Origin of the sequence: Shewanella canadensis, assembly GCF_003966225.1 — a bacterium.
Taxonomy (GTDB): domain Bacteria; phylum Pseudomonadota; class Gammaproteobacteria; order Enterobacterales; family Shewanellaceae; genus Shewanella; species Shewanella canadensis.
Genome location: NZ_RXNU01000002.1, coordinates 519,044 through 622,870, shown reverse-complemented (window position 1 = coordinate 622,870; position 103,827 = coordinate 519,044). Strand labels below are relative to the sequence as shown.

Sequence of the window (103,827 nt, the reverse complement as noted above, 5' to 3'; positions counted from 1 at the left end):
ATCTAAGAAGTGGACGATGCCGATTAGAAACTGGAAACCAGCACTAAATCGCTTTATTATCGAGTTTGAAGATCGAATAGCAGACTACATATAAATTAGGTAGTTACACAGAATCTGCTACAGGGTCATCATCACTGGGTCTTCAGTATCACCCCATAAGGCTTCTTCTTCATCAATATCGAATAAGGCTTCTAAGTCTGTAAGGTTCTCTGATTCGCCTACCGCATCATGATTACCTGAGCATATAAAGATTGGTTTGTAGATGCTGGTTACCCACTCAGTTATCCATTCAACCTGACTCTCTAATTTAATCTTCTGGGTATTACTGTCGCAAAGCAAATCACCCGTTAGGCAAATAACATCAAAATCATCCTGTACTTGAGTAACCCAATCAAAATGCTTTTTAACAAAGTGAAGGTCACTGATATGTAAGATTTTCATACCTATACCTTTTATGTGTAGTACTAGGCCTATATATAGGCCTAGTGGGAAAAGGTTTTGCTTTAATTAACGTTGAGGAAGCATTGCTTTGATTTCGGCATATGAAAACTCTTCAGAAAGGTTATCGTCATTGAATACTTCCTTTCCCGTATATGGTTTGTGATGTTCACTTCTGCTTTGAAACACTTCGATCTTTACACCAATTAAAGCACCAAGATCTTTTTTAACTTGATAATTGGGTGAGTCACCCGTTCCCAGTGTGCCGAATCGTACAGTGGGCTGAAACTTTTCACTTCCCATATTGGCTAATACACTTTGTAAAAAATCATAGCCTTTTTCATTAACACTTTCAGTCGTCCAAATTAATTTTGTCATATCTCTTAGTCCTTTATTGAGTCGTTTGACGGTGCTTTCATCATTGAGAGGTAAGCATTTAAACTGATAGGGGGAGTGGGCCTCTACCAGTTCAGCTATGTTCGTAATGTACCTATTTGAACATTTGGTGACTTTTTATCAACGTACAAGATGGGTTCTCTTCTCGCCCATCAAAATCTTCAAGTTGATATATTGCTTTGATTTCTTTTCCTATCGCTGTATTTACCGATTCAACAGAACCAGTTTCAATTGCCTTTAAATACGCCTGCATTAGTTCACGATTATCTTGAATGATTAGAAAAATTTCGTTTGTAAGCTTTTGGTTTAATTCTGAGATTGCCGCCTGAGCGATTTCTTTTGGTAACATAATAACTCCCCTGTTAAGTGTTAAATTCAGATTTAGATAAAGCAACTTCTGCTTTTACAATACCTTTTTTCTTCCAGCCTCTTAAGTACCCAGATCTCAAATTACCACTAACACTTGAGCTTTCGATAAAATTAGGAGAAACCCAGTCTTTGATTTCTGTAGATCCATTTGAAAAAGTAAGCTTCACAAACGCGCGCTTAGCTACTAAAAACTTTTCTTTAAATTCTTTTTCTGATCCTAGATAGAAATTTATATCCAGTTTGCTAGAGATAACGACTTCATTATCATTGTTTTCCTTAGCTTCTTTCCCTTCATAGGCATCTAATATTTTTTCAATAACACTTGAAGGGGTTTCGAAACCATCTGCGTGACTTGCAAGCCTTTGATATAAACCTTCCGGAAGATCGATTACTTTGCTCATTGTTTCACTCCTACATTTGTAACTTATGCTTGTAATATAATATATAGTGAACGCGTTGTCAAATAATGCAAATAGTACAAATGATACAAATAATGCAAGCAATCCAAATGGTGTAAGCGATTCAAGTAATACAAGTGGTGTAAGTTTTTTAGCCGTCTCAATCAGTGATAGCAGCCTAAAAGTTCTGACTTCACGGTAACGTACACTAACCAGAAGTGGACTAGGTTTTGTCTGATTACGTTGAAAGTTGCAGCCTGTAAGGTTTTCAGTATCACTACACACGACGAAAAAACAGGCTGCCAAAGGCAGCTTAAAACGTACCCTAGAGTATGAATTAAGTGTCTTCAGAGCCTTATGTTCGATGAGTTTTTCTTATAGCGGTAATGGTGTACTGTCAGCCTGATAACTATACCTGCTCTGTTATGGAGTTATCTTCAAAGCGAAACAGTCTATTGGGGGTATCGTCAATTATGAAGTTATCAGATTTCTTGGCATCACTATATGCAACCTGCCTTGAAGTAGAGCTACATATGACCAGCTCTTTCTTGGCTCTGGTGATTGCAACGTACCACAGACAGTTTTCTGTTTGCTTATTGTTCAAATATGCTCCCCAGTGGCTAGCAACCAGTCTGGGATCAATAAGGTAACAGGTATCCCACTCTTGTCCTTTGGCTTTGTGAACAGTGATGATCCTAACTCCATTCTTAACCCCCTTCTTCCTGATTGGGATTTTTGCTTCCTCAAAAGCCTTTTTTATTACATCTCCCTGTTTGGCGACCCGGATAAGAACTGCTATATGACTAAGCTTAGCTCCGTCGAGCTGCTTTATTTTAAGTTTATTGGTAAGCCATATCGATGCCTTTTGTAAGCTATCAAAGTCAGTTATTGCTGGCTGAGAGTGAGGGGCTCGGGTGGTGATAACACAGTTCAACTGGTTGTTGACTCGCTTTCTGTACCAGTTACTAAACTCAACTACCTCTGGCGAGGATCGGTAATTTTTAGATAAGTGGTGTACCTGAGTTCCTACGTACCTAGAATCAAAAGCAATAAACTTTTCAACAACAGCCCCACCAAACTCAAATATTGCTTGGGCTGGATCACCAACACAAAAAACTTTACTACCACTGGCGATTAACCTGTTAACGATAGACCATTGAGGAGCATTTAAGTCCTGTGCTTCATCTATCAACAAGTAACGACAATAATCTACTACCCATTTTGCAGCATTTTTATTGTTCAGTAGGTTATCGGCTTCCAACAGCATATCGCAGTAATCAAATTTCAGTTTCTTCCGTTTCGCTGTGGCATATAGTTTTACTAGTTGCTCTGCTTGTTTAGAGTCGAAGCGGTAGCGATCTTTAAGCGCTTGCACAGGGCACATTTGGTTTAAGCGTGCCTTACTCATCACTTCAACAGCACCAGTAGCTTTGTTACTTGATTTAGGGTCAATCTTTCTTAAGCAGCTCTTGATGAGTGACAATTGCTCTTTATCATTGATAATTGTAAATTTAACGAATTTAGACTGCGGGCAATTCTTAAGTATCCGCATGCAAAATGAATGGAATGTTGTGGCTACCCTAGAAGAACCTAGGCCTAAAGCTTTTTCAATTCTCTTGTTCATCACTTTGGAGGCCGCTTTAGTGAACGCGACTAAACGGATTTCTCTGAGGTGAACCTTATGGAATGTTGCTAGGCGGACTGCACGCGCTACTAGCACGCGAGTTTTACCTGTTCCTGCCCCAGCCACAACCTTTACATGTTTTGCGATATCGCAATTAGCTGCCTTTTTCTGCTCAGGGTTAAGCTTCATCACTGAGCTCCTTAAACATGGACTTTGGAGCTGTCAATATGCACTTCAACTCAGTGAGAGCCTTCGCTTGTTCTTGTGCTGTCCAGCGACTGTTCAAAGCTAAGAGATTGAACCCATTATGCTTGTTTAGTTTTTTCTTAATAGGACTGAGTCTTTTGCGAATATTAGAAATAGACTTGTTTACCAGAAGCTCTCTGTGCCACTTTTCAGGTATATGGTGGAAGTCGAGTGGGTCAATAATTTGTAAGCAATCAAGCTTAACCAATGCATCGTTTAAGTTCGTTAGCATTAAACCCCGTTGGTTATCCCAACAGTTAAGTTCGTACTCTAATCGGGCGGCTACGGTATGCTCACTGATATTAAGCTCGCAACCACTCTTGAGCTTATTCAGCAACCAGCAGTATATTCTGTACTTACTTTTGCGAGTACGGTCGAAGTCGTCATCTTTAGGGAAAGGGCCTATATATAACGTTTCACAAATAGCGCCTTCAGTTTCAGGGTAACAAGTACTGTGTTGAGAGTTACCATGAGGTGGCATGAATAGTAAAAACACTGATGATATACCGGGTAGGTTAACTGCCACATCAACCCTTGTTACTCTGGCTTTAGCCATCACATTATTGTACTCAACAGCCCCAAGCACTTTGTAGATATGACTGAAGACAGCAGCTAATTCTAACGCACTAAAGTGACGAGGATTAAAGCTAAACCGCAGTCCTTTGTAGTCACTCTTACTACCGTCAGCTAGGTGAATCGATAGGACGGCTTCAGGCTTTCCTTTAACCCTCACCTCAAACTTCAATATGTAATGAGGCCTGTTCTTTTGATCTTTATGGCATGCCTTGTTTATGGCATCTAGGCGCACGGCTTCTACTGTGATAAATGGCTGTAGACTGGGACTGACCTGTAACAATCCTTTAGATTTACAAGTGATAGCCTTAATAAATTTGGTCGCCTTTCTGTTGTAGGAGACTGTGAAGTCAAGTTTATCTATTTCTAGGGTTAGGTACTTTTTAGGATGCTTAAGGTACTTTTTCAGCAATTTACTCTGATAGCTGCAAATGCGCTTATTGCGCAACGCTTTGATGAACTTTGCTTTACCTGTACCGTTACCGGACATATAGGAGACAAGGCTAACTAAAGTTTTATTTATAGGCTTATCTATTAGTTTTTGTACTACTTTCTCTAAATCAACGATTTTCATAGTGTTTTTAACCTTTGAATATGCAGATAAATTACTTAAATAGAGGTGCAATGGGTGTCTATCTGCATCTATGACGATTAATCAAATTTAACGTGATGTAATTAAGTGGGTGAACAGCGAATGAAGTGGAAAACTGGCACATGTGTGTAGATGCCGATTAACCATCACTTACGAGTTCGCATGTTGATTACAAAACAATTAGGTTTTTAATTTCGTCAATAAACTCTGCTCTTAGGCATGACGCAGTTTCTAAATATATAGTTAACTCAGTTGCTTGCTTGGTGGTTTTGCGAGCATTGGGTTGAAACTTTTTTAGTAAGTAAGCAAAGCGATTGCAGGTAAGTAAGGCATCTGCGCGGTTGATTAATAGATCCGCAAGCAGTTGTTCGGTTTTATGTAAGTTTCCTTTGGCATCAGCGAACTTCTGTTCGATTAGAAAAGTTTGTTCACCAATCTGGTTAGTTATCTGTTCATAATCAAGTTTGTTGATCGAGTTAAATGGTGTTCGTTTCGTATGTAAGGCACTTATAGCTTTCTTTTTTGACTTTTTATTTTGTGCTTTTTTGCGAAACGAAGGCAGTTTAGGAGTACGGGGTTGTATTGGTGTGGCTATCTTCTCCTGTTCTTTTTGAAGTGCAGATTTGAGTCCTATTGACTGGCTGGATTCGGGTTGGTCTTGCTTTTCTTGATTGGAGCAAGAGGTTGTTTCAGACTGGCTGGATTCGGGTTGGTCTTGCTTTTCTTGATTGGAGCAAGAGGTTGTTTCAGACTGGCTGGATTCGGGTTGGTCTTGCTTTTCTTGATTGGAGCAAGAGGTTGTTTCAGACTGGCTGGATTCGGGTTGGTCTTGCTTTTCTTGATTGGAGCAAGAGGTTGTTTCAGACTGGCTGGATTCGGGTTGGTCTTGCTTTTCTTGATTGGAGCAAGAGGTTGTTTCAGACTGGCTGGATTCTGCTGTTGAGGTCTCTGGTTGCACTGAATTTTGATGATCTTTGCTTGAGGTTACAGTTGATAGCTTAAGAGCAGTTTGAAGTATTGTTTGAATTAATTTCTTAGTTAAACGTAGATCATTTTCATTTTCATTTGAAATGCGTAAGCAGCATTTCTTGTAAATGTCGCACATCAACTCTTTACCGAATTCTTTGTTGATTTTGCCTAACTCGTCTAAACAGGAATCATTGAGAGCAGGAGCTGATGTTAAAGGAGTAAGTAGCGATTGCACTTTCGCTCGGGTTATTTCCTTCGTCGCTTGGTAGGCTTCCAGTCCAAAATATTTTGAGAAGTACTCTCCTTGGCTCAAACCTGACTTTTTGGGTTGTTCAGTACGAGCGGCTGCCCATATAGCATTACGCATCAACCCACCGGCTTCAACAGCCAGTTTTCCTGCATGTATTAGTTCTTCATTTTCAGCGCCATCAGTACTAAAAACTTTGGTGACTGTTGTGCTTAACTCTGATAGTGTGAAGTTCTCTGCTCCATGAAGTATTGATTTTCCAATGTAGTTTTGCGTTACTTGGTTGTTGGTACTGGCTTGCTGTGACATGGCTACTTACCCTTTTTTTTAAATGAACCCCATGTTGCTCTCCTTTTTCATCGATCGCTTCCGCCCATTTTTCATGTATGTGTTTTTTCAAGTTTTATACTAGGAACCCTTTATACATAAGGGCTACAGAGCATTTCAGTACCAACTTCTTTTCGTGTTTGGCGTAAGTTTTTTGTCGGCAATACATATTTTTTGTAGCATTGTTTGCTTAACAAATTAAAAGTGTGATGACTACTGGGCTGTGGGGCATTATTCTTGGTTAAGAAGGGAACTAAATTGTGAACAAAAGGGCGGTATCGAAATGGCTAAGGAAGAAGTAGGTACAGAGAACAACCCTATAAGGTTTGTACAGGAGAATGTCAAAAGGCCAAAGCTAGAGCTTAATTCGACGTTAACTCCAAATGGTTTGGGGGTATTTGACTTTGGTAAATATAAGGACGTTGAGGATGAATATAACGTATTTTTCAGTAACTTAATTTTCAATCCGAATTTTTCGTTGGAAGAAATAAGATTTGCCAGTTTAGTCTTAAAGAGTATGGGGCTATCTAACGAGCAGCTTTTTTGGGTTCGCAATAATGAACAATTTAGGGCTCGTGAATTTGGTCAGTCCGGCTTGCTGTATTTTACACCCGATGAAGCCCAAATTATCGAGCCGATAAACTTACCAGCCATCATCAACAAACATAAGTTGAGTTTTACTCAGCAAGAAATTATAGCAATGTTGAATACCCTCCATGATTACTACTACATTACCTGTACTGAGATTTTTGAGGGTAATCTTGCTAAGAACACTAAAGGCTTTGATTACATAAATAACGCTGTATCCCTTAGTGATAATGCAAAATTCGTTCATATCAGAATTAATCATGGTATGGATGAGAAGTACATTGTTGATAAGTGGATCAAGCCAACAAAGCACAAATAATATGCCAACCTTGGAACGTGATATCTAAAAAAGAGATCACTTCTGACCATAGAGTAGAGTCTTAACGGTAATCGTTATTATCATGGTATTGAGCAAGGCCAATCATAGAAATGCTTGGTAGCATCATTAATCTAGTTCAAATTGAGATCATTGGAGGAAGAACATTTTGATTAAAAGTGCTGTATTGTCTGACTGTCGAGATTATAGGTACTCTCTATGGAGAACCTGGGACGAAGATAAGCCATATGCTTTATTCATTGGCCTTAACCCTTCTACTGCTGATGAAGTTGAGGATGACCCAACTATTAGAAGGTGTGTCAATTTTGCTCGTGATTGGGGCTATGGTGGGTTATGTATGGCTAATCTATTTGCCTTTAGAGCAACTGAGCCCAATGTAATGAAATCTGCTCCAGATCCTATTGGTGAAGCTAATGACACATGGCTTGTACAATTAGCTGATGGTGCAGGTGTTGTGATTGCTGCTTGGGGAAATGATGGTACTTTTTTAGGGCGGTCTAGAACAGTACTTGAATTAATCGATGGTGTTAAGTGTTTAAAATTGAACAAGTCTGGTGAACCTGCACACCCACTGTATCAGCCAAAAAACTCAAAGCCGATTGAACTCGTGAGATCATAAGAGGGGGGGGGCATGGATAACTTTAAATCGTCAGTGATGACGGGAGAGATAGCCTCAGCGATGAAGCTATGCTCATACGTGAAATGGTTTAAGGTCATACTGGCTGTAGTCGTTTCCATTGCGTATCTGGTAGGGAGTGCTTGGCTTGCGGAGATCCTGATAGTAGCGGTTGTTACCTCATTAATTTTACCACTAGGTTTCTTTGATGTTTTTATTCAAAAACTGCTGGAATACAACACGCAACTCCTTGAGGAGCGCATACATTTGAATACCAATGAGCCGAATGTTCACTTAAATAGCAAAATTCGCTGACAGAGGTTTTTGAACGCTCTCGATTTCGGCTGAAAGGTGAAGTCTGAGGAAGAGAGCGAAAACTTGACTGCTCTTGTTGTTGCTCAGTCGCCTGATGATATGTAATACAGAATCGAACCCGCGATACATAATAATCCGATAATAATTGCCAAAATCAGGCCGAGATCTATGTGCTCCATGCTATCCCTTAACGATCCTTGTTAATGATGCGGAAAGTATAGCAGTGGCAGTAACTTAATGGTAACGACAATTATCATGGTGTCGTCGAAGTTTGTAACTAGACCTTCTAGGCATATTTATAAATACATCCTAATTTTTTTTAAATGAAAAGAGTCAGGATGGTTAACAAGTGGAAGACCAATTAACCTTGGAACAGTGTGTGAGCTTTCATTGCTCCAATCGAGAAATATTAAAGCATTATATGCTAGGGAGTAGCAGTCATGAGTATTCAAATAGTAACTGACATCATCAACGCCGCATCATATCAAGCGAGGCATGTTTGTGGATCAGAAGGTCTATATCAGTGCATTATTTATGACACTGCAAAAAGGAACCCTGAGGTTGAGAGTATAGAGCGTGAGGTTTCTGTCATATTGCCAGATGGAAAGACTGGTTACCTTGACTTCGTCATTGAGGCCAATGGAATAAGTGTAGCTATTGAGCTAAAAGCAGGAGCGAATAGTTATCGCAATTCATTAGACAAGGCGAAAGAGGTCGATAGGCGATTTGGCGCAGAAAAAAGTGGTGGCCTACTTAAAGACTTTGAAAAGCTCAGTGCATTCCTAAAAGGTGGTGTCAAAAGCTCAAGGCATGCCATTTCTGTTTGTCTGGAGACTGCTTATATTAAAAAAGGCTTCACACCACATGATGTTGACAGATACTCCACCCTTGCCAATCGAAAATCTATTGATTTTGTCTATGGAACACCAGGTAGTAGCCCTACAAACCTTTGGGTAACTAGCGATACGCAGTATGAATTAGCACTGGGTGTGGAGGATGGTAATGGGGTGGAGGTTTCAAATGCTTTTGATATTGACAACTTGGACTGGGCTACATATTTTGCGTTTGTCGGTATGCTTGAGCCGAAAGATGAAACTTTTGCGCAAGGAATCCTTTATCACTATATAAGAAATATGGGGCTAAGCGAGAGACAGTGCGCCAGTGAGGTCTACTTTTTCTTTGCAAGAAAACCAGACTCACGTGCATCCTATTGGGTGCCAGATCTTGCTGTTTTTGATACTAGTTTCAATGGAAAGTTTAATCTTGGGGTAAATAATCAAGAGAAACTTCGAAATGATTATGAGAAGCTTTGCAGTCTAAATACAATTATTGAAATTAAAGGCAGCAAGCTGTTTGAAAGACTTAGCACAAATCAAAAAATCAAAATGATCCGTCAAGATCTTGAAAAGCTAAATTCACATCTACGTCCAGTGATAGAAGCTCAAATTTTGAAAGGTGAGATCAGTCGCAAGAGACCTGTAAATTACGCTATGGTTATAGCTAGCTCAGATGTCGGGCTGAAACCGTTCATTAGTGAAGCGATGAAAGAATACGGTGAATCAATTCAAATATATTGGTCAGGTTTCTACTAATGAGTGAGGTATAGTCTAGTTAAAGCCAACTTAACGGTAACAGTAATTATCATGGTATTGATCTACCTCACTTAAATTTAGTGCCGACATATTTAGCGGTGTGGTATTGTTGATGACATGAGTAGTCGTCAGGTTGTAAAGCAAGGAATGCGAATGAAAGATAAGGAAAAAATTGCTCTTTTTATCGATGCCGATAATGCACCAGCAGCGAAGATTGATGTGATTCTGTCAGAGCTGGCAAAGTACGGTGTAGTGAACATACGCAAGGCTTATGGTAACTGGAAAAGTCCTAACATAAAGCCTTGGGAAGATGTATTGCATGAGTATGCCATACAGCCGATCCAGCAGTTCGATCTCACCAAAGGTAAGAATGCCACAGATATAGCATTAGTCATTGATGCTATGGATATCCTCTACACTAAAGACGTTGATATCATATGTCTGGTGTCATCTGATTGCGATTTCACCCCCCTAGTAACTAGAGCACTTGCAGACGGTAAATTCTTAATTGGGTTTGGTGAGCGTAAGGCACCAAGTGCTTTCGTAAACAGCTGTTCCCGCTTCCTATACCTAGACGAATACGAACAAGAACAAGGTATCGAAGGGCTACCTAAGTTTGATAAAAGCCTGAACAAGGACAATAAGCTTATTAGTCTTTTAAGGCAGGCAATAGAGGCTGTTGAGGAAGATGATGGATGGGCTAGGCTTGGTCCTATTGGTTCACATATATCCAATCAAGCATCTTTTGATCAGCGAAACTACGGCTTTAAAAAATTAAGCGATCTTTTTGCTGCTATCGATCTGTTTGAATCGAAGATGACTCAAGGAACAGTGATTTGGATACGCGATATCAAGAGGGCGAAGCAGCAAGCTAAGAGACTATCATCGTGAGACTTCATGATAATCATTATGCTCGTACTTGACCGCTCTAGAATGACATTAGCCTAATCGCTCCAAGTTCACTCGGTTGAGCCGAATTACAGCCTGTTGTGAAGTGGTTGTAACTTACGGTTACCGTGAAGTTAAGCCAGATTAAGTCGAAAAATGTACGGTTTACCAATGGCTTGCCAACTTAACGATAATAATCATTATCGTTAAGTTGATTCATATATTTACTAGCTTCAAATGAGTTCATATCTCAGTGTACAGGTACTATTCATGTAGATGACTATTTAAGGGGGAGCAGCCAGGTTGAGTATCAACAAAAATGGCTTACTATGTGCTTCCCTTAGTTTTCTTCATAGATACTTCTCCAATGATATATAGGGTGGGATTACCCTATACCTTGGCAGAAGTTTATCTCACGGCCCGCGTTAACAATGAATATCTTTACTCTTATAAAGCTCTCAAGCCAGACACGCTTACGTAAAAATCGCTTCCCCCTTCGATGTTCTCTACTGTGTATTCGATAGGTGTTTGATTTGTAAAGTTATCATTGCTTCTTGTTAATTCGAGTTGTGCTGCACATTCGTGTGCACCAGTATTCTCGTTAGTATCTACAGTTCGAATCATCAAAACAGAAAAAGAGAAAAGCTTTGCATTGTCAGTTCCGTATCGATTAATCATTGTATTGTTTACAATATTTACAACGGTGTCTTTGACTTCTCCGTTAGAGCAGCTAGGAGCACCTGATGTTGAGCCTGTAAACATGAATCCAAATAATACAATAGTCGAACATAATATAAGCCCCAAAGGAGATGCTAGAAGACCTTTTATTCCTTTTTTGTCAGTCAGGATTTTTATCTCATTTGATATATCACTTCCTTTACCCTTTAACTTGCTCTTAATCGCATTAGCATCAATGTTGCCAAGTTTATCAGCTACAGAATTTAATGAATCATTCTCTGACTTGGTTTCTTGGTCAAGATTACTGCCGCAGTGTTTACAGCATTTCTTTCCACCGACTAAAATTTCAAAATCTGTATTTTTTGTACCTGTTTTGATGCCTTCTTGAAATGATACGTCTTCTGAAATTGATACTTCTTTTACAATCTCTGTAATGATTCCAATAGATGACAATTTACTCTTTACTTGTTTGGCCTTTTCATGATCTAGTTTTTTTTTCAGTGCATAGGATTTACCATTAAAAAGTTGGCTTGCTTTAGATTCTGGCAATTTGAGGAATTTAGCCAAAAGAATTCCTATCTTAACCGTGTCTTTTCCTTCAACAGTGCGCCCTTTAAAAATGATTTTGTAAGTTTCCATATGTTGTTTCCTATTCATCACTGTTCAACTGCATAAGAAATCTCAGTACATACCAAAATAACAAAGCGATTGCTGCAAATAGATGTAATGAAGCGGCAACGTATTGGTCCGTCCTATATTCATTCTGTATGGAGTGTGTTGTATATAATATTGAAGCTGAGGCAAACACAATCATTGTGCCAGAAAAGATAATCCCTAATGAAAAACCAAATATGATGCTGGCTAAAATTACGCCAACTGCAACAAAACTACCAATCATTAGAGCCGGTCTTAATATTGAAAAATCAGTCTTAGTTGTGTAAACAGTAAATGAAAGCCCGAATACCAATAAGAGAGTGATAAGTCCGGCCGGAGCTATTAAATCAGGGGCAAATGTCATAGCCTGATACATTAAGGGGACAAAAACTACAGCCTCTGCAACTACGTACAGCACTAGTCCTGCATATTGAGTTTCTTTTGATACCTCCGAACGAGCCCAGTTATCCGCTACCCATGATACTCCCATGAATAACCCAAGAACTAACGGCCAACTCCACTTTTTTCCTGTCATGGCAGATACTAAATTTGTTACACTGTCCATGCTTAACAGTAGTCCTTCAAGGACTATGAAAGCTAGGATTGCATATCCTAAATGAACATAGGTATTTTTGATAAACTCAAGACGTTCGCTGGCTGGCGCTTCATTGACACAGTCCATTGTATGATGTTCAGCTTCCATTCTTTACTCAACTCCTTCTAATGTATAAATTTAGTATATATAACGCTTTGACATAAACAGTGACTAATATCAAAGAGATATTAAATATAGTGGCATTTATATACAGCTTCCATTGTTTAGTTTAATTGGTTATATTTTCCGTTGTTAGTTGTTCTTCCTGTTAATCGGAGAGTCACCACTAGCTAGGCTAACTAGATACAGCCACGCTTTTTATACTCAAGTCCCCACTCATTAAACTGCTTTGCTAACCTTGCATGGCTTTTCGCTAAAGCAGCTGGCGAACGAGTGGCCTTTTTAGGTTTGGACTTTCTAATCTCTACACCGGATAGCTCACGAGAGAACATCTTTGGTATGACATGACTGTAGTGTTGCTCAATCATTTGCAGACTTGTACCGCATTGTTTAGCCAGTACTTCCATACTTACGTCACCAGACATCAGTTGCCATGTAATATAGGTATGGCGTAATGAATAAAGTGTTCGGACACCATGTGCTGATTGTTTTAATCCTACATCAACTAATGCCTTATCAAACGCCTTTCCAAGCTCTTTAGTCGTTGAGTCATCGGCAAGCCTAAATAACTTATCTGATGGTTTCCTATCTGGAAATCGTTCACGCAGCTCTTCAATACAAGAGAAGATTTCATCACGACAAACTATCTCTCTGGTGCCTGTGTGTTTGGTTGTTTTACCCTTCGTTACGGTCACATAGAAAACGACATGGTGCTCGTCAGTTTCCATGTGAATATCACCCCAAGTTAAGCTCTCCATCTCGGTGCCGGGTCTAATACCTGTGTGTACGGCAAATTCCATATAATCTAAAAGCAGTTCTCTGATTTGGCGTGTTTTCTCTTTGCGGCTATTTTCTTCGAGCAGAATGATCGCATCGTAAGTTTTCTCGTATTCTTCTTTGGAAAATGCAGCGCGACGTTGGCTAGTTAAGCCTTCGCTGTTGAGTACCGGGACTTGCATTGGGATCATCCACTTCCTTACTATGGCTTCCTTGAAGACCATTTGAAGAGCAGCGTTATGTGTTTGGATTGTGGACTTAGCAGGTATACGTTTGAACTCTTCAATCCGCCATTTATCAAACTCACGGATCTTCTCTTGATCAATGGAAGTAATGAAGATGCGATCGAAGTAGGGGATATGGTACTTACGCAGGGCACCTATGTAATCTTTGTAGATGACCTTACCACCGCCATGCATTAATTCACTCTGCATCTGGTCGATGGCTTTCTCAGCCACATCTTTAAAGCGTTTGCTGTCGATTAATGTATTGGTTTCGGCTCGTATTTCATAATCCATATAAATACGGTGAGCCATTGCTATGGCTTCATTCAGATCTGTCTTCTTTGTGGCCTTGACGTACCATTTACCGTACAGCACGAAGCGGCAGTACCAGTATTTACTGTTACTCTGAAGGTAGACATAGAGTTTGTCTGAGATGTTGTGACGTTCGATTTGTTTGCTCATTCATCCATCATAATGAGAAACGCTTGTTCTTGCAAAGAATTTGCAAAGGTGTTTTATTTGATTTTTATCTATTGATATTGTTAAGTATTTTTAGAGGTGTTCTTTTCAAAATCCGTTGCTTTCGAGCGTGACGGTTCAAGTCCGTCCTCCGGTACCAATCCCTTTTATTAGGGAAAGGAAGAACCTGCTTTTTAGCAGGTTTTTTTATGTCTGAAATTTGTCTTTTTTTTCCAATCAAAAAGCAATGGAGCCTCTATTAAACAGCTCCATTACTCCAATCTCTATATCTCTTTCAATATTAATGCTGGTGATAGCTTCCCTTTGAACTGCTTACTTAATGCAGAAAATTAGAAGTTATACGCTAATCCAACCATATAGTGGTCATCGTTAAACTCGTGGTAACTGGCTTCCAGCATCAGATCCAGCTGTGACAGTAACGGATAGCTGTAACGTAGTGCGACATCGTAGGCTGTGTCAGCCACTTTGCCATTGTCATCAAACTCATAGGCTTCGGCATCGGTAAACAGACCCGCATGTGCAACCAGGCTGCTGTCGTTAAATAGCGGGAATGAGTAATTTATTTCGGTATACCAAGCTTCTACATCCTGATCGTAATTAACCGCCAGATTCATCGCCTGATAATCTACCGATAGAGCGTATTCCACAGTGTCGCCGCCATCGCCATAGGTATACTTCATGGCATTGAAGCCAAAGCCAAGATCGTCAGTGGCCATCAGGTAATAACCGCCGTAGTAGTCGATTTCGTAATCCTTGACCACAGTATCCGCGTCCTCATAACGATAGGTCTCAAAGGAGGTTCCTAAATAAAAGCCGCTATCGTGTTCGACCATAAGATCGGCTTGGAGCGATGGCTTATCATCACTGATTGTCTGTCCACGCCAGAGGTAGTTGCTCAACCCCATCATCACTCCTGATGTCGTAAATTGGCTCTCTTCGGCAGCAACAGTCTGACTGGCACTCATAGCCATTGCCATGATGCACGATGATAATAGTAATTTTTTCATCATTAACCCTTATATTAAATAGTTTTTATAATTGATAGTTAGTATATTTGTTATTGTTCGATTGTTTGTCGTCATTTACTTTACAAGATTTTAATTTGTTTTAATAAGTTGGGTTGTAAAAATATCGAAATGCTTGCAGTTTTATATTTGTTTGTGATTTTAGTTTTTATTTTTACTTTTTGATAAATGCTTTTCCTGTTTTGCTGGATATGGTTTCAAGTCTAAATTGTTGTTTAAATAAAAGCGCCTTATTTTGTGTTGGTGGTTATCTTGTTGTTATGTAGGGTTTTTATCTTGCGGGTGGTTTTCTTGTATTTCGGGAAATGTATTTTTCGAAATGCATAAAACATGGTTTGAGTCTAATAAAATAAATTGAATTTATATTTAATAACGTTGTGTGACTTAGTGCTGTTTTCGTTTTTATTAATGTTATGTATTATTTTGTCAACGGTCGGTTTATTTTTTACAGTTTTAAATTGGTCTAGATTAATTATGCTTCCTTTGGTCGTCGGTTTAGTGAAAGTAATAAATCGTCAATAAAGGTATAAATATTATAATAAGGGATATTTATGAATGAAGTTCATTGGGGGCTGTTAGTCGCAGCCTATCTGTTTTTAGCCGGTGCGGGAGCCGGAGCTCTGTTTATCAGTGGTAGTCTCGTGCTGTCAAATAAAATAGAAGATAAACATCACTTAGATACGGCAAAGATAAGTGCCATTCTGGGGACACTGTTATTGATTATTGGTACGGGAATGATCGTATTCGATCTAACCTCATTCCAATACGGGATTGCTCATGGTGATATGAGTAAATTCTTCCGTTTCTACCGCCTGTTTATGACGTTCGAGCCAAGCTCCATGATGAGCATAGGGACCTGGCTGCTGACTTTGGCGATTATCTTTGCATTGCTCTTTTGTTTCTCATTCAGAGGAAAAGCGAATCAACCTGGCTATAGCAGATCCTTTGCAATGATTAATGTGATCTTGGCTATCTGCGTCGCTTCATATACGGCGTTACTTATCGGTGATATCAGTCATAATCTGGTTTGGTCAAACAGTATTCTGGTCGTGATCTTTCTACTGTCGGCCCTCTCTTGTGGCGCCGCGGTGGTGCTAATGGTCAAAACCCGTCTCAAGATAACAGATACCAATCATTCCTTCGCTAAATCAGATTCTGCACTGTTGGCGCTCGAGTTACTTACTGTGTGTGTGTTTGCCTACTCGATTCGCAACATCAGTATATTCAATGGAGTAGACAACCTGCTTTCTATTTCGAGTGATGCCGGTGCTATCTGGTGGATAGGTGCCGTTTTAATCGGATTAATTATGCCGTTATTGCTGAACGTAACGTCAATCATCGGCAAGACAATCGCATCTCATAGCAAAGAGTACCTGTTAGCTGTGTTGATATTAATCGGTGCATTTTGCTTGCGCTATTCGGTTTTACTCGCAGGTCAGTATTATTAGGAGTCTACGATGCTAGATAGAAGAAGAGCCCTCAAACTATTGGCTGGCGGTGCAATTGCTACAACTGGGGTAATGTTTATGCCAGCGGGCAACGCGATTGCAGCCATTCGTCAACAGGGCAAAAAGCGACTGGCCATGGTGATCGATCTTAGCCGATGCAATGGTTGTAAAGCCTGTGTTGTCTCCTGTGGCATGGAAAATGGCACCAAACCCGATGAACATCGCACTCAGGTTATTCAAACCAGTGCGGAAATTGGCGATAAACAGTACGCATTCAATCTGCCAATCATGTGTAACAACTGTGAGACCCCCTCATGCGTGTCTGTTTGTCCGACGGGCGCGACATTCAAGCGTGAAGAGGACGGCATAGTCGTAGTGGATTCTACGCTGTGTATAGGGTGTAACTACTGCATCCAGGCGTGCCCATATGGCGGGGTTCGTTTCACTAACTCGACAACGGGTACCGTAGATAAGTGTAATTTCTGCATTCAACGTACCTCCAGAGGCTTGCTGCCTGCGTGTGTCGAGACCTGTACCGGTGGTGCACGTGTCTTCGGTGATATTAACGATGTGAATAGTGAAATATCCAATCTGCTCAGCCAGAGTAACCCTATGGTGCTGCAGGCGAGCAAACAGACTTCACCGAATGTTTTTTATATTGGCTTGACGCAAGAAGAGAGCAACACCGCGTTCAGTATACATTCTCCTCAATTGTGGCAGAGGTAGCATCATGGATCGTAGAAATTTTTTAAAGGCGGGCTCGGTCGCCGCAGTGATGACAGCGGGTACAGCAAGTACCCAAGTGTTGAGTTCGGCTAGTAGTAAAACAAGTGATGCAGATATTAACAGATATGCGCCCACTTCATTAACGCCAGAGTATCGCTTCGATGCGGACAATAAGATGATTGAAAACCAGGATCAGCGCTTCGCTTTTTCCAAGTGTTACGGTTGCTTCAATGTCTGTGGTGCGCGACTGAGTATCGATAACAAGACCGACAAGGTGTTACGCGCCGTGGGTAACCCTTACACCTTGACCAATAATGCCGGTCAACCGATGACAATGGAAACATCGCCTAAAGATGCCATGTTCCAGCTCTCTGCGGCCAGTGGTCTGAGTCAAAGCAATCGGGCCACACTGTGTGGTCGTGGTAACGCGGTTCCCGATGCCTTTGATGATAAACACCGCATTACCTCTTGTATGAAACGAGTCGGTAATCGTGGTGAAAACAAGTGGCAAACGATTTCGTATGAACAATTGCTGCAAGAGGTCGTTGATGGCGGAGATCTCTTCGGTGAGGGTCATGTCGAAGGTTTGAAGGCGATTCACGCTAACCCTGCATTGGCTAATCCGGCTTACCCTGATTTTGGTCCGGTAAAAAACCAGTTGCTGGTTTCAACCTCATCAGAACAAGGTGCGCGGGCCGATTTTATGCACCGTTTCGTTGCTGAATCATGGGGAACACCCAATATCGGTACCAAGGATTCTTACTGTGGTCACCAGCAGGTTGCGGGCTGTGCCTTGGGTTGCTTCGACGCCGTCGATGAGATGGCGCTGCCTCAAGCCGATTATGAAGAGTCAAAGTTTGCTATCTTCATCGGCACGAACCCTGGCACCAGTGGTAATGGTTTGAATGTAGGCTCTCGTCGTTTATCTAAGGCGCGTAGCGATCGTGATGACTTTAAATATGTGGTCATCGATCCTATTCTGCGCTCATTAACCTCGGAAACTGATACCACAAATGGTGAGTGGCTACCGATCAAATCCGGTGGTGACACCGCGTTAATGTTCGCTATGCTGCAGTACATCATTAATCATGATCGCTACCGCAGGCATTATCTGGAGGCGCCCAGTCAGGCAAGTGCCGATGCCGTCGGTGAGATGAATTACACCAACGCAACGTACCTAGTGGTAAAAGATAAAAAACACCCTCTGTATAACCAGTTCCTGACTGCTGAGGCCTGTGGATTAGGCGACGCGGAAGTGAAGATGGTGATAGATAAGCAAACCGGCAAACTGGTCACTGGTGATAGTGAGCAGGCGGCAGCATTATTCTATAATGAGAGCGTGACACTGGGAGATGGTTCACAGGTACTGGTTGAAACAGCGTTTTCGCTGCTTAAGCAGCGCGTCAACAGTCACTCCATGCAAGATCTGTCGAAGCGCTGTGAGATCCCGGTCGCCAAGATAGAGGAGTTGGCCAAAGAGTTTACCTCCCATGGTCGCAGTGTCTCTATTGAAACCAATACAGGCTGTAATGCCACCGATGGCGGTCAGTTTGCCTTTGCGATGATCATGCTGGCGACTATGGTCGGCGCGCACAATGCTAAGGGTGGCATGATGCATATGGGCGGTGTGGGCTATGCCACCATGTATGATATCTATGATGGTCCCTTGTATAACTTGATGGACTTCGAACACACTGAGGTGGTCGGATTTAATGCCGAGCGTTCCGGTGATTATGAACAGAGCCATGAGTATCAGCAGAAAGTGGCGCAAGGGCTGAACCCATATCCGGCAAATGAGGCATGGAACAACACTTTTGTGCAAGATAACAGTGGTGAGTTGCTCGTCGCCCATGCCAATAAAAACCCGTTCAACTTCAAGGCCTGGATCACCTGGTCTACCAACCCTATTTACGGTTGTTCAGGTCTGCAAGATCAGGTTGAAGACTCCATCAAAGATCCTAAGCAGCTGGGCTTGATCATTGCGCTCGACCCTTATATCAACGAAACCAATGTTTTCGCAGATTATATTGTCCCGGATACGCTTCAATATGAAGCATGGGCAAGTTCACGTATGTGGGGCAGCGAATATATTGGTGATGTGGCTTGTGTTCCGGTTGTCGAAGCGCAAACCGCTAAAACTGCCAAGGGTGAGCATGCCAATATGGAGCAGTTCATCATTGACGTCAGTAAAGCAATCGGCTTAAAGGGGTTTGGCGATAACGCATTTACCGATGTTGCAGGTAGATCATACCCGCTAAATACGCCGGCTGATTTCTATGTACCGCTGTTTGCAAACATCGCTCATACAGGCACGGTATTACCTACGCCAACGGCAGAAGACATTAAGTTCACCAGTGTCGATCGCGCTTTGCCGATGTTCGAGGCACGCTTAAAGCCGCAAGAGATAGGGCCAACAGCATTCATGCTGACTCGTGGTGGACGTTATGAGCGTGTCGATGAGCGTTATGAAGGCGACTTTTTCAACGCGGCGATGCGTATGGATACTCAGTTCCAGATCTATAACGAATCATTAGCCAGAGTAAAAGACTCCTATACCGGAGAGTACAATGATGGTCTGCCTGTTTATGATGTTGACCGTTTCTGGGATGGCAGCGCGGTTCGAGAGCACTGGAATGAGAAAGACTATCCGTTTAACTTCTCCACCTTTAAGTTGCACCTGCGTAGCCCCTATTCAGTCTCCCTGCCTCGCATCACAGCATTAGGAGATACAAACTATATTCAGTTACATCAGGATGATGCAGCTAAATATAACCTGAAATCCGGCGATAAGGCTCAGGTTCTTTCACCTAAGGGCAAATACTTAGAGGGAATAGTTCAGGCGGATAAAACGGTTGCCCGGAGCACTATCGTCGTCGGCATGGGTTATGGCCATACCGCATTCGGTGCCAGTGCCGTCGAGGTGGATGGTAAGGTGCGTCCGGGGATTAAAGAGCGTGGTACGGGGATCTGCCCCAATGCGTTCAACGTCGTCGACCCAACCCGTAAAGGCGCCAGTCTTTATCGCGATAGAACCTTCGGTTCGACGGCGAGGCACGGTGTGCCTGTAGGGATAAGGAAGGTGTAAAAGTGAGTCATTAAACGATAGGGCCTCCTCGTTATCGGTAATGAGGTTGGCCCGAATTGTGTTTAGCTAGTGAATATTCATCTTTTTATACATTGAGGAGTGAGTTGTTGTGCGCTTAGCTGGCGGATAAGTCGTTCCCCCCCATCCTGTCGGCTCTACAACACCTTTTACCCTATATCCTCTATTTATCTGATTAACGGATAAATAGAGGATTTTTTATGAAGCCAGCATTTAACGCTTTAAGAATTTAGCGCCAGATACCATTCATCTCTGATGGTGTTAAACAACTGCTGCTTGAGCCAGTGGTGAGTCGCCGATTGATTAATTTCGGAGTAAATCAGATAATTTCCTACTCTGCGTCCTACGTTGATCACATCAAGTAGTTGTTCGGTAAGCTCATGGGGGAGGGGACAAGTTTGTATATCCGGAATTAAGTCAAAGTACTCCCGGGTAAATACATTGCAGCTCATCGAAATTGAACCCGTATCGATAATATGACGACTCAGTGCGGCTATATTATCTGTGGCCCCTGTGATATTAAGATTCTTTCCCTGTTTGTTAGCTATCTGCTTCAGTAGTGGTGAGCAGAGGTCGTTAAAATTATCCAGCGCAAAATAACCATACTTGCATAGATTGTCGACAGTAAGTTCATCATCGAAAACCGGATGATCGGTCTTGGCGATTAAAAACAGCTCTTCAGTCGGGGAGAGCATCTCGCTGATGATTTTATGGTCTTTAAAATTTTCATACACCACGGCAAAGTCTATTTCACCTTGCTCGATGGCCCTGCTGCAGTCGCTGGACAGGGTTCTGACCTCAAATGTTAAATTAGGCGCCTGTGGCAAAACGAATTCATTGACGACTTTATTTATCGCATAGGTAAATTCGTTGTAGGCATAGATCTTAAAATGCCCCTTGGCGGTCAGCGGGTTAAATTGGGTGTGGTTGTGCTTGAGAACCTGATAACCGTGTAGAAGCTGTTTCACGCAGGGTAAAACCTGTATCGCCTTATCGGTTAATACAAAACCCTGAGCCCGGCGAATAAACAGTACGTCTTTAAAGATGTCCCGTAATATACCTAGATGCCGGCTTACCGACGAAATACTCATGCCTAATTCGTTGGCGACTAAGCCGGCGTTCAGGTGACGACTCACGGATTCAAATACAATTAAAGAGTGATAATCTAGCCGTTCAATATTCATGTTTGATACAAAGCAATTCCTTTGTTATTTATTATCATATGATACGTGTTGCGGCAAACATGGAGTGTCAAATTTGAGCTGTGGCTTGGACTTTAGTGGCGTGGTTTTTAGCGAGTAGGGCGTGATGATTCACGCCCGTAAGTATACCTTTAACTTTGTAATATTTTCAGTGGTAAGCCCAGCATGTCGTCACCCGAACCAGCCAGATACCAGATGATTGCTATCAAGGCCCCTACCGTCAGGAAGTACCATAGGGTTGAGAATACCTGACCATATCTGTCTAAAGGCAAGAGGTGGCTCTGGTGACGGGTTTTCCACTCAAAAACGATCTCTAAACTCCCAATCAGCAATAAGAAACCTAATAGAGCTAAGCCCAGAGTATAACTAAGGTATACACCGATCGCGGCTCCCGCGATACAGGCTCCGAGTCCCAGGATACTGTTCATGGAGAAGCTGATACTCTTGAGTATATGGCCGCCATCGAGAGGGAGAATGGGCAACAGGTTAAATAGGTTTAATAGTGCATTGAATGCGGCGAGTCCGGCAAAGAATACATTTCCGGTTAACCAGTATGCCACCAATGAGAGTATTGACATCAGTAAGCCAAAGCTGGGCCCCATTATCGAGATCACCACATCTTGCCATCGGGTATTTATCTTCTCATCACTGAGAGCTAAGCCTCCCATGAAGGGGATGAGGTAGATCCCTTTCGTTTTCATTCCAAAATACTTCATCGCACGAATATGACCATATTCATGAAATACCAGGCAAGCGATAAGTGCGAGTGCAAACTGGAAAGAAAATAGCCAGGAGTAGGCAGCGATGCTGGCGCCGGCGAGTACCACCTTGATGACTTTAGCACTCTTGAGTAACTTAAAGCCAAGGGACGCCAGTCCGACTAAGCTGAACTGTTTTTTCGTTTGAACTGGCTTTACCGGAACCTGACGCTCGATATCTTTACTGTTTCGGCTCCCTGTTGCGATAACGGCCTCATCTTTAATGAGTCGATAGTCGATATTAAAAGGTTGCCACATCAGGTCGATCTCTAAGCTTACCTTAATGCTGGTTGGAGTCACATCGTCTTCATCCTGAGGCGTTGCTTCAGGCTCAGGTCGTGTTTTGTGTTGTTGAACTTGGCTGGTAAGCTCAAAATTGTGGATTCTAAGTCCTTCATTATCGGCACTGGCCTGTTTGACCGATACTAAGGTGTCTCCCCAAAAAAGCTGTTGCCAGCCAGCCATAGAGCCTTCCAGTCTCAGCTCCTTTCCTAAACAATCAATTTTTAGTAGTTCCACAAATAATCTCTTAACTTCAAACGGCATGTATATTTCTGGAGGAGATTATGCATGGAAAGGTTAGGGGAAGCGAGAGGTGTGATGGTTCGTTAGCGACTATATCTTAATCAGTGGGAAAAGAATGTATTTTTGCTTTGATAAAGAGTGTCACAAAGGCCGAACGGTTGGTGCAAGGTGATCAACCGCTCGGGATCTTTGTTAATTTCGGTTACTGTAATCGAATTTAATCTCTTGATTCTCATTGAATACGATACAGGTTCCATGTTCACGTTGGGTTCGATTAAAGGCTTGGCCGATATGCAACTCGACGTTGGCAAAGATATGTTTATGGGCCTCTATGCGGTTATCTTGATAATAGCTCTCGACCTCTTGCTTGGTAAGCTCATATTCAACCTCCTCCTTGGCCCACTCCTCTGTGATGCGCTTCTTCTCCTCAACCATCATCTTCACTTGTTCGACCATCATCTCGTCATTTTGCCATTCACTCTTTGGTGGCAACTTTTTAAGGCGAGCTTCAATATCTAACTTAGCAACGACCATGCTTTTAACCGCTTGATCCAGCTCCTTCATGCTGTTTTTCAAGTTACTCTGCTCCATGGCGCAGAATACTTCGGTCTTAGTTCCCGCAGTTGCTCCAATGATCACCGCCTTTAATCCTTTCGCGGCCTCTACTACACCGCCGACGAGATCTCCTCTGCGATTATTCGCATCGCTTACCGTTAGTCTTTGTTTAGTTCGTGTATGGCTGTGTAGCAACTGCTTAGTCACCAGGATTTCGCCCTCGGCATCCAAATCTGAGTATTGAATGAATTGAGCACATATTTGCCCCTTGGCTTTAATCTTAGTGGATAGCTCTCTCTCTTTGAGCTGTCTCCCTATGATCCCTTTACTGACAATAACATCGCCGTCGGCAAACAGGGACGCGGAATCGACAAAGCCGATGACGGTGATATCACCACTACACTTTACAACCATGCCTTCGTGAACATCACCTGTGATTAAGATACTGCCTTTAAACTCGACGTTACCATAACCGACATCGACATCTTTGATATTGAGTACATCGTCAACCTGCATTCCCGTTTTGGTTTCAACAGGTTGTCCCGGAACCGCGGCGAGTAACAGGTTAGGGTTTGATTCTGATAATTCGGTACCTTCCCCGGCTGTAAGGGAGGTATCTTTACCGGGTAGTGGGGAGAGTATTTGACCATGGATGTTATAACCTTCGATACCCAGCGTGGCCGGTTTTTTCTCCATGAGTAGATCGCCGGGCTTTACCATGATGACAGCGCCTAAATTACGCATATCAACAGTGCCGTCTTCATTCTCCTGAGGTTGGAGCAGGCGTTCTCTGGCAAGTGGAACTTTTCTTTCAATGAGTGCGTTGTCACCGTTTAAAGAGGGCTTTCCCGATGCAATAACGCTACGACAGGTTTTTCCCGGTCCGAGTTGAGTTAGCTGCTTGAGAAGTGTCTGAATTTTAACTTTGCTGAGTCCCATGCAGACATTGTTCGCCTTCAATGCCTTCAAGATATCCTGAATGCTTACTTCCTCGCCGCCCCAGGCTGCGGTAAGTTGCATCTCTGACTCCATCTTATCTTCGCTGACTTCTATCTCTATTGTTCCATTGCGACGCTCTGCAATTTTAAAAAACAGTTCGAATTGTCCATCGTCCTGACCACAAAGTTGGTTTATTTCGATAACAGCCTTCAGGATAATGTTTTCTAAAGGGAAAAGCTGCTCAAATTCGGGGAGTGATAGCAGCGCAAGAATAGCTTCCTCGGTTACTGGACCATGGGTATTAGGAGTAATTCTTAATTCGACAAAAACATTGTCAGCACTTAGTTCAACGAGTTCTGGATCCAACATAGTTAATTCCAATGCAATGAATAGTTATTATTCTTCTTCTTCTCTAGTACTCGAGTATAACAGCATAAAGTTTGACCTATGAAGTCCTAACTGTCTGAAAATTGAATGGAGTTTGTAAGGTTTGAAGTAGAGCATTATTTTGAGATATTTGAGGTAGAGCGGCATCGAAATTTAATACCGCTATGTTTGTTCATGTTTATTTGTATTAATTATTGATTTTGTTTGAATAAACCTTGTACCGGTTGTTTTCTGCAGAGACATGGACTTGCTTAAAATGAGTCGAAATTGAATCACTATATGGAAGATGTCTATTAGCAACAATATGCCAAACGCCCCCCTTTTTTAGCTTCTGCACACTATCTTTTACAAAATTTTTGGCAATGTCGGTGGTACTTCTCAAGCCATCGTGAAATGGAGGGTTAGATATGATGCCATTAAAAAGCCCCTTGGTTTGAGTCAGTCCATCTGAAGGATAGGTGTCGGCTGTAAAGTTATTGGCTGCTAAGGTGAGCTTGCAAGATTCAATCGCCATTGCATTGATATCGACGCATTCAACTTTTAGCTCAGGTTGTGCCTTGAGTAAGGCTGCCGCTATAACGCCGGCCCCACAACCAAAATCTAATACTCGGCCAGACATCTTAGGCAGGTGAGACAGGAGCAGTTTTGTTCCTTCATCTAAACGTTTTTCACTGAAAACTCCAACAAGATTACAAATTGTAATTTCTCCTTGAGGGGTCTCAAGTTGATAATTACGTACCCAGTCCGAGAGATTAATCTGAGGAGCTTTCTCTATGAGTTGACTCACATAGAGTAAACAGTGCCTTGCACTGTCTTGTTTGAAAGGGCTATCGAAGTAATCTGGTACCTGTTTGACGATTGAGCGAATACCCCCTTTATTTTCGCCGACAACCAGAAGTTGGCCATTTTGATTCAGATGAACGCCAGCTAAGTTTAGCAGGTAGGAAGCAAGTGCCTTCGCCTTGGGGTAATAGATAATCACCGTATCGAATTGCTCTTCATCAGGCAACATGTGACCAAAGTGAAGTGCTAGATTTTGCTCGGCATATGGGCTCATTATCAGGTGATGATGATAATCGAGCGATAGTGCAGTGACTTTTTTAGCGTTTTCCAACAATTGTTTGGGTAGCAAGTCGCCTTCATAGTTAAGCACTAATACATTTTGATCGGTAAATAGACCGCTATTTCTAAGAATGAGTTGAGATGGATTAGTTAACACAACTGGCCAGAGTCTGAAAATTTGGCCGCCATTATAGCTTAAAAACAACTGGATTTATTCGTCTATTATTCCTGAATGGCTTACCCGGTGAGGTGAGCTCCTCCCAATTTTCTGGACTCATATTTATCTCAATGAATCTTGTCAATTTTTTGGGAACCCAAGGGTATGCAAATGTTGTAACTAGTTGTTTTACACTGGATCTAACGCTTAAGTTTTGATGTGGTAATTCTAAGCTTTGCACTTTTAACCTTCCGTTGACTTAATAGTAGCTGTAAATATTCGTCCATAATCGAGCGACATAAGAAATTTTTGCCTAAGCTGTAGATGAGTGAAGTTTAAGAGTCACTTTGATGTCTACAGGCATTATATGAGTTCTATACCTTAAGGTTCCGAACTGGATTAGTGTTAAGCGTTTTAGGGATAGTAAGGAGACTGGAGAATGCGCCTGTTGGCTACATGGATGTTAGTATTTTATCTTTTCTGTGCTCATTCGAGTGCGGCTCAGGTCATCGTGAATGATTCGGCCACCGATTTTCCGTTACCTGCACAGGAACTTCGTCTGATTTTTTCTATGCAGAAAGTCTATTGGCCGGACGGACAAAAAATAAAAGTATTTATCCTCGCTCCAAGTTCAGATCTACACAAAGAATTTTGTTATCAAAAACTCGATATGATGCCATATATGCTTCAGCGCAGATGGGACCGGCTGGTCTTTTCCGGTACCGGTGAAAGACCTGTTATTTTAAAGTCTGAAGTTGAAATGAGAGAACTGATATCGAGCACTCCCGGGGCAATTGGTTATGTCGGTGACTCAGCTTCTGTGGCGGGAGGTTTCTATGTTTACAACCGTTAAGCACTACTCATTGTCGTTGTGCTCCCTGCTATTACTTAGCTCATCAGTTGTTACCGCTTCAGAATGGCAATTAAGCGGATTTATTGGCCAAGGTTTTGTTGCTGCAGAAGATACTCAATTTATCGTTGGAGAGGACAGTAGCACATTTGATATTACTGAGGCCGCATTTGCCGTGTCGTGGAAACCTATAGAGCATGTTCGATTTGCAAGTGCACTGACCTTTAGGCAGTGGGGGACGCTTTCCGAGCCTGATGTCATGTTTGATTATCTGTTTGCAGAGTATAGCCATCAGTTTGGAGAAGGAATGCTGGGCATTCGTGCCGGACGATTTAAAAATGAAACGGGTTTCTACTCCAGCACCCGTGATGTCCCGTTTACGCGTCCGAGCATCATGCTTCCCCAGTCTATCTACAGCGATTATTTTCGTGATGCGCAGCTGCATATCGAGGGGGGAGATCTCTTTGGTATGCATCAGGTGCTCGATGGTGTTGTCGATTGGCACATCTCGGTCGGTCAGGTCAATGTGACCGAAGATTTAGATCGTAATGTGATGGGCAGTACAGATTTTGGTGAGTTTAGCGCAGAGGATTATTACTCCGGGGATATTGAGTTTCAAAATGATTATATACGTTTAGGTGTTAGTTATTACGATGCCGAGATTAGCTTTGAACCTTCCGCGCCTGGTTTCTACTATCCTGGTGATATCCGATTAAAAAACTGGGTGTTTTCAGGGCAGTTCAGATATGAAAATTTCGAAGTGACAGGCGAGTATCTTAATGGAGACAGAGTGACGAATGGGCTTGTAGCCCCAACAGAAGCTGAAGACCTATACGACCCCAGTGTTGGTTACTATATTGACCTTAGAGCATACCTCCCGAATGAGGTGGAGTTATTCGTTCGATATGATAAGCATATCGATAACACCGACGATCCTGATGGGACAAATTACGAGGCTGTATACGGTTCACCCGCTTACTTTGGTTATACGAAAGACTGGACTTTCGGTGCTCGCTGGTTTCCAAGCAACGATTGGTTACTCGCGGTCGAATATCATGAGGTTGAAGGTGCTTCCTGGGTAACGCCTATTGTCACTCCGGACCCTCTGACTCAGGCGAAGCATTGGTCTCTGTTTGCCCTGCAACTCTCATATCGCTTCCAGTGGTAACCCCATGACGGCCCCCGATACCAAAAGTATCTTTATCAGCTTGAAGTGGAAGCTGCTTATTGCTGTCATGGTTATGTTGACCATTTTAGGGGGGATCTTAGGTGGCTTTACCTTTCGTCAATTGATTAATCAACAAAGTTACCAACTCGCTTCACAGCAAAATAAATTGGCTCAAAACCTTCAAAGTTCGATCTCATTAACGGTTGATCAGTCTCTGCTGGCGGCTCAACAGATAGCCTTAATGGTTAACGACGGAGACCGTGATGGTGCAAAGTTTGATGTGGGCAAGTATCAGGAGATGCTGGATAAGCGTTGGCCGGATATTCAACTGTACTGGGAGTTGAGAACTATTCACCTGATGTCGCTATCCGGGGAGGTGCTGGCACATGCCGGCAATCGGGTCGATGTCGAAGATAGGCAGTGGTTTGAGAGCAGTTCGGTGAGTATCGAGCCACATTGGCGCATCGTGTGCCATCGTGAATGTGTGATTCAAGTCTTGGTCCCCAATTTACTACAGGGAGAGCCCCACCTTCTGTTTTTAGAGTCAGGGCTGACCGATATATTGGCTCGATTTAGGGTTAACGGCTCGTTTGAACTGGCTGTGCTGGGTCCCAGAATCGTGCACCCGGTAGGGCGTAACTATTGGGCCAGAGAGCTATATAGCATAAGCAATAAACGTACTAGTTTGCCTAGCTTGCAAAAAATTGCCGATAATTTTAGTTGGGAGCAGATTGCCACTAAGGGCGGAATATATGAAGTTAATGGTGAATATTCCGCTATCTGGATTTTCCCCCTGGCTAAAGAGGCTAACTCTCCGGCAATCTTAGTTATCAACAATATCAGTGATTGGCAGACAATACTCAATGAGTTTCAGGAGAGCATGCTGGGAACGCTTCTGTTTGCCCTTGTGTTATCCGGCGGTCTCGTCATTCTCGTCGCTTGGGCTCCCGTGGTGAGTTTGAGCCGGCATGCCAACCTACTCCCTCTACTTGCAGAGCATGATTTTGAAACCTTAAAAAAGTTATCGCCGAAATCATCATCGCTAATCGTCGATGAAGTAGATCTTATCAATACGGCGACTCATCAACTTGCGGAAAGGCTGCAAAACTTGGAGTTGGAGGTCGATGAGTATACCTGCGAACTCAAGCGGTTAGCCATGCTCGACACGCTGACGGGGCTACCGAATAAAGCGATGTTGATGCATGAGCTCAAAAAGACCATAGCTTGTGTGGGACGTATTCATGATCAAGTTGCCTTGATGTATCTGGATCTCGATGAGTTCAAGCGTATCAATGATACCTTAGGACATACACAAGGTGATGAGCTGTTGAAGATAGTGGCAACCCGGTTAAATAATAGTGTCCGGGCTATGGATACGGTATTTAGACAAGGTGGAGACGAGTTTCTTATTTTACTGCGAGGGATCCGTTCTGATCAGGATGTACGTAAAGTGATCCATAAAATTTTTGCCTCGCTACAGCAGCCTGTCGTTCTCGGGAATCATAAGTTGATCGTGACTACCAGTATTGGTGTTGCCTATTGTAAAAGCATGAATGTCAGGGCCGAAGAGCTAATTAAATATGCCGATTTAGCCATGTACCAGGCGAAGGACGCGGGCCGGAGTAATTATCGGGTATTTACCGAAGAGATGTTGCATAAAGCCAATAACCGCTTAATGATCGAGCAAGATATCGGTGCCGCCATAGCAGAGAAGCAGCTATCCCTGTTCTTGCAACCTATCGTCGCCTTACCCGATAGTAAACTAAAAGGCTTCGAGGCATTGATACGATGGTTTCACCCTGAACTGGGGCTCATCATGCCGGGAGATTTTATTCCCGATATCGAACACAGTGAGGCGATCATTCGGGTTGGAAATTATGTACTGGAAGAGGCGGGGGCAATCTTATCTCGATTAAGGAAGCAGGGGTGGGAAGACCTGTATATGGCGGTCAACTTATCTGCCAAACACTACATGGATCCCGGATTGATTCCTCTCGTTCAGCATATTTTGTCTAAGTATGATCTTCCTCCTGAAAGCCTGCTATTAGAGGTGACCGAGGAAAGCGTGATTGAACAGGTAGATTTAGCGCTGTCTGCAATGCAGTCTCTCAAGCGTCTGGGAGTCAGGATTGCGATTGATGATTTTGGTACAGGATACTCCTCATTAAGCTATCTTAAACAGTTGCCTTTCGACGTCCTCAAGATAGACAGATGTTTCACTGCCGGAGTACTCGAGGGGGGCGCCGATACACATATTGTGACTACGGTTATCGATTTAGCCCATAACTTAGGACGAACGGTGGTCGCAGAAGGAATAGAGACCCCTCAGCAATGTGACTTCTTAGCCGATGCCAAGTGTGAGCTCGCTCAAGGGTACCTTTTTTCGAAGCCCTTAGAGGAGGAAAAAGTGTTTGGAATACTAAATCAGATAGAGCGGGATCGAGTCTGGCCGATAGAGACCGCTCCCCAACTGGGTAAGTTGGGGAGCTAATCTAGCTCCAGACTAGTTGAAGCCAGGGCGCTTTGAGATAGCTTATTTGTTGCTTTCCACCTGCGTCGTTGCAGCTGAACTCTTGGCTTTCTTAGGAAGCAAACTCATAATCTTTAGCGCAATATCTGTATTGTCCTGATAGCCGCTAAAGAGTTTAGATGCCGGACCCGATGCAAATACCTGTACATCCATTCCGGTATGTCCACCCGTTGTCCAGCCGGTATTTGAGCGGTTATCGACAAGCTTCTTAATAGCCGTTTCCATCACATCCTGACCCTGCATGCGAGCACGAGACAGTTGTGTGAGCTCATTGTCACTTAGCTCAAATATCAGCTTAGAGATCACCTCATCTTGCCAGTGTTCACTGCTAATGGCGTTAGCGGCAATCTTCGCCGGGCTCGACTTTACTGCTCTGATAATGTCTGTTTTCCAGCTGTACTCACCATTGGCACCGATGCTCAGGCCTCCGGTATTGTGATCGGCAGTAGCGACCATCAAGGTATCATTGTTTTGTCGAACGTACTGTTCAACGACCTCTAACGTATTGGCGAATTCGTCCATCTCAGCCATTGCGGTTGCGATATCATTATTGTGTCCGGCCCAGTCGATTAAGCTGCCCTCGACCAATAATACGAACCCCTTTTCATTCTGGGAAAGCAACTCGAGCGCCTTAGTCGTCATCTTACTGAGCTTGTGGGCACCAACCTCATCGATAGCCCAAGGCAGTTGAACTTCGGCAAACAGACCAATGACTTTGGGCTCAGTGACCGTGTCCAACTGAGAAAAGTCGGACAGGTACCGGTAGCCTTTAGCTTCAAACTGTTGAATCAGCTCGTGTGGGAAGAACTTTTGCCCCCCGCCTAACATGACATCAGCATCGGTATTTAAGTAGCTGCTGGCTATCTCATCATAATTTTTTCGGCTCTCATTATGGGTAAGAAACGCAGCGGGAGTGGCATGATTTATCTGAGAAGTCACGGCGACCCCTGTTGAAAGCCCCTGTTTTTTCGCCATCTCCATGATAGTGGGTAAAGTTTGTTTGTCGGTATCGACCGATATCGCCCCATTGTAAGATTTTACTCCGGTCGCTAAGGCCGTCGCCGATGCCGCAGAGTCTGTGACGTAACCGCTGACGCGGGCCGGATAGGTGCTGGCCGTTCCGACTAAGAGTCGGTCGAATACCGTCTGCTCAATCTCTTGTGTTTCAGGGTTGTCTTTATAGTATCGATACGCACTGGTGTATGCCGGCCCCATGCCATCACCAATTAAGATCACGATATTTTTAGGGACGCTGGGAGCGTCGCCCATCATGGTGTGAGTGGGGGTGTCGGCATACACAAAAGCCGAGGCCGTGGTGGTAAATAATACCGCCACGGTGAGTAGAGAACGTTTTAAACTGAGTAAAGTAGGTCTCATTAATCTGGTCCTAGCTGGCCTTTAATCTTGCTTCGATCGAGTCCATCAACATACCTGTGATATCGACATCGAAGGCGGCTTCGATCTCTTTGATACAGGTTGGGCTGGTCACATTTATTTCGGTGAGCTTGTCACCAATAACATCTAATCCTACGAAGATGAGGCCACGTTTTTTCAATTCAGGTCCAATCGCACGTGCTATGGCCCAATCGCTTTCAGATAGTGGTTGAGCAACGCCTCTGCCGCCTGCGGCTAGGTTGCCTCGGGTTTCGCCTTTTTGAGGGATGCGTGCAAGAGAGTAGGGAACCGGTTCGCCGTCGACGACCAAAATACGCTTATCGCCTGAGGTGATATCCGGAATAAATGCCTGAGCCATCGCATAGCGCTGGCCGTACTCGGTTAAGGTTTCGATGATCACGCCCACATTGGGATCGCCAGCCTTAATCCTGAAAATCAGTGTGCCGCCCATTCCATCCAGTGGTTTGAGGATGATATCGCCTTTTTGCTTATAGAATTTACGGATGCGCTTTGCATCGCGGGTGACCATAGTCTCAGGAGTGAATTCAGAGAACCAAGCGGTGAAAAGTTTCTCGTTGGCATCACGCAGACTCTGAGGCTTATTGACAATAAGCACACCCTCTTCTTCGGCTCTTTCAAGCATATAGGTCGCGTAGATAAACTCGGTGTCGAACGGAGGATCCTTACGCATCAAGACGACATCAAGATCTGACAGTGGAGTATCTACCGGCTCACCTAACTCGAACCAATTATCGGGATCTTGCTTTACCGACAGTTCACGCATGTTGGCCATAGCCTTACCATTGACCATGGCAAGATCTTGCATCTCCATGTAGAAGAGTTGATAACCACGGCTTTGAGCGGCCAATAACATGGCGAAACTTGAATCTTTCTTGATGTTGATATCGCTGATGGGATCCATCACTATGCCGAGCTTAATCATGACGTCGCTTCCTTGTACCACCCATTTTTGATGGTCTTAAATTAGGTTCATATTGGATATGGGGGCGTTAGCCCAGATCACCAAATCTTAATTGCAGTGAACTTATTGCCGTTAAGGCCGCGGTTTCGGTTCTCAAAACCCGGGGGCCTAATAATACATCGGTAAAGGCATATTGTTCTGTCATCGATATTTCGGTTTCAGACAAGCCACCTTCTGGCCCTATCAACAGCCTGACTCTTGGCGTTGGAAGGGTTAATCCGCCAATACCGTGCGCCGCCCTTGGGTGTAGGTTCAATTTAAGAGAGTCAGTTTGTTCGGCACTCCAAGCCTCTAAAGACATGGCTGGCCTCACCTGAGGAATAACACTACGACCCGACTGTTCACATGCACCGATGACAATCTTTTGCCATTGTTGAATTTTTTTTTCCAATCGCTCGCCCGACAGCTTTACGCCGCAGCGTTCAGAGAAAAGAGGGGTAATGGTATTCACTCCCAGCTCAACAGACTTTTGAATGGTAAAGTCCATACGATCGCCACGTGAGATCACCTGGCCTAAATGCAGGTGTAGCCGAGATTCGCTTTCATTAGCGACAGATGAAAGGATGGTGACTTGAACATTTTTCTTACTGGCCGACTCTATTTGTGCAAGATATTCGTTACCGTCACCATTAAATAAACTGACCTGTTCACCGCTGGACATGCGCAGTACACGACCAACATGAGAGGCCGCTTCATCATCGAGCGCAACTGACATACCTACCGTAAAGGTGGATGCTTGGTATATTCTTGGGATTCTCATCTATTTCCTACTCCGCAACCCGCTGGTTTTTGGCTATTGCGTCACATTGGTTTTTAACAAAAGGGTTATGATTTCCCTGAGTTATGGCTATGGCCTTGTCTCTTTTGCATTCGATAGTATCAACTGGATAAGTTTTATCCCACGCTTTGAACAATTTTAATTGGCTTTTCGCTATTCTAAAATTATATGTTTTCTGCATATAGAGGTAAGTGCGGGCAATTTTCCCCCGCGTATAGCTGGGTGGTTCAGCCTTTCTCGACTTGAAGTCGATAACCATATCACATTGACCATATTGATCTGACCGGCCATTCCATTGGCTAAATCGATAGTTGCTTCGGTCGCCATTGACTTCGCCGATAGCGGGCACCAGATTATGTAGATCGGATTCCATTTTCCTGAACAGTTTATCATTCTTACCACAGTTTTTACGACCACCTTGCTGCCAACATTGTCGTTGATGTCCAAGCTCCCACGCCGGCACTATGTGTTCCCATTCGATCCGCGCCGCGCGCTTTTGCTGTTTTCTCACTTGATAGCCACAACGGGAGAAATCGGTCTGCCACTTCTTGCCCGAGATCTTGATATCGCAGCCACAATAAAAGCTGGTGGCAGGGAGGGAGTCTGCATAGATCTCTTTTGCCAGTCTCTTGGCTTGACTGAAACTGCTAGGATGAGACGGAGAAGCTATCGAGGAGGTAGAAAATAGTAGAGTTAACCCAAGGCCCAGTAGAAAGGCCGAGTTCAATTTATCAAACAATTTCAATTATCTTTCCCTAAATGGCGCCATATTATACCGATAGGTATTATTAAGCGCTGTATGATGTTGATGGCAGTGTTCTGCTCTTGGGCGGGATTTTACGGGATGAAAGGGAGTCGAATCAAGGTGACAGTGGAAGAATATTGTGATGTTGTCAGCTGCACCGGCAGTCGGTGTTCAAATCAGCTCTATTTGTTAGCTGTACAGCTAAGCTGCCCTGGTTAACTCTCTCTTGCATCGCCTACATCTATATTGAGTCTCGCCTCGCACAACCTTGTTGTGCCGTCTGATACTGAGTTTTACGGGTCCACATCCACAGTGATACTCGAATTTTTTTCCGTCAACTGATTGAGTATCCAAGCTATGGGTCGTACTTGGCTGAACTCCAAAGACACTTATCATCAGGGACTGCCACTCTTTGCCATGGGGTTTTACCTTGCCATAGAGCCGATAAGCGAGCAGGTGGCAGATCTCGTGTGGGATCACCTCTTTAAGAAAGATATCACTGTTTTCAGCGAGCAGTACCGGGTTAAACCTGAGTTTATTGAGTTGCAGGTGAGCCGTTCCGGCGCTTCTTCCTCTTAGTTTGAAGTTGATCTGCGGACGTGGAAAATGAAGATTCAGATGCTTTTCGGCTATTTGATAGCACTCCAGCACCTGCTGAGCGACACGAGTGTGAAGTTCTGCATCAAATTTATAGCAAGCAGGTGTTTGCGGCTTGGGAGTAGAAACGCTATCGGGAGACGGACTGGTATTCGTTACAGATTTTAAGAAATTAAACATCTATTCGCTTCATTGATTTCGTTTCGTAGGCTCTATATTAATACCGATAGGTATAGTCGGTGCTCGGTGGACGACCGAGCACCACAAGTGTATGACTAATTATAGAGCCGTTGCACCTGCTATGACCATAGCTTTAACCTGCGCCATGATCTCGGCTTCAACTTTCGGGTCGTGGCCTGAAACTCTGGGGGTATGTATGTGTCCGACTGCAATACTGCTATTAAACTGTTGTCCCAGCAGTACTGCACGATAAGATATTTCATTGGAAAGGTAGCCTCCACCCGAGCCTTCAACCGAAGTTTCGCTCTGAAGTTCAGATAGCGTTGAAGCGGTAAACTCACCTTTAGCAACCGAAGTAACCTTATGGTTATCGTTGACTTTCCAATTACCACTTACCGATTGCATCGCCGCCACAGGGAGAGAAAACTCGACAAATTCCGGGCCGTTTAATGTTTTACGATTAAACAAAGGTGCCATTGGCTTTTGCTTATTTGCACCGGTAAGCACATTCAAATTATCGGGCGCGGCAGCACTTCGGTTCCGGCCGGGGAAATGCTCCAGATCGAAATCATCACGGCCCATGCTGACAGTAATAATCATATCGACACTGTTTTCACGGTAAATAGGGGTGAGCAGCGACTCTATGATTCCCTCATCAAAATCGGCAAAACGAACCGGTATCATCACAGTTTCAACCTGTGCTTTCTTGCCGTTAGCGGAAAATTCAAAACCATCTAAGGACAAGGCGACTAAGCCCGAGGGGTTACTCTGGCCGACATTACGATCGAGGAAGAAGGGATCGAAACCTGTTAGCAGTATTTTTACTTCGGTGTCATTCGAGAATTGCACATTGCTAAATCCTCTGGAAGATTTTTCAACGGCGTTCAGTAAAATCTCTTGCTGCCAGGGGGCCATGTTAAATGCGGGGCGACTGCGCTTCAATTGACGCTGCATGGCGAGGCGACTCCAGTAGAGCGGCCTGTCATCGACACTGCCTGATTGCACGTCTCTAACGGCTTGTTGCCATAATCTTTCACCCTGACGAGCGACCATCTTGGTCATTTCAAGTTCGTCCGTTTGCTGTTGGTACTTGCTGTCCAGACTCTCAACTAAGGCCTGATAGCGAGTGACAACATCTGGTATCGTCTGGTTCGCCGCTTCGAGTCTCAGCTCTTCAATATTCAGGGGGGTCATAATATTTGAGGCGGCTGAACAGGCGATGCTAAAGGCCAGAGCGCCTAAAGCTGCAATCGCCATCACGGATTTAGTCATGACTTCATTCCTTTCTACGGAGCGTAATTATTGTTAGTGGAGATGTCTGGTTTCGGTACTGAGTATTAGCGCCATCGATTTGGCGCGTAATAGGTTCGCTACCAGCTGTTATTACATGAGTTTATTATAGCAGTATGCACGACAGCTATATGCAAATAAAGCATTGGAAAATGGGGGGGAATTTGTTCATGTAAATAGAGGGGGAGTAAGCTGGATAATTATCTTAACTAAGAGAAAAGAGGTGATGTTCGACATCACCTGACTTCGCTCATCAGTGAAACCTTAGTTCGACTCACTCTTTTCAGGTGTATGCTGCTGTACAGCTGATGTTTCCTCTTGCTTAGACTCTTCAGCTTTTTTCTCTGTATCTTGACCGCCACAGGCGCCGCAACAACTCATAATTCTATCCTCAATCAACAAATGAACAATTTCGAGGGGTGATAGTACCTGAGTAAATTACTCGGGTATATGATCGAGGTCAGGTTTTATCGACATGGATCACAAATCATGGGTACACCCCAATGATAAGAGGTCACACCATTAAAGATTGCAGTGATTCATGGCTGCTGAAACGTTTGGTAAAGAAGTCTAAGAAGACGCTGATATTGGTGGCGAGTTGTCGTCTGCTTGAATAGACACCATAGACCTTAAAGGCTTCTATCGGCCACTCCTGCAGAATTGGCACGAGCGCGCCGCTGGCAAGCTCATTCTTACATACCGAATTAGATAACATGGCGATGCCGAAGTCATCCTGAGCCAATTGCTTGACCATGACGGCGCTATTCACTCGGACTTTACGCTTAAAGTTAACCATGGTTTTTCTGGCTCCTTTTCCCAGTGGCCAGATAGGGGCCGAGCGGGAAGTGCCGAGTAATATGCCACTATGATTCATAAGATCTTGCGGAGTTGCGGGGGTCCCGTTAACTTTCAGATAGCCGGGGCTGGCAACTAAGATTGGTTGACGTTCGAAGAGTAAACGCGCAACCAGGTCGGATGATTGCAACGGCCCATACTTGATGGCGATATCATAGCCTTCGCCGACAAGGCCAACCTCACTATCGGTAAATTGCACATCGAGCTCAACATTAGGATAGAGGCGCATGAAACTGCTGCACAGATTGGCGATAATCTCCTGACTAAAAGAGACTGGGATGGCGATGCGAAGTAAGCCAGATACATCATTATTGGTGTTTTCGATTGTTGCCTTGGCCGCTTCAATTTCATCCCTGATACTGGTGCAGTGCTGATAAAAAAGCGCACCGACCTGAGTGAGGCTCAAATTTCGAGTATCACGTTGTAATAGCCGTACTCCGAGTTGCTCTTCGAGCTGAGCGACTTTACGACTTATGGTTGATTTTGGCATGCCTATTTCGCGGGCTGCTTGTGAGAACCCTTTGGCTCTAACTACCGCTGCAAACAGCATCATACCATTCAGATCAGGCATGTTTTTATCACTGTCTCAAAAATGGAACAAAGCGTCTAGTGCAGTTTAATGGTATTTGACACTATAACAAAGTTATATTTACTGGCTAAAAAATTCTAGAGGCTAAGCAGAGGATCAATTGATGACCAGCAACAATAAGCCCACAAACATGACTCAAGCTCAATCTGCCGATCCGCTTTTTCTAAAAGCAGAGCACTTGGCACAAGATTTTTCACTGTTTCCTGAGCACAGTAAACAGAGCCTGGCCGAAGAGATTAAAGGTCTCTTAGACGACGATACCATCCAGTCAAACTTGAAAGAGTTAGAGCTGTTAGATGTCGATGGTTACGTGACTAAGGTTATTCAGCCTACATTAGATAAAAACCGTCCTGGCGCAAAGCGCGTCATCGCGGATCTTAAAGGTAAGTTAATTGCCGAAACCCATATGGGCTCTTTTTATAGTGCGGAGATCGAACTTAATTTCGGTACCCGTACTCGCCGCCTGGGTTTTATCGCGCAAGAGCGTACAACGGGTAATGGTGCCTGGATGCCAGAGCATCACCTCGAGGCGTGTAAAGCTATTCGTAAGTTCGCCGAGCTGGCGATGCCTATCATCTATCTTATCGACACCCCTGGTGCCGACGCCGGTGAAATTGCGAACAGCCAAAACCAAGCGCACACCATCTCTAAGGCTATTGCCGAGAGTGCCAATGTTGACGTACCTACAGTTGGTATCGTGATTGGTGCCGGTTATTCGGGGGGAGCGATCCCATTAGCCGCGGCCAACATCTTGTTGTCACTTCGTGATGGTATTTTTAATACGATTCAGCCGCAGGGTCTGCAAAGCATCGCTCGTAAGTACAATCTTTCTTGGCAGGAATGTGCCAAATCTGTTGGTGTATCGCCGGAAGAGCTATACACCTCAGGTTGTATCGACGGCATCATCGATTTCTCTCCATCTGATAAAGATGAGCGCCAGCATAACTTGCGCCGCGCTATCATCAGTAGTGTAGAGGCGGTAGAGCAAGCAGCTGTCCAGTTTGTTCGTGAATCTGGTGATCTGCGTGAGCACTATGATCGTAGTTTGACACGTTTCCTTAATCCGTCTAAGAATTTGGCTGCGCTTGAACATCATGCGGAGCTTGCGGTTGCAAACAATCCAACGATGCACCTGAACCTGTTTGGTAGTGCCTATCGTTATTTGCGTTATTTGACGCTTCGCAGTCGTATTCACTCCATCTCTCAAGAGCAATATGGTCGCCTCTCTAAGGTCAGCGTACCTGAAGGTGATCTACTTGCTCGTATTCAGCAAGAGCAAGACAGAGTATTCCAGTCTTGGTTATCAAGCCCGGATAAGCTGGTCTATGATGAAGAGCTCAATAAACTTTGGGGTAACTTCGTCTCTAAGCGTGATGATGTTTCTACCGAACGTAACATGCTGACTCGTTTGATCTTAGGTGAGCCAAAAGAGAATTATAAGAAAGCGCGTAAGGCGCTGTTATTTAATATCGGTTGGTCCCTGTATCATCGCTGGAAAGGTAATGCTGAAAACAACTTTAAGGGATTGATCCGCTATCTTGAGACGCTCCCATCAGAAGTGACTCAAGCGGATTGGCCTGAGCTGAACAAGTTAACCGTTCTCGATGTTGTGATTCACGATGAACTTCGTGAAGACTTCATCTGGCAGTGCTATAACATTCTTATCTTCAATGCGCTTTATGACAATGTGGTGGGTAACTTAGCCTCTATTGCTAAAGAAGCCATGATGTCTAAGAGTCTGTCTCGTGCATCGGTTGATAACCTGTTGCATGACTCTATCGATCGCGCCATTTCGACCCAAGATACCGCGAATGATAAGAGCAAGTTCTATAAGTGGCTGAAGTTTTTTATGTCTCAGTCAAACCGCGCCGAACTGCTGACTAAAACAGAGCAGTGGAAGAGTGTCGGCTTCCCTCAGTTGAACGACAGTCTTTTCGTTATCCTGACCTACTTCTTCGAGCGCCTGCTGCCAGAGTATTTCGACAGCGAGAAAGAGAGTAGCGAATATACGGGTGCTATCAACCCAGTACGCATCGGTCGTCGTAAAGATTTCTGGAACCGTCTCACCATGGGTTATCAGGATCTCTTGATCCAGAAAGTACTTCGTGATGAGAAGCGTACCGGTAAGATGACATGGGAAAATATTACCGAGAAGTTCTTTACCGATTTCGAGGAAGTGAATGGCGATAAGATGTCTGCCAACTTACTTAACTTCCCGGGTTTCCGTCTGTCTATCGAAGATGCACTGGATAAAGGGATCCGTCCTTGTGGCTTGATCACAGGTATGGCGGATTTTGAGCACAGCGGCAAGCAGATGCGAGTCGGTGTTGCCGTCTCTAACACCGCATTCCAGGCCGGTGCCTTCGATATGGCGAGTGCCGAGAAGTTCAGCGCGCTATTGATTGAGTGTGCTAAGCGTAAACTTCCCGTTATCTGCTTCATCAGTTCCGGTGGTATGCAGACAAAAGAAGGGGCGGCGGCGCTATTCTCAATGGCCGTAGTGAACGACCGTATCACGCGTTTCATCCGTGATAACGAGCTGCCTGTATTGATGTTTGGTTTTGGTGATTGTACCGGTGGAGCTCAGGCGAGTTTCGTGACTCATCCTCTGGTTCAAACCTACTACCTGTCAGGTACAAATATGCCGTTTGCCGGTCAAATGGTTGTGCCTGCATATCTACCATCGACGGCGACACTGTCTAACTATCTGTCGAAAGTACCGGGTGCGATGGACGCCTTGGTAACGAATCCATTCAGTAACACCATCGACGATCAGCTAAGCAGTATCGATCCTCTGATGCCTAAGCCAACGGCTCAGGTTGAAGATGTTATTGCAAATGCACTGTCTACCTTGGTACCTGAGATGATGGTCGCGGACGAAGAGATTGTTCAGGACGATCCTCGTGAGTTGATGAAACCTATCAACAAGGTCTTGGTTCACGCTCGTGGTTGTACCGCGGTTAAGTTGATCCGCAAGGCCCATGACAATGATATCGATGTGGTATTGGTGGCATCCGATCCGGATATGACCTCTGTGCCAGCGGAGATGTTGAAAGGCAACGACAAGTTAGTCTGTATCGGTGGTAATACCTCCGATGAAAGTTACCTCAATGCCTACTCGGTATTGAAAGTTGCCGAGTATGAAAACGTCGATGCGCTTCACCCGGGGATTGGTTTCCTATCCGAGAGCCCGCAGTTTGCTGCACTTTGTGTCAACAACGGTGTTAACTTCGTTGGACCAAGCGTGCATAGCATGACGACTATGGGTAACAAGTCGAACGCGATTAAGACCTCTCAAGCTCATGGTGTCCCAGTTGTTCCCGGCAGCCACGGTATCTTGACCAATGCAGAGCAAGCGGTAAACGTTGCTAATGAAATTGGTTACCCTGTGCTGCTTAAAGCGGTTCAAGGCGGTGGCGGTAAGGGTATTCAGGTTGTCGAACGTTCTGCTGATATGATCGGCTTTTTCCAGCAGACTTCTACAGAAGCGGCGGCCGCATTTGGTAATGGCGATCTCTATCTTGAGAAATATGTGACTTCACTGCGTCACATCGAAGTACAGTTACTTCGTGATAAATTCGGTAACACTAAGGTTCTGGGTATTCGAGACTGTTCGGTGCAGCGTAACAATCAGAAAGTTGTTGAAGAGTCTGGTTCGACTATGTTGCCAGCTGAGCTTAAAGAAAAAGTACTTCAATATACGCTTGATCTTGGTAATGCTACCGATTACATGGGCGCGGGTACGGTTGAGTTCATCTATAACTTAGATGCTAACGAAGTGTACTTTATGGAGATGAACACACGTCTTCAGGTAGAGCATCCGGTAACGGAAGCCACATCGGGTATCGATATCGTTAGTGCAGGTTTCGATATCGCAGCGGGCCGCTCAATTGAAAAGCTTGAGCCTCAGTCAATCGGTTATGCTATCGAAGTGCGTGTTACTGCGGAGAAAGCCGCATTAGATAACAATGGCGTTCTACAGTTGTTGCCTCATCCTGGCATGATCACTGAGTATATGATGCCAGAGCGTGATGATATCGAGATCATCTCTATTGCCGGTGAAGGTAAAGAGGTCTCGCCATACTATGACAGCTTAATCGCTCAGATTATCTGCCGTGGTGAAAGTCGTGAAGATGTGATCAACAAGCTACATGATTACTTGGCTAATAGTGTCGTGATCAAAGGGATCGCGACCAACATTCCACTGCTGACTCGTATCCTGAAAGACGGCACCTTCAATGAAGGGGTTTACGATACTAACTATCTACCGCGCTTCATGGCAGAGCTTGATGTACCTGAGCTGATCGCCGAGATGGAAGCCGCTGCAGAAACCGTAGGTGTCGATACCGCGTCACTGCGCGTTGGTGAGAGTAATGAGCTTAAGGTGATGGCACAAGGTGCAGGTATCTTCTATACCTCTCCAGCGCCTGGTGAAGCCGACTTTGTTAAAGAAGGCGACATAGTTACTGCAGATCAGACTTTAGCGCTTACAGAGGCTATGAAGATGTTCTCTCAGCTAACTTTAGCCGGGTATAACCGTCAAGATGCAATCTTGTACCCTGAAGATAAGAAGTATCGCATCGAGCGAGTGCTTAACAGTAATGGCCAGCAGGTCTCTCAAGGTGACTTACTGTTTGTTGTTTCGCCTGTTGAGTGATGCGCCGTCAAGGAGAGTGAGCAAAATAGGCTGTTAATGAGCTGTTAACTCTCTTTACGTTAATTGTAAAAATACCCGTCCCTGTGACGGGTATTTTTTTATCTGATTTTTTTGGTAAGGAATTTGCAATACGAAAAGTAATGAATTTTCTTGGTGGTAGCTAATGTATTTCCAATTAAACTGCTGATTTGAATCATTATTTTGCCATTAGTTTTTATATCTTTGTGAAATAAAAAAAGAGGTGTATTTTTGCGCTTTAATTAACCTATTTATGTAGTAAAAAAATGAGCAATAAAATCATTGTCGGTAGTGAAGAGTGGTGCGCTTTACCTGGTTTGGGCATTAAGGCTGTCAAGGCTCGTGTTGATTCAGGCGCAAAGACATCATCGCTTCACGCAATCAATATCTCTACGTTTAAACGTGAAGATGGCACTTGGGTCTGCTATGAAGTCCATCCGCTGCAAGGCAGTCGAAAAGTGACTCTACAGTGTGAATCTAAGCTTATCGACAGACGAGTGGTCAAGAGTTCTAACGGTGAAACCGAGAAGCGTTTCGTCGTACGTGAACAGCTTCATTTGGGTGAGCAATCCTGGGAGATTGAGCTGACACTGACTAACCGCGCCAATATGGGTTATCGCATGCTGTTGGGCCGCGAGGCTATGGGGCAAAAGATCTTAGTGGATCCTTCAGCCACTTGTTGTTTAGGCGAAATGTCTGCCGAGCAAGTGGATGAATTCTATGGCAAGCTTGTTGTTCCCAGTAGTGGTTTGAAGATAGGCTTACTGGCGAGTAACCCGGATTTATATAGTAATAAACGCATTATGGAAGCGGGTCAGCAACGCGGCCATGAAATGTACTTTCTCAATGTTAAACAGTGTTATATGAAGTTGGATGCTTCTGAGCCTGAGGTACACTATCGCGGTGGACGTATTCTGAATGATCTCGATGCCGTGATCCCCAGAATTCGTCCCAGTATGACTTTTTATGGTTGTGCCCTGACTCGCCACTTTGAAAGTCTTGGTGTGATGGCGCTCAATAACTCGGAAGCGATCACTCAATCCCGGGATAAGTTGTTTTCTCTTCAGTTACTGCAGAAGAACAACCTGGATATTCCGACGAGCGGTTTTGCTAATTCGCCGGCCGATACAACCGATCTTATCGATATGGTTGGTGGTGCGCCTCTGATTGTTAAGTTGCTTGAAGGGACGCAGGGAAAAGGGGTTGTGCTGGCTGAAACCAGAAAGGCCGCCGAGAGTGTGATCAATGCGTTTAAGTCGCTAAAAGCGAACTTATTGGTGCAGGAGTTTATCAAGGAAGCACAAGGGAAAGATCTACGCTGTTTTGTGATTGACGGTAAGATTGTTGCTTCGATAGAGCGTACGGCGGCTCCGGGTGAGTTCAGAGCGAATATTCATCAGGGGGGAACGGCTTCTATTGTGCAGGTGACTCCGGAAGAGAAAAAGTTGGCCATTAAGGCGGCTAAAACCATGGGTCTTCAGGTTGCGGGTGTCGATATTATTCGTTCCAGTAAGGGACCATTACTATTAGAGATTAACTCGTCACCAGGGTTGGAAGGTATTGAAGCTGCAACAGGAATTGATGTCGCCGCATCTATGATTGACTCTATCGAGAAGAAGTTAGGTTGGAAAAAATAACTTAAGTCATCTGATTCCGGTTGTAATTGGTGAACTTTATTTAGCAGCTAACCCTCAAGTTGAGGCTTAGCTGCTTTTATTAAGAGACTGTAATCAAACTCTTATTTATACCGATTGGTATTAGTTTAGTAGTTCATGGTCTTCAGGAAGTTGGCGGCTAATCCACAGTATGAGTTTGTGCTTCATATTGGGTCCATCTTCCTTATCTTTTGCCAGCGGTTGGATCAGTTTATCGGTAACCAGTAAGCGGTAGATGCACTCAACTTTATCTTTGGGTGAGATCCCTTTATCAAAATCGGCAAAGCCACGCTTCTTTGCGTAACCAACGCCGATCTCCATAGCTAACTTTAATAACTGTGCTTCATGTTTTTGGTGTTTCATCGGTCACTCTCTTTGAGCCTGGGATCAGCTGCCTATACTCTTTTCTATGCTCAGTCGCCGACCCCGGCTTGAATAAAAACGTTAAACAACTTCAGCTGCATAAACAAAAAAATGTCTTATAACTGAGAAACTATGTACTGTGATTGTTTGCCAATCCATCATAGATTAAAACGGTGATAGCTTCTTGAGTTTTTATAAAAATATTGCGCTTGTGATTGGGAGCTATCTGTGTGTAATCACGGCTTTTTGTGTAATACCGTTTGTCCCTTGAGTGCCCACTTGAGGAGTATGGGGCCGACTATGCTCGATATGGCAATAATCAATACCAGCTCAGTAAATAGCTTAGGTTGAATGATATTCAGCTGTAGTCCCATTTCGGCAAATACCAGGCCGACCTCTCCCCGTGGGATCATCGCACAGCCGATGATAATTTTTCTCCGCAAGGGACCCTTTGCTGCCATCCCCGAGGCCAGCTTAGTGACGATGGCAATAAGTGCAAGCCAAAGAAGCACTAGCAGGCCCGATAGAGTCAGGTCCAACTGGCTAAGGTCGACACTGATCCCCACGTAGACAAAAAATATGGGGGAGAAGAGATCCACGAGTGGTTTGGCCGATACTTCTAACTTTTGGGTAAAGGGAAAGGGGTTAGGTAAATATCGGTTTGTTGGGAACACAAATTGGCGGGATAGTGCCATTCCGGCAGCGAAGCCACCGAGCAATGCCGGCGCACCGAACCAGTGCGCCAGCCAAGCGAACAGGCAGATTAGAGTGATCACCACGAAAACCTCATAGCCGTTACTCTTAGTGTGAGGATACCCGCTTCTGAATAGGTAGATAAGTGCTCTGGCCATAGGTGGGGCCAGGAAAACGAAGCCAACGACCTTCAAGACCAGTATCAACACTGATACCAGACTCAGAGTTCCTGAAGCGTTAAAGTTTAACAGTATGCTCAGCAATACCACACCAACAATATCATCGACCACCGCGGCACCGAGAATAACCTGGCCGGCAAGCGTTTGACCTTGATTAGCCTGAGTCATCACCCTTATCGAGATGCCGATACTTGTTGCAGTTAAGGCGCAGCCAAAGAACAGAGCCGTAAATGTAGGCAAGTTAAGCCAGTAGACGGCCGAAGCCCCGCCTACGACCACGGGGAATACTATTCCGCCCAGTGCAACCCAGATCGATCTGCCACTGGCGTGGTAGAGGCGCTTTACTGAGGTCTCACAGCCAATATCGAAAAGCAGCAAGATAACACCAAGCTCAGCCAGAACAGAGAGGGTGTTGTGGGGATGAACCCACCCAAGAATCGAGGGACCGATAATGAGTCCAGCCAACATCTCGCCAACCACCCCTGGGACACCCACACGGCAGCAGAGCTCACTCAGTAAACGCCCGAAGATGAGCATGAAAAATATTGAGATGACAAAGCTGTCTATTGGCAATATTTCCTCCTCATTTTCAATGGGAAGTCAGTTTGATCTCGATCATTTTTTGCGACCATTCTAAGGCGTAAGTGCAGTTGTTTGTCTAAGCTAAAACTAGGTAATAATGGCTGGAGAAAACAATGGATAAGGTGTTTATTATTTCGCAAAGAGAGGAAGCGCACACGGATGCAGTTGCTACGGGGGTCGAGTTGGCCAGAGCGATGGATAAACGCGCCGAAGTTTTTGCATATAGCTTCGAATATTTTAGTGGTGCGGAATACTATAATCCACGCCTCGGCGCCGCCGCCCAACAGAAAATAATGAAAGAGCGCGCGGCTAAAATCGAGGACGAGCTGAAAACATTGAAGGCAGAAGATATGCCCGTACACACAGTATGGAGTAAAGATCTGCACGAACATGCCTGTCATCACTCGATTCGTCATGGCTTCGATCTCATGGTTAAAGCGGTACACCATGCGGATCACTATCTTCCTGTCGATTGGAATTTGATCCGCCACGTAAAAATTCCTCTTATGCTACTGACTGATAATCCCCTTCATAGAGGAAATGCCGTATTGATGGCTGTCGATCTCGGTAGTGATAATGTGCTTAAACAGCAGCTCAATCAGGCCGTTATCAGTCACGGCAAGGCATTAGCCAAAGCGACCGGTAGTAAGTTGCACCTTGCTTTTGTGATCAGAGTACCCAGGGTGTTGCGGGATATGGACCTGATCAATACCACTACATTAGTTAAAGATGCCTACCAGGAACATAAGCAACAGTTGGCCAAGCTGAATATGGATCCTGAATGTATTCACATCATCGCCGGCGATCCCGATATCTGTCTTTATGAACTCTCTTGTCGTTTGAATATCCGTTACCTAGTGCTTGGAGCCCGTCAGCGCCAAGGCATCTTGGGCTATGTTATTGGTAATATGGCTGAGTCCATTCTCTGCCGGATCCGCAGCAATGTTCTGGTTATTCCGGCCGATGATCAGTTACTGGCACCGCTAAGTTCAGACTAGCCCTCATCCGCCACCGCTTCTTGTGCACCTCATCCACGATGAAAAGCACTGAGGCGGTGGCCAGTAAAATCAACCAATGGGAAAAACTGATGGGACTGAGCTGTAGCGCATCGCTCAGGCCTGGTGTATACATGGCGCCAATATGGATCCCCTGAGCCACAATAATACCCACCAGTAATATTGGATTGCTGAAGAAGGGGACGACCAGTAGTGACCTATGTTCGGAGCGGCTGTTGAGCGCATGTACATTTTCAAATAGCACCATCAACATTAAGGTCAGGTTTCGGGCGGCCTCCTCGCTAACCCCCATCTGGAGTGATATTGCAAACAGGCCGAAGGCGATTAACCCCATGACCAGAGCGCTGATACAGACCCTTTCCAGCATGAGTCGATCGAAGATGGGTTCCTTAGGGGCTCGCGGCGGTTGAGAAAACTCATTACCCTCTGCGGGTTCGAAAGCCAATGCAACATCCTGAACCCCATTTGTCACTAAATTCAGCCAGAGGATCTGCAGTGGAAACAAGGGGATGGGTAAGGCAAAGAGTACGCTTAGGATGAAGAGAAATATTTCCGCAGCGCCGGTACTGACCAGCAAGAAAATAACCTTTCGGATATTGTTGTACACGATCCGACCTTCGATGACCCCCTTAACGATGGAGCTGAAGTTATCATCGGTTAACACTAATGAGGAGCTTTCCCTGGCAACGTCGGTGCCCCTCAGTCCCATCGAAATACCGACATGAGCGTGTTTCAATGCAGGGGCATCATTGACGCCATCTCCGGTCATGGCGACAAACTCTCCCTGTCTGATAAGTGATTGAGTAATTTCCATTTTTTGTTCGGGTTTGACCCTGGCAAACACTCTGTGACTTGCCACTAGTCTATCGAATTCACTTTCACTAAGAGCCATCGCCTGGCTGAGTTCACTGCCCGTTACCGCCTTATCATGCTCGCTGACTATTTTAAGTTGCTGAGATAAGGTCAGCGCGGTGACGGGATGATCGCCAGTTATCATCGCGACCTTTATTTGTGCTTGGTGACACGATGCCACGGCTTCTATGGCATCGTGTCTGAGAGGATCGCTCATGGCGACCAGGCCAAGAAATTCGAGCCCGGTGAACTCGTCACTTTCCGCAGTCCCGGCCCCATGAGCCAATGCGAGTACCCGGTACCCATGTCTGGCCATCCAGTGTGTCTGATCCAGGATCTTCTGATTCATCTCTTCGGTCAGGTTACACATGGGCATGACCTTCTCCACCGCCCCTTTCACGGCAATCAGTGTACCTTGTTTACTTTCATTGACGCTGGCACTGAATCCTTTTTCGGACTCGTAGGGGAAGAGGGCTAACTGTGTATGATTTTCAACTTCGGCCGTTAGCCTGAGCTTGTGTCCTAATACAAGGAAGGCCAGATCGACGCCGTCTCCATCGGCATGGATCTTGTCCTCTTCGTAAACCAGGTGTGCCTCATTCGCGAGTTGCCCAACCAGGGCTAATTGCTTTAGTCCTATCTCCTCCTCCACCGTGACGGGAACTCCATGTCCGTGACGATGCACTAAGCCATTTTGGGCTAACCCCTCTCCTGCAACGTGGTATTTATGTTCGTTGGCAAGCCAGATCTGACCTATGGTCATCTCGTTGACCGTCAAGGTGCCGGTTTTATCTGAGGCGATAAAGGTGCAGGAACCCAGAGACTCAACGGCAACCAACTTACGTACGATCACGTTGGCTTTCGCCATGCGTTTCATTCCTATAGCCAGGGCTACAGTAATCGCCGCAGGTAAACCTTCGGGAATGGCTGAGACGGCTAATGCGACCCCTAACAAGAACACATCGGACAGATCGGCGCCTCGTATGAGTGTCAGACTAAATATCAGCGCTATGATGATCACTATGGCAATGGCTATACGCAGGGTAAACTGATCGATTCTCTGCATTAATGGCGGCTTGGTATCGACGCCCTGATGGACTAATTTGGCTATCTGTCCTATCTGAGTGTTGACTCCGGTAGCGATCACTTCACCCTCCGCACGGCCGTGGGTCACCAGCGTGCCGGCAAAGGCTTGTTCCTTATTGCTGACAGAAGTGGACTCACCCGTGAGGGCTGACTCATCGACTTGAAACTGGCTGGATTGCCTCAGATCAATGTCGGCCCCTATACGGTCTCCACTACTGAGCATGACCCAATCGCCCGGCACCAGAGAGTGGCTATCGACGACAACCGGATGGCCATCGCGAATAACCCGACTCTGTTGGGGCACCATATCGGCGAGGGCATCGGCAGCCTGCTGGGCAGAATACTCCTGAATGGTGCCAATCAGCGCATTGAGCAGTAGCACCACAGAGATAAAAAAGGCATTGATAAGCTGGCCGAGTATCAGGCACACGACAACGGCCACCAGCAGGACATAGATAAATGCGCTACGAAACTGGATGATAAAGAGTCGGGCAAAGCTATTTCTTGACGGTTTTGGCAGACAATTTTCGCCATACTCTGTCAATAGAGCTTGTGCCTGTTCACTGCTGAGTCCCTGCGATGCCACATCCTCTCCCTTTGAACTGGATTTATACCCATCGGTATAAGAAAGACATCTTTATACCAGTTGGTATTAGCCTTTATCTCTTGATCTATAGTCAATAATTATAGATAAAGATATCAAGTTTGAATAATAATTGACCGGCGTCAAAGGTTAGCTTCGCTTTCTTGTTCCTGGCGAGTGAGTACTCAGGTAAGTAATTATTAGATAGATATTTTTATCGGCCGATGTACCTTAAGGGATACCATTCTGCTAGAGTTATTAAATTCGTGAATTAAAGGTGTATGGAAGTGTTAAAATTGTGGTCTGAGGAGCTCGAATATCGACGTTCCGCATTTCGGGTTACCCTTATCGTTATTGCCGCTGCCGCAAGTATTTTCACTCTCTTCAATTGGTTAATAGGACTGAAATCCTATGCCCTGACCGAGTTAATACTTGCGCTACTTTCATTGGGGATATTAAGTGTCGTTCGCACGACTCAGTATCTTCATCGCTGGACTCTGCTGTTCCTCTTTGCCTTCTATGGCGTCATCTTACTCGGTATTTCGTTCGCCAGTTTCCGCTCGGGTCTGTTTGCCTGGATTTTTGTTTTTCCCATCCTCTCCTATCTATTGCTTGGTCGTCGCAGCGGTCAAGCTGTCACCCTTTGTTATGTGTCATTAGGACTGAGTATATTAGGCTGGCGTCTGTGGCTAAATGACCCCAACATACATCTGGTGGCAATGGCAAACTATGGCCTGTGTGCCGCAGCTATATGGGGCGTGGCACACGTATATGAATCTAAACGGGAAGAGGTGGTGGAGCGGCTGCAGAATATGGCCGCAAGAGATCCCCTGACCGGGCTCTATAACCGGTTGCATTTAGAGTCTGTGTTTGAGCAGATAACCCAGAATGAGAGTAGCTCCGACTCCTCTCTGTTTATGTTGCTCATCGATCTGGATCATTTTAAGAGTGTCAACGACAGCTATGGCCATGAGGTCGGTGATAAGGTGCTGGTGCGGGTGGCCGAACTGATAAAGCAGACAATTGGAGAGAATGACTGGGGCTTTCGGGTCGGAGGGGAGGAGTTTTGCTTGCTCCTGCCCGATACCAATCACGCATCAGTCCAAGAGATCGCGCAAAGATTACAGCAAGTAATTGAAGGATCTGCTGTGAGTGTGGGTGAGCATAAGGTATCGACGACGGCGAGTATAGGTATTGCGCAGTGGCCCGAGTCCGGCAGCTTGATGCAGTCACTCTATCGAACTGCCGATCGCCGCCTGTATCGGGCGAAAGAGCTGGGACGAAACCGTGTCGTTTGTGACTAGTTCCGGGTTGAGCTAGCAATAAAAAACCACCTCAATCGAGGTGGTTTTTTTGTTTATATCTTTTTGTTCGTAACTCGCAACTCAGCATTTACTGATTCGAGAAGTCGTTCTCTACTAGCTGCTGTTTGTTCTCGGCCTGTGGTACGTGACACTGAGAGCAGTTGTAATAGATGTTATTTAGCTTACCCGTAGCCAACAGGTGCGACTTATCGATAGGGGTCGCTTTCATTTTGGCCGGGAAGTGGCAGCTTAAACACTTATTTTTCTTGGTTGTGATGGCGTATTCAGCCTTATGTGGGATCAGAGGTGGCTGGTGGACAAAGCCACGCTCGATCGATGCGCCACGCCTTGGATACGTAGGCATTGCATCGGCAACACGAACATCGGTGATCTCAGACTTGCCAAGTGAGCTGACATTTACCGGCTCCGCTTGAGTGTTTGCTTGCTGGCCAGAGCAGGCACTAAGCGCCATGACGAGCGCGGCTATAGTGAGTACTTTCTTCATTGGTTGTTCTCCGCCTTTAGGGCAATTCTATTTTGATACTGGAAAACGCGTTGGGCGCAGACATCGATACAGCGGCCACATTGAGTGCAATCACTGTCGGTTATCATCATCTGTTTCCCTTTAAGCGCAGGTTTTAGCACCTGTCTCTCGGGGCAAACATCGAAACAATCCATACAGTTATCACAGGCCTTGGCGTTAACGGCCGATACTTTCACCGGGCTGAGCTTGCCAAATAGGGCAAACATAGCACCAGTGGGGCACAGGTGCCCACACCATCCACGCTCGCTGATAAACAGGTCGAGCTGGAAGATAGCCAACAAGATCCACAGCCCGCTACCGGCACCGAATAACACGGCGCGGTAGAGTATCGGAACCGGATTGACCCATTCCCAAACGGTGATGCCTGTTAGCAGAGGTAACACAATAACCAGACCCAGCAGGTAGTAACGTAAATTTCTTGGCATCTCGCCTAAACGAGGCAAATTCAGTTTACGTCTTAACCAGCTTGCGCTGTCGGTGACCAGATTGACAGGGCACACCCAGCTGCAGAACACCCGGCCACCCGCTATCACATAAAATACTGTGATAAAGAGGGCACCTAAAAGCAGGGTTAACTCGGGAATATGGCCCGTCATCAAGACTTGCAGTGTCACAAGTGGATCCGACAATGGCACAGTTCCGAGCAACTCGCTGGAGGAGAGGTTTCCTTTGAGGAGCCATAAGCCGAACCAGGGGCCAATGGCAAACAAGGTTAATACACTTAGCTGGCTGGCACGTCTGAGAAACAGGAATTTGTGAGCACGCCACCATCCCAGCTCGTCGATCGCCGCCTGAGCGAATCCTGTATTAGAGGATTCGTTCATTGCATCGGTTATAGCCTCTTTTTTCACTGTGCTTTTGGTCATAGTGATAGGCCCTTGTTTAACATCTCGAGTGTGGTCTCTTCTGTGTTGATATAAGTATCGTGTTCAGCCGTTTTTCCTAGGGCGATATGTGCCGGCAATATCCTAATCGCAGACTCTTCGAGTACACACACATGTTCACACTTACCACAGCCGGTACAGGTGTCGCTGTTGACTGTAGGCAGGAACATGGCGTGATGGTCGCTGCGTTGGTTATGTTGCCGCTCCAGGGTGATGGCATCGTCGATTAACGGACAAACTCGATAACAGACGTCGCATCTAAGCCCTTTGAAGTTAAGGCAGTTTTTCTCATCGATTAATACGGCGATACCCATTTTTGCCTCTTCAATATCTTCGAGACCATGATCGAGTGAACCCGATGGGCACACCTTTACACAGGGAATATCTTCGCACATCTCACAAGGGATGCTACGCGCCGTAAAATAGGGTGTGCCCGTTGCTGCGCCATCGAACCAGCGCGCCAGTTTAAGGGTGTCGTAGGGACAAGCCTCGACACATAAACCACAACGAACACAAGCCGAGAGAAAATCATCCTCGCCTAAGGCGCCAGGAGGTCGGATCGCTAAAGGATCCAGCTGTCGCGATTGTGTCGCCGTTGCTGTGATCCCCAGCCCCACTAAACCCATCACACAACCCGCCTTAGCCGTAGAGGCTAAAAACTGGCGACGGTTAACGTCCCGTGGATTTGATTTAGTGTGTTTCACCTTACTCATGACCTTTTACAACCTTCTTATCAATGTCTTAGCTCAAGCAATTTTGCTTAAAATCTTCAGTTAAAAGAGTTAAGCCTTCATTACTTTGACTGGGCACTTCTTGAAATCTGTCTCTTTCGAGAGAGGATCGGTGGCGTCCAGTAACAACTTGTTGACCAGTTGGCGTGCGTCGAAGAATGGCATAAATGCCACGCCTCTTGGCGGCTTGTTCCGGCCTTTAGTTTCAACACGAGTCTTCACTTCACCGCGAGGTGAGGCGACAACGACTTCATCACCACGCTTAAGGCCACGGGCCTTCGCATCTTCAGGATGAAGGAATATCTGTGCATCAGGGTAGGCGCGATAGAGCTCAGGTACACGAGCCGTCATCGAACCTGTATGCCAGTGCTCGAGTACACGACCGGTCGATAACCAAAGATCAAACTCTTCGTTTGGCTCTTCGGCTGCTGGCTCATATGGCAGTGCGAAGATAACCGCTTTACCATCAGGCTTACCATAGAAGTTAAACTCTTCACCCGCCTTCAGGTAGGGATCACCCTTCGAGAAGCGACGTAGAGTTTCTTTACCATCGACAACCGGCCAGCGAAGGCCACGAGTCTCATGGTAAGTATCGAAGTCGGCCAGATCGTGAGCGTGTCCACGACCGAACTGAGCATACTCTTCGAACAGTCCTTTTTGCAGGTAGAAACCAAAGGCTTCAGACTCATCATTAAGATCGGCTTTACAGTCAGACGTAGGGAACTTATCGACGACGCCGTTAGCATAAAGCACATCATAGAGTGTCTTATCGGCGTATTCAGGCTTCTTAGCGATAAGTTCGGCAGGCCAGACTTCAGAGACTTTGAAGCGCTTAGAGAACTCAACTAATTGCCATAGATCAGACTTAGCCCCTTCAGGTGGTTTAACCTGTTGATGCCACATGTGCGTACGACGCTCGGCGTTACCGTAAGCCCCCTCTTTCTCGACCCACATTGCTGTAGGAAGAATAAGGTCGGCAGCCATAGCTGAAACCGTTGGATATGGATCCGACACAACGATGAAGTTTTCTGGATTACGGAAGCCAGGTAAGATCTCTTCGTTAATGTTTGGACCTGCCTGGACGTTGTTAGTACACATGGTCCAGTAGCAGTTTAGCTTGCCATCTTTAAGCATGCGGCTCTGCAGGACTGCGTGGTAACCAGGTTTAGGTGGAATCGCCCCTTCCGGGAGTTGCCATAGTTTTTCAGATATTGCTCTGTGCTTAGGATTCTTCACTACCATATCGGCAGGCAGACGGTGAGCAAAAGTACCCACTTCACGTGCGGTACCACAAGCCGATGGTTGACCCGTTAATGAGAATGGGCTGTTACCCGGAGTGGCAATCTTACCGGTGAGCAAGTGGATGTTATAGAGCATGTTGTTTGCCCAGACACCACGAGTGTGCTGGTTAATACCCATGGTCCATAGGCTCATTACTTTGATCGATGGATCGGCATAGGCCTTTGCCATCAGCTCAAGTTTTTCAGGCTCTACACCACTCATCTCTGCGGCGTATTCGAGGGTATAGGTGCTAACGAACTTAGCGTATTCATCGAAGCTGATAGGCGTGGATGAGCCTTTGCCCGGGTTCTTTGCCTTCTGCTCTAATGGATGCTCTGGACGCAGGCCATAACCGATATCTGTCGTACCCAGTACAAACTTAGTGTGCTTATTAACGAACTCTTTGTTAACCGCATCGTTTTGAATGATGTAGTTAGCAATGTAGTTAAGGAGCACCAGATCGGTCTGTGGGCGGAAAACCATTGGGTTATCGGCTAAGTCAAAGCTACGGTTTTCAAATGTCGAAAGTACATGTACACGACTATCCGGGCTGCTTAAACGGCGATCAGATAAACGTGCCCATAGGATTGGGTGCATCTCTGCCATGTTAGCGCCCCAAAGGACGAAATGGTCAGCAGCTTCTAAGTCGTCGTAACAACCCATTGGCTCATCGATACCGAAGGTACGCATGAAGCCACCCACGGCAGATGCCATACAATGACGGGCATTCGGATCTAAGTTGTTAGTGAGGAAACCAGCCTTGTGCAGTTTAGAGGCCGCGTAGCCTTCCCACACTGTCCACTGACCCGAACCAAACATACCGACAGCGGTCGGTCCTTTAGTCTTGAGTGTGTGTTTCCACTTCTCGGCCATGGTATCGAACGCGGTATCCCAACTAACTGGGGTAAACTCACCTTCTTTATCGTACTTACCATCTGTCATGCGTAGAAGCGGTGTCGTCAGACGATCCTTTCCGTACATGATTTTCGACAGGAAGTAGCCTTTAATACAGTTCAGGCCTTTATTGACAGGGCTTTCCGGGTCACCTTTAGTGGCAACGACTTTGCCATTATTGGTACCAACCAGAACGCTACACCCTACGCCACAAAAACGGCAAGGTGCTTTATCCCACTTAATGTTGTCCTTCTGCTCAGCGGCTTCGACTATCTTCACTGGCAGAGTGACACCAACTGTGGTTGCAGCGGCAACTGCAGCGTTGGCTTTCAGAAACTCGCGACGGCTAATGCTCATGGTGTTCCTCACTCTTTTTTATATTGTTGCAAATTATTGATAAATCAATTTTATTTTAGGTACTCGGTACGTATTTTAACTTTCTTCTGTTGGATCGACTTGATGGTAAATCAGACTCGTGTTTAATACCCCTTCGAGAGCATTAATAGCTTCGACGTTATCCAGTATAGCGCCTTGTGTTTCACCTTCGAGGGTGACAACAAACTTGCCTTCATCGGTAACTGCATGGATATCGGCACCGGCCAGCGCTCGAATATTGGTTTCAACCTGTGACACCGATTTCGGTACGGCATGCACGACTAAGCTGGTGATATGGTATTCCTGACTCATCTCTTGCTTTACCCTTAATCGAAGAAGTGGCAGGTAGCGCTATGGGGGGGGAAAGCTTTAGGAGAGCTACCTGCCAAAGTTAGTATCGAGTCTAGACCTCATAAAAAATGTGGGTATACCTAACAAGAGGTATTAGGGGTATTAGTAGATCGAGATCATCTTTTTATGTGTGATCGATGTCGCAGATTTAAGAATCGATATTTGTTTCAGAAAGGCCTTATTTAGGCTGGGATATATAACCTTGATCGACTATTAACCCACTGGCGAGAAAGAATAAATCGTATTGAGAATTATTATCAACTTCGGACGAGACTCACTACCACTACTGTGGTATACCTTTGGGGAAGAGATTAAGGTGAGTTTCCAATTTTCTCTTCAATCTGGCTCTATTTTATCATTCGATTAATAGCCGGTGAGCTCCATGTAGCCCTCGCCGCCGTGGCTACCCTGAATCTTAATGGGTCCCTCCCAGTAACTGACGCTGAGGGGCATATTGGCATTGGGATTTAACGAGTGGGTCGTGATCTCAATCTGCTCGGATGGGATCGCTATCTTCCAGCTAACAGGATAATGATTATCGCCTATCCGGTGCCAGTCGATGGCGGTCATCTGTATCATCCCTGACTCAATATTATGGCCACTACCGTTTGCGAACATACGTCTGCCACTGTAGAAGTTCTGCTCACCTCTGAGCTGGAATAACATCAACGCCGAGCCATCATCCAGCCTGAGGGAGAACCAATCCCAGCCTTGTTGAGAACGATTGAGAAACTGCGAACTCCACTCCCTGTCTAACCACGCCTTGCCACTGACCTTTTGTCTCTCACTATCTCCTTCACCCTTACTATTTTTCTTGGGAGTAACCCAGCCTTCAACTTCAATAAACGGCTGGCTGTAGTAGTAAGATGCCACCGAACCATCAAGGCTCTTGATGCTAAAACCTTTCTCTCCCTGAAGCTGATAGGGGGAGTGGCTGGAAAGTGTGAGTCGATAGGCAAACTTGTTATCACTCACCGTCAGGCTGGCAGGGAAAAGATCTGCTCCCTGAGACTGCCACTGCCAGTTATCAAGCTTAACCGTAAGGGGATAACTGTCCACACCCGCAAGTTGCGGATGCGCTCTGGACCAGCGCTCGCTGGCGAGATGGCTGGTTTCGGTAGTGACGGCGCTGTGAGCCATATAGAGCTGTTCTGTCGCCCAGCCTCTGTTGTCGTCATTAGCTTCAGATCCATTTTTGGGAGGACTCAGCGCTATTCTAAATTGGGTCCATTGCAGCCCCAATGGCTTTCCTTGCTCAGTCTTCAGGTTGGCGGTCAGATACCACCACTCCTGCCGAAATCCTTCATGGGCCAGATGATCGGCGGGGAAAGTCATGCTCCTGCCAGGTAACACAGGCGTAAAGCCTTCACTCTTATTGCCCAGCAGGTCCCCCATCGATTGTGTATCTATCCCTTCACTGTTCGATGATTTCGGCTCTGAGCATGCCGCCAGCAGGAGTGCGGAGGTGAAGATAGCTAACACTAAGAGCCTTGGGTTGAAGATCGCCAATACGCTTGATATAGGTCGCGTGGGTAGAGATATCATAACAGGTCACTCTGTAGACTCGAGATCAGAGGTTTACGGATCAGTTTAAAGAGGGGGAGAGCGATGGCGATGGTCGTTGCCAATAGTGCAAGCAATACCACTTGGCCGTAGGCATGCCAATCCCACACCATATGGATCGTCCAACCAAATGCCTGCAGGGTGATCTTATTAATAAGCAGGTAACCGAGTATCGCTCCCGTCGGTAGGGCGACCAGACAAGTTAACAGCACGATGAGCCACATCTGGCTAAAGACCATAAAACCTAATTGGCGTCTGGATACACCCAGACAGTAGAGTCTCGCCATCGGAGCCATACGTGCCTGGGTAAGTAAAAAGCTGGCACTGAACAGACCTACGGCAGCGACAAGTAGGGTGAGACTATTGAGCACTTGAGTGATGGAGAAGGTGCGTTTAAACATGGCGATCGCCTGCCGCTTTATTCTCTCCTGACTGTAGATCTGGCTATCACTGAGGGAGAACCTCTGCTGTAGCTCGAGTTTCAGAGTGTCGATATCTTCACTGGTAGCCAATCCCAGGCTGGTCGGCGTGTCGCTAAAACCTGAATTTTGCCATATCACAGGCGCCAGGATTATCTCGCCATAGGGATTACCGTAATCAAAATAGATCCCTCCCAGAGTAAAGCTCGCATCATCCAGTGCCGCAATGGTGACCCAATCCCCTAACTCCAGTCCAAGTTTGAGTGCCAAAGGCTCGCTCATCAGCAAGTGTTTACCGGCAAAAAAGTCCGGCCACAGATCATCGATTGCGCTTTTTAGCACTGTGGTGCGTTTAATCGATACCGGATCTCGAGTCAGCAGATAGGTGGGGTGGTTTGAGACCTTACTTAACAGGTTCCACTGTTTATAGACTGAGTCGATTTTAGGGTTGTCTTCGAGGTCGGCGATCACCTCCTGCATCTGTGTATCACCGGGCCTGAGGTAAAGTTCGGCATGGAGTCTCGCATCCAACCAGTTCTTGAGGGTAAGCTCGAAACTGCCGACTAAGGTGTTCATCGATATATTGGCGGTTAGGGCCAGTAACATGGCCATCATGGCGAGGGAGAGTGGCGGGAGTAACTCTTTTGTTTCGGCAATCTGATAGCCGATAAGCCCCTTGGGTGCTATCAGGTTAAGCCAGGAGACCAGCCGAGCAAGACACCATGGCAGCGACAGAGGAATAGCGATAACCACTAACCCCAACAGTGACATGGTCACACGATAATCCTGGCTAAGTGGCATCAATATCGCCGCAAAGAGAGCCAATAATGACGCTGTGATAATTTGAATCTTCTGCGTCTTTGCGGCGCTTCTTACCCGGCAGAACGCGTTACTGTTACGCCCTAAAGGTTGCCTGATGAGATCGATAAGCAATGAAGCACAGGCGAGCAGGGCGGCGATAAAAGTCAGCAGCATAGCTTGCAGTAGCCAGCTCCACTGCCATCTGCCCGGTAAGATATTGGCGCCATATAGCTGCTCGAGGGTGACAGACACCATAGGTTGTAACCAGTGGCTGAGCTGTAAGCCTAAAACAAACCCCAGCACCGAGCCCACTATCACCAGTAGCATCAGCTCGAAGCAAAGTGCCTGCATCAAGGGGGCCTTGGCGATGCCCTGTTGTTGCAACTGAGTGAGCAACCTCTGTCTTTTTAACAGGCTATAACGTACACCGTTATAGGCGATAAATAGGCCCACAACGAAGGCCAGCAGGCTCATGGCACTGAGATTAAGATGAAAGCTGTCGGTCAGGGCCGTCATGCTCTCTCCGCCATCGCGCTCGTTCAGCTCCCCATGGCCTTCGATGAGTGCTTCTATCAGCCCTCTCTGTTTTGTGATATCGCCAAAAAGTGCAATGTAACTCAGACTTCCCTGGCGACCCAATATCGTCTGAGCCAGAGATATATCCATCAGCAGGCGGTTGCCCAGGTTCATCGTATCATCTACGCCAATCACCTCAAGCATCACGCCGTTTAGCGTAAATGGGTTTTCTGTGGTGAACTGCTTAGCCTGATCTTGACTCATCAGCACCATGGGGGCGCCGCCTATCAGGGCTGCAAGTGGGAGTTCGTTTTTCAGTAGAGTCGGCCGGGAAGCTTGAAGGTCCGCTTCGGTGTGATTCGATTTACTGCTATTGGTTTTACTATTAGTTTTATTTTCGTGTTTAACATTGCTTGATAGCGCGGTGAGCGCCGCAATAAGATCGCTCCCCTGCACCAACCAGCGGCGATTGTCCTGGTCGGTCAATATCCCCTGAACTACCGCAAGGGCGTTACTGAACCCCTGAGTTCTGAGATCAAAATAGAGCGATTCATCGAGCCGTTTGCTGCCAACGATTGGGACTATTGAGTAATGGGCCTGCTGACTCAACAGTTCTGTGACATCGCTATAACTGGCGATGGCACTTTCGTTAGTGGCACGAACACCGATGAGCAGCGTGACCGCGAGTATTATGCCAATTAATATCGAGCCCGCCTGCAGCGGGGATTGGCGATAGTGTGCACTGAAGGTCGATAAGCATAGCCTGCAACTCAATAGCAGTTGCCTATTCATGGATACGTCCCAACTCCAGATGCCAGCGTCTCTCCATGAAACTGGCGCACTCGAGAGAGTGGGTGACCATAAGCACTGTGGTTTGCTGTTCGCTCGCTAAGGTTTTTAGCAGTGACATCACCTCCAGGCTGGCGCTCTGATCCAGATTTCCCGTGGGCTCATCGGCTAGCAGTAGTGCGGGTTGGTGGGCCAGGGCTCTGGCGATAGCAACACGTTGCTGTTGACCACCGGATAGGGCATCGACGTGTCGATTCAGTAGAGAAGTTAACCCCAAACAATCGACGAGGTTATCGCACCAAGGGCTCCAGGGTTTACGGTTCATTCTTAAGGGGAAGGCGATGTTATCTCTGACGTTAAGCGGTGTTAGCAGGTTAAATTGCTGGAACACGACACCCAGTTGTTGATGACGAAATTGACTCCAGCGATGGTCTTTCCATGCTGCCGTATTGTCATCGAGTAAAATCACTTCACCCGAGTTGGGATATTCGAAACCTGCTATCAGGTTGAGTAGGGTACTCTTGCCGCTACCACTGGCACCTGTGAGGGCTATGGTATCGCCCTTTCTCAGCGTCAGGTCGAGGTTATCGAGCACCCGGTGGTGTTGCCCGCCATCGATAAACTCTTTGCTAACCCCTTTGAGTTGAACAATCTGCTCGGTCATTCTGCTTCCCTTGTGCTAAGGCTGGTTTAGCATAACTCAGTTTTTTGGCGATTGGTCCTATCTAGACTGATTTATTTACAGTTTGGAACAACTGCTATGAAGGGCGGAGTTCTACGTTGTTCTGAAGTTAGCGACCATTCTTTACATGGCCCAGCTTCCTTCGTCGAACCATGGGCAAGAGTCTAATATGGACCCGGCGAAATGGTATCTTATTGAGTCGTCCAGCATTCTTTACAGATATAAGAGGGTAATTAATTAAAAGCTAATAATTCAACCTCTAATGCACGAATTTAGAGAAGGATGGTCTTAGTCCTAAATGTGGTTGATTATCATTTACTCTGCTACATTTAAGTATGGGGCCTGTTTAAGTTGCTTGTTTACTCAGGCTCCTTAAATCAGAGGTAAATATTATGTTCACTATTACTAAAGGGCTTATGGCGAGCTTGCTGGCCATAGCATTGTCGTCGGCTTCAGCTGTAGCTGTGGCAAAAATGGATACTGTCACAGGAAAAATAAATGGCCATACTTGTGCACATTCGGGGCATACCTGTCCGCTCAGCAAGTTGGATCCCCACCTTCAATTAGAATCTGCATTTGTACTGCAACAACAGGATGGAAGTTATTACTTCTTATCTAATGTCCCTCGCATTACCGCCGCACGTTATGCCCTGCAAATGGCGACTGTGAAGGGCAATATCAATAAAAAGTTAAGAGTCATTTTGGTGGATGAGCTGTTGATCGATGGTAAGGTAATTTGGTCTCCAGCTATGGTTGATGAGGCTATTAAGGAATGGGAGTCGATGCATAACGCCGACGGGTAAAATTAGACCAAGGTAAATCAGCTACACGCCCCACTCTGAAGATGAGATAGGCGCGTGTAGATTTGTTGATATTCTCGATGTCGGCGGTAGCTGAATAAGGTGTGTTGATGAGACGACGTATTAATAAGTTTATCAAAAACAGGCCATTTATCGCTTCCGCAGCCTTTATGATGATGTCTCTGGGTCACGCCAACCCCGCGCTGGCATCGGCAAAAAAGATCAAGCTCTATGAGCCCAAGTCCAGGCAGATGGCGCCGAAACTGCATCTCAATGATCTTCAGGGGGAAACCTACTCTCTGAATAGTCATGAGGGGGAGGTGCGTATCGTTAACTTTTGGTCCAGTTGGTGTGGACCCTGTATCAAGGAGATGCCATCTTTATCTGGTCTGCACAGGGAATTTAAGGGAGATGGACTGCAGGTCGTGGCTGTTGCTGTAGGGGAGTCACTGCATGACATTAGAGCGTTTCAGCAGACTTCCGGCATCAACTTGCCTATGTTGGTCGATGAAGATAAAACTGTCAGTGATGATTGGGGGGTATTTGCAGTCCCTATCAGCTATATCATAGATCAGAAGGGATATATCGCCGCCAGAGTCGTGGGGGAGTACGACTGGGAAAGTGATGAAATGAAGCAACTGCTGAACAAGGTAAGTCAGGAATCCGGTAGTGGGTAGGGGGCTTCGCTTCTTGTAATCAAGAGTTGATAAGGAGGAGCTCCTTTCAAACTCAGTTTGAACTCGGCCTCCCGGCCGAGGTAAGTCGTGGAATTCCATTCCATTCTTGTAATGAAAGAGTGGGCAGGGAGGACTGCTCGTTGATGTGCATGGACTCCCACATCCCTATGGGTTTATGGATTAATTGAGTCTCTTTAAGTTCTTTGCGACCATCATTGTGCTCATGCCAAAGTGTTCTCTCAACGCTATCTTGCGCCATGTTTGGCTCATATCCTGTGTAAACTGAATTCATCATAACGTATTGACCAATCTAGCAATATTTATTCATTTACGACATATGTTCTTCGTCCAAATCTCAATGAGTGACATAGCTCTTTGAGAAGCTAACTATTCACCTGCCGAAACAGTGATTCCCGTAGGAAGTTGCCGAAGTACATAGATGAAAATACCGTGTAGCCATCACGGATGATGGCTAAGGCTCGGGGGGACATGGATGTCCCATCTGAGCCGTTAGGTGATTTTTATTGGAGTATGAGGCCTGTGCTCAATGCATGTAACTTCGCGGGGGCGGTACGGGGAGATCCAAGAGGGGCGAGACCGTACAGCCCTTCTTGGCCTAGTGTGGAATGGAATTCCACGACGTTAATCCAAACGAAGTTTGGAAAGCTAAGCCGCCGTAGAAGATAAATAATAGATCCAAGTAACTCCAAAGTTACCGAATACTGATTCAATAGGGCTGAGATTAAACCACAACTTATTATGGTTCACTCCTCTCCTGCCAGCGGATCAGAAAGGCTAATATCAGCGGTGTCACGATACTGGTCACTATTGCCATGATGACGATAGCGGAAAATAGCCCGGTGATGATCGATGGGGTCGGGTCTGGATGGTTGAAGAGTCCGGCTTTCAAAGCAACGCCGGCCAAGACTATTTCGACCGCTCCACGGCCACTCATAGCCACTCCGATACGCAGCGACTCCTGAGTATCATGACCGGTGGCCCGTGCACATAGTCCGGCTCCGATTAGCTTACTAAGCAAGGCGACAACGATGAGTAGAGTGACGAACCCGGGTATTGACGCGAGCGCGGTTAAGTCCAGATGAAAGCCTATCGACACGAAAAAAATTGGTGCAAGGAAGCCGGATGTAATTCCAGAGGTTTGCTCATCTACACGGTCATAAACCTCTTGTTCCACTACCGCCGGGTGGAAGAACATGCCCGCGACAAAGGCGCCGATAATAAAGTGTAGATCCAGCATCTCTGCGAGCACCGCGTATCCCAGCGCAGCGATCAACAGCATACTGAAATCTACATCGGGAATTTTAGTGAACTTGAGGCGACTACCGACTATCGGAAATAGGTAGTAACCGACCGGTATTGTAATAACGAAGAAGAGGGTAACTTTTGCTAGTAGTGGTAACCATAGTTCCGGAGAAAGGGACAAAACACCGCCATTTTTAATAGTGGCTAACAGGAGTGCAAGAATAAATAAACTCAGCAGATCGTCCCAAAGTGCGGCGGCGACGATGGTTTTTCCCTCTGCCGTATCCAGTTTGTTAAACTCCATCAGCATACGAATGGTCACGGGTACCGCAGTAACCGCTAAAGCCGTGCCTAAGAACCAACTCTGAACCATCTTATAGGGAGATTCGGGGAATAACATCAGTCCTAGGAGTGTGCCGGAGATGATGGGCACCAACATACCGCCAACCGCCACAGCCGGCGCCGAACTCGACGTCTTCTTAAAGTCCAGCGGACTCATGCGTACACCGGCTAATAGCATAAGGAAAAACATGCCGAGATCGGCGAGCGCCTCAAACGCTTCCCCTTGGGTCACTTCCCATAGCAGTGGAAACAGATCTTGAAAGTGGTAAAGAAAAAATCCAAGCGCTATCCCCGACACCAACTCACCTACAATGGGCGGTAAATGTAAACGTTTGGCGATCACCGCAAATATTCGAGTGGTCGCCAACAATACAAGAATTAAATATAGAAAGCGCATCAGTAGAACCGATTCTCAGGTTGACTAATATGAGAATAGTTGTGGGGCTGGATAAAGTCTAATATTTGGAGCTAGTTACTTGATGAATAAGAAAATTAATCTTATCTGATATTAATGAAAAAACCAGTAATAGGGAGGTGGAAGTTCCACCTCTTAAAGGTGTTCCAGCTCCCCTTGGCATTGAATGCATAGTTCCGCGATGGGATGAATAGTGAGTCTGCCTATGCCAATACTCTCACCACACTCGTGGCAGAATCCATACTCATCGGGATCGAGAAGGATCTGCTTGATACGTAATATCTGATGGCTTACTTGTATTTCGTTTGCCTTTGCCATCTGTTGCTGCTGTATGGCATCGATGCGTGACACCCGCCCGACGGCTTGTTGGTCGAGTTGAACCGGAGCGCCACGACTGTGAATCGCAATGACCTGCTGCTCAAGTTCAGTGAGCTGCGCCTCGAGCTGGCTCAGTAACTGCTTTTTTTGTGGAGTTGTCAGTTCAGCTTGTTTCAAAACACACCAAGAATTCTGCATAAGTAAGTTATAAAGCTAACCTTGCAGCAAATATATGTAAAGCTGTGTGAGTGGGATAAAAAAGGCGCACTAAAGTTTTATTTAGTGCGCCTTTCATCATCTATTCTTTTTTAACTCGCAACTCGCAACTCGCAACTCGCAACTCGCAACTCGCAACTCGCAACTCGCAGCCTATAACTTAATCTTCATCTTCCAGAGAATATGGCAGAGGCTGAATGGTTAGCGAAGAGCTCTCATCACCTGCAAGTCTCAGACTCGCCAAGTTTTCGGTATCGTTTGGTAGCACAGCCGTTAGCAGTACCTGCTCGCCAGATTGTATAACTTCGATGATGGTGCCGACTTTTTTGAAGCCATCTTCGAGGGCTAACTCTAACTTACTCTCCAGAGTTATGGTTTCAGATGCATTGCCCGATAGAATATAGAGGGCGCGCTTATTGCCGCCACGGTACTTCATTCTGGCTACGGTTTCCTGGCCCATGTAGCAGCCTTTCTCGAAGCTGATCCCACCGATGGCCTGCAGGTTACACATCTGAGGCACAAAGTGTCCCTGATGGGCGGCGGCAAGGTTAGGGTAACCGGACTGGATCTCGAGGGCTTGCCAGACTTTGCACTCATAGATAGGGGCATTGATTGAGGTCAGTAGTGCCTGAGAGGGAGCCTTCTCGATGACGATGATGAAACGTTCGCCGTCTTTCAACAGGGCGCCACCGGGGATCTCAGTCACCGCTTTATCTATGTCACCAAAGTAGTTAGTTACCCACTCTTGAGCCTGTTCACCCGCGACGCCAAGAATCAACCAGTCATCGCTAGCATTCGTTAGCTCAGCCTTACTGAATACGGCATATTTAGCCAATTGTGGCAGGTCGACCTCGAGCGTATCTGAGGGCATCATCATGAAGAGCGTATCTTCGATGGCAAATGTCCTGAAGCTGGCCCACATCTTTCCTTTTGGATCGCAATGAGCGCCCCAACACCAGTGATCTTTCTCGAGAGAGCTGATGTCGGTAGTAACTTGCCCGTGAATGAAGCTACGGCCTTGCTCACCGGTAATGCTCATGAGTCCAAGGTGAGTTAGATCTGAAAAAACAAGCGATGGAAGCGGATCATTCAAGTTCCAATCGAGCTGAGAAACTGAAGTCGTCATATCATTTTCCTGGAATATTAGGCGTTGAGAGGGGGGGATTGTAATACCAATTGAAGATTACTTAAATAAATGGCGCGCACAATTTTTCAATTGAGCGCGCCATATCAGTCCTGTTATAACCAAAAGCCTGCTTTGGAGAAGCCCTTAGCGAGAGAGGGGTTAGTGTGAATGAAGCAAGCGAGTACGGATGGTGCCATCGATTGTCTTCATCTGCTCCAGCGCTTCCTCGGCTTGGTCTGAATCAACTTCCATCACAACATAACCGATTTCGTTAGTCGTTTGCAGGTACTGGGCCGCGATGTTGATCCCTTTCTCTGCAAAGGCTTGGTTAATCTGAATTAACACGCCAGGTTGGTTATGGTGAATATGCAGCAGACGAGAGGTATCTTTATGTTGTGCCAGTGATACCTCTGGGAAGTTTACCGCAGTCATGGTCGAGCCATTGTCTGAGTATTTAGCCAGTTTCCCGGCCACTTCGATGCCGATATTTTCCTGAGCTTCTTGCGTGCTACCGCCGACATGTGGCGTCAAGATGACATTGTCTAAGCCGCGAAGCGGGCTGATAAACTCATCATCATTGGATTTCGGTTCGACAGGGAAAACGTCGATCGCCGCACCGGCAATCTTGTCTGCTTCAAGCACCGATGCCAGTGCGTCGATATCGACAACGGTTCCGCGAGAGGCATTGATCAAGATGCTGCCCTTCTTCATGTAGGCAAGTTCGGCTTCGCCGATCATCTCCTTCGTTTGTGGCGTCTCAGGCACATGTAGACTGACTACGTCGGCAAGCGCTATCAACTCCTGCATAGAGTGGATCTGTTGGGCGTTACCGAGAGGCAACTTATCTTCGATATCGAAGAAGATCACTCTCATACCTAAGGTTTCAGCTAAGATACCAAGCTGAGTACCAATATGACCGTAACCGATAACTCCTAAGGTTTTTCCACGAGCTTCGAAGCTACCACTTGCACTCTTTAGCCATCCACCTCTGTGTGCCATAGCATTACGCTGCGGGATGCCACGCAGGAGCATGATAATCTCGCCTAATACCAACTCTGCAACACTTCGCGTGTTAGAAAACGGTGCATTAAATACAGGTATGCCCAATTTCTCAGCAACCTTAAGGTTTACCTGATTGGTGCCTATACAGAAGCAACCAATACCGACCAATTTGTCAGCCTGACTCAATACCGTTTCCGAAAGCTGAGTACGGGAACGAAGACCGACAAAATGTGCATCCTTAATAGAGGCGATGAGTGCCTCCTCCCCGAGGGATGCTTTGTGGTATTCAATGTTGGTATAGCCCGCACGCTCGAGTACATCTACCGCAGATTGGTGGACGCCTTCCAAAAGCAGGATCTTGATCTTATCCTTGTCCAGCGAATGTTTCGCCATGATTTAGGTACCCTCTTCGGTTATTGGTATTATATTATTTGTTTTTCACCAAACACCGCTCACTTGCAGAACCCTGCATAATGGTGGAGTTTGGCTATGATCTGTCAATGCTCAACCAAAATAGCACTATTTTTGTTCAGTGTGGAGGGCTAGATGGCTAAAGTCATTATTCTGGTGATGAAACAATATGATTAATTTGTACTAAGAGGTTCCAATTTTGAATAAACGCGTCATTTGGCTAATCGTTTTTTTCTCTGTACTGATCTGGTCCGCTATAGGGCCGAAGGATCAGTTCACCTGGTTCCTTGAGGTCTTGCCGGCATTAATTGCTCTACCAGTGCTATTTTTTACCCGCAATCGCTTCCCGATGAGCCCCTTGGCTTACCTGCTTATATTGATCCATTGTGTCATCCTGATGGTAGGTGGTCATTATACCTATGCTGAGGTTCCATTTTTTGATTGGATATCACAACTTGTTGATGGAGATAGAAATAATTACGACAAGCTGGGCCATTTAGCTCAAGGTTTTGTCCCTGTTATATTGGCGAGAGAGATATTTATCAGAAGGGAGGTGGTGAAGCTGGGCCACTGGTGCAATTTTCTGGCTGTCTGTTTCGCCCTCGCATTCTCGGCTTTCTATGAACTGCTTGAGTGGTGGGTAGCATTGTTAACCGGTGAAGATGCCGAAGCGTTTCTCGGCACTCAAGGTTATATCTGGGACACCCAATCTGACATGGGGATGGCGCTGTTAGGCGCTATTGTTAGTTTGCTTGTATTGTCACGATATCACGATAAGCAGATCGATCAATTGAGAATAGGATAATTGTCCGGAAGCTATGGTTATATCTGGAATACGCAAACCTCAGATATGGGAATGGCGCTGTTGGGTGCTATTGTCAGTTTACTTTTATTGTCACGCCTTCACGATAGGCAGATCGATCAATTGAGAATAGGATAATTGCCCGGAAGCTATGGTTATATCTGGAATACGCAAACCTCAGATATGGGAATGGCGCTGTTAGGCGCAATTGTTAGTTTGCTTTTATTGTTACGACTTCACGAAACTTTAACCTTTATCGCTTTTTTGTTACAACTTGGGCTAGTCAAACTTACTAAAACTGTTCAAGATAGTCATCATTGAGATTGATAGGGAAGCGTGTCGGTGCTTAATACCCAAACGACCTCGAAATGCAGGATTCAGCATTTTGAAGTGGCTTGGGTATACACTGCACACAGAGGTAACTTTTCAGGGAGAGAAGTGAATGAGTAAAATTGATGGGTTAGTGTTTTTGCACCAAGTAGCAGCCCCATGCCATTTAGCCATCTTGGCTGAATCTATCGGATTAAAGACTCGTATCGTAAAACAGGTGTCTGATTTAGAGCCTGAAAGGGACGCTAATAGTTTCTACCTTATTTCACAAGAAGGAGCGGCACTCGACAGTAAAGGGATCCCTTTACTGGCCTCTCGTCTGGTACCTCATGTCCCCGTCGCTCTATATCAAGTCGATCGCGATAAGCTGGAGCCTGAAACTGCGCTGTTATTGGGGATCCGTGGGCTCCTCTATGCCGATCAGCGTATGGATCTGCTCTTAACCGGTCTGAGAAAGATGGTCGCCGATGAGTTATGGTATGACAGGACCTTGATAAGCAAGATGTTTCGTCATCTTGTGAAGCGATTAGACAGTGCCAACGATTATTCTCAAGAGACGGTGGCTATGCTGGAGATGCTCACGAAACGAGAACGTACCATCATTCAGTTAGTCTCAAGTGGTGCCCGAAATAAAGAGATCGCCGATAATCTTTGTATCAGCGAACATACGGTGAAAGCACACATCTCATCTATCTTCAGAAAGACTCAATCACGTAATCGTGTAGAACTGCTGCGCTGGGCACAAACCTATCAAAGCCATTTCGAGCTCTGCTCTTAGAAAGGGTTCTTAGTCTTAGCATAGCGTCTTCAGAAAGACCCAATCATCAATACGCGTGTCGAATTGCTTCGCTGGGCACAAACCTACCAGACTCACGCTCATAAGATAGTTCGAGCTATGCTCTTAGAAAGGGGTCTTAGCCTCGCGCCTTCAGAAAGACTCAATCATCAACACGCGTGTCGACTGGATTGAAAAACAGCGCTGGGCACAAACCTATCAAAGCCATTTCGAGCTCTGTTCTTAGGAAGGGCTCCTAATCTTTCCCGGTTATGTCAATTAACGGCCGATTTTTATCTCTGAAAAAAGCCTTTTTAAAGCTTTTTAATGGGGGAGGCTGACTATTTTCAGCCTGTAGTAGCAGATTAGTGATTTAAATTTAGTTTTTCATAAAAAAATCTCTTGAATAATTGCATCATTTTATACGAAAAAAACATATCTCTGTTCTTGCTTAAGTACATGATTTTTACTGCCTAAAATCATCATGTTCACACCCTGTTCTGTCAAGTGGTCAGTCCTGCTTTATTTTTCTTTGTTTAACAAGTGCTTATGCTTGCCAAATGTGATTAACCCATCTTTTTTTTGTCATGAAACTCTGTAACAATTAGTAACGCACGTTAATAAAAATTAGCGGCAGTATTATAAAAATGGGGTTGAATAAATGGATAATGTTAAAAAAATGTCAGTGTTGGCACTGTCAATCGGTGCCGCTCCACCTACCTGAGCAGCCAGCGGTTTAAGATTTACTAATAAACATTTTTAATTTTGAGTTTGGCCTTCAATTATAGGCTGACAAATTACTAATCGGAAGTAACAGCAATGTTAAACAAATCAACAATTGCAATCGCTATCGTCACTATGCTTAGTGCTGGTTCAGTGAGCGCTGTAATGCTAGATGGTGAAAGTCAAGGTGACCACGTTCGCTTATATGGCGAAGTGGGCGTAGGTGGGCATTTTGATACCCATGCAGATTATAACCATGATGAGTTCTACGATACCAAGGGCTATGTAGATGATAGCTTTGCGACTATGGGCGTAGAAGGTCGACGTGAACAATTCACTTATCGTCTTGAATTGGATTACCAACGCCGTAACTGGCTTGGCGGAGACGGTGAGTTTGAGCTGGATATCGACAAGATGTATATAGGCTATGTCTTAACCGATCAGCAGTGGATCGAGGTTGGTCTAACCGACACAGCATTCGACGATTACGACCATTTTGGAGACTTCACCTTCAACAAGTCTGTTGAAACGGGTGAAGCGGGTGACCAAGAGAACACAGTTAAGTACCAAGCCGAGTTTGAACATCTTATTTTAGGTGCTTCTTACTCATACGATGGTGAACATAAGAGTGGTGCTCTGCAAGGTGACATCGTTAACGGATACATGGGGTGGATGTCTGATCTGCTTTCTGTCGTGGTTGGCTTAGAAACGCGCGGCGGCTCCAACGGCGCCAGTAGATATGGTGAGCAGCAACAGATAGGTTTTGGTGTACGCCTGAAACTGATGCCAGATTTATCTATTGGTTTCAACGGCTTCATAGAAGATGAAGACTTGGCGACTCAGCAGAGTGGTGATGTATACCTAGATTACCAAACATTCCGCAATGAGGGATTAACGGTTAGTGCCAAGTACGACCTGAGTGAACGCTGGGAAATCATCAGCTCCGTAAACCACGAAGAATATGGGGCCTGGGATCTGATCGGTCCGAACTATGACTACTCGAAATTACCCTATGAGTACGGAAAAGAGCGTCAGTGGGCCAGTTTAGGTTTCAACTATCGTCCTGCCCGTGACATCGTGCTGTCTCTAGAAGGCCGAGTCGGCGAAGCCCCTGAAGCTGCCTACGCTTACGCACGCATGTACTTTTAGTCCGAATTGAATTCAACTTTTATAGAGTTTACTATGAAAAAAAGTTTCTTATCGCTGGCCATTGCCAGCACCATCAGCATGGGCGCCTTCGCTGGCGTTGAAGATCTGCTGATCACCGAAATGACCCAAAGCAGTGACACCACATTAGGAGCTGTAGAAATAACCAATACAGGCAGTACAGCCTTTACCTTTACTGACGATACCCTCGTTCGCAGTGAATCAGGAAAGTATGCCAATAAAATGGAGAAAGGCGACGGTACTCTGTTGCTGACAGATATTACGCTAGATGCAGGCAAATCACTGGTCATTATCAATGAAGATGCCTCTGCTGCCTTTAAGAAAACCATTACCGATAACGGCGGCATGGTTGTTGTTGGTGAAGGCGGTGCCAAGTACTCGAATTTTTACATAAATGGTAACGACCGCTTCTATATCGAGAATGAAGAAAAAATCATCGATCGTGTAGGTACTGCGAAAGCCTATGACTATTGGGCTCCGAACACTACTCTGCGTCGTAAGCAAGCCGCTGATGGCAACAATCCCGCTCAATCAGACACTTTCGATGCAACTAAGTGGCAAAACATCTTGCCAATGAAGACCGATGATTTAGGCAAATCCGAGCTGCCTGCAGCTGATGCTGAGGACATCATGGACATCTTCACTTGTCCAACGGATAAGAGTGAAATTAAGTCTCCTAGCGAAGTTCAGGGTACAGGCTTTACGTCGCCTCTGATTGCTGATGGTGAAACCGAATCAGCTGAAAAAGTTGCCGTAGAAGGTATTATCTCTGCTAAGGAAACGATTCCTAATGAAGGCTTCTATCTGCATAACCTAGTTTCAGACAATAACCCAGAGACTTCCGATGGTATCTTTGTTAGCACTAGTGCCGCCGGTGATCTGAAGGTTGGTCAAACAGTCTGTATTGGCAGTAAAGTGGCTGAGGTTGGAGGTCAGACTCAACTGTCTGCTGATACGAAATTTGGCTGGAACGTTACCGATACTACTGTCCCAACTGCGCCTATCGATATTCAGGTTATTAGCTCTGATAATGGCTCTTTCGATAAGACGTTAGAGCGTTACGAAGGAATGCTGGTTAATCTGCCTACAGATCTGGATCCTCAGACTGATGGCGAGCAAGATATGCGTATTACTCGCAGCTTCAGCTACAACTATCTTCCAAGTAGCAAAGGGCATAACCGCAACAACATGGTGGCGGCTTATAAGCGTCCTAACTTGCAGCCCAACCACTTGCACGTTGCAGGAAGCCCTGAGTCTAAGGCGGCTTATGAGCAAAACAATGACTATCGTTTAGTGATTGAAAGTGCCACTAAGTCCGACGGCATCGTCTTGCCTTACTACGCTGGCTTTAACAGTGACCCACATACCAATTATATCCGCATTGACGATAGTCTCGTGAACGCGCAGGGTATGATCAGCCAATACGAAACTGAGCTGATCCCAGGAACCGATAAGTATGATCAGGATTATAGCCTGACCATCACTAACCAGTTGACTAGTGATAACTTTATTCACAACTTACCACGTACTGATAAGCCTGATCTGAAAGACACTGTGGCAGAAGATGATTTTGCCATCCGCGTTGCCAGTCAAAACCTGTTTAACTTCTTTAATTCTCCTTTCGGTGGCGACAATAACAACTTTGGTCAGAGCCGAGGCGCAGATAGCTACGATGAATACATTAACCAGAGAACCAAACTGGTAGAAGTTATTCGTGCTCAGGATGCCGATGTCATGGCCCTGATGGAGATTGAAAACAACGGTTTTGGCGATAATAGTGCCATTGCTGAGATTGTTAACCAGGTTAACATCCAGTACGTGAGTGAGTATGCCCGTGATTACAATGGCCCTAACTCCACTGAGAACCGTTATGTGTTTGTTGGTTTTGACAACAACGGCAATCAAATGCTGGATAACCTAGACGCCATTGGTTCTGATGCTATTGCTACCGGTATCATATATCGCCCAAGCAAGATGAGCATTGAGCGCACGCGCGTTATACCTATGCCTCAGCAGAAAGCGCCTACCACAGTGAACGATTTAGGTGAGGTGATCAAAGATCAGAACAACGAGATCCTAGAGAACGGTCAGAACTACCACCGTGACGCTTTGGTTGTAACCTTTATCGTTAACCAAACCGGTAAGCGTTTAACGCTAGCTGTAAACCACCTTAAGTCAAAAGGCTCTACTTGTTGGGAAGAATGGCAAGGTGTTGAGTTTGGTGAAGCCACGACTTGGAGCAACCGTGCTGCGCCAGATCTGGATTACCAAGGGTCTTGTGCTGAGTTCCGCGTAGCCGGTGCCGTGCACTTGGGTGAAGAGATGGAAGACGTGCTTGGGGATAAGATTATCCTTGGTGATTTGAACGCCTATGGTAAAGAAGATCCAGTACTCGTTCTTACCGAGAACCCACGCAACAAGACGATCGTTACCGCTAGCCATACTTTCCTTGGACCTAAGCCTCAGTTTAACGAAGATGGCTCTGCAGCCACTATCACCAAGACTTACGGCTACATCGATATCGTCGGTGACATTTACAAGGAGAAGGGCAAGACGCCTTGGAGTTACTCTTACAGTGACGAACTAGGCTCGCTTGACCACATCTTGATCTCGCCTTCTCTGAAAGATCGCGTGATTGATGCCACTGATTGGCATGTGAATGCTGCCGAGACTGGCTTGTATGACTACCAAAATAACCGCAAAGGTTCTCTCGACGGTACTGGAGCGCATAAGTTCTATAAAGGGGACGCCTATCGCTCGTCGGATCACGATGCGGCATTGATAAGCCTTAGCTATAAGCCTGGTGATACGGATGCTAACGTGCCTATGAACCTGCCAAAACTGAGAAAGCTGATCAAGGTTCCTTATCAGATCCCAACTGGTATTTCTGCTCAAGTCGGGGATGTAGCGACCGTCCGTATGAGTCCTGATGATGATGAACAGCGTTTAGATTTGACCCAAATGGTACTTCCTAATGTGGTCCTTTCTAATGACACGACAGCTTTGGTGAATTTCGAGGTCTTTGGAGCCCCATCTGCTATCTACAACGTTACGGTAAGCCTACAGCGTGATGGCAAACTTGTGGAAGGTTCTGAGCAAACTTTCCTAGCTAAGGTATCTAACCGCGACACCTTGATTGCTGACATTGTAGAAGAAGAAATCGATCACACTGGCGGTGATGGTGGTGCTGGTAGCGCCGGCTTCATCAGCTTGTTATCCCTGTTCGGACTAGCAGCTATGCGCCGTCGTCTTCGCAAATAAGCGTTGTTCTCGACAATGAAGCGCCTGCTTTCGGGCAGTGCGCTTCCCATCAAAGATTCAAAAGAGATACGATTATGAGAATTAAAATGAACGCAGTTGCCGCAGCAACTGCTATGGTTTTGGGCGGCTTGTCCACTGCTGCTAATGCTGATTTATTGATTACAGAGTACATTGAAGGCGGCGGATTCAATAAAGCGATTGAGATTTATAACTCAGGTGACGCCGCACAATCTTTAAATGGCTATAAGCTAGTTCGTTACAAAGATGGTGCAACCACTACGACAGATATGGTCGCGTTTACAGACCAGGAAATACCGGCAAAAGGCATCTTAGTTGTTAGACATACTGATGCTGTGTTGAACCTCGACTCTAGCGTAACTGCTATGATTGGCGGTCTCCAACAGAATGGAACCGACGCTGTTGGACTATTAAATGGTGACACGGTCATTGATATTGTTGGTGCAGTGCCTACACCCAAAGATTGGGGTAAAGATGTTACGCTGCGACGTAAGAGTACCTCTGGCTCCATGGTAGCTAAAGATACTTTCGACGAAAATGACTGGACTTCTCAGCCCAAGGACACTGTCGACGGATTTGGTTGCATTGGTGAAGATGCTTGTACTTTTGTAGTCGAGCCAGGTGTGCTGCTTATCACCGAGTATGTCGAAGGTGGTAGCTATAATAAAGCGATTGAGGTTTCTAACGTAGGTGGTAGCACACTCAATTTGGATGGCAGCGAATATAAGTTAGCCATCTATTTTAACGGTGCGACTGAGATCACTGATTCCACAGTTGTCAGTCTTACTGGTTCACTCGACGTTGGTAAAAGCTTAGTGTTCCACCACTCAAGCGCTTCTGAAGCTTTTAAAGTCGGAACTGCTCACACTGTTGGTAAGTTCAGCGGTGATGATGCTTTGGTGCTTACCAAAGATGGTGCAGTTATTGATAGCATTGGTAAGGTTGGAGAGCAGCTAAAATGGACTGATGGTGACTTTTCTACTGTAGATAAAACCCTGCGGCGTAAAGCTTCTGTGAAAGTGGGTGATACTAATACCGCTGACGTATACCCTGGAACCTCTAAAGATCAGTGGCTCATTCTACCTAAAGACACTGCAGATGGCCTTGGTTGTGCCGGTGAAGACGCGTGTCCTTCAGAGCCAGAGCCAGATCCAAATCCTTGTACCAACTGTGAGATCCTTGCTCCGGTTGCCGATCCTACAACGTTCAATGGTGAGATCTATTACTCAGATGTATTAAGTGGTGATTTTGCCAATGCAGATGAGCTTAAAAATGCCCTGTCTACCATTATTGCGACAGGTCAAAAGCAACTGAGCTATAAGCAGGTTTGGAGCGTATTGACCTACGCTGATCAAGATCCCGATAACGATAAGAATGTTATTGAGATCTACACGAATGCTTCTATTTCCAAGTACGACAACCAAACCAGTGGTAGTGGTGCGGGTAAGTGGAACCGTGAGCACGTATGGGCCAAGAGTCATGGCTTCCCTAGCGACTCTCAGTGGGGCTACACCGATGCTCATCACCTGCGTCCTTCAGATCCAGGCATCAATACTGCGCGAAGCAACAATGACTTTGGTGCGTGTAGCGATACTGGTGAAGAGGTTCAGTTTAACGGTGTAGGTACAGGTAACTACCTGAACAAAACTACGGACTGCTGGGAGCCTCGTGATGAGGTGAAAGGCGATGTAGCTCGTATGATCATGTATATGGATACTCGTTATCAAGGGACCGATACAGCTACAACTAATATGCCTGATCTAGTAGTAGTAGATCGTCTAACTACCACTGCTGAGGATAGCGATCCGCTGATCGGTACGCTTTGTACTCTGTATGCGTGGAACAAGTTAGATGCTGTTGATACCTACGAGCTGAACCGTAACAACCAGGTATACAAATACCAGGGCAACCGTAACCCCTTCATTGACCGCCCTGAGTTAGTACAAGAAGTGTATGGTGCAGTCTGTGGTGACGATCCAAACCCTGGTTTGGTAGTCGAAGGTGATATTGTTACTCCTGAGAATGTAACTGAAGGTACTGCATACACCATAGATGCCTCTGCAATCAAAGCTGACGAAGGTGTTACTCTTACTTACAAGTGGGAGCAGATTGTTGGTGAAGAGAAGACAGTTGTTGGCGACAAGGCGATATTGTCTTTGACTGCGCCAATGGTTAAAGCCGACACAGCTCTGAATTTCACTCTGACCATCAGTGATGGCACTCTGGAAACCACTAAAGCAGTTAGCCTGCCTGTGACCAACGTGCCTTTGACTCTGGATGTGACGTTTGCTGGTAACACCAAGCTGATCGAAGGCGAAAGTACTGCTATCACAGCGACTGTTGCTGATGCTCCAGAAGGTACTAGCTACAGCTGGAAGCAGGTATCTGGAAACACGGCAGTGTTTACCGCTACAGGTCTGACACTTGATGTGACTTCACCTAGCGTCAATATCGATCAAGTTCTTGTGTTCGAGCTCACGGCAACTGTTGGCGAAGAAAGCTTCAGTAAGTCTGTTAGCATTGAAGTGACAAACACCGAAGACACGGGTTGGACTAAGCCTGATGGGGCTGGTAGTTTAGGTGGTCTTATGACTCTGCTGCTACCTCTAATGTGGTTGCGTCGCCGCCAAGGCTAATCATCAGTTAAGCCTATAAAAAGCAGTACCGGGATCGCTCTGGGTGCTGCTTTTTTTAACTGTATAGACGTTGTCTAAACCTCGCTTTGTGCGCTTTGTTCTCACCATGGGAAATCAGCCATTAAGGCAAGTGACAACGCTTATCTGAATAATATTGAAGGATTATTATGAATACTTCACTCCGTCCTTCTTGCCTGCTTCTTACCGGCTCAGCTATCGCTCTAACGTTAGCATTGAGCGGCTGTGGTAAGAAAAAGGTGGAAGAGGCGCCTAAGGTGACAGCATCTATCGCCTGTCAAGCCGCTGGTGATGACTGTAAGCGCTTCACCTTGCTGCATACCAATGATCACCACGGCCGTTTTTGGCAAGGCTCAAGAGGTGAGTATGGTATGGCTGCACGAAAAACCATACTTGACCAAATCCGCAAAGAGGTCACCGAACAAGGTGGGGAGACTTTACTGCTTTCAGGTGGCGATATTAACACTGGCGTACCTGAGTCTGATCTTCAAGACGCCGAGCCAGATTTTATCGGCATGAACCACCTTGGCTATGACGCCATGGCCGTGGGTAACCATGAGTTTGATAACCCATCGACGGTGATGGATAAGCAGAGAGGCTGGTCAAAATTTCCTTGGTTATCGGCCAACATCTATCGCCAAGTCGATGGTGAATGGCAACGCTATTTCGAACCTTATAAGCTGTTTGAGGTTCAAGGTTTGAAGCTGGCCGTAGTCGGCCTGACAACTGAGCATACTGCTGAAATCGGTAATCCAGAGTTTGTTGAAGATCTAAAATTTACTTCGCCTCAAACAGAAGCCAAAGATATTTTGGCAGAGCTTGAGCAGAAGCATCAACCGGATCTTGTTTTTGGTCTCACCCATATGGGTCACTATGAAAATGGTAGGCATGGTAGTAATGCGCCCGGCGATGTGGCGCTAGCTAAAAGCCTAAAGCCTGGCCAGATCCAAGCCATTATTGGCGGTCACTCACAATTACCCGTCTGTATGGAAGGGGATACTGGTGAATATGTAGAGGATTGGGGTCGTGATGAGCCTTGTAAGCCGGATCGCAAGAATGGCACTTGGATCATGCAAGCTTACGAGTGGGGCAAGTTCGTGGGGCGCGCTGACTTTGAATACTATGGCGGCGAACTTCATCTGGCTAACTACGAGTTGGTGCCTGTGAATGCAGAAACCAAGTTTGGCTCCTACTATCCGCCTCATATGCTGACTCCTAAGGATAAGGAAACTCTTGAACTGCTTCGCCCTTATCAGCGTAATGGACAGCAGAAGTTGAGAGAGCAGATTGGTGTTGCAAAGGCGGATTTCATTGGTAAGCGTAAGGTTGTTCGTTACCAAGCGACGCCTCTGGGGATGATGATAGCCCATGCTCAGACTCAGCTTCCTGTGCCAGCAGATTTCGGCATCATGAACTCTGGCGGTATTCGTGCCACCATCAAGAAAGGGCCTATTCGCTATCGTGATGTGCTTAAGGTGCAGCCTTTTTCCAACAGTGTGACTGTGACTGAGATGAATGGGGCCGAACTGAAGAAGTATTTGTCTAGGGTTGCGCTTAAGACTCGAGGCTCTGGAGGCTTTGCCCACTTCAGCGGCATCAAGATGACCGTTGACTGTAAAGCTAAAGATGTCGATATCAGAGCTGTTGGTGACAAGCCCTTCAAGCTAACGGATAAATATCGATTTACCCTCCCTAGCTATAATGCTGCGGGCGGTAACAAATATCCCAAGTTGAAGGAAAAGGCGAGAGACACCGGCTTTATTGATGCAGATATGCTTTATCAATTCATCAAAAAGCATGAGACGCTCGATCCTATCAACTATGACAGAGCGAAAGATGTTCGCTATATCAACTCCAGAAGTTCTGATGGCTGCGGCAGTTAATCTTATCATTTAATAAGGTTAATCAGCTGATACCTTAGATCTCGAAACAGAGCCCAACCTTTCGGTTGGGCTTTATTTTTTTATACCTAAGTTCCATGTGTTACCAACTCATATCTCTTTTATTGCTAGCCTAAGCACGCCTTTGTTTCTAAAACTTGTATGAATAAGGCTTGCTCCTTTAAATTAGAATAAGTGGATACTTTTAAGTTGTTACTTAATTACTTTTTCGTGTTTTTTAGATCGTATTATGGGGTTTTACTTTGGAGTTAAGTCATTGTTGAAAGACTGGTGTAAGTAAAGGATTTTTACATATCTTTTTGTTTTTGTTGTTTATGTATCTTTTTTTAAATGGTTTTGTATTCTTGTTTTTTCGTTTGATAACCTCTTTTGAACACTTGAGTTGAAAAAATAGCTCTTCCCCTTAAAAAAGTCATTTATCTCTGACAAAGTGATGCAGATCCCTTGCTCCAGATATAAGTCTGTATAAACTGCCTACATCTTGATGCTTAATTGATTAAAAATGTATGGAAGTTTTCATCATTTTGTTCGCGAGTGCTGGCGGAAAGGATTGGCTGTACTCATTTTGGAAAGGCGATTCAGAATCAATCCGAGATCCGAGAACAGTGTCGACCTGAGTTAGTGGCTTTTAATATCCAAGCCCGTTAACGCCTGTTTAATCTTAAAGGTATAAGCTGTTAACCACTGTAAAAGTTGCCCTACGGCTCTCGAATATTCACCTAATGTCGGTCGTCTCGAACGAATCGGCGCAAAAAATAAGAGTATTCGAGAGCCATCTTAAAAATAGTGAGTTATTCGTAAGTTCAAGGTTGATCTAAGAAAGTCGTCAGATAAGTGTTGCGAACACCATTTCCTTTTTTCACACTTATCACTTATCACTTATCACTTATCACTTATCACTTATCACTTATCACTTATCACTTATCACTTATCACTTATCACTTATCACTTACCACTTACCACTTACCACTTACCACCTCACCGTTTTTCCTCAATCCCGAACACCTGTTTAAATTTTGCTTATGACACAGTAGACTGTGGAGCATTATTAAAAAAGGATGGATGTAAAATGTCGATTTGGTTCAGAGCGGTAACCTTGGAAGATTGCGCCAAGATGGATGAGGGAATGCATGGTAAAGGCACCTTGATGAAGACCTTGGGCATTCAGATTTCAGAGATTGGTGATGATTATATGAAGGCAACGATGCCTGCATCTCCCGACGTCCATAACCCACTGGGAATCGTTCATGGTGGAGCCAATGTTGTGCTTGCCGAGACCGTCGCCAGCTATGCGGCGAATTTTGTTGTCGACTATGAGCAGTTCTATTGTGTAGGTCAGGAGATCAACGCTAATCACCTTAAAGCCTCCCGTAATGGTATCTTAACGGCGACGGCTAAACCGGTCCATTTAGGTAAGAGGAGCTCCGTTTGGGAGGTGTTGATTCATAATGGTGCCGGTCAATTGTGTTGCATCTCGAGGATGACCGCCGCAGTTGTTACACGTTAATCATCACTTGGGGGGATGTGGAGTTAAATACCCCACCATCTATGTCCGTTTTTTATTGAAATAAACTGTCGTAATTGCAGGCTTTTGGTCATAATAGAAACAGTAGTATTTGAATAAAATTCTGGAGAGCGTATGGATAACGCAACAATTTGGGAATGGGTAGGCTATCTGGCTTCGGTCGTGGTCGCCATCTCACTCATGATGTCGAATATTAAGAAATTGCGCTGGTGGAATCTCATAGGTGCGGCGCTGTTTGTAGCCTATGGTTTAGCGATTAGTGCGATCCCCGTAGCTTTGGTCAACTTCTTTATCGTACTTATAGATATCTATTACTTAATAAGACTCTATAAATATGAGCACAAATCGGACTAGCTTACTTTTAATGGCAGTTAATGGCAGTCAAGGCCTGAGCGGGCCTTGACTGTTATCCTTATCCTTATCCTTATCTAGCATCTAGCATCTAGCATCTAGCATCTAGCATCTAGCATCTAGCATCTAGCATCTAGCATCTAGCATCTAGCATCTAGCGGTATTTGCTATTACTCGTTGATAGTATATCCGTTGTTTCCCCTCGTGCGCTTCGAGCTTCACACTCACTCACACATTCGAGCGATCACACAGCGCGGTTATCTTTAATCTTTATCTCATCTGTTAAAATCGATTAAGGTCATCTTATTTAATCGCTTTGTTGTTTTTGTTGCTTTGACTATCATTACTCCATCGACATAGGTACGACTTAAGAGGCTAACTTTACAATGACTCTTAAGCTTATGGCCCTAATGATTAATTTACGGAGCTATATCTATGCCTACCATCTACGACGTGATTGAAAATTGGTTAATTGAAATGAGCCACAACGAGCAGATTTGATTTTTGGAGAAGAGCATGAATAAGCAAGATATGACAGAGCAAACCAACTACCTGACCAGCCAAAATGGCGCGCCGGTTGCCGATGATCAAAACTCATTGACGGCGGGAGAGCGTGGACCCGTACTGCTGCAAGATTTTCATCTGTTAGAAAAACTCGCTCACTTCAACCGTGAGCGTATTCCGGAGCGAGTGGTCCATGCGAAAGGTACCGGGGTTTATGGCACTTTCACTCTGACAAAAGATTTGAGTGAGTACACTATTGCGGATCACTTTAATGAAGTGGGCAAACAGACTGAGACCTTCGTGCGTTTCTCTACCGTAGGCGGTGAGATGGGATCGGCCGATGCCGAGCGAGATCCCCGGGGCTTTGGTCTGCGTTTTTACACCGCTCGTGGTAATCACGACATAGTGGGTAATAACACGCCAACCTTTTTCCTGCGTGACGGGATTAAGTTTCCGGACTTTATCCATACCCAAAAACGTAACCCTCAGACAAACCTTAAAGATCCGCAGGCAATGTGGGACTTCTGGGCATTGAACCCCGAGGCTTTACATCAGGTCACTGTGCTGATGTCTGATCGCGGGATCCCGGCTAACTATCGTCAGATGAATGGCTATGGTTCACATACCTATTCACTGTGGAATGATAAGGGTGAACGTTTCTGGGTTAAGTTCCACTTCAAGACAAAGCAGGGGATCGCTAACCTCACTCCTGAGCAGGCCGATATTTTAAAGGGTATCGATCCCGATTCGTCTCAACGAGACATGGTCGCGGCGATTGCCGATGGCAACTTCCCTCGTTGGGCGGTGAACGTACAGATAATGGCTGAGGCCGATGCGAATACCTATTCTATCAACCCATTCGACTTGACTAAGGTATGGCCGCACGCCGATTACCCGCTGATCGAAATTGGTGAGTTGGAACTCAACCGTATGCCGGAAAATTACTTTGCCGAAGTAGAGCAGGTAGCATTAGCGCCAAGCAATCTGGTACCGGGTGTTGGCGCCTCACCGGATAAGATGTTGCAGGCCAGACTATTCGCTTATGCCGATGCTCAGCGCTATCGTATCGGGGCTAACTATAACCAGTTACCTGTAAATTGCCCTCATGGGACTAAGGCTAATCATCATCAAAGAGCCGGAGCGATGGCGGGAACTCAGTGTCCTTATCATGGCAGTCAGACCGGCGGTGACGCTTCCGCAAACTATGGTCCGAACAGTGGGGGCCCAAATAGCCGCATTGAAGGGTTGAGCGATACCTCTCAGTTTATCGAGCCACCCTTGCGACTCGACGGTGAAGCCGACAGGTACAGTCGTTATAATCAGGATGACTTCACTCAGGCGGGTAACCTGTATCGCATCTTACCCGAAGAGGAAAAAGCGCGCTTGATTAGCAATATCTGCGGCACCCTGAGTCAGACCACGCTTGATGTGCAGCAGACCATGGTCGAGCATTTCACTAAAGCCGATGCCGACTACGGTCAACGCATCAAACAGACTTTAGGTTTGTAAGTTTTAACAGTGAATGTGTGATGAATTGAAAAAGCCAGCGCTTGGAGCGCTGGCTTTTTTAGGACATAGCAGAGAGACAGAAGTCGTAAGCTATAAGCTATAAGCTATAAGCGGTAAGTTATTCTTCTTAAAACTTAAAACTTAAAACTTAAAAGAACAGGGTAACCACACCCAATAATGCAAACAGCACTGCACAACCTCTGTGTATCAGGGTCATAGGCAGCTTTTCTGTGCTTAAGTGACCGACAATGACCACGGGAACATTGGCTATCATCATGCCTAAAGTCGTCCCCATAACCACCATAGCCAGTGCATCATATTTTGCCGCTAACACCACGGTAGCAATTTGGGTCTTGTCTCCCATCTCTGCGATAAAAAACAGAATAAAGGTCGCGACAAAGGGGCCCATCTTATAGAAACGGCTCTGCTCTTCATCCATCTTATCGGGAACGAGAACCCAGAGTGCGATGGCAAAAAATGAACCCGCAATCAGGTATCTGGCCAATTCAGGACTTATCAGGCCTATGGCCCATTGACCAAGCCAGGCGGAGGCAAAGTGATTCACTAACGTAGAAAGGAATATACCAAGAATGATGGCCGTTTTCCCTCCACTGAGGTGGCTGAATCTGGCGGCAAGGATGAGAGCGAGCAGTTGAGTTTTATCACCGATTTCGGCAATGGCAACGGTAAGAGTTGATGCGAGTAAAGCTTCCACTTAATTAGATTCCTTTGGGGGGCAAAAAATTCCGAGCACAGTTCCACCGCCCCCCAATTCATTATAAATAATAAGCGGTAACTGCACTCAGGTCTTGCCTGGCAATATGACTCATCGAGTCCTGTTGCCGTGAACACCATGGCGATGTGGCCAAGTATGTTGATGTTCACTCTGTTTAACCTGCTGACACGTCTATATTGATAGAACCCATCACTGAATCAGACTAAATAGTTAGCTACTCCCCTGAAGTAGTGGCGGCATTATACTAAAGCTTAGATTGAGTGCAACTCGTTCGAGCGGCTTTGGGTTATCTATGAGGAATCTAACAATTTTTACAAAGGTCAGTTGATCTGGGCGGTTTGTCTATTAACTTTAATGACTCGATATAAAGATGTTACAACTTTATATCGAGTCTTAGTTTGTGTACAAGTGGCTTGCCCACCGGGGGCTGAGCTGTTAATGTCCGCTTACAATCATTTTTTAGAGTATAGAGTCGTAATGCAGCAGTTCTATCAATTTTCTTCTCGATTTATGCAGCCTCAGTGGCTGAGTTAATTGGGTGAATTCACTTATTGATTAACTAAGCCATTGAGGCCAATTGAAATCATGGTGGTCGATAGACCCGATTCGATTGGAGGCTGTTAATCTTGATTTGATATCTTGCAAAATCTCTCCTTCAAAATCGTTCTAAATTTGACCCGCCAAAATAGTTGAAATACAAATCTAACAGGACAATTTTGTGAATTTAAAAATGCTCGGCTCTATTGCTATCGTTGCTGGTACCGCCATCGGTGCCGGAATGTTAGCGTTGCCTCTGGCCACCGCTGCTCTTGGGATCATTCCAGCCATACTCTTACTCGTTCTTATTTGGGGAGTCTCTGCTTACACCTCACTACTGATGCTGGAGATTAATCTTCGCACCGGCGTGGGTGACAATGTGCATGCCATTACTGGTAAAGTTTTGGGTAAGAGAGGTCAGCTTATTCAGGGGGCTTCCTTCTTAAGCTTACTGTTTGCCTTGACTGCGGCATACCTCACTGGTGGTTCATCTCTATTGGTTTTGAAAGCAGAAACCATGTTCGATGTCGCGTTAGATAACCAAGTTGCAGTGGTCATGTTTACTCTGACGCTGGGACTGTTTGCCGCCCTTGGTGTGGCCTGGGTCGATAAGGTTTCACGTATCCTGTTCTCTTTGATGATCGCACTTCTGGTCGTTACCGTCGGATTCTTAATGCCTGAAATCAGCCCGTCTAAGATGGCGGTTGCCGCGATAGAAGGGGGGAACTTCGATGTCTGGATGGCAGCGATCCCTGTGGTATTTACCTCATTTGGTTTTCACGTCTGTATCGCAACCTTAGTGCGCTATCTCGACGGCGATACTATGACACTGCGTAAGGTGCTCCTGATTGGCTCAACCCTGCCTCTGCTATGTTATGTTTTATGGTTATTGGTAACACTGGGTACCGTTGGCGGTGAAGCCATTCACGGTTTTGCCGGTTCGCTGCCGGCACTGGTGAGCTCTCTGCAGGATATTGCGGCTCAGCCATGGGTGAGTAAGTGTATCTCGCTATTTGCGGACTTTGCCTTAGTCACCTCTTTCCTCGGTGTGACCTTAAGCTTGTATGACTTCATCGGAGAGTTAACCCGAGCCAGACCTACCATTGCGGGTCGTATTCAAACCTGGTTGATCACCTTCGTTCCTCCGGTCTTGTGCGCGCTCTATATTCCGGAAGGGTTCGTGGCGGTACTGGGCTTTGCGGCTATTCCCTTGGTCGTGATGATCATCTTCCTGCCAATCGTGATGGCGTTAAAGCAACGCCCACAGGCAACAGAGAATGGTTATCAGGTAGCGGGTGGAACCCCCGCGTTGGCTATAGCAGGCGTGTTAGGCACCGTGATTATCGCGTCACAACTTTGGGTCGCCCTATAGCCGGCCCTTTACAGGCCCGTACAGGCTTATAGCTTTGTAAGGGAATAATTCAGGGGCTGTCGTAACGATGGCCGCTTATGATAAAGTCGAGTTCGAATATGAAAATATTGGACTCGGCTTTTTTTTGCCCGGTTTTTAGCAAAGCGATAACTCGCAACGCAATCAATACCAGCAATACAATCAACATAAGCAAATTGATCGAATAATAATTCAAAACGGACTTAATATAATGAAAAAATGGCTTCTTACTGTCGCTGTCGCCGCCTCTTTTGGTGCTCAAGCCGACGAAGGTATGTGGCAACCATACCAACTGCCTGCTTTGGCCGATGAACTTAAGGCTAAAGGGCTGGAGATCGATGCAAAATCAATCTCGAAACTCACCGAATTCCCAATGAATGCCGTGATCAGCCTGGGTGGCTGCACCGCTTCATTCGTCTCGCCTAAAGGCCTTGCAGTGACTAACCATCACTGTGCCTATGGCTCGATTCAGTACAACTCGACTCCCGAGAAAAACCTGCTTAAAGATGGTTTTCTGGCTAAGTCTTATGGTGAAGAGCTACAGGCTACACCCGGTTCTCGTATCTACGTGACCGAAGCCGTAACCGACGTGACAGATAAGGTTAAGAAAGGGTTAGAGAGCAAGGTTGGTAATGCGTTTTATCAGGGCATAGAGCATCAGGAGAAATCTTTAGTTGCCGAGTGTGAAGCCGAAGATGGATATCGTTGTCAGGTCTATAGCTTCCATGGTGGCCTCGAGTATTACCTGGTTAAGCAACTTGAGATCCGTGATGTGCGTCTGGTGTATAACCCGGCTGCAAGCGTGGGTAAATACGGCGGAGATGTCGATAACTGGATGTGGCCTCGTCACACCGGTGATTTCTCTTTCTATCGTGGTTACGTATCTAAACAGGGTAAGCCTGCCGATTTCAGTAAAGACAACGTACCCTATGAGCCAAAGAGCTTCCTGAAGGTGTCTGCTAAGGGCGTGAGCGATGGCGATTTTGTCATGGTTGCCGGTTATCCTGGACGTACTAACCGCTACCGCACCGCCAATGAAGTCGAGAATCAGTTTGAGTGGGCTTACCCTGAAGGTAAGATGCTGCGCGAACGCTTCATCGAGATCATCAAGGAAACGGCGCCTGAAGGCAGCGACGAGCGCATCAAGTATGAGAGCCTGATTGCGGGTCTGGCTAACTATGCCAAGAACTTCACCTCTATGATCGAGTTTTATGGCAAGTCGACCATGCTCGATGACCGTAAGGGTCGTGAGTCTGAGCTGGCGAACTGGATTAGCAAAGACAGTAAGCGTCAGCAGCAATATGGTAAGACGTTGGCAGAGCTGGATAAGTTGATTGTCGAGGGGCAAGACCATCAGGCGCGCGATACCATCTTAGGCTATATCCGTTACACCACTATGGTGCCTACGGCACGTAAGCTATATCGCCTTGCCAATGAGAAGCAGCTCGATGATATGGCGCGTGAGCCGGGTTACCAGGAGCGTGACATGATCCGCTTCAAATCTTCAATGGAGCGTATCGATCGTCGTTATGCTGCCAGCGTCGATAAAGCGGTACTGTTCGATATGTTGAAGCGTTATGCCGTATTGCCAGCCAGCGAGCGTATCAGTGCCTTAGATAAAGTGTTCGGTATCGGTAAGAAGCTGGACGAAAAGAAGCTGTCTAAGACCTTAGATAAGATGTATGCCAAGACAACACTTGGTGATATGGATCCCCGTCTGGCTTGGCTGGATAAGTCGGTTGCCGATTTTAAAGCATCTAATGATCCTTTCATCAAGTTTGCCGTTGCCATGTATGACACTGACATGAAGGAAGAGAAGAAAGATAAGGAGCTTGCGGGTAAGTTGATGAAGGTGCGTCCTCAGTATATGGATGCCATCATCGCTTATAACACTGAACTGGGTAAGCCGGTGTACGCCGATGCTAACTCTAGTCTGCGTGTGACTGTCGGTCATGTGAAAGGTTACTCGCCTCAGGACGGTCTGCAGGCTGTGCCATTCACGCGTTTAGAAGGCATTTTGGCTAAAGATACGGGAGCTAACCCTTTCGATGCTCCATCTAAGCAGCTTGAGCTGATTAAGCAGAAGCAGTATGGCGACTTCTACGTGAAATCTCTGGACTCTGTACCGGTTAACTTCCTGTCGACCTTAGATACCACAGGTGGTAATTCTGGTTCACCGACATTGAACGGCCGCGCCGAGTTAGTTGGCCTGCTGTTCGATGGTGTGTATGAGAGTATCATCGGCGATTGGGGTTACGATCCTGAGACTAACCGCTCCATTCAGGTCGATAGCCGCTACATGCTTTGGGTTATGAAGTATCTGGACAATGCAGATAACTTGTTAGCCGAGATGGAGATCGTGCACTAGCATTTAGCGACGAGTTTCGAGTTGTGAGATAGATTTTCGCAGCTCGAGATTCGAGTTCCTAGATCCTAGGAACTCGTTGTCTGCTTTAACCTATCAACCTCTTCCATAGTTAACTCTCTCATCTCTCCCTCGTTTAGTTCACCAAGTACCAAGGTTTGTATTTGAACCCGTTTAAGATCGATTACCTTAAAACCCAAAGACTGGCTCATGCGGCGGATCTGTCGATTCAGGCCTTGTGTCAGGACGATCTCAAATTTATCGTCATCAAGACGCTTCATCTTACAGGGGAGGGTAGTGACGTCACGGTAGCTAACTCCCTGAGCCATCTCTTTTAGAAAATGATCGTCAAAAGGTTTATCAACGCGTACATGATAGGTTTTTGTATGGCCGAAGTCCGGATGCATCAGACGTTGGGTAAGATCTCCATCATTGGTGAGTAGAAGAAGGCCGCGAGAATCTTTGTCTAAACGCCCAACCGGGTAGAGTCTGGGGCTTGCAGGTAGCAGGTGAAGCAGGGAATCAGAGTCATCGGGCAGCAGACGGCAATCGGTGCCGACGCATTTGTTGAGCATCCAGTATTGTTTCGACTCTATGCCCTCGACCTTAATGCCGTCGAACAGGAGTGACTCTTTGCAGCTCGTAGTACCATTGGGCGTCTCAATGAGCGTGACGGTATCGACATGATTTGCTACGCGCCCGTCAATCATGATCTGGCCATCGCGAATATAACGTGTCGCGGCCCTGCGTGAGCAAAGACCTGTCAGAGCCAGATACTTAGCGAGCCTGACTTTTTTTGCCACAGAAGTACTTTCCATCGAAGTTTTCGCCTCTGAAATTATTGTTGTGAAACGCTGCAGGTGAAACCATAGAAGATGAAGTCATAGAGCCTATTGAAGGAGGGAGCAGTAATAGTCAGTGGATGATTTTAGCATTTAAATGGCGACCGATAGAATGATCTCCTGGTGCTTTTGAATCTGGACTATTTAGATGTCTGCACCTGCGTATTATTTATAGCGAGCTTTCTTACATTTAATGCCAGCAGGATACACCAAAGCATAGTGACATTGGTCTGAAACCACATATTGAGTGCCACCCAACATATCTCGAGTTTGTCGTGGGGGCAGGGCTTAAAATCTAACTGGCTCCAGTCGAGTTGATAAATAAGGCCTGAGGCACTGATAAAACCAAAAATAGCCAACACAAACAGTGAATTTGAACAGATCTCTTTATGGTTTATTCGTGTGGCGATGGTCAGCAGGTGAAGGACAAAGGTGCCGATTAAGAAGCTGGTCGATGCCAGCCTGTGCTCATCGAGGTAGTTAATCGGGAATACTCCAATCAGGATAATTGAGAGTCCGACCCAGAAGCCTGAAAGTGATAGGTAGTGGCTAAAGTCGCCGAGTTTGAGCTGATACAGACCATACATGGCTAATAAAATGCACGAGCCAGCGCTAATCAAGGCCATGTTATAGACGTAGGCCAGTGGAGAGTGAATATAATCTCCCAGCAAATCGGCACGTCTGAAAAATACTTCGATACCAATTCTTTGATATTCGGCCCAGACAGAGATAGAGATGCCGACGGAGGTCACCAGTGCGCCGGATAAGATCATCCAGATCACCAAACGGTGTAGATCGTAATCGGTAGAGTGGACATTGAGTTCTGTCTGCATCGTCAGCACTCGCTTTCTATCGGTGAATAACAAAAAGGAGTGCAGCGATCTGCACTCCTTTACCGGGTCTCATATCTGAGAATTAGATATCCTTATCTGTTTCAGGCATAACGTTTTGAGTGGAACAAGCGGGATCACTAGTGACCGACACTTGACTTTACCACTAGATAGTCTAGCTGAATTATCCCCATAAGGTGCCCTATTTAAGTACTAATCACAATACCACTATAGGTATAAGCTGCGAGTCGCGAGATACGGGCTTCGAGGGGCTACGAGATACGATGATCTCTATGTAGGAGCGGCTTTAGCCGCGAATGTTTAAGGGCCAGGAGCTAAGAGAAGGGCTAAAAGCTGAGAAGGTGCCTGTTATCAGCAACCTTCTCCGCTTTGTGGTTAGCTCACTGCAGTAAGAAAGCTGCTATTAAGCAACTCGCTTACGTAAAATAACGATAGAGATAGCGACAACGGCTAAGATCATGCAATACCAGGCGTGAGTGACGGCCTGCAGCGGTGAGATGCTAAAGATTGAAGCGACCAGCAGTGCTTGTGCGCCATAGGGGATTAACCCTTGCACTATACAGGAGAAGATATCCATGATGCTGGCGGCGCGCTTAGGCGTCACCTCATGTTTTTGAGCCAAGTCTTTAGCTATGTCACCCGTGACAACAATAGACACGGTATTGTTGGCTACACAAGCGTTGGTCAAGGCTACAATGCCTGCCATGCCCAGTTCCGATGCGCGAGTCGATGCGCCGCCTTTGGCTTTAGAAAAACGTGTGATCAGCTTTTCAATCTGCTCGCTGACAAAGGTAAGACCGCCTTGTTGTTGCATTAACGCCGCCAATCCACCGACGAGCATAGAGAGAATGAAGATCTCCTGCATGTTACCGAAACCGGTATAGATATCCTGACCGAATAGTATCAGGCCATAATCCATGGTGAATAAGCCGGTTACACCTGCCAATAAAATACCTATAGTAAGTACGACGAATACGTTTAGGCCAGATACCGCTAAGATTAAAATGGTGAGGTAAGGGATCACCTTGATAAAATCTATCTCTTGTGATGCCACATCTGCCTGACCTTGGCCGACTAATGTGAAGACGATTAGGGTGATGATAGAGGCTGGAATGGCGAAGATTAAGTTCTCTCTGAACTTATCTTTCATCTCACAACCTTGGGTACGCGTCGCCGCAATCGTGGTATCAGAGATGATAGAGAGGTTATCGCCAAACAGAGCGCCGGAGATCACCGCCCCCGCCATTATGGCCAAATCAATCTGGGCTTCGTTAGCCACGCCTAACGCTATCGGTGCCACGGCGGCAATCGTGCCCATAGAGGTTCCCATGGCGGTCGCTATAAAGGCCGCGATGACGAAGAACCCTGGCAGTAGCAAGTTTGACGGAACTAAAGATAGGCCCAGTGCCACAGTAGCATCTACGCCACCGGTTGCTTTAGCAACGGATGCAAATGCACCGGCTAACAGGTAGATAAGGCACATAGCGATGATGTTTGAATGACCGATACCTTCAATAAAGGTATCTATGCTTTGGTTGAGCTTCTGTTTCGAGATTATGAGCGCAAAGATAATGGCTGGCAAAATCGCGATAACGCTGGGAAGTTGATAAAACGCAAAATCAACGCCCTGGCTCTGGAAGTAGATGCCGGCACCAATAAATAGGGCCAGGAATAGAAAAAGGGGAAGTAGTGCCAAAAATGAGGCGTTAGGAACAATGCCATTGGCTGCTGTTTCTTGGGTATTAGTAGAAGTCGTCAAAGTGTTCTCTCTTTTCATCGTTCATCAAACCATTGGTTCCCATTGCCCTCCTAGCTGGAACACACTGCCTTATTATTCTCATGTTCAACGATGAGCCTAAAATGACAGAATGGTACATCTCAATAGTCGAGAGGATATGAGATTTATAGACGCCTGTCAATTTAGACGTCTAGATGTTTTTACTTCTAATCTGTTTTTCGGTTTTTGCAAACAAAAATGTGCGTTCAATCACCTAATTCATTCAGTCTTAAGTGTCCCTTGGGATACTATGGCTAATATGATTAAATCACATCTGTGCCTGTATCTTAGAGAAAGTGAATAAATGAAGTTACGTGAAATTGATAAGAATATATATAAAAAGAATCTCAATATTGTCAGCGTGGGGTTAGTGGCCGGCCTGATCATTTTGTCATTGGCTTTCGGTACAGCGCTGATTGCCATCTTCGGAGTCGATACGAGTTTAGCTAATGCCGCTGCCAGTGAATCGACCGGTAATTTTTATCTCAACCTGCTCGGGGTTATCTTAGCCGCAGTGGTATGTGGTGGCGGTTTATGGCGGATAAAAGACAACCCGTTTCTGGCCGAAGTCTATTATGTTTGGCGACTCAAGGCTTTGCATAACCGTATCTATCGCCGGCTTAAAATCATCAAAAGTGCAGCGGGTGCAGATAACCTCGATGCGCTCATTACCTTGAGTTTTTATTACACCAGCCAGAAGCAGGTCTACCTGCTTGATAATAATACCCTCACTATGCCTAAGCTAGAGCTGGATATCGCACAGCTCGAAGAGACGATAACCGGATTGGGGCTGTCGGTTTCGCCCGATATGTTCGAGGAATCTATGCTATCAGAGCTGAAAACGGAAAGTTAAAGTTAGCGTTAAAGTAAGCGGGTCAGATCTGGTTTCATTCATCACCCAGAGAAAGGTGATTGGGGATATTTTGGTCTAAACTTGGTGGGAGCATCTGTTGCCAGCACTCGATTGGCTGATGCTCTAATCCGGGTGAGTCATGAAAAAAACCATCATAGTGTTAATCCTATTCTTGTTTAGCTGTCTGCATTTTCAGGCGATCGCCGAAGATGAGCTCGATATCGCGATACTGGAATATCCCCCCTATGAGTATACCTATAACGGTCAGTTTCATGGCGTGTCGGTGCGTCTGGTCGAAGCCGTCTTTCAGCGTATAGAGCAGCCCATTAAGTTACAGGTATTACCCTGGTCCAGAGCACTGAAATTTCTGAAAGAGGGCAGAATCGATGGCTTAATCGAAGTTCTGGTTGTCCCCGAACGCCTGACCTATATCGATTTCAGCCAGGTCGTACTGATGGAGGAGAGGATAACCCTGTTTGTCGTCGAAGATTCCCCAATCACTTTCGATGGGGATCTGAGGGCACTGAGTGAGTATCATTTTGGCGCTAGGCAAGATTTCAGTTATGGCACTATTTTCGATGAGGCGGTTGCCAATAAAGTCATTAAGCATATGAGTATCGATGTTGAGTTTGATACCCTACTGCTCAAGCTATGTACCGGTGATATCGATATTCTTATCGGTGAAAAAAATACCATTCACTACGTTTCCAGCAGGATCAAGGTGCTGCAAAATACCTCTATTAAACGTTGCAAAAATATCAAGAGGTTATCGCCTATTATCCAGACTACGTCCGCTTATATGGGCTTCTCTAAGGAGAATAAACTCATTCATATAAGGGATAGGTTTGATGAGGCCCTGACTGAGATGAAGCGAGATGGCAGCTATGAGAAGATCATCGAAGCCTGGTGGAGCGAGAATAGTTTAAAATCCAGGGACTAGCTAAGAGTGCCGGGAGGAGAGTTATCTCTGTGTCCATCGGTAATCTAGTGCCCATAATCAAATGCACATCACTAAATGCCCACCACTCAATTTCCTAAAAGCTATGCAGAGATCCATTTATTTGCTATATCTCATGCTGGCGAGTCGTTGCCAGGCGGAATATTTTCAGTTGGAAGCTAAGGGTGAGTATGTTGGGAATTAACGATCTTTGGTTGTTTGTGCTCTCGGGAATTGCGCTGAATATTATGCCGGGGCCCGACTCGCTCTATATTGTCGGCCGCAGTGCGACACAGGGCTTCAGGGGCGGCTCGATGGCTTCTTGGGGAATAGCGACCGGCACCTTAGTGCATATCTTGGCCGCAGCGTTTGGCTTATCGGCAATACTCGCGACATCGGCGATGGCTTTCACCGTGATTAAGGTGCTCGGGTGTTGTTATCTGATGTATATCGGCCTGTCTATGTTATTGAGTCGCCGGGGATCTGCGACACAGGATGTTAAAGAGCAAGTGCCAACTTCACTCTATAGGGTCTACTCTCAAGGTTTTTTAACCAATGTGTTGAACCCTAAAATAGCCCTGTTTTTCCTGGCCTTCGTGCCACAATTTATCGCCTATGATTCCCCGAATAAAGCGCTGTCATTTATCATTTTAGGTTTGATATTTATCTTTAATGGCATGATTTGGTGTCACTTTCTCGCGTGGAGTTCCTCTTCATTGAGTCGTAAAGTAAAACAGAGTTCATCCCTGAGCCATTGGTTGAATAAAATTGCAGGTACTCTGTTTATCGGCTTCGGGATCAAGTTGGCACTCGGTCAGCAGACCTGACCACCACCCTCACTCACATCTAGGCCTATACTGATTGGTATTATACCAATCAGTATAAGAAAGTGATCTACTCAGCGTGTTTTTTGGCAACTAATTCAAGGCGAATGGATGATGGAATGGTTGTTCCCTTGTAAGGCCATTCAACGCAGAAGTTGGCAGTCAAAAACACGCCTAACAGGCGAGTTTTAGCGCATCCGATGCAGTGTTAACGAGCTTGAACGTAGAACAACTATGTTCTTCACTCGTTGCGAGCAACATGGATGTTGCAAATGTCATTTATGCAGGAGCAATTAATGACCTTGCCTCAGAAGCGCTAAATTCTCGCTGAGCGATCACATCTTTATACCGATTGGTATTAGTCGTTCTATCTTGAGTTTCCCGTTGGTTTCAATTTAAAAACCTCTTCGAACGCGGCTTTCAGTAGCTCTACTTTGCTGGTTTCCCGCGGGCTCTTCTTAAACACCATCGACAGGTTAAACTGATAACTGGCCGAGTCTGAGTGGATGATCCTCATCTGAGCAGACTCCAGCTCTGCTTGGATATAACTCTGTGGCAGGTAGCCGATATAGCAGCCGGAGAGTATCAGGGTCTTTCTGGTATCAAACTTGTACGCTTTTGCCGAGAGATTAAGTTTCTTCAACTGCTCACGCCCCTCAGAGTCGATATCTATCCCCGGGTGTATGGATGGGGACTGGGCTAACATCTCGGGAGTGATCTCTTCATCGCTCAGTTTGAAATAGGGGTGATTGCTACTGCAACACAGATAAATAGGCTCACTGAAGATAGTCTGGTAGCTCAGGCCTTCGATCTGCTGATAGCTGGGTAGCAAGCCGACATGTGCCTTATCCTGCAATAAGGCTCGCTCGATATTGTGAATGGCTTCACCGTCTAAGATCAGGTGCAGCTGAGGCTCTTTGATGTGCAGATATTGGATAACCTGAGCAAGCTTCTGCTGCATGGTGTTGTCGAGTTGATCGGCGCAGAGCAGGATCAACTCACCGCTCAGCTCCTTACCTAAACCATTGACCAGCAGAGAGAAGTCGTTGAGTGAATCAAACAGCTCTATGCAGGCATGATAGACGGCCTGTCCATCTTCGGTTAAGGCGAATCCGCCACGTCCGCGGCTGCAGAGTTTGAGCTTCATGCGGCTCTCAAGGTTAGACATGTGCACGCTGATGGTCGAGCGCGTGACACCCAGCTCGGCTTCTGATGCCGAGAAGCCTCCGTTCTCGACGACGGTGCGAAAAATCCGCAGTAGACGCAGGTCGTATTCGGTAATGGCTTTGGGAATGATTGAATGTTTACTCAAAGTTTGACCACAATAAAACATAAGGTTTAATGTTTTGTATTTAACATGAGTTCATTTTGCTATTCAATAGAGATTATAAGCTTATAGATAAATTTTTTGATAAATCCTTGTTTAACGCCTGCGGTCTATCAGGACAAGCGAGCTTTCAAGACGACTTCCTTATCAATGCAGCTGTAACTGTCTTTCTGTTAGAAAATAGTTATAGCTTCCAAGTTTGAAAGGCAAAACCTATTGCTGCAGGAGTGAATATGCAAGATCTTAAAGACACCAGTTTGGTTAAACTCAGCTCTTATATCGATGGTTGTTGGAGCGAGGCAGCCACTGCTTCCTCTCTTACTTTCGAAGTGACCAACCCTGCTAACGATAACGTCGTTGCCAATGTGCTTAATGCCGGTATCGATGAAACCGAAGCGGCTGTATTGGCGGCGAAGAGAGCCCTTCCGGCCTGGTCTAAAAAATCGGCTAATGAGCGAGCCGTCATCCTCAGAACCTGGTTTAATCTCATGATGGCAAACCAAGACGATCTGGGACGGATCTTGACACTGGAACAGGGTAAACCCCTCGCCGAAGCGAAGGGCGAGATTGGCTATGGTGCCGCTTTCATCGAGTGGTTCGCCGAAGAGGGTAAGCGTGTCTATGGCGATACGATCCCGGCGCCATCGGGCGATAAGCGCATCATCGTCATTAAGCAGCCTGTCGGGGTTGTGGCATCTATCACCCCCTGGAACTTTCCCAATGCCATGATCGCCCGTAAAGCGGCGGCGGCATTAGCGGCAGGTTGTACTTTTGTGGTTCGACCCTCTCCGTTGACGCCACTGTCGGCGCTGGCCATGGCCGAGCTTGCCGAGCGGGCGGGGATCCCGGCCGGTGTATTTAATGTCGTGGTGGGTGAAGATGCCGTTGGCATGGGAGAAGTGTTGACGCAACATCCCGATGTTTCAAAGTTTACCTTCACCGGCTCGACAGCTGTGGGTAAGATTTTGATGACGCAGAGTGCAACGACGGTGAAGAAGGTTTCCATGGAGCTGGGCGGCAATGCTCCCTTCATCGTCTTCGATGATGCAGATGTCGACGCCGCCGTGCAGGGGGCGCTCGTCTCTAAGTATCGTAATGCCGGTCAGACATGTGTTTGTACTAACCGTATCTATCTCCAAAAAGGTATTGCGCAGGAGTTTACCGATAAATTCGCCAGTGCGGTGGCGAACCTGACATTGGGAGATGGACTCAGTGAAGGGGTGACTATCGGCCCGATGATCTCATCGACAGCGGTGGATAGCGTCAGCAAGTTGGTCGCAGACACACTCGCCCAGGGTGGCAAATTATTAACCGGTGGTCAGCGTAGCGAAGTGGGGGCTAACTTCTTCGAACCGACAATTGTCACCGGAGTCACCAATGAGATGTCATTGGCACGTAATGAGATATTTGGCCCTGTGACGCCGATCATCAGCTTCGATAACGAAGAGGAGGCGATCGCCATGGCCAACGATACCGAATATGGACTCGCGGCTTATTTCTATTCCAGCGATATTGGTCGAATCTGGCGAGTCGGTGAAGGGCTCGAGTTTGGCATGGTGGGGGTAAATGAGGGCATTATCTCAAATGCCGCGGCGCCATTTGGCGGAGTAAAGCAATCGGGGAATGGTCGTGAAGGCTCTAAGTACGGGCTCGACGATTATCTGGAGATTAAATATCTGTGCATGGGTGGTTTGGATAGATAAATAGATCGCTAGGCACTAGGCATTTAGAACCTAGAGCCTAGAGCCTGTATCAAATTAAAGGACAAGAGTAATGACCAACAGTAATTTACAGGCGCGTAAAGCCAAAGTGATGCCCCGTGGCCAGGGTAATGTCTATCCAGTGTATGTCGAGCGTGCTAAGAATGCCGAACTATGGGATGTAGAAGGCAATCGATATATCGATTTCGGTACGGGAATCGCGGTATGTAATACCGGCCACAGCCATCCTAAAATTGTGGCTGCGGTTAAGGCTCAGTTAGATAAGTTCAGCCATACCTGTGTCATGATCAACCCCTATGAGTCGGCGGTCGAATTGGCCGAAAAGCTTACCGAAATCGCGCCGGGTGATAGCGAGAAGAAAGCCATCTTCGTGACAACCGGGGCCGAAGCGGTAGAGAACTGTGTCAAGATTGCCCGCGCCCATACCGGTCGCAGAGGGGTTATCGCCTTTAACGGTGGTTTCCACGGTCGAACTAATTTAACGATGGCATTGACGGGCAAAATCAGCCCCTATAAGCAGCTGTTCGGTCCATTTGCCGGTGATATCTATCATGCACCTTTCCCTATGGCCTTTCATGATGTCTCGGTAAAGGATTCGCTTAAGGCGCTGGAGAATCTGTTTAAGGTGGATATCGCCCCTGGCGATGTTGCGGCCATCATCGTAGAACCGGTACAGGGTGAAGGTGGCTTCTATGCCGCGCCAAGTGATTTTTTACAGGCGCTGCGTCAGCTTTGCGATCAACATGGCATCGTCTTGATTGCCGATGAGATCCAAACCGGATTTGGCCGCACCGGTAAGATGTTCAGTTTTGAACACGCGAACGTCGAAGCCGATCTGATGACTATGGCAAAAGGGATCGCCGGTGGATTTCCTATCGCGGCCGTCGTGGGCAAGAGTGAGATCATGGATGCGCCTCTGCCAGGAGGTTTAGGTGGTACCTATGGTGGCTCTCCCGTGGGCTGCGTCTCTGCGCTGGCGGTATTGGAGGTGATGGAGGAGGAGAACCTGATTCAGCGAGCATCGCTTATCGGTAGCATCTTCAATGAACACCTGACTTCACTTCAAAAGACCTATCCGCAGCTGATTGGTGAAGTTCGTCATCAGGGGGCGATGATCGCCATGGAGCTGGTCGTCGATGGAGATGCTGACAAGCCAAATACCGAGCTCACTCAAGCGATTATCGGCAAAGCGGCAGAGCACGGATTAATCCTCCTGGCCTGCGGTTTCTATGGCAATGTGATTCGCTTCCTGCCGGCTCTGACTATCTCAGATGAGATTATCCATGAAGGTCTAGAGAAGTTCACTAATCTGTTTAATGAGCTTGCTGGAGCATAATGGTTCTAGGCTCGAGCTACGACATTCTCCATGTAGGAGCGGCTTTAGCCGCGAATGTTTAAGGGCTACTAGCCAGACACCACGAGCTGTAGGAGCCGGCTTTAGCCGCGAATCTCGAGCGTAAGCTTATAAGTTTGAAGTAACACCTCGTCCCTCTGTGGCGAGGTGTTTTTTTATGCCTGAAGTGTACTAACCCTGTTGCTTTTATCGTCATTCTGAACGTGTTTCAGAATCCATGGTTTTTTATGCTTGAGGGCTTGTCTGTCATCCTGAAATTATTTCAGGCTCTGGTTTGAGTATCTGCAGCAAGCAAATAATGGCTGGAATAGAGCACTGAGCGTTAAAATGTGAAAATATGGGGCTAAACTAATATTAGAGTAAGTACTGCATTTCTTATATGTACAGACAGGATTATTCAAAGGAGTGGATGTGGATATCTCAGTGGTAGAGTCGTTCGAAACGACGGGGTTAGCCTCGAGTGAAGATGTCAGAGAAGCGTTGAGTTCATTGTTAATCGACAGTGTAGAAAGCGGCGCATCGGTGGGTTTTATTACCCCCTTTTTTCATGCTGATGCAATGATTTATTGGGGCGGTGTCGAAGCCGATATGAACTCCGGCGTGCGCAAGCTTATTCTGGCGTGTGATGGCGAAGAGATCTTAGGTTGTGTTCAGCTATCTATGACAGATAAGCGCAATGGTCTGCATCGCGGCGAGGTTGAGAAGTTGATGGTGCGAACCAGTGCCAGAGGAAAGGGGATAGCTAAGAAGCTCATGCTTAAGCTCGAAGCGTTGGCGCTCGAGTTAGATAGGACGCTTATCGTATTAGATACGCGTAAGGGAGATGTCGCTTCGACCCTGTATATTAATCTTGGTTATAGTTTTGCGGGAGAGATCCCCAACTTCGCATTGAGCTCAGATGGTGAGTATGAGGCGACGGTTCTGTTTTACAAAGAGCTTTGATTCTAACGTCGATGTATCTCTAAAATGGTCACGTTTAGCCGGCTATTCCATGCTGGTGGCCATTTTTGAGTAGGCACTCATTATAATCTCCTGACCAGGTTCATGGTCATACCTTCGGTAGGTTTGTGGTTATCTCTTAGCTAAGAGTTACACAATGCTTGCCTAATCAAGAGTATCAGCGTAAAACTCCTGTCAGATAAACAATTTTCTCGCTTTAAATCGGAAGGCTTAATTTGGACCACTTTATTTGGAATATCGATCCTGTATTAATCTCGTTTATGGGGCTAAAGGTACATTGGTATGGTGCGCTGTTTGCTACGGCTATCGCATGTGGCTTTCAGGTGATGAAACGCATCTACATCAAAGAGGGACACGATGTTGAGTCGTTAGATAATTTACTGATCTATTGTGTTGTGGGGATCATTGTCGGTGCCCGACTAGCCCACTGCTTCTTCTACGACCCGGCCTATTATTTCAGCCATCCTTTAAAGATCTTTGCTATCTGGGAAGGAGGATTGGCGAGTCATGGTGGTGGTTTAGGCGCAATTTTAGCGCTCTTCTATTATCATAAAAAAGTGAAGATGCCTTTTCTCTATCTGCTCGACCGATTAGCCATCGCTACCGCGATATTTGGCTTCTTTGTCAGAATGGCAAACTTCATGAACTCTGAGATCTTAGGCCTGCCGACCACGGCACCATGGGCGATCATCTTCGAACGTGTCGATATGCTGCCTCGCCATCCGGCGCAGCTGTATGAAGCCTTTGCGTACCTGGCCATCTTCATCGGTTTATCTGCAATATTCAAATACACCCAAATGAAGCAAAAAGAGGGGGCGATATTCGGTCTATTCCTCTGTCTCGTCTTCGGTGCCAGATTTGCGATCGAATTTGTCAAAGTGAAGCAGGCGGTCTACGCCGATGATTGGGTCATGAGTGCCGGTCAGATGTTGAGTATTCCCTTCCTTGTGGTCGGTATCGCTCTGCTGATCTTGCCTTATGTTAAGTCTAAAAGAGCAGTGCAGTAATTCAGGAGGCTTTTGGGCTGCCTACTTCTGCGTTGAATGACTGCAAAAGGGAGCACCATTCCCTCATTCATTCGCCTTGAATTAGTTTGCCAAAAAAACTCTGAATAGATCACTTTCCCATACCGATTGATATAAAGTCGTTGCGTGAAGACGCAACGACTTTATAGTCCCGAGCGGGAGATATGAAGCGATTCAATAGCCCAGGTCTCTAATGCGCCATCGGAGCTCAGGCTCCATAGGGTACCTGAGCTATCTGCAGCCATGGATAGCACGGTTGTGCCGGCAGAGAAGGCGGTGATGTTCCACTTTGCCAGCTCTTTTCCCGTCTGAACATCCCAACTTGCCAACTCCTGCTTAGACGATGAGGTGATCAGTATCTTGCCACGTTCGACAAATAGCGCCTGGCGAAAATAGCGGTAGCGCTCCAGATAGTCGAGTCGGCTAAGGGCTTGTGTCGTTAATGAGTCGGCGATGAATTGATTATCCAGAGCATCGGCGACAAATATTTTTCGATTCGCTTCATCATAAGAGACGCTGGTTATTCGGAATTGGTTGATATATTCATGGATCACCTTACCTGTGGTGGCAGCCCAGAACAGCACGTGACCGTCGTGTGATGCCGACATCACCTGCTGGTTGTGCGCCGCATATTTCACACGCGTCACTGGTCCATCGTGAACCAAAAACATGGACATCTGGTCGTTAACCAAGTCTACGGTGAATACCGAGCCTTCGTTCAACCCGATGAGTACCTCATTACCCGTATGACTCAGGTGCAGGCTGGTGATTCTAGCCTCGGGATCGAATCCATCGACCTGCCAGGTCACCGTTAACTTTCCAGTTTGAATATCAAAAATCGACACTCGATGCTTGCCCGCTGTGCCCAGTAAGCGTTTATTTCCCGATAGTGAAATATGGTAGAGCTCTTCGATGAAGTCAGACTCGTTCCATTCGTTAATCAAGCTTTTCGAATCGTTATCCCACACCGAAAGATGATGCTTGCGGGTCAGTAGGGCCGAGATGGTCGCATCATCGGACAGTTGAGCCGCAATCACGCGATCACTGGTCAATCTATCTGTCGACAGTGATGTTTGCCCCGTGGAAGGTTCGCTGCAAGCTGTCAAACTCAGTGCTATACAGATACAGAGTAGGGGAAGCATGATGACTTTCACTCTTATCTCTCCTTGCTTTTACATTAGAAGTGTACCCAGACCTATTCTATCGTTTGTTGTGAATACGTGGAGAATATTAGTGGGCTCTGTTTCATTTTTGGAAATATTGTGAGCCATATTTACTAAATTAGCACTACTTATTATGTGGGTAAGGCCTAGACTCGTGGCTATTAAATAACCCTGCCATCGGGGGATGTACCTGACTAATGGCCCGATTGTCACTGAGTGATGAGCCAGGTACCCGCGGCAGCCAACAATAAGAGAACGCTATATGAGAATTGCACTTTTCATTCCGTGTCTGGTGAATCAGATGATGCCAGACGTCGGCATCGCTACGTTAGAACTGCTGGAAAAATTGGGTCATCAGGTGATACTGCCCAAGGGGCAGACCTGCTGTGGTCAACCTATGACTAACTCCGGCTGTTTTAATGAAGCGAAGAAAACCACCCTTAAGTTATTGAATGCATTTAAAGGTGTTGAGTGTGACGCGATTGTTTGTCCGGCTGCTTCCTGTTTAGTTGCTGCTAAAGAGAATTTTCATGAGTTTGATACCAGTCCTGAAGCTCAGGCGGTGATCGACAAGCTGTATGAACTGACCGAGTTTCTGCATGATGTCTCTCCTATCCCGGCCTTTAGTAAGCCTTTCCCCCATAAAATCAGTCTGCAGATGAGTTGCCATGGGATCCGTATGTTGGATCTGGCTACCCCCAGTGAGCAGATGGGACCTCGAACGAATAAGGTTGAGGCGGTGTTGAGTCAGATCCCTCAGATTGAAATTGTCTATCCTGACAGACGCGATGAGTGTTGCGGCTTTGGCGGTACTTTCGCTCTGGATGAAGGGGCCGTATCCGGGAAGATGGGTAAAGATAAGGCACAGGCCCATGCGGCAACGGGCGCGGCTTACGCGGTAGGTTTCGATCCCTCTTGCCTGCTACATATCGATGGCATGATTAAGCGTCAGAAGTTGCCGATACAGATCCGTCACATCGCCCAGGTGATTAACGCCGCACTATAGAGAGCTCACTATGTCAAATAAAAATTCAGCGGTACATGCCAAGAAGGCCGAGATATTTTGTCGGGATGAAGCGAGAGTCGACTGGCACTCGAAAGCCCTGTGGACGGTACGGGAAAAGCGTGATCGCGCAGCCGGTAGCCTGCCCGAGTGGGAACAGTTGCGTCAGATAGGCTCAGAGATGAAGCTACACACACTGACGAATCTGGGACAGTATCTGGAAGAGTTTGAGAAAAACTGTCTGGAAAATGGTATTCAGGTTCATTGGGCTAAAGACGGTGTCGAACATAACCGTATCGTGCATAAGATTTTAGCCGATAAGAAAGTGAAAAAACTGGTTAAGTCAAAGTCGATGCTAACCGAAGAGTGTCACTTAAACCCTTACCTTGAACAACATGGAATTGAGGTGATCGACACCGACTTAGGAGAGCGAATTATTCAGCTTGCCGGTGATCCGCCTTCGCATATCGTTCTACCCGCTATCCATATGAAGAGGGAGGAGGTGGGTGATCTCTTCCATGACAAGTTAGGTACAGAGGCCGGCGCTTCCGATCCATTCTATCTGACCCGCGCAGCAAGAGCTCATCTCAGAGAGCAGTTTCTGTCGGCCGATGCCGCAATGACTGGCGTTAACATGGCCGTTGCCGATAAAGGCGCCGTTGTTGTCTGTACCAATGAAGGCAACGCGGATATGGGAGCCAACCTGCCTAAGCTGCAGTTGCACTCAATGGGTATCGATAAGGTTGTTCCCGATCTCGATAGTGCGTCGGCCTTGTTAAGAACCTTGGCACGTAATGCAACGGGCCAGCCGGTCACTACCTATAGCTCCTTTTATCGTGGCCCTCAGAAGGGTGGCGAGATGCATGTCATTATCGTCGATAATGGCCGTACCGATATGCTTAAAGATAAGATATTGGCTGAATCTCTAAAATGTATCCGTTGTGGTGGTTGCTTAAATACCTGTCCGGTTTACCGCCGCTCGGGTGGTCATAGTTATAACTACACTATTCCCGGTCCTATCGGCATTGCTGTCGGGGCACAAAATGATGATACGAACTCTATTCCATGGGCGTGTACCTTGTGTGGTAGCTGCTCCTATGTTTGCCCGACTAAGGTGCCGCTAGATAAGATCATTCATCATCATCGTCGCTTGAAAGCCGAGGCCGGTAAACTCCCTTATGGCAAGAGTAGTTATATGCCTCTGGTGGGTAATTTTATGGCGAGCGAAACTATGCTTAACTGCTCGATGAGTGTTGCTCGCACCGCACTAAAAGTCCTTCCCGGTAGCCTCCTCAAGCCTTTCTCTGGCGCCTGGGGTAAATATCGTGAACTTCCTACCGCTCCAAACTCAAGTTTCGAAGCTTG

Annotated in this window: 81 protein-coding genes and 1 pseudogene (1 of these 82 running past the window's edge); 38 read left to right on the top strand and 44 right to left on the bottom strand. The window is 46.0% G+C overall.

Features of this window, described 5'->3' with window-relative positions; translation table 11 throughout:
- Positions 1-117 precede the first annotated feature (117 nt).
- The 7 genes from EKG38_RS06135 to EKG38_RS06105 form a co-directional block, all read right to left on the bottom strand.
- Positions 118-441 carry a metallophosphoesterase gene (locus tag EKG38_RS06135; protein ID WP_126519358.1) on the bottom strand — a complete coding sequence of 108 codons (324 nt, stop codon included), beginning with the start codon at positions 439-441 and terminating at the stop codon, positions 118-120.
- 66 nt (positions 442-507) lie between these two features.
- Positions 508-816 carry a hypothetical protein gene (locus tag EKG38_RS06130; protein ID WP_126519357.1) on the bottom strand — a complete coding sequence of 103 codons (309 nt, stop codon included), beginning with the start codon at positions 814-816 and terminating at the stop codon, positions 508-510.
- A gap of 112 nt (positions 817-928) precedes the next feature.
- Positions 929-1,183, bottom strand: coding sequence for a hypothetical protein (locus EKG38_RS06125; protein ID WP_126519356.1), 255 nt, complete (start codon positions 1,181-1,183; stop codon positions 929-931).
- Positions 1,184-1,196: 13 nt separating this feature from the next.
- On the bottom strand, positions 1,197-1,604 hold the full coding sequence (locus EKG38_RS06120) for a hypothetical protein (protein ID WP_126519355.1): 408 nt from the start codon (positions 1,602-1,604) through the stop codon (positions 1,197-1,199).
- 406 nt (positions 1,605-2,010) lie between these two features.
- A complete protein-coding gene (locus EKG38_RS06115; RefSeq protein ID WP_126519354.1) occupies positions 2,011-3,414 on the bottom strand; it encodes a UvrD-helicase domain-containing protein in 1,404 nt (467 codons plus the stop codon).
- Entirely contained in the window at positions 3,404-4,618 is a 1,215-nt protein-coding gene (locus EKG38_RS06110) for a hypothetical protein (protein WP_126519353.1), read from the bottom strand. The genes EKG38_RS06115 and EKG38_RS06110 overlap by 11 nt, the downstream gene beginning before the upstream one ends.
- A gap of 187 nt (positions 4,619-4,805) precedes the next feature.
- Positions 4,806-6,161 carry a hypothetical protein gene (locus EKG38_RS06105; RefSeq protein ID WP_126519352.1) on the bottom strand — a complete coding sequence of 452 codons (1,356 nt, stop codon included), beginning with the start codon at positions 6,159-6,161 and terminating at the stop codon, positions 4,806-4,808.
- Between the two features lie 301 nt (positions 6,162-6,462).
- Between EKG38_RS06105 and EKG38_RS06100 the strand changes: the two genes are divergently transcribed.
- From EKG38_RS06100 to EKG38_RS06080, 5 genes are all read left to right on the top strand, one after another.
- Complete coding sequence (locus EKG38_RS06100) at positions 6,463-7,086, top strand: hypothetical protein (protein ID WP_126519351.1); 624 nt, start codon at positions 6,463-6,465, stop codon at positions 7,084-7,086.
- Between the two features lie 166 nt (positions 7,087-7,252).
- Complete coding sequence (locus tag EKG38_RS06095) at positions 7,253-7,723, top strand: DUF1643 domain-containing protein (protein ID WP_185817528.1); 471 nt, start codon at positions 7,253-7,255, stop codon at positions 7,721-7,723.
- A 12-nt stretch (positions 7,724-7,735) separates the two neighbouring features.
- Complete coding sequence (locus tag EKG38_RS06090; protein ID WP_126504748.1) at positions 7,736-8,035, top strand: hypothetical protein; 300 nt, start codon at positions 7,736-7,738, stop codon at positions 8,033-8,035.
- 440 nt (positions 8,036-8,475) lie between these two features.
- The gene (locus tag EKG38_RS06085) at positions 8,476-9,627 is read left to right on the top strand and encodes a hypothetical protein (protein ID WP_126519350.1); all 1,152 of its coding nucleotides are present in this window, start codon (positions 8,476-8,478) and stop codon (positions 9,625-9,627) included.
- Between the two features lie 153 nt (positions 9,628-9,780).
- Positions 9,781-10,518, top strand: a complete 738-nt coding sequence (locus EKG38_RS06080) for an NYN domain-containing protein (RefSeq protein ID WP_126519349.1) — start codon at positions 9,781-9,783, stop codon at positions 10,516-10,518.
- Between the two features lie 444 nt (positions 10,519-10,962).
- Here EKG38_RS06080 and EKG38_RS06075 read toward each other — a convergent pair whose 3' ends face one another.
- From EKG38_RS06075 to EKG38_RS06060, 4 genes are all read right to left on the bottom strand, one after another.
- A complete protein-coding gene (locus tag EKG38_RS06075) occupies positions 10,963-11,832 on the bottom strand; it encodes a hypothetical protein (protein ID WP_126519348.1) in 870 nt (289 codons plus the stop codon).
- 10 nt (positions 11,833-11,842) lie between these two features.
- Positions 11,843-12,550 carry a Bax inhibitor-1/YccA family protein gene (locus EKG38_RS06070; RefSeq protein WP_126519347.1) on the bottom strand — a complete coding sequence of 236 codons (708 nt, stop codon included), beginning with the start codon at positions 12,548-12,550 and terminating at the stop codon, positions 11,843-11,845.
- 191 nt (positions 12,551-12,741) lie between these two features.
- Positions 12,742-14,025 (bottom strand): tyrosine-type recombinase/integrase, encoded by a 1,284-nt coding sequence (locus EKG38_RS06065; protein ID WP_126519346.1) that lies wholly within the window; start codon positions 14,023-14,025, stop codon positions 12,742-12,744.
- Positions 14,026-14,372: 347 nt separating this feature from the next.
- Positions 14,373-15,050: a TorF family putative porin gene (locus tag EKG38_RS06060; RefSeq protein WP_126519345.1), complete on the bottom strand. Its 678-nt coding sequence runs from the start codon at positions 15,048-15,050 to the stop codon at positions 14,373-14,375.
- A 569-nt stretch (positions 15,051-15,619) separates the two neighbouring features.
- On the opposite strand from EKG38_RS06060, the gene nrfD reads away from it, so the two are divergent.
- The 3 genes from nrfD to EKG38_RS06045 are packed head-to-tail and all read left to right on the top strand — an operon-like array spanning position 15,620 to position 20,327.
- Positions 15,620-16,516 (top strand): NrfD/PsrC family molybdoenzyme membrane anchor subunit, encoded by an 897-nt coding sequence (gene nrfD / locus EKG38_RS06055; protein ID WP_126519344.1) that lies wholly within the window; start codon positions 15,620-15,622, stop codon positions 16,514-16,516.
- A 9-nt stretch (positions 16,517-16,525) separates the two neighbouring features.
- On the top strand, positions 16,526-17,242 hold the full coding sequence (dsrO, locus tag EKG38_RS06050) for a sulfate reduction electron transfer complex DsrMKJOP subunit DsrO (RefSeq protein ID WP_126519343.1): 717 nt from the start codon (positions 16,526-16,528) through the stop codon (positions 17,240-17,242).
- A 4-nt stretch (positions 17,243-17,246) separates the two neighbouring features.
- Positions 17,247-20,327 (top strand): molybdopterin-dependent oxidoreductase, encoded by a 3,081-nt coding sequence (locus EKG38_RS06045; protein WP_126519342.1) that lies wholly within the window; start codon positions 17,247-17,249, stop codon positions 20,325-20,327.
- Positions 20,328-20,566: 239 nt separating this feature from the next.
- Here EKG38_RS06045 and EKG38_RS06040 read toward each other — a convergent pair whose 3' ends face one another.
- The 4 genes from EKG38_RS06040 to EKG38_RS06025 all read right to left on the bottom strand — a co-directional run bounded on the left by EKG38_RS06040 (position 20,567) and on the right by EKG38_RS06025 (position 25,930).
- The gene (locus tag EKG38_RS06040) at positions 20,567-21,529 is read right to left on the bottom strand and encodes a LysR family transcriptional regulator (RefSeq protein ID WP_126519341.1); all 963 of its coding nucleotides are present in this window, start codon (positions 21,527-21,529) and stop codon (positions 20,567-20,569) included.
- Between the two features lie 149 nt (positions 21,530-21,678).
- The gene (locus EKG38_RS06035; protein ID WP_185826785.1) at positions 21,679-22,851 is read right to left on the bottom strand and encodes a site-2 protease family protein; all 1,173 of its coding nucleotides are present in this window, start codon (positions 22,849-22,851) and stop codon (positions 21,679-21,681) included.
- 171 nt (positions 22,852-23,022) lie between these two features.
- Complete coding sequence (locus tag EKG38_RS06030; protein WP_126519339.1) at positions 23,023-24,693, bottom strand: flagellar assembly protein A; 1,671 nt, start codon at positions 24,691-24,693, stop codon at positions 23,023-23,025.
- A gap of 205 nt (positions 24,694-24,898) precedes the next feature.
- Positions 24,899-25,930 (bottom strand): methyltransferase, encoded by a 1,032-nt coding sequence (locus EKG38_RS06025; RefSeq protein ID WP_126519338.1) that lies wholly within the window; start codon positions 25,928-25,930, stop codon positions 24,899-24,901.
- Between the two features lie 439 nt (positions 25,931-26,369).
- On the opposite strand from EKG38_RS06025, the gene EKG38_RS06020 reads away from it, so the two are divergent.
- From EKG38_RS06020 to EKG38_RS06010, 3 genes are read left to right on the top strand one after another with little or no spacing between them, the layout of a single operon-like run.
- Positions 26,370-26,783, top strand: coding sequence for a hypothetical protein (locus tag EKG38_RS06020; RefSeq protein WP_126519337.1), 414 nt, complete (start codon positions 26,370-26,372; stop codon positions 26,781-26,783).
- On the top strand, positions 26,767-27,948 hold the full coding sequence (locus EKG38_RS06015) for a hypothetical protein (RefSeq protein ID WP_126519336.1): 1,182 nt from the start codon (positions 26,767-26,769) through the stop codon (positions 27,946-27,948). Before EKG38_RS06020 ends, EKG38_RS06015 begins: the two co-directional genes overlap by 17 nt.
- A 4-nt stretch (positions 27,949-27,952) precedes the next feature.
- Positions 27,953-30,439: a putative bifunctional diguanylate cyclase/phosphodiesterase gene (locus EKG38_RS06010; protein ID WP_126519335.1), complete on the top strand. Its 2,487-nt coding sequence runs from the start codon at positions 27,953-27,955 to the stop codon at positions 30,437-30,439.
- 42 nt (positions 30,440-30,481) lie between these two features.
- On the opposite strand, the gene EKG38_RS06005 is transcribed toward EKG38_RS06010, so the two are convergent.
- From EKG38_RS06005 to EKG38_RS05975, 7 genes are all read right to left on the bottom strand, one after another.
- Positions 30,482-31,855 carry an alkaline phosphatase gene (locus EKG38_RS06005; RefSeq protein ID WP_126519334.1) on the bottom strand — a complete coding sequence of 458 codons (1,374 nt, stop codon included), beginning with the start codon at positions 31,853-31,855 and terminating at the stop codon, positions 30,482-30,484.
- Positions 31,856-31,865: 10 nt separating this feature from the next.
- Entirely contained in the window at positions 31,866-32,816 is a 951-nt protein-coding gene (gshB, locus tag EKG38_RS06000; RefSeq protein WP_126519333.1) for a glutathione synthase, read from the bottom strand.
- Between the two features lie 67 nt (positions 32,817-32,883).
- A complete protein-coding gene (gene rsmE / locus EKG38_RS05995; protein ID WP_126519332.1) occupies positions 32,884-33,615 on the bottom strand; it encodes a 16S rRNA (uracil(1498)-N(3))-methyltransferase in 732 nt (243 codons plus the stop codon).
- 7 nt (positions 33,616-33,622) lie between these two features.
- Entirely contained in the window at positions 33,623-34,378 is a 756-nt protein-coding gene (locus EKG38_RS05990) for an endonuclease (RefSeq protein ID WP_126519331.1), read from the bottom strand.
- Between the two features lie 201 nt (positions 34,379-34,579).
- The gene (locus EKG38_RS05985) at positions 34,580-35,155 is read right to left on the bottom strand and encodes a SprT family zinc-dependent metalloprotease (RefSeq protein ID WP_126519330.1); all 576 of its coding nucleotides are present in this window, start codon (positions 35,153-35,155) and stop codon (positions 34,580-34,582) included.
- Between the two features lie 99 nt (positions 35,156-35,254).
- Entirely contained in the window at positions 35,255-36,427 is a 1,173-nt protein-coding gene (locus EKG38_RS05980) for a PA0049 C-terminal domain-containing protein (RefSeq protein ID WP_126519329.1), read from the bottom strand.
- A 532-nt stretch (positions 36,428-36,959) separates the two neighbouring features.
- On the bottom strand, positions 36,960-37,871 hold the full coding sequence (locus EKG38_RS05975) for a LysR family transcriptional regulator (RefSeq protein ID WP_126519328.1): 912 nt from the start codon (positions 37,869-37,871) through the stop codon (positions 36,960-36,962).
- A gap of 121 nt (positions 37,872-37,992) precedes the next feature.
- On the opposite strand from EKG38_RS05975, the gene EKG38_RS05970 reads away from it, so the two are divergent.
- The 3 genes and pseudogenes from EKG38_RS05970 (at position 37,993) to rimK (ending at position 44,201) form a co-directional block, all read left to right on the top strand.
- Positions 37,993-42,546, top strand: coding sequence for an ATP-binding protein (locus EKG38_RS05970; RefSeq protein ID WP_126519327.1), 4,554 nt, complete (start codon positions 37,993-37,995; stop codon positions 42,544-42,546).
- A gap of 284 nt (positions 42,547-42,830) precedes the next feature.
- Positions 42,831-43,229 (top strand): annotated as a pseudogene (locus tag EKG38_RS25180) (ATP-dependent zinc protease family protein); the annotation flags it as partial.
- Positions 43,230-43,313: 84 nt separating this feature from the next.
- Entirely contained in the window at positions 43,314-44,201 is an 888-nt protein-coding gene (gene rimK, locus EKG38_RS25175) for a 30S ribosomal protein S6--L-glutamate ligase (protein WP_246033106.1), read from the top strand.
- 120 nt (positions 44,202-44,321) lie between these two features.
- On the opposite strand, the gene EKG38_RS05960 is transcribed toward rimK, so the two are convergent.
- Together EKG38_RS05960 and EKG38_RS05955 are read right to left on the bottom strand one after the other, a co-directional pair.
- Positions 44,322-44,582: a DUF5062 family protein gene (locus EKG38_RS05960; protein ID WP_126506173.1), complete on the bottom strand. Its 261-nt coding sequence runs from the start codon at positions 44,580-44,582 to the stop codon at positions 44,322-44,324.
- A 236-nt stretch (positions 44,583-44,818) separates the two neighbouring features.
- Positions 44,819-46,027 (bottom strand): cation:proton antiporter, encoded by a 1,209-nt coding sequence (locus EKG38_RS05955; RefSeq protein WP_126519325.1) that lies wholly within the window; start codon positions 46,025-46,027, stop codon positions 44,819-44,821.
- A 122-nt stretch (positions 46,028-46,149) separates the two neighbouring features.
- On the opposite strand from EKG38_RS05955, the gene EKG38_RS05950 reads away from it, so the two are divergent.
- Positions 46,150-47,034, top strand: coding sequence for a universal stress protein (locus EKG38_RS05950; protein ID WP_126519324.1), 885 nt, complete (start codon positions 46,150-46,152; stop codon positions 47,032-47,034).
- On the opposite strand, the gene EKG38_RS05945 is transcribed toward EKG38_RS05950, so the two are convergent.
- Positions 46,988-49,576, bottom strand: coding sequence for a cation-translocating P-type ATPase (locus tag EKG38_RS05945; RefSeq protein ID WP_126519323.1), 2,589 nt, complete (start codon positions 49,574-49,576; stop codon positions 46,988-46,990). The genes EKG38_RS05950 and EKG38_RS05945 overlap by 47 nt on opposite strands.
- Before the next feature lie 278 nt (positions 49,577-49,854).
- Here EKG38_RS05945 and EKG38_RS05940 point away from each other — a divergent pair, with 278 nt between their 5' ends.
- Positions 49,855-50,877, top strand: coding sequence for a GGDEF domain-containing protein (locus tag EKG38_RS05940; protein WP_126519322.1), 1,023 nt, complete (start codon positions 49,855-49,857; stop codon positions 50,875-50,877).
- A gap of 88 nt (positions 50,878-50,965) precedes the next feature.
- On the opposite strand, the gene EKG38_RS05935 is transcribed toward EKG38_RS05940, so the two are convergent.
- The 8 genes from EKG38_RS05935 to EKG38_RS05900 form a co-directional block, all read right to left on the bottom strand.
- Positions 50,966-51,382, bottom strand: coding sequence for a nitrate reductase cytochrome c-type subunit (locus EKG38_RS05935; RefSeq protein ID WP_126519321.1), 417 nt, complete (start codon positions 51,380-51,382; stop codon positions 50,966-50,968).
- Positions 51,379-52,245, bottom strand: a complete 867-nt coding sequence (gene napH / locus EKG38_RS05930) for a quinol dehydrogenase ferredoxin subunit NapH (RefSeq protein ID WP_185826794.1) — start codon at positions 52,243-52,245, stop codon at positions 51,379-51,381. Before napH ends, EKG38_RS05935 begins: the two co-directional genes overlap by 4 nt.
- Positions 52,246-52,283: 38 nt before the next feature.
- The gene (gene napG, locus EKG38_RS05925) at positions 52,284-53,018 is read right to left on the bottom strand and encodes a ferredoxin-type protein NapG (RefSeq protein WP_126519319.1); all 735 of its coding nucleotides are present in this window, start codon (positions 53,016-53,018) and stop codon (positions 52,284-52,286) included.
- Positions 53,019-53,087: 69 nt separating this feature from the next.
- Entirely contained in the window at positions 53,088-55,568 is a 2,481-nt protein-coding gene (gene napA, locus EKG38_RS05920) for a nitrate reductase catalytic subunit NapA (RefSeq protein ID WP_126519318.1), read from the bottom strand.
- A gap of 75 nt (positions 55,569-55,643) precedes the next feature.
- Complete coding sequence (locus tag EKG38_RS05915; RefSeq protein WP_126519317.1) at positions 55,644-55,898, bottom strand: chaperone NapD; 255 nt, start codon at positions 55,896-55,898, stop codon at positions 55,644-55,646.
- Between the two features lie 402 nt (positions 55,899-56,300).
- Positions 56,301-57,482: a lipocalin-like domain-containing protein gene (locus tag EKG38_RS05910; protein ID WP_126519316.1), complete on the bottom strand. Its 1,182-nt coding sequence runs from the start codon at positions 57,480-57,482 to the stop codon at positions 56,301-56,303.
- Positions 57,479-60,028 (bottom strand): ABC transporter permease, encoded by a 2,550-nt coding sequence (locus EKG38_RS05905; RefSeq protein ID WP_126519315.1) that lies wholly within the window; start codon positions 60,026-60,028, stop codon positions 57,479-57,481. Before EKG38_RS05905 ends, EKG38_RS05910 begins: the two co-directional genes overlap by 4 nt.
- Positions 60,021-60,689 (bottom strand): ABC transporter ATP-binding protein, encoded by a 669-nt coding sequence (locus EKG38_RS05900; RefSeq protein ID WP_126519314.1) that lies wholly within the window; start codon positions 60,687-60,689, stop codon positions 60,021-60,023. Before EKG38_RS05900 ends, EKG38_RS05905 begins: the two co-directional genes overlap by 8 nt.
- Before the next feature lie 410 nt (positions 60,690-61,099).
- Between EKG38_RS05900 and EKG38_RS05895 the strand changes: the two genes are divergently transcribed.
- Positions 61,100-61,510: a hypothetical protein gene (locus EKG38_RS05895; protein WP_126519313.1), complete on the top strand. Its 411-nt coding sequence runs from the start codon at positions 61,100-61,102 to the stop codon at positions 61,508-61,510.
- A 107-nt stretch (positions 61,511-61,617) separates the two neighbouring features.
- Positions 61,618-62,184, top strand: coding sequence for a TlpA family protein disulfide reductase (locus EKG38_RS05890; protein ID WP_126519312.1), 567 nt, complete (start codon positions 61,618-61,620; stop codon positions 62,182-62,184).
- Positions 62,185-62,236: 52 nt separating this feature from the next.
- Here the strand turns inward: EKG38_RS05890 and EKG38_RS05885 are convergent, their stop codons facing one another.
- From EKG38_RS05885 to serA, 5 genes are all read right to left on the bottom strand, one after another.
- A complete protein-coding gene (locus EKG38_RS05885) occupies positions 62,237-62,479 on the bottom strand; it encodes a hypothetical protein (RefSeq protein ID WP_126519311.1) in 243 nt (80 codons plus the stop codon).
- 462 nt (positions 62,480-62,941) lie between these two features.
- Positions 62,942-64,186: a cation:proton antiporter gene (locus tag EKG38_RS05880; protein ID WP_126519310.1), complete on the bottom strand. Its 1,245-nt coding sequence runs from the start codon at positions 64,184-64,186 to the stop codon at positions 62,942-62,944.
- Between the two features lie 153 nt (positions 64,187-64,339).
- Positions 64,340-64,699 carry a TraR/DksA family transcriptional regulator gene (locus tag EKG38_RS05875; protein ID WP_126519309.1) on the bottom strand — a complete coding sequence of 120 codons (360 nt, stop codon included), beginning with the start codon at positions 64,697-64,699 and terminating at the stop codon, positions 64,340-64,342.
- A gap of 199 nt (positions 64,700-64,898) precedes the next feature.
- Positions 64,899-65,864: a tRNA-modifying protein YgfZ gene (gene ygfZ / locus EKG38_RS05870; RefSeq protein WP_126519308.1), complete on the bottom strand. Its 966-nt coding sequence runs from the start codon at positions 65,862-65,864 to the stop codon at positions 64,899-64,901.
- 159 nt (positions 65,865-66,023) lie between these two features.
- Entirely contained in the window at positions 66,024-67,259 is a 1,236-nt protein-coding gene (gene serA / locus EKG38_RS05865) for a phosphoglycerate dehydrogenase (RefSeq protein ID WP_126519307.1), read from the bottom strand.
- Between the two features lie 217 nt (positions 67,260-67,476).
- Between serA and EKG38_RS05860 the strand changes: the two genes are divergently transcribed.
- The 9 genes from EKG38_RS05860 to katB all read left to right on the top strand — a co-directional run bounded on the left by EKG38_RS05860 (position 67,477) and on the right by katB (position 82,797).
- Complete coding sequence (locus EKG38_RS05860) at positions 67,477-68,082, top strand: DUF2238 domain-containing protein (protein WP_126519306.1); 606 nt, start codon at positions 67,477-67,479, stop codon at positions 68,080-68,082.
- Positions 68,083-68,521: 439 nt separating this feature from the next.
- Positions 68,522-69,187, top strand: coding sequence for a helix-turn-helix transcriptional regulator (locus tag EKG38_RS05845; RefSeq protein ID WP_126519305.1), 666 nt, complete (start codon positions 68,522-68,524; stop codon positions 69,185-69,187).
- A gap of 816 nt (positions 69,188-70,003) precedes the next feature.
- A complete protein-coding gene (locus tag EKG38_RS05840; RefSeq protein ID WP_126519304.1) occupies positions 70,004-71,056 on the top strand; it encodes a porin in 1,053 nt (350 codons plus the stop codon).
- 33 nt (positions 71,057-71,089) lie between these two features.
- The gene (locus EKG38_RS05835) at positions 71,090-74,335 is read left to right on the top strand and encodes an ExeM/NucH family extracellular endonuclease (protein ID WP_126519303.1); all 3,246 of its coding nucleotides are present in this window, start codon (positions 71,090-71,092) and stop codon (positions 74,333-74,335) included.
- 74 nt (positions 74,336-74,409) lie between these two features.
- Positions 74,410-76,989 (top strand): endonuclease, encoded by a 2,580-nt coding sequence (locus EKG38_RS05830; RefSeq protein WP_126519302.1) that lies wholly within the window; start codon positions 74,410-74,412, stop codon positions 76,987-76,989.
- 167 nt (positions 76,990-77,156) lie between these two features.
- A complete protein-coding gene (gene ushA, locus EKG38_RS05825) occupies positions 77,157-78,890 on the top strand; it encodes a bifunctional UDP-sugar hydrolase/5'-nucleotidase UshA (protein ID WP_126519301.1) in 1,734 nt (577 codons plus the stop codon).
- Between the two features lie 1,087 nt (positions 78,891-79,977).
- Positions 79,978-80,415, top strand: coding sequence for a PaaI family thioesterase (locus EKG38_RS05820; protein WP_126519300.1), 438 nt, complete (start codon positions 79,978-79,980; stop codon positions 80,413-80,415).
- Between the two features lie 132 nt (positions 80,416-80,547).
- The gene (locus EKG38_RS05815) at positions 80,548-80,787 is read left to right on the top strand and encodes a YgjV family protein (protein ID WP_126519299.1); all 240 of its coding nucleotides are present in this window, start codon (positions 80,548-80,550) and stop codon (positions 80,785-80,787) included.
- A gap of 528 nt (positions 80,788-81,315) precedes the next feature.
- Positions 81,316-82,797 (top strand): catalase KatB, encoded by a 1,482-nt coding sequence (gene katB / locus EKG38_RS05810; RefSeq protein WP_126519417.1) that lies wholly within the window; start codon positions 81,316-81,318, stop codon positions 82,795-82,797.
- Between the two features lie 148 nt (positions 82,798-82,945).
- Here katB and EKG38_RS05805 read toward each other — a convergent pair whose 3' ends face one another.
- Positions 82,946-83,512 carry a TMEM165/GDT1 family protein gene (locus EKG38_RS05805; RefSeq protein WP_126519298.1) on the bottom strand — a complete coding sequence of 189 codons (567 nt, stop codon included), beginning with the start codon at positions 83,510-83,512 and terminating at the stop codon, positions 82,946-82,948.
- A 751-nt stretch (positions 83,513-84,263) separates the two neighbouring features.
- On the opposite strand from EKG38_RS05805, the gene EKG38_RS05800 reads away from it, so the two are divergent.
- Both EKG38_RS05800 and EKG38_RS05795 read left to right on the top strand, forming a co-directional pair.
- Positions 84,264-85,442 (top strand): aromatic amino acid transport family protein, encoded by a 1,179-nt coding sequence (locus EKG38_RS05800; RefSeq protein WP_185826793.1) that lies wholly within the window; start codon positions 84,264-84,266, stop codon positions 85,440-85,442.
- Between the two features lie 229 nt (positions 85,443-85,671).
- Entirely contained in the window at positions 85,672-87,828 is a 2,157-nt protein-coding gene (locus EKG38_RS05795; protein ID WP_126519296.1) for a S46 family peptidase, read from the top strand.
- 65 nt (positions 87,829-87,893) lie between these two features.
- Here the strand turns inward: EKG38_RS05795 and EKG38_RS05790 are convergent, their stop codons facing one another.
- The 3 genes from EKG38_RS05790 to EKG38_RS05780 form a co-directional block, all read right to left on the bottom strand.
- Positions 87,894-88,643, bottom strand: coding sequence for a pseudouridine synthase (locus EKG38_RS05790; protein WP_126519295.1), 750 nt, complete (start codon positions 88,641-88,643; stop codon positions 87,894-87,896).
- A gap of 164 nt (positions 88,644-88,807) precedes the next feature.
- On the bottom strand, positions 88,808-89,500 hold the full coding sequence (locus tag EKG38_RS05785) for a hypothetical protein (RefSeq protein ID WP_126519294.1): 693 nt from the start codon (positions 89,498-89,500) through the stop codon (positions 88,808-88,810).
- A gap of 421 nt (positions 89,501-89,921) precedes the next feature.
- Entirely contained in the window at positions 89,922-91,295 is a 1,374-nt protein-coding gene (locus tag EKG38_RS05780; protein ID WP_342775816.1) for a Na+/H+ antiporter NhaC family protein, read from the bottom strand.
- 304 nt (positions 91,296-91,599) lie between these two features.
- On the opposite strand from EKG38_RS05780, the gene EKG38_RS05775 reads away from it, so the two are divergent.
- The 3 genes from EKG38_RS05775 to EKG38_RS05765 all read left to right on the top strand — a co-directional run bounded on the left by EKG38_RS05775 (position 91,600) and on the right by EKG38_RS05765 (position 93,912).
- Positions 91,600-92,148 (top strand): DUF3087 domain-containing protein, encoded by a 549-nt coding sequence (locus EKG38_RS05775; protein WP_126519292.1) that lies wholly within the window; start codon positions 91,600-91,602, stop codon positions 92,146-92,148.
- A gap of 139 nt (positions 92,149-92,287) precedes the next feature.
- Positions 92,288-93,088 carry a substrate-binding periplasmic protein gene (locus tag EKG38_RS05770; protein ID WP_126519291.1) on the top strand — a complete coding sequence of 267 codons (801 nt, stop codon included), beginning with the start codon at positions 92,288-92,290 and terminating at the stop codon, positions 93,086-93,088.
- Between the two features lie 188 nt (positions 93,089-93,276).
- Complete coding sequence (locus EKG38_RS05765) at positions 93,277-93,912, top strand: LysE family translocator (protein ID WP_126519290.1); 636 nt, start codon at positions 93,277-93,279, stop codon at positions 93,910-93,912.
- 364 nt (positions 93,913-94,276) lie between these two features.
- Here the strand turns inward: EKG38_RS05765 and EKG38_RS05755 are convergent, their stop codons facing one another.
- A complete protein-coding gene (locus EKG38_RS05755; protein ID WP_126519289.1) occupies positions 94,277-95,221 on the bottom strand; it encodes a LysR family transcriptional regulator in 945 nt (314 codons plus the stop codon).
- 248 nt (positions 95,222-95,469) lie between these two features.
- Between EKG38_RS05755 and EKG38_RS05750 the strand changes: the two genes are divergently transcribed.
- From EKG38_RS05750 to lgt, 4 genes are all read left to right on the top strand, one after another.
- Positions 95,470-96,939, top strand: a complete 1,470-nt coding sequence (locus tag EKG38_RS05750) for an NAD-dependent succinate-semialdehyde dehydrogenase (RefSeq protein WP_126519288.1) — start codon at positions 95,470-95,472, stop codon at positions 96,937-96,939.
- 70 nt (positions 96,940-97,009) lie between these two features.
- Positions 97,010-98,293 carry a 4-aminobutyrate--2-oxoglutarate transaminase gene (gene gabT, locus EKG38_RS05745; RefSeq protein ID WP_126519287.1) on the top strand — a complete coding sequence of 428 codons (1,284 nt, stop codon included), beginning with the start codon at positions 97,010-97,012 and terminating at the stop codon, positions 98,291-98,293.
- A gap of 429 nt (positions 98,294-98,722) precedes the next feature.
- Complete coding sequence (locus EKG38_RS05740; RefSeq protein WP_221767746.1) at positions 98,723-99,253, top strand: GNAT family N-acetyltransferase; 531 nt, start codon at positions 98,723-98,725, stop codon at positions 99,251-99,253.
- 233 nt (positions 99,254-99,486) lie between these two features.
- Complete coding sequence (gene lgt, locus EKG38_RS05735) at positions 99,487-100,278, top strand: prolipoprotein diacylglyceryl transferase (RefSeq protein ID WP_126519286.1); 792 nt, start codon at positions 99,487-99,489, stop codon at positions 100,276-100,278.
- Positions 100,279-100,439: 161 nt separating this feature from the next.
- Here lgt and EKG38_RS05730 read toward each other — a convergent pair whose 3' ends face one another.
- The gene (locus tag EKG38_RS05730) at positions 100,440-101,450 is read right to left on the bottom strand and encodes a WD40 repeat domain-containing protein (RefSeq protein WP_246033099.1); all 1,011 of its coding nucleotides are present in this window, start codon (positions 101,448-101,450) and stop codon (positions 100,440-100,442) included.
- 271 nt (positions 101,451-101,721) lie between these two features.
- On the opposite strand from EKG38_RS05730, the gene EKG38_RS05725 reads away from it, so the two are divergent.
- The gene (locus tag EKG38_RS05725; RefSeq protein ID WP_126519285.1) at positions 101,722-102,465 is read left to right on the top strand and encodes a (Fe-S)-binding protein; all 744 of its coding nucleotides are present in this window, start codon (positions 101,722-101,724) and stop codon (positions 102,463-102,465) included.
- A 10-nt stretch (positions 102,466-102,475) separates the two neighbouring features.
- Positions 102,476-103,827: the 5' portion of a lactate utilization protein B gene (locus tag EKG38_RS05720; RefSeq protein WP_126519284.1), read on the top strand. 22 nt of this gene lie beyond the right edge of the window; the window shows 1,352 of its 1,374 coding nt (coding positions 1-1,352); it begins with the start codon at positions 102,476-102,478; its stop codon lies beyond the right edge, outside the window.

Excerpts from the sequence above, each read along its gene's own strand:
- EKG38_RS06070 (WP_126519347.1), bottom strand. The coding sequence starts at position 12,550 with ATGGAAGCTGAACATCATACAATGGACTGTGTCAATGAAGCGCCAGCC.
- EKG38_RS05845 (WP_126519305.1), top strand. The coding sequence starts at position 68,522 with ATGAGTAAAATTGATGGGTTAGTGTTTTTGCACCAAGTAGCAGCCCCA.
- EKG38_RS05970 (WP_126519327.1), top strand. The coding sequence starts at position 37,993 with ATGACCAGCAACAATAAGCCCACAAACATGACTCAAGCTCAATCTGCC.
- EKG38_RS05765 (WP_126519290.1), top strand. The coding sequence starts at position 93,277 with ATGTTGGGAATTAACGATCTTTGGTTGTTTGTGCTCTCGGGAATTGCG.
- EKG38_RS06040 (WP_126519341.1), bottom strand. The coding sequence starts at position 21,529 with ATGAATATTGAACGGCTAGATTATCACTCTTTAATTGTATTTGAATCC.
- dsrO (WP_126519343.1), top strand. The coding sequence starts at position 16,526 with ATGCTAGATAGAAGAAGAGCCCTCAAACTATTGGCTGGCGGTGCAATT.
- EKG38_RS06110 (WP_126519353.1), bottom strand. The coding sequence starts at position 4,618 with ATGAAAATCGTTGATTTAGAGAAAGTAGTACAAAAACTAATAGATAAG.
- EKG38_RS05785 (WP_126519294.1), bottom strand. The coding sequence starts at position 89,500 with ATGCAGACAGAACTCAATGTCCACTCTACCGATTACGATCTACACCGT.
- EKG38_RS06030 (WP_126519339.1), bottom strand. The coding sequence starts at position 24,693 with ATGTTGGATCCAGAACTCGTTGAACTAAGTGCTGACAATGTTTTTGTC.
- rsmE (WP_126519332.1), bottom strand. The coding sequence starts at position 33,615 with ATGAGAATCCCAAGAATATACCAAGCATCCACCTTTACGGTAGGTATG.
- EKG38_RS05790 (WP_126519295.1), bottom strand. The coding sequence starts at position 88,643 with ATGGAAAGTACTTCTGTGGCAAAAAAAGTCAGGCTCGCTAAGTATCTG.
- EKG38_RS05890 (WP_126519312.1), top strand. The coding sequence starts at position 61,618 with ATGAGACGACGTATTAATAAGTTTATCAAAAACAGGCCATTTATCGCT.
- EKG38_RS05820 (WP_126519300.1), top strand. The coding sequence starts at position 79,978 with ATGTCGATTTGGTTCAGAGCGGTAACCTTGGAAGATTGCGCCAAGATG.
- EKG38_RS05935 (WP_126519321.1), bottom strand. The coding sequence starts at position 51,382 with ATGAAGAAAGTACTCACTATAGCCGCGCTCGTCATGGCGCTTAGTGCC.
- EKG38_RS05830 (WP_126519302.1), top strand. The coding sequence starts at position 74,410 with ATGAGAATTAAAATGAACGCAGTTGCCGCAGCAACTGCTATGGTTTTG.
- EKG38_RS05780 (WP_342775816.1), bottom strand. The coding sequence starts at position 91,295 with ATGAAAAGAGAGAACACTTTGACGACTTCTACTAATACCCAAGAAACA.
- EKG38_RS06120 (WP_126519355.1), bottom strand. The coding sequence starts at position 1,604 with ATGAGCAAAGTAATCGATCTTCCGGAAGGTTTATATCAAAGGCTTGCA.
- EKG38_RS05750 (WP_126519288.1), top strand. The coding sequence starts at position 95,470 with ATGCAAGATCTTAAAGACACCAGTTTGGTTAAACTCAGCTCTTATATC.
- EKG38_RS06115 (WP_126519354.1), bottom strand. The coding sequence starts at position 3,414 with ATGAAGCTTAACCCTGAGCAGAAAAAGGCAGCTAATTGCGATATCGCA.
- EKG38_RS06085 (WP_126519350.1), top strand. The coding sequence starts at position 8,476 with ATGAGTATTCAAATAGTAACTGACATCATCAACGCCGCATCATATCAA.
- EKG38_RS05835 (WP_126519303.1), top strand. The coding sequence starts at position 71,090 with ATGAAAAAAAGTTTCTTATCGCTGGCCATTGCCAGCACCATCAGCATG.
- EKG38_RS05795 (WP_126519296.1), top strand. The coding sequence starts at position 85,672 with ATGAAAAAATGGCTTCTTACTGTCGCTGTCGCCGCCTCTTTTGGTGCT.
- napH (WP_185826794.1), bottom strand. The coding sequence starts at position 52,245 with ATGAACGAATCCTCTAATACAGGATTCGCTCAGGCGGCGATCGACGAG.
- EKG38_RS05985 (WP_126519330.1), bottom strand. The coding sequence starts at position 35,155 with ATGTTTAATTTCTTAAAATCTGTAACGAATACCAGTCCGTCTCCCGAT.
- EKG38_RS06035 (WP_185826785.1), bottom strand. The coding sequence starts at position 22,851 with ATGCCGTTTGAAGTTAAGAGATTATTTGTGGAACTACTAAAAATTGAT.
- EKG38_RS06075 (WP_126519348.1), bottom strand. The coding sequence starts at position 11,832 with ATGGAAACTTACAAAATCATTTTTAAAGGGCGCACTGTTGAAGGAAAA.
- EKG38_RS06060 (WP_126519345.1), bottom strand. The coding sequence starts at position 15,050 with ATGAAAAAATTACTATTATCATCGTGCATCATGGCAATGGCTATGAGT.
- EKG38_RS06130 (WP_126519357.1), bottom strand. The coding sequence starts at position 816 with ATGACAAAATTAATTTGGACGACTGAAAGTGTTAATGAAAAAGGCTAT.
- katB (WP_126519417.1), top strand. The coding sequence starts at position 81,316 with ATGACAGAGCAAACCAACTACCTGACCAGCCAAAATGGCGCGCCGGTT.
- napG (WP_126519319.1), bottom strand. The coding sequence starts at position 53,018 with ATGAGTAAGGTGAAACACACTAAATCAAATCCACGGGACGTTAACCGT.
- EKG38_RS05880 (WP_126519310.1), bottom strand. The coding sequence starts at position 64,186 with ATGCGCTTTCTATATTTAATTCTTGTATTGTTGGCGACCACTCGAATA.
- EKG38_RS05770 (WP_126519291.1), top strand. The coding sequence starts at position 92,288 with ATGAAAAAAACCATCATAGTGTTAATCCTATTCTTGTTTAGCTGTCTG.
- serA (WP_126519307.1), bottom strand. The coding sequence starts at position 67,259 with ATGGCGAAACATTCGCTGGACAAGGATAAGATCAAGATCCTGCTTTTG.
- EKG38_RS05800 (WP_185826793.1), top strand. The coding sequence starts at position 84,264 with ATGCTCGGCTCTATTGCTATCGTTGCTGGTACCGCCATCGGTGCCGGA.
- EKG38_RS05775 (WP_126519292.1), top strand. The coding sequence starts at position 91,600 with ATGAAGTTACGTGAAATTGATAAGAATATATATAAAAAGAATCTCAAT.
- EKG38_RS06020 (WP_126519337.1), top strand. The coding sequence starts at position 26,370 with ATGCGCCTGTTGGCTACATGGATGTTAGTATTTTATCTTTTCTGTGCT.
- EKG38_RS05980 (WP_126519329.1), bottom strand. The coding sequence starts at position 36,427 with ATGACTAAATCCGTGATGGCGATTGCAGCTTTAGGCGCTCTGGCCTTT.
- EKG38_RS05895 (WP_126519313.1), top strand. The coding sequence starts at position 61,100 with ATGTTCACTATTACTAAAGGGCTTATGGCGAGCTTGCTGGCCATAGCA.
- EKG38_RS06010 (WP_126519335.1), top strand. The coding sequence starts at position 27,953 with ATGACGGCCCCCGATACCAAAAGTATCTTTATCAGCTTGAAGTGGAAG.
- EKG38_RS06065 (WP_126519346.1), bottom strand. The coding sequence starts at position 14,025 with ATGAGCAAACAAATCGAACGTCACAACATCTCAGACAAACTCTATGTC.
- EKG38_RS06090 (WP_126504748.1), top strand. The coding sequence starts at position 7,736 with ATGGATAACTTTAAATCGTCAGTGATGACGGGAGAGATAGCCTCAGCG.
- EKG38_RS06125 (WP_126519356.1), bottom strand. The coding sequence starts at position 1,183 with ATGTTACCAAAAGAAATCGCTCAGGCGGCAATCTCAGAATTAAACCAA.
- EKG38_RS05940 (WP_126519322.1), top strand. The coding sequence starts at position 49,855 with ATGGAAGTGTTAAAATTGTGGTCTGAGGAGCTCGAATATCGACGTTCC.
- napA (WP_126519318.1), bottom strand. The coding sequence starts at position 55,568 with ATGAGCATTAGCCGTCGCGAGTTTCTGAAAGCCAACGCTGCAGTTGCC.
- EKG38_RS06105 (WP_126519352.1), bottom strand. The coding sequence starts at position 6,161 with ATGTCACAGCAAGCCAGTACCAACAACCAAGTAACGCAAAACTACATT.
- EKG38_RS06080 (WP_126519349.1), top strand. The coding sequence starts at position 9,781 with ATGAAAGATAAGGAAAAAATTGCTCTTTTTATCGATGCCGATAATGCA.
- EKG38_RS05950 (WP_126519324.1), top strand. The coding sequence starts at position 46,150 with ATGGATAAGGTGTTTATTATTTCGCAAAGAGAGGAAGCGCACACGGAT.
- EKG38_RS05900 (WP_126519314.1), bottom strand. The coding sequence starts at position 60,689 with ATGACCGAGCAGATTGTTCAACTCAAAGGGGTTAGCAAAGAGTTTATC.
- gabT (WP_126519287.1), top strand. The coding sequence starts at position 97,010 with ATGACCAACAGTAATTTACAGGCGCGTAAAGCCAAAGTGATGCCCCGT.
- EKG38_RS05960 (WP_126506173.1), bottom strand. The coding sequence starts at position 44,582 with ATGAAACACCAAAAACATGAAGCACAGTTATTAAAGTTAGCTATGGAG.
- ushA (WP_126519301.1), top strand. The coding sequence starts at position 77,157 with ATGAATACTTCACTCCGTCCTTCTTGCCTGCTTCTTACCGGCTCAGCT.
- ygfZ (WP_126519308.1), bottom strand. The coding sequence starts at position 65,864 with ATGACGACTTCAGTTTCTCAGCTCGATTGGAACTTGAATGATCCGCTT.
- nrfD (WP_126519344.1), top strand. The coding sequence starts at position 15,620 with ATGAATGAAGTTCATTGGGGGCTGTTAGTCGCAGCCTATCTGTTTTTA.
- EKG38_RS05840 (WP_126519304.1), top strand. The coding sequence starts at position 70,004 with ATGTTAAACAAATCAACAATTGCAATCGCTATCGTCACTATGCTTAGT.
- EKG38_RS05915 (WP_126519317.1), bottom strand. The coding sequence starts at position 55,898 with ATGAGTCAGGAATACCATATCACCAGCTTAGTCGTGCATGCCGTACCG.
- EKG38_RS05975 (WP_126519328.1), bottom strand. The coding sequence starts at position 37,871 with ATGCCTGATCTGAATGGTATGATGCTGTTTGCAGCGGTAGTTAGAGCC.
- EKG38_RS06045 (WP_126519342.1), top strand. The coding sequence starts at position 17,247 with ATGGATCGTAGAAATTTTTTAAAGGCGGGCTCGGTCGCCGCAGTGATG.
- gshB (WP_126519333.1), bottom strand. The coding sequence starts at position 32,816 with ATGATTAAGCTCGGCATAGTGATGGATCCCATCAGCGATATCAACATC.
- EKG38_RS05725 (WP_126519285.1), top strand. The coding sequence starts at position 101,722 with ATGAGAATTGCACTTTTCATTCCGTGTCTGGTGAATCAGATGATGCCA.
- EKG38_RS06005 (WP_126519334.1), bottom strand. The coding sequence starts at position 31,855 with ATGAGACCTACTTTACTCAGTTTAAAACGTTCTCTACTCACCGTGGCG.
- EKG38_RS05910 (WP_126519316.1), bottom strand. The coding sequence starts at position 57,482 with ATGATATCTCTACCCACGCGACCTATATCAAGCGTATTGGCGATCTTC.
- EKG38_RS05815 (WP_126519299.1), top strand. The coding sequence starts at position 80,548 with ATGGATAACGCAACAATTTGGGAATGGGTAGGCTATCTGGCTTCGGTC.
- EKG38_RS05885 (WP_126519311.1), bottom strand. The coding sequence starts at position 62,479 with ATGATGAATTCAGTTTACACAGGATATGAGCCAAACATGGCGCAAGAT.
- EKG38_RS06015 (WP_126519336.1), top strand. The coding sequence starts at position 26,767 with ATGTTTACAACCGTTAAGCACTACTCATTGTCGTTGTGCTCCCTGCTA.
- EKG38_RS05905 (WP_126519315.1), bottom strand. The coding sequence starts at position 60,028 with ATGAATAGGCAACTGCTATTGAGTTGCAGGCTATGCTTATCGACCTTC.
- EKG38_RS06135 (WP_126519358.1), bottom strand. The coding sequence starts at position 441 with ATGAAAATCTTACATATCAGTGACCTTCACTTTGTTAAAAAGCATTTT.
- EKG38_RS06100 (WP_126519351.1), top strand. The coding sequence starts at position 6,463 with ATGGCTAAGGAAGAAGTAGGTACAGAGAACAACCCTATAAGGTTTGTA.